102 protein-coding genes, 1 pseudogene and 1 other annotated feature (1 of these 104 running past the window's edge) are annotated in these 115,343 nt (G+C 55.5%); of the genes and pseudogenes, 45 read left to right on the forward strand and 58 right to left on the reverse strand.

Features of this window, described 5'->3' with window-relative positions; all coding sequences use genetic code 11:
• Positions 1-188 precede the first annotated feature (188 nt).
• The 5 genes and pseudogenes from trpA to H5P17_RS11405 form a co-directional block, all read right to left on the reverse strand.
• Positions 189-995 carry a tryptophan synthase subunit alpha gene (trpA, locus tag H5P17_RS11385; RefSeq protein WP_182822983.1) on the reverse strand — a complete coding sequence of 269 codons (807 nt, stop codon included), beginning with the start codon at positions 993-995 and terminating at the stop codon, positions 189-191.
• The gene (gene trpB / locus H5P17_RS11390) at positions 995-2,185 is read right to left on the reverse strand and encodes a tryptophan synthase subunit beta (RefSeq protein ID WP_044551667.1); all 1,191 of its coding nucleotides are present in this window, start codon (positions 2,183-2,185) and stop codon (positions 995-997) included. The genes trpA and trpB overlap by 1 nt, the downstream gene beginning before the upstream one ends.
• Before the next feature lie 31 nt (positions 2,186-2,216).
• Positions 2,217-3,578, reverse strand: coding sequence for a bifunctional indole-3-glycerol-phosphate synthase TrpC/phosphoribosylanthranilate isomerase TrpF (gene trpCF / locus H5P17_RS11395; RefSeq protein WP_182823123.1), 1,362 nt, complete (start codon positions 3,576-3,578; stop codon positions 2,217-2,219).
• A 3-nt stretch (positions 3,579-3,581) separates the two neighbouring features.
• Positions 3,582-5,177: pseudogene (gene trpD, locus H5P17_RS11400) on the reverse strand (bifunctional anthranilate synthase glutamate amidotransferase component TrpG/anthranilate phosphoribosyltransferase TrpD).
• The gene (locus H5P17_RS11405) at positions 5,177-6,739 is read right to left on the reverse strand and encodes an anthranilate synthase component 1 (protein WP_182822985.1); all 1,563 of its coding nucleotides are present in this window, start codon (positions 6,737-6,739) and stop codon (positions 5,177-5,179) included. The pseudogene trpD and the gene H5P17_RS11405 overlap by 1 nt, the downstream one beginning before the upstream one ends.
• Before the next feature lie 24 nt (positions 6,740-6,763).
• Positions 6,764-6,867: a sequence feature (Trp leader region), on the reverse strand.
• A gap of 242 nt (positions 6,868-7,109) precedes the next feature.
• Between H5P17_RS11405 and H5P17_RS11410 the strand changes: the two genes are divergently transcribed.
• The 5 genes from H5P17_RS11410 (at position 7,110) to rluB (ending at position 11,215) form a co-directional block, all read left to right on the forward strand.
• Positions 7,110-7,997, forward strand: coding sequence for a PHP domain-containing protein (locus tag H5P17_RS11410; RefSeq protein ID WP_182822987.1), 888 nt, complete (start codon positions 7,110-7,112; stop codon positions 7,995-7,997).
• A gap of 48 nt (positions 7,998-8,045) precedes the next feature.
• A complete protein-coding gene (locus H5P17_RS11415; protein ID WP_020827149.1) occupies positions 8,046-8,666 on the forward strand; it encodes an L-threonylcarbamoyladenylate synthase in 621 nt (206 codons plus the stop codon).
• 118 nt (positions 8,667-8,784) lie between these two features.
• Entirely contained in the window at positions 8,785-9,144 is a 360-nt protein-coding gene (locus tag H5P17_RS11420; RefSeq protein ID WP_044551659.1) for a Rap1a/Tai family immunity protein, read from the forward strand.
• A 147-nt stretch (positions 9,145-9,291) separates the two neighbouring features.
• Positions 9,292-10,089, forward strand: a complete 798-nt coding sequence (locus tag H5P17_RS11425; protein WP_182822989.1) for an alpha/beta fold hydrolase — start codon at positions 9,292-9,294, stop codon at positions 10,087-10,089.
• A 229-nt stretch (positions 10,090-10,318) separates the two neighbouring features.
• On the forward strand, positions 10,319-11,215 hold the full coding sequence (gene rluB / locus H5P17_RS11430; RefSeq protein WP_044551646.1) for a 23S rRNA pseudouridine(2605) synthase RluB: 897 nt from the start codon (positions 10,319-10,321) through the stop codon (positions 11,213-11,215).
• Positions 11,216-11,259: 44 nt separating this feature from the next.
• Here rluB and cobO read toward each other — a convergent pair whose 3' ends face one another.
• Both cobO and H5P17_RS11440 read right to left on the reverse strand, forming a co-directional pair.
• Entirely contained in the window at positions 11,260-11,850 is a 591-nt protein-coding gene (gene cobO, locus H5P17_RS11435) for a cob(I)yrinic acid a,c-diamide adenosyltransferase (protein ID WP_182822991.1), read from the reverse strand.
• A 14-nt stretch (positions 11,851-11,864) separates the two neighbouring features.
• Positions 11,865-12,626: a YciK family oxidoreductase gene (locus tag H5P17_RS11440; RefSeq protein WP_182822993.1), complete on the reverse strand. Its 762-nt coding sequence runs from the start codon at positions 12,624-12,626 to the stop codon at positions 11,865-11,867.
• Positions 12,627-12,984: 358 nt separating this feature from the next.
• Between H5P17_RS11440 and sohB the strand changes: the two genes are divergently transcribed.
• The gene (sohB, locus tag H5P17_RS11445; RefSeq protein WP_044551638.1) at positions 12,985-14,031 is read left to right on the forward strand and encodes a protease SohB; all 1,047 of its coding nucleotides are present in this window, start codon (positions 12,985-12,987) and stop codon (positions 14,029-14,031) included.
• 48 nt (positions 14,032-14,079) lie between these two features.
• Here the strand turns inward: sohB and H5P17_RS11450 are convergent, their stop codons facing one another.
• Positions 14,080-14,331, reverse strand: coding sequence for a YciN family protein (locus tag H5P17_RS11450; RefSeq protein WP_044551636.1), 252 nt, complete (start codon positions 14,329-14,331; stop codon positions 14,080-14,082).
• Positions 14,332-14,757: 426 nt separating this feature from the next.
• Here H5P17_RS11450 and topA point away from each other — a divergent pair, with 426 nt between their 5' ends.
• Together topA and cysB are read left to right on the forward strand one after the other, a co-directional pair.
• A complete protein-coding gene (topA, locus tag H5P17_RS11455) occupies positions 14,758-17,355 on the forward strand; it encodes a type I DNA topoisomerase (protein ID WP_182822995.1) in 2,598 nt (865 codons plus the stop codon).
• A gap of 360 nt (positions 17,356-17,715) precedes the next feature.
• Positions 17,716-18,690: an HTH-type transcriptional regulator CysB gene (cysB, locus tag H5P17_RS11460; protein ID WP_020827132.1), complete on the forward strand. Its 975-nt coding sequence runs from the start codon at positions 17,716-17,718 to the stop codon at positions 18,688-18,690.
• Positions 18,691-18,793: 103 nt separating this feature from the next.
• Here cysB and H5P17_RS11465 read toward each other — a convergent pair whose 3' ends face one another.
• Positions 18,794-19,399, reverse strand: a complete 606-nt coding sequence (locus H5P17_RS11465; protein WP_048823896.1) for a hypothetical protein — start codon at positions 19,397-19,399, stop codon at positions 18,794-18,796.
• A 275-nt stretch (positions 19,400-19,674) separates the two neighbouring features.
• On the opposite strand from H5P17_RS11465, the gene H5P17_RS11470 reads away from it, so the two are divergent.
• Together H5P17_RS11470 and acnA are read left to right on the forward strand one after the other, a co-directional pair.
• On the forward strand, positions 19,675-19,776 hold the full coding sequence (locus H5P17_RS11470) for a YmiA family putative membrane protein (RefSeq protein ID WP_269935160.1): 102 nt from the start codon (positions 19,675-19,677) through the stop codon (positions 19,774-19,776).
• Between the two features lie 306 nt (positions 19,777-20,082).
• A complete protein-coding gene (gene acnA, locus H5P17_RS11475; protein WP_182822999.1) occupies positions 20,083-22,755 on the forward strand; it encodes an aconitate hydratase AcnA in 2,673 nt (890 codons plus the stop codon).
• 46 nt (positions 22,756-22,801) lie between these two features.
• On the opposite strand, the gene ribA is transcribed toward acnA, so the two are convergent.
• Positions 22,802-23,395 (reverse strand): GTP cyclohydrolase II, encoded by a 594-nt coding sequence (gene ribA / locus H5P17_RS11480; protein WP_041415420.1) that lies wholly within the window; start codon positions 23,393-23,395, stop codon positions 22,802-22,804.
• A gap of 278 nt (positions 23,396-23,673) precedes the next feature.
• Between ribA and pgpB the strand changes: the two genes are divergently transcribed.
• The 3 genes from pgpB (at position 23,674) to lapB (ending at position 26,212) form a co-directional block, all read left to right on the forward strand.
• Positions 23,674-24,444 (forward strand): phosphatidylglycerophosphatase B, encoded by a 771-nt coding sequence (gene pgpB, locus H5P17_RS11485; RefSeq protein ID WP_044552959.1) that lies wholly within the window; start codon positions 23,674-23,676, stop codon positions 24,442-24,444.
• 289 nt (positions 24,445-24,733) lie between these two features.
• On the forward strand, positions 24,734-25,036 hold the full coding sequence (locus H5P17_RS11490) for a LapA family protein (protein WP_182823001.1): 303 nt from the start codon (positions 24,734-24,736) through the stop codon (positions 25,034-25,036).
• Positions 25,037-25,042: 6 nt separating this feature from the next.
• Positions 25,043-26,212 carry a lipopolysaccharide assembly protein LapB gene (lapB, locus tag H5P17_RS11495; protein WP_044551626.1) on the forward strand — a complete coding sequence of 390 codons (1,170 nt, stop codon included), beginning with the start codon at positions 25,043-25,045 and terminating at the stop codon, positions 26,210-26,212.
• Between the two features lie 56 nt (positions 26,213-26,268).
• Here the strand turns inward: lapB and H5P17_RS11500 are convergent, their stop codons facing one another.
• Together H5P17_RS11500 and H5P17_RS11505 are read right to left on the reverse strand one after the other, a co-directional pair.
• Positions 26,269-26,565 carry an Arc family DNA-binding protein gene (locus H5P17_RS11500; RefSeq protein WP_182823003.1) on the reverse strand — a complete coding sequence of 99 codons (297 nt, stop codon included), beginning with the start codon at positions 26,563-26,565 and terminating at the stop codon, positions 26,269-26,271.
• Between the two features lie 169 nt (positions 26,566-26,734).
• Positions 26,735-26,995 (reverse strand): YdgH/BhsA/McbA-like domain containing protein, encoded by a 261-nt coding sequence (locus H5P17_RS11505; RefSeq protein WP_044551621.1) that lies wholly within the window; start codon positions 26,993-26,995, stop codon positions 26,735-26,737.
• A gap of 328 nt (positions 26,996-27,323) precedes the next feature.
• Here H5P17_RS11505 and pyrF point away from each other — a divergent pair, with 328 nt between their 5' ends.
• Positions 27,324-28,052 carry an orotidine-5'-phosphate decarboxylase gene (pyrF, locus tag H5P17_RS11510; RefSeq protein ID WP_044551618.1) on the forward strand — a complete coding sequence of 243 codons (729 nt, stop codon included), beginning with the start codon at positions 27,324-27,326 and terminating at the stop codon, positions 28,050-28,052.
• A gap of 10 nt (positions 28,053-28,062) precedes the next feature.
• Positions 28,063-28,389 (forward strand): stress response translation initiation inhibitor YciH, encoded by a 327-nt coding sequence (yciH, locus tag H5P17_RS11515; RefSeq protein WP_044551616.1) that lies wholly within the window; start codon positions 28,063-28,065, stop codon positions 28,387-28,389.
• Positions 28,390-28,591: 202 nt separating this feature from the next.
• On the opposite strand, the gene osmB is transcribed toward yciH, so the two are convergent.
• Complete coding sequence (gene osmB / locus H5P17_RS11520; protein ID WP_004945176.1) at positions 28,592-28,810, reverse strand: osmotically-inducible lipoprotein OsmB; 219 nt, start codon at positions 28,808-28,810, stop codon at positions 28,592-28,594.
• A gap of 351 nt (positions 28,811-29,161) precedes the next feature.
• Between osmB and araD the strand changes: the two genes are divergently transcribed.
• Positions 29,162-29,857 (forward strand): L-ribulose-5-phosphate 4-epimerase, encoded by a 696-nt coding sequence (gene araD, locus H5P17_RS11525; RefSeq protein WP_044551597.1) that lies wholly within the window; start codon positions 29,162-29,164, stop codon positions 29,855-29,857.
• Positions 29,858-29,906: 49 nt separating this feature from the next.
• On the opposite strand, the gene H5P17_RS11530 is transcribed toward araD, so the two are convergent.
• From H5P17_RS11530 to H5P17_RS11540, 3 genes are read right to left on the reverse strand one after another with little or no spacing between them, the layout of a single operon-like run.
• Positions 29,907-30,653, reverse strand: a complete 747-nt coding sequence (locus tag H5P17_RS11530; protein ID WP_044551595.1) for a DNA-binding transcriptional regulator YciT — start codon at positions 30,651-30,653, stop codon at positions 29,907-29,909.
• A 48-nt stretch (positions 30,654-30,701) separates the two neighbouring features.
• A complete protein-coding gene (locus H5P17_RS11535) occupies positions 30,702-33,134 on the reverse strand; it encodes a formate C-acetyltransferase/glycerol dehydratase family glycyl radical enzyme (protein WP_182823004.1) in 2,433 nt (810 codons plus the stop codon).
• Between the two features lie 4 nt (positions 33,135-33,138).
• Entirely contained in the window at positions 33,139-34,038 is a 900-nt protein-coding gene (locus H5P17_RS11540) for a glycyl-radical enzyme activating protein (protein ID WP_182823006.1), read from the reverse strand.
• 147 nt (positions 34,039-34,185) lie between these two features.
• Here H5P17_RS11540 and fsa point away from each other — a divergent pair, with 147 nt between their 5' ends.
• A complete protein-coding gene (gene fsa / locus H5P17_RS11545; protein WP_020827117.1) occupies positions 34,186-34,851 on the forward strand; it encodes a fructose-6-phosphate aldolase in 666 nt (221 codons plus the stop codon).
• Positions 34,852-35,051: 200 nt separating this feature from the next.
• Here fsa and H5P17_RS11550 read toward each other — a convergent pair whose 3' ends face one another.
• The 4 genes from H5P17_RS11550 to gloA all read right to left on the reverse strand — a co-directional run bounded on the left by H5P17_RS11550 (position 35,052) and on the right by gloA (position 40,821).
• The gene (locus tag H5P17_RS11550) at positions 35,052-37,109 is read right to left on the reverse strand and encodes a carbon starvation CstA family protein (RefSeq protein WP_182823008.1); all 2,058 of its coding nucleotides are present in this window, start codon (positions 37,107-37,109) and stop codon (positions 35,052-35,054) included.
• Between the two features lie 239 nt (positions 37,110-37,348).
• A complete protein-coding gene (locus tag H5P17_RS11555) occupies positions 37,349-38,014 on the reverse strand; it encodes a CPBP family intramembrane glutamic endopeptidase (RefSeq protein WP_044551586.1) in 666 nt (221 codons plus the stop codon).
• Positions 38,015-38,173: 159 nt separating this feature from the next.
• Complete coding sequence (locus tag H5P17_RS11560) at positions 38,174-40,108, reverse strand: exoribonuclease II (RefSeq protein ID WP_044551584.1); 1,935 nt, start codon at positions 40,106-40,108, stop codon at positions 38,174-38,176.
• Between the two features lie 185 nt (positions 40,109-40,293).
• Positions 40,294-40,821, reverse strand: coding sequence for a lactoylglutathione lyase (gene gloA / locus H5P17_RS11565; protein WP_182823010.1), 528 nt, complete (start codon positions 40,819-40,821; stop codon positions 40,294-40,296).
• A gap of 99 nt (positions 40,822-40,920) precedes the next feature.
• On the opposite strand from gloA, the gene H5P17_RS11570 reads away from it, so the two are divergent.
• Complete coding sequence (locus tag H5P17_RS11570; RefSeq protein WP_182823012.1) at positions 40,921-41,775, forward strand: LysR family transcriptional regulator; 855 nt, start codon at positions 40,921-40,923, stop codon at positions 41,773-41,775.
• A gap of 15 nt (positions 41,776-41,790) precedes the next feature.
• On the opposite strand, the gene H5P17_RS11575 is transcribed toward H5P17_RS11570, so the two are convergent.
• Positions 41,791-44,097: an FdhF/YdeP family oxidoreductase gene (locus H5P17_RS11575; RefSeq protein WP_182823014.1), complete on the reverse strand. Its 2,307-nt coding sequence runs from the start codon at positions 44,095-44,097 to the stop codon at positions 41,791-41,793.
• A 281-nt stretch (positions 44,098-44,378) separates the two neighbouring features.
• On the opposite strand from H5P17_RS11575, the gene dacD reads away from it, so the two are divergent.
• Both dacD and H5P17_RS11585 read left to right on the forward strand, forming a co-directional pair.
• The gene (gene dacD / locus H5P17_RS11580; RefSeq protein ID WP_182823016.1) at positions 44,379-45,548 is read left to right on the forward strand and encodes a serine-type D-Ala-D-Ala carboxypeptidase DacD; all 1,170 of its coding nucleotides are present in this window, start codon (positions 44,379-44,381) and stop codon (positions 45,546-45,548) included.
• An 81-nt stretch (positions 45,549-45,629) separates the two neighbouring features.
• On the forward strand, positions 45,630-46,526 hold the full coding sequence (locus H5P17_RS11585) for a LysR family transcriptional regulator (protein ID WP_182823018.1): 897 nt from the start codon (positions 45,630-45,632) through the stop codon (positions 46,524-46,526).
• A gap of 3 nt (positions 46,527-46,529) precedes the next feature.
• On the opposite strand, the gene H5P17_RS11590 is transcribed toward H5P17_RS11585, so the two are convergent.
• The 6 genes from H5P17_RS11590 to sapA form a co-directional block, all read right to left on the reverse strand.
• On the reverse strand, positions 46,530-47,717 hold the full coding sequence (locus H5P17_RS11590) for a peroxidase-related enzyme (protein WP_182823019.1): 1,188 nt from the start codon (positions 47,715-47,717) through the stop codon (positions 46,530-46,532).
• Between the two features lie 427 nt (positions 47,718-48,144).
• The gene (gene sapF, locus H5P17_RS11595; RefSeq protein WP_020827108.1) at positions 48,145-48,957 is read right to left on the reverse strand and encodes a putrescine export ABC transporter ATP-binding protein SapF; all 813 of its coding nucleotides are present in this window, start codon (positions 48,955-48,957) and stop codon (positions 48,145-48,147) included.
• Position 48,958: 1 nt separating this feature from the next.
• Positions 48,959-49,951 (reverse strand): putrescine export ABC transporter ATP-binding protein SapD, encoded by a 993-nt coding sequence (sapD, locus tag H5P17_RS11600; RefSeq protein WP_020827107.1) that lies wholly within the window; start codon positions 49,949-49,951, stop codon positions 48,959-48,961.
• Complete coding sequence (sapC, locus tag H5P17_RS11605) at positions 49,951-50,841, reverse strand: putrescine export ABC transporter permease SapC (RefSeq protein ID WP_044551569.1); 891 nt, start codon at positions 50,839-50,841, stop codon at positions 49,951-49,953. Before sapC ends, sapD begins: the two co-directional genes overlap by 1 nt.
• Positions 50,828-51,793 (reverse strand): putrescine export ABC transporter permease SapB, encoded by a 966-nt coding sequence (gene sapB / locus H5P17_RS11610; protein WP_044551567.1) that lies wholly within the window; start codon positions 51,791-51,793, stop codon positions 50,828-50,830. The genes sapC and sapB overlap by 14 nt, the downstream gene beginning before the upstream one ends.
• On the reverse strand, positions 51,790-53,442 hold the full coding sequence (gene sapA, locus H5P17_RS11615) for an ABC transporter substrate-binding protein SapA (protein ID WP_044551565.1): 1,653 nt from the start codon (positions 53,440-53,442) through the stop codon (positions 51,790-51,792). Before sapA ends, sapB begins: the two co-directional genes overlap by 4 nt.
• 205 nt (positions 53,443-53,647) lie before the next feature.
• Between sapA and folE2 the strand changes: the two genes are divergently transcribed.
• Genes folE2 through zigA form a run of 3 tightly spaced genes read left to right on the forward strand, consistent with a single transcriptional unit; the run spans position 53,648 to position 56,327 of the window.
• Positions 53,648-54,577 (forward strand): GTP cyclohydrolase FolE2, encoded by a 930-nt coding sequence (gene folE2, locus H5P17_RS11620; RefSeq protein ID WP_182823021.1) that lies wholly within the window; start codon positions 53,648-53,650, stop codon positions 54,575-54,577.
• A complete protein-coding gene (locus H5P17_RS11625; RefSeq protein WP_044551561.1) occupies positions 54,567-55,127 on the forward strand; it encodes a carbonate dehydratase in 561 nt (186 codons plus the stop codon). The genes folE2 and H5P17_RS11625 overlap by 11 nt, the downstream gene beginning before the upstream one ends.
• A gap of 12 nt (positions 55,128-55,139) precedes the next feature.
• Positions 55,140-56,327 (forward strand): zinc metallochaperone GTPase ZigA, encoded by a 1,188-nt coding sequence (gene zigA / locus H5P17_RS11630; protein WP_182823024.1) that lies wholly within the window; start codon positions 55,140-55,142, stop codon positions 56,325-56,327.
• Positions 56,328-56,519: 192 nt separating this feature from the next.
• Here the strand turns inward: zigA and pspF are convergent, their stop codons facing one another.
• Entirely contained in the window at positions 56,520-57,527 is a 1,008-nt protein-coding gene (pspF, locus tag H5P17_RS11635; RefSeq protein ID WP_182823025.1) for a phage shock protein operon transcriptional activator, read from the reverse strand.
• Between the two features lie 184 nt (positions 57,528-57,711).
• Here pspF and pspA point away from each other — a divergent pair, with 184 nt between their 5' ends.
• From pspA to tyrR, 7 genes are all read left to right on the forward strand, one after another.
• The gene (gene pspA / locus H5P17_RS11640; RefSeq protein ID WP_182823027.1) at positions 57,712-58,377 is read left to right on the forward strand and encodes a phage shock protein PspA; all 666 of its coding nucleotides are present in this window, start codon (positions 57,712-57,714) and stop codon (positions 58,375-58,377) included.
• A gap of 159 nt (positions 58,378-58,536) precedes the next feature.
• Positions 58,537-58,764, forward strand: coding sequence for an envelope stress response membrane protein PspB (pspB, locus tag H5P17_RS11645; protein ID WP_044551554.1), 228 nt, complete (start codon positions 58,537-58,539; stop codon positions 58,762-58,764).
• Positions 58,764-59,123: an envelope stress response membrane protein PspC gene (gene pspC / locus H5P17_RS11650; RefSeq protein ID WP_020827098.1), complete on the forward strand. Its 360-nt coding sequence runs from the start codon at positions 58,764-58,766 to the stop codon at positions 59,121-59,123. The genes pspB and pspC overlap by 1 nt, the downstream gene beginning before the upstream one ends.
• 96 nt (positions 59,124-59,219) lie before the next feature.
• Positions 59,220-59,486, forward strand: a complete 267-nt coding sequence (gene pspD, locus H5P17_RS11655) for a phage shock protein PspD (protein WP_182823029.1) — start codon at positions 59,220-59,222, stop codon at positions 59,484-59,486.
• Entirely contained in the window at positions 59,467-60,864 is a 1,398-nt protein-coding gene (locus H5P17_RS11660) for a YcjX family protein (protein WP_182823031.1), read from the forward strand. The genes pspD and H5P17_RS11660 overlap by 20 nt, the downstream gene beginning before the upstream one ends.
• Complete coding sequence (locus H5P17_RS11665; RefSeq protein ID WP_182823033.1) at positions 60,861-61,922, forward strand: YcjF family protein; 1,062 nt, start codon at positions 60,861-60,863, stop codon at positions 61,920-61,922. Before H5P17_RS11660 ends, H5P17_RS11665 begins: the two co-directional genes overlap by 4 nt.
• 329 nt (positions 61,923-62,251) lie before the next feature.
• A complete protein-coding gene (tyrR, locus tag H5P17_RS11670) occupies positions 62,252-63,823 on the forward strand; it encodes a transcriptional regulator TyrR (protein WP_044551546.1) in 1,572 nt (523 codons plus the stop codon).
• 74 nt (positions 63,824-63,897) lie between these two features.
• Here the strand turns inward: tyrR and tpx are convergent, their stop codons facing one another.
• Positions 63,898-64,401, reverse strand: coding sequence for a thiol peroxidase (gene tpx / locus H5P17_RS11675; protein WP_020827093.1), 504 nt, complete (start codon positions 64,399-64,401; stop codon positions 63,898-63,900).
• 223 nt (positions 64,402-64,624) lie between these two features.
• On the opposite strand from tpx, the gene ycjG reads away from it, so the two are divergent.
• Positions 64,625-65,596 (forward strand): L-Ala-D/L-Glu epimerase, encoded by a 972-nt coding sequence (gene ycjG, locus H5P17_RS11680; protein WP_182823035.1) that lies wholly within the window; start codon positions 64,625-64,627, stop codon positions 65,594-65,596.
• Between the two features lie 5 nt (positions 65,597-65,601).
• Here ycjG and mpaA read toward each other — a convergent pair whose 3' ends face one another.
• Positions 65,602-66,309, reverse strand: a complete 708-nt coding sequence (mpaA, locus tag H5P17_RS11685) for a murein tripeptide amidase MpaA (protein WP_044551542.1) — start codon at positions 66,307-66,309, stop codon at positions 65,602-65,604.
• A 207-nt stretch (positions 66,310-66,516) separates the two neighbouring features.
• On the opposite strand from mpaA, the gene H5P17_RS11690 reads away from it, so the two are divergent.
• Complete coding sequence (locus H5P17_RS11690) at positions 66,517-66,867, forward strand: hypothetical protein (protein ID WP_182823037.1); 351 nt, start codon at positions 66,517-66,519, stop codon at positions 66,865-66,867.
• Positions 66,868-67,025: 158 nt separating this feature from the next.
• Positions 67,026-68,660, forward strand: coding sequence for an ABC transporter substrate-binding protein (locus H5P17_RS11695; RefSeq protein WP_182823038.1), 1,635 nt, complete (start codon positions 67,026-67,028; stop codon positions 68,658-68,660).
• A gap of 173 nt (positions 68,661-68,833) precedes the next feature.
• Here H5P17_RS11695 and H5P17_RS11700 read toward each other — a convergent pair whose 3' ends face one another.
• Together H5P17_RS11700 and H5P17_RS11705 are read right to left on the reverse strand one after the other, a co-directional pair.
• Positions 68,834-69,082 (reverse strand): hypothetical protein, encoded by a 249-nt coding sequence (locus tag H5P17_RS11700; RefSeq protein ID WP_044551537.1) that lies wholly within the window; start codon positions 69,080-69,082, stop codon positions 68,834-68,836.
• 193 nt (positions 69,083-69,275) lie between these two features.
• Entirely contained in the window at positions 69,276-70,358 is a 1,083-nt protein-coding gene (locus H5P17_RS11705; protein ID WP_044551535.1) for a hypothetical protein, read from the reverse strand.
• Between the two features lie 137 nt (positions 70,359-70,495).
• Between H5P17_RS11705 and zntB the strand changes: the two genes are divergently transcribed.
• A complete protein-coding gene (zntB, locus tag H5P17_RS11710; protein WP_044551533.1) occupies positions 70,496-71,479 on the forward strand; it encodes a zinc transporter ZntB in 984 nt (327 codons plus the stop codon).
• 216 nt (positions 71,480-71,695) lie between these two features.
• Here the strand turns inward: zntB and H5P17_RS11715 are convergent, their stop codons facing one another.
• From H5P17_RS11715 to H5P17_RS11745, 7 genes are all read right to left on the reverse strand, one after another.
• Positions 71,696-72,094, reverse strand: coding sequence for a VOC family protein (locus H5P17_RS11715; RefSeq protein WP_044551530.1), 399 nt, complete (start codon positions 72,092-72,094; stop codon positions 71,696-71,698).
• 140 nt (positions 72,095-72,234) lie between these two features.
• On the reverse strand, positions 72,235-73,167 hold the full coding sequence (ttcA, locus tag H5P17_RS11720; RefSeq protein ID WP_182823040.1) for a tRNA 2-thiocytidine(32) synthetase TtcA: 933 nt from the start codon (positions 73,165-73,167) through the stop codon (positions 72,235-72,237).
• Positions 73,168-73,299: 132 nt separating this feature from the next.
• On the reverse strand, positions 73,300-73,536 hold the full coding sequence (locus tag H5P17_RS11725) for a tyrosine-type recombinase/integrase (protein ID WP_370570037.1): 237 nt from the start codon (positions 73,534-73,536) through the stop codon (positions 73,300-73,302).
• Positions 73,537-73,835: 299 nt separating this feature from the next.
• Positions 73,836-75,278 carry a glucosyltransferase domain-containing protein gene (locus tag H5P17_RS11730; RefSeq protein ID WP_182823041.1) on the reverse strand — a complete coding sequence of 481 codons (1,443 nt, stop codon included), beginning with the start codon at positions 75,276-75,278 and terminating at the stop codon, positions 73,836-73,838.
• Between the two features lie 13 nt (positions 75,279-75,291).
• Entirely contained in the window at positions 75,292-76,203 is a 912-nt protein-coding gene (locus tag H5P17_RS11735) for a glycosyltransferase family 2 protein (protein WP_182823043.1), read from the reverse strand.
• Positions 76,203-76,556, reverse strand: a complete 354-nt coding sequence (locus tag H5P17_RS11740) for a GtrA family protein (RefSeq protein WP_071827033.1) — start codon at positions 76,554-76,556, stop codon at positions 76,203-76,205. Before H5P17_RS11740 ends, H5P17_RS11735 begins: the two co-directional genes overlap by 1 nt.
• Positions 76,557-76,744: 188 nt before the next feature.
• The gene (locus H5P17_RS11745; protein WP_182823045.1) at positions 76,745-77,689 is read right to left on the reverse strand and encodes an aromatic alcohol reductase; all 945 of its coding nucleotides are present in this window, start codon (positions 77,687-77,689) and stop codon (positions 76,745-76,747) included.
• Between the two features lie 83 nt (positions 77,690-77,772).
• Here H5P17_RS11745 and H5P17_RS11750 point away from each other — a divergent pair, with 83 nt between their 5' ends.
• The gene (locus H5P17_RS11750; RefSeq protein ID WP_182823047.1) at positions 77,773-78,189 is read left to right on the forward strand and encodes a helix-turn-helix domain-containing protein; all 417 of its coding nucleotides are present in this window, start codon (positions 77,773-77,775) and stop codon (positions 78,187-78,189) included.
• 118 nt (positions 78,190-78,307) lie between these two features.
• Here H5P17_RS11750 and H5P17_RS11755 read toward each other — a convergent pair whose 3' ends face one another.
• Positions 78,308-80,866, reverse strand: a complete 2,559-nt coding sequence (locus H5P17_RS11755; RefSeq protein ID WP_182823049.1) for a heavy metal translocating P-type ATPase — start codon at positions 80,864-80,866, stop codon at positions 78,308-78,310.
• A gap of 188 nt (positions 80,867-81,054) precedes the next feature.
• The gene (nifJ, locus tag H5P17_RS11760) at positions 81,055-84,588 is read right to left on the reverse strand and encodes a pyruvate:ferredoxin (flavodoxin) oxidoreductase (protein ID WP_182823051.1); all 3,534 of its coding nucleotides are present in this window, start codon (positions 84,586-84,588) and stop codon (positions 81,055-81,057) included.
• A gap of 248 nt (positions 84,589-84,836) precedes the next feature.
• On the opposite strand from nifJ, the gene H5P17_RS11765 reads away from it, so the two are divergent.
• Positions 84,837-85,169, forward strand: a complete 333-nt coding sequence (locus tag H5P17_RS11765; RefSeq protein ID WP_044551516.1) for an SMR family transporter — start codon at positions 84,837-84,839, stop codon at positions 85,167-85,169.
• A 472-nt stretch (positions 85,170-85,641) separates the two neighbouring features.
• Positions 85,642-85,902, forward strand: a complete 261-nt coding sequence (locus H5P17_RS11770) for a DUF333 domain-containing protein (protein ID WP_182823052.1) — start codon at positions 85,642-85,644, stop codon at positions 85,900-85,902.
• Between the two features lie 43 nt (positions 85,903-85,945).
• On the opposite strand, the gene hslJ is transcribed toward H5P17_RS11770, so the two are convergent.
• Positions 85,946-86,374, reverse strand: a complete 429-nt coding sequence (gene hslJ / locus H5P17_RS11775) for a heat shock protein HslJ (protein WP_182823054.1) — start codon at positions 86,372-86,374, stop codon at positions 85,946-85,948.
• A gap of 19 nt (positions 86,375-86,393) precedes the next feature.
• Positions 86,394-87,386: a 2-hydroxyacid dehydrogenase gene (locus H5P17_RS11780; RefSeq protein ID WP_044551502.1), complete on the reverse strand. Its 993-nt coding sequence runs from the start codon at positions 87,384-87,386 to the stop codon at positions 86,394-86,396.
• 541 nt (positions 87,387-87,927) lie between these two features.
• Here H5P17_RS11780 and H5P17_RS11785 point away from each other — a divergent pair.
• Genes H5P17_RS11785 through H5P17_RS11795 form a run of 3 tightly spaced genes read left to right on the forward strand, consistent with a single transcriptional unit; the run spans position 87,928 to position 91,066 of the window.
• The gene (locus H5P17_RS11785) at positions 87,928-90,540 is read left to right on the forward strand and encodes a YdbH family protein (RefSeq protein WP_182823056.1); all 2,613 of its coding nucleotides are present in this window, start codon (positions 87,928-87,930) and stop codon (positions 90,538-90,540) included.
• Complete coding sequence (locus H5P17_RS11790) at positions 90,537-90,734, forward strand: YnbE family lipoprotein (RefSeq protein ID WP_020827070.1); 198 nt, start codon at positions 90,537-90,539, stop codon at positions 90,732-90,734. Before H5P17_RS11785 ends, H5P17_RS11790 begins: the two co-directional genes overlap by 4 nt.
• A gap of 8 nt (positions 90,735-90,742) precedes the next feature.
• The gene (locus H5P17_RS11795; protein ID WP_044551500.1) at positions 90,743-91,066 is read left to right on the forward strand and encodes a YdbL family protein; all 324 of its coding nucleotides are present in this window, start codon (positions 90,743-90,745) and stop codon (positions 91,064-91,066) included.
• 126 nt (positions 91,067-91,192) lie between these two features.
• Here the strand turns inward: H5P17_RS11795 and azoR are convergent, their stop codons facing one another.
• The gene (azoR, locus tag H5P17_RS11800) at positions 91,193-91,798 is read right to left on the reverse strand and encodes an FMN-dependent NADH-azoreductase (RefSeq protein ID WP_020827068.1); all 606 of its coding nucleotides are present in this window, start codon (positions 91,796-91,798) and stop codon (positions 91,193-91,195) included.
• A gap of 269 nt (positions 91,799-92,067) precedes the next feature.
• Here azoR and hrpA point away from each other — a divergent pair, with 269 nt between their 5' ends.
• Positions 92,068-95,955 carry an ATP-dependent RNA helicase HrpA gene (hrpA, locus tag H5P17_RS11805; RefSeq protein ID WP_182823058.1) on the forward strand — a complete coding sequence of 1,296 codons (3,888 nt, stop codon included), beginning with the start codon at positions 92,068-92,070 and terminating at the stop codon, positions 95,953-95,955.
• Here hrpA and H5P17_RS11810 read toward each other — a convergent pair.
• Entirely contained in the window at positions 95,933-97,081 is a 1,149-nt protein-coding gene (locus H5P17_RS11810; RefSeq protein ID WP_182823060.1) for an MFS transporter, read from the reverse strand. The two genes, hrpA and H5P17_RS11810, sit on opposite strands and share 23 nt — an antisense overlap.
• 101 nt (positions 97,082-97,182) lie before the next feature.
• On the opposite strand from H5P17_RS11810, the gene H5P17_RS11815 reads away from it, so the two are divergent.
• Positions 97,183-97,998: a helix-turn-helix transcriptional regulator gene (locus H5P17_RS11815; RefSeq protein WP_182823062.1), complete on the forward strand. Its 816-nt coding sequence runs from the start codon at positions 97,183-97,185 to the stop codon at positions 97,996-97,998.
• Positions 97,999-98,002: 4 nt separating this feature from the next.
• Here H5P17_RS11815 and H5P17_RS11820 read toward each other — a convergent pair whose 3' ends face one another.
• From H5P17_RS11820 to folM, 6 genes are all read right to left on the reverse strand, one after another.
• Complete coding sequence (locus tag H5P17_RS11820; RefSeq protein ID WP_044551494.1) at positions 98,003-98,824, reverse strand: serine protease; 822 nt, start codon at positions 98,822-98,824, stop codon at positions 98,003-98,005.
• Positions 98,825-99,126: 302 nt separating this feature from the next.
• Positions 99,127-99,432, reverse strand: a complete 306-nt coding sequence (asr, locus tag H5P17_RS11825; RefSeq protein WP_044551492.1) for an acid resistance repetitive basic protein Asr — start codon at positions 99,430-99,432, stop codon at positions 99,127-99,129.
• A gap of 347 nt (positions 99,433-99,779) precedes the next feature.
• Complete coding sequence (locus tag H5P17_RS11830) at positions 99,780-101,276, reverse strand: carboxypeptidase M32 (protein ID WP_182823064.1); 1,497 nt, start codon at positions 101,274-101,276, stop codon at positions 99,780-99,782.
• A gap of 66 nt (positions 101,277-101,342) precedes the next feature.
• Positions 101,343-102,647, reverse strand: a complete 1,305-nt coding sequence (gene rstB, locus H5P17_RS11835; RefSeq protein ID WP_182823066.1) for a two-component system sensor histidine kinase RstB — start codon at positions 102,645-102,647, stop codon at positions 101,343-101,345.
• On the reverse strand, positions 102,644-103,369 hold the full coding sequence (rstA, locus tag H5P17_RS11840; RefSeq protein WP_044552954.1) for a two-component system response regulator RstA: 726 nt from the start codon (positions 103,367-103,369) through the stop codon (positions 102,644-102,646). The genes rstB and rstA overlap by 4 nt, the downstream gene beginning before the upstream one ends.
• A gap of 73 nt (positions 103,370-103,442) precedes the next feature.
• On the reverse strand, positions 103,443-104,165 hold the full coding sequence (gene folM, locus H5P17_RS11845) for a dihydromonapterin reductase (RefSeq protein ID WP_044551485.1): 723 nt from the start codon (positions 104,163-104,165) through the stop codon (positions 103,443-103,445).
• Positions 104,166-104,291: 126 nt separating this feature from the next.
• Here folM and H5P17_RS11850 point away from each other — a divergent pair, with 126 nt between their 5' ends.
• Positions 104,292-104,708 (forward strand): hypothetical protein, encoded by a 417-nt coding sequence (locus tag H5P17_RS11850; RefSeq protein ID WP_044551483.1) that lies wholly within the window; start codon positions 104,292-104,294, stop codon positions 104,706-104,708.
• Positions 104,709-104,736: 28 nt separating this feature from the next.
• On the opposite strand, the gene H5P17_RS11855 is transcribed toward H5P17_RS11850, so the two are convergent.
• Together H5P17_RS11855 and ydgH are read right to left on the reverse strand one after the other, a co-directional pair.
• On the reverse strand, positions 104,737-106,128 hold the full coding sequence (locus H5P17_RS11855) for an amino acid permease (RefSeq protein ID WP_182823068.1): 1,392 nt from the start codon (positions 106,126-106,128) through the stop codon (positions 104,737-104,739).
• A 244-nt stretch (positions 106,129-106,372) separates the two neighbouring features.
• Complete coding sequence (gene ydgH / locus H5P17_RS11860) at positions 106,373-107,323, reverse strand: DUF1471 family protein YdgH (RefSeq protein ID WP_182823070.1); 951 nt, start codon at positions 107,321-107,323, stop codon at positions 106,373-106,375.
• A gap of 539 nt (positions 107,324-107,862) precedes the next feature.
• Between ydgH and pntA the strand changes: the two genes are divergently transcribed.
• Positions 107,863-109,392, forward strand: coding sequence for a Re/Si-specific NAD(P)(+) transhydrogenase subunit alpha (gene pntA, locus H5P17_RS11865; protein WP_182823072.1), 1,530 nt, complete (start codon positions 107,863-107,865; stop codon positions 109,390-109,392).
• 10 nt (positions 109,393-109,402) lie between these two features.
• Positions 109,403-110,797 carry a Re/Si-specific NAD(P)(+) transhydrogenase subunit beta gene (pntB, locus tag H5P17_RS11870; protein ID WP_182823074.1) on the forward strand — a complete coding sequence of 465 codons (1,395 nt, stop codon included), beginning with the start codon at positions 109,403-109,405 and terminating at the stop codon, positions 110,795-110,797.
• 53 nt (positions 110,798-110,850) lie between these two features.
• Here the strand turns inward: pntB and uspE are convergent, their stop codons facing one another.
• From uspE to H5P17_RS11895, 5 genes are all read right to left on the reverse strand, one after another.
• Positions 110,851-111,813, reverse strand: coding sequence for a universal stress protein UspE (uspE, locus tag H5P17_RS11875; RefSeq protein WP_020827051.1), 963 nt, complete (start codon positions 111,811-111,813; stop codon positions 110,851-110,853).
• A gap of 126 nt (positions 111,814-111,939) precedes the next feature.
• Entirely contained in the window at positions 111,940-112,704 is a 765-nt protein-coding gene (locus H5P17_RS11880; RefSeq protein WP_012145310.1) for an FNR family transcription factor, read from the reverse strand.
• 420 nt (positions 112,705-113,124) lie between these two features.
• Entirely contained in the window at positions 113,125-113,649 is a 525-nt protein-coding gene (gene ogt / locus H5P17_RS11885; protein ID WP_182823076.1) for a methylated-DNA--[protein]-cysteine S-methyltransferase, read from the reverse strand.
• Between the two features lie 215 nt (positions 113,650-113,864).
• Positions 113,865-114,176 (reverse strand): hypothetical protein, encoded by a 312-nt coding sequence (locus tag H5P17_RS11890; protein ID WP_182823078.1) that lies wholly within the window; start codon positions 114,174-114,176, stop codon positions 113,865-113,867.
• 325 nt (positions 114,177-114,501) lie between these two features.
• Positions 114,502-115,343, reverse strand: partial view of a tagatose bisphosphate family class II aldolase gene (locus H5P17_RS11895; protein ID WP_182823080.1) — the 3' portion only. It continues 13 nt past the right edge of the window; only the last 842 of its 855 coding nucleotides appear in the window; its start codon lies off the right edge, out of view; the stop codon is at positions 114,502-114,504.

The following is a 115,343-nucleotide window of genomic DNA, read 5'->3' on the forward strand; positions in this document are numbered from 1 at the left end:
AAAAGACGGGTTTTTCACCTGAAGAGGTAGCACCCCCAAAAAAAAAAAAAAAATCCCCGACGCGCACCGATAAGTGTGAGAAAAAAATGGGTTTTTTTAAATTTTTAGATGAAAAAAAAATTGCACAACTTGGGGGGAAAACAAGATTTTACCGGCGGGCGAATTCTTCTGCACCCGCCGTTGAAGCCTTATGCCCGGGTAGCCGCTTTCATTTCACGCGTAAAATTCGCCAGTTTCGCCAGCATTTCTGTCGGATTGGCTTGATTCTGCTCGATAATTTTGACGATAGCCGAACCGGATATCGCACCGGCCGCGCCGGCTTGCAGCGCATCGCGTACCTGCGCCGGTTCGGAAATGCCAAATCCTTGCAGCGGCGGTGCCGCATGGTATTCACGCAATTTGCTGACCAGGTGGTGGAGCGGTAACTGGGCGCGGCTCTCGGTACCTGTTACGCCTGCACGTGACAACAGGTAGGTGTAACCCCGGCCGTGTGAGGCAATCTCACGCAGTAAATCGTCGTCTGCATTTGGCGGGCAGATAAAGATAGGGGCGATACCATGGCGCGTTGCCGCGGCGCGGAAGGGGGCTGACTCTTCATAGGGTACGTCGGCAATCAGCACCGAATCAACGCCGACTTCGGCACAGCGTTGGTAAAAGGCATCGATGCCTTTATGGAACACCAGATTGGCGTACATCAGCAGGCCGATAGGAACAGTCGGGTGTTTCTGACGAATTGCCGCCAGCATTTCGAAGCACTGGGTTGGCGTCACGCCTGAGGCGAAGGCGCGTAGCGCAGCACTTTGAATGGTCGGGCCGTCAGCCAGCGGATCGGAAAACGGAATGCCCAGTTCCAGCGCGTCGGCACCGGCTTCCACCAGGGTATCGACGATCTGCAGTGAAAGCGCCGGGTTCGGATCGCCGAGGGTAACGAACGGGACGAACGCGCCTTCTTTCTTATCTGCCAGGCGGTTGAACAGTTGTTGGTAACGTTCCATCAGATTTCTCCCCGTGCTTTCAGAATGTCGTGAACGGTAAATATGTCTTTGTCGCCGCGACCGGACAGGTTAACCACCAGAATCTGTTCTTTTTGCGGCGTTTCACGGATCATTTTCAGCGCGTGCGCCAGAGCATGGGAAGACTCCAGCGCCGGGATGATCCCTTCGCTACGCGATAGCGCTTTGAAAGCGTCCAGCGCTTCGTCATCGGTAATGGACACGTATTCAGCCCGGCCGATGCTGCTCAGATAGGCGTGCTGTGGCCCTACAGAGGGGAAATCCAACCCGGCAGAAATCGAGTAGGATTCTTCGATCTGGCCTTCTGACGTCTGCATCATCGGCGCTTTCATGCCGAAATAGATGCCCACGTGGCCGTGCTTGAGCGGTGCGCCGTGCTGACCGGTTTCAATACCCAGACCGGCAGGCTCGACGCCGATCAGGCCGACGCTGGTGTCATCGATAAAGTCGGCAAACATGCCGATGGCGTTGGAGCCACCGCCAACGCAGGCCAGAACCGCGTCCGGCAGACGGCCTTCGCGTTCCAGCATCTGCGCTTTGGTTTCTTCACCAATCATGCGCTGGAATTCACGCACGATAGTGGGGTAAGGGTGCGGACCCGCAGCGGTGCCCAGCATATAGTGGGCGGTTTCGTAGCTGCCAGACCAGTCGCGTAGTGCTTCGTTGCAGGCATCTTTCAGCGTGGAGGAGCCGCTGTGAACCGGGATCACTTCCGCTCCCATCAGGCGCATGCGGAAGACGTTGGGTGACTGACGCTCGATATCTTTGGCACCCATATAAATGCGGCACTTCAGGCCGAGCAGGGCACAGGCCAGCGCGGAAGCAACGCCGTGCTGACCGGCACCGGTCTCGGCGATGATTTCGGTTTTGCCCATGCGCTTGGCCAACAGCGCCTGACCCAGAACCTGGTTAGTTTTGTGCGCGCCACCGTGCAGCAGATCTTCACGTTTCAGATACAGCTTGGTTTTGGTACCGGCAGTGAGGTTTTTGCACAGCGTCAGAGCGGTTGGACGACCGGCGTAGTTTTTCAACAGGTCGATAAATTCAGCCTGGAATTGGGGGTCGCGCTGGGCGCTGACAAAGGCTTCTTCCAGTTGTTTTAAGGCCGGCATCAGAATCTGCGGCACATATTGGCCACCAAATTCGCCGAAGTAGGGGTTAAGCAGCGTCATTATAGTTCCCGTTATTATCCGTTAATCATATTTAGTAAGCGCGCAGGGTCTGGAACACCGCCGCCAGGCGGGCAGGATCCTTAATGCCGGGCTGGCTCTCAACGCCGGAGTTAAAGTCCAGACCGGCGCAGCCGAGTTTGGCTGCGTCAACACAGTTGTCTGCGCCAAGGCCACCGGCCAGCATCACGTTTTCCAGGTTTTCGCCGTGCAATACCGACCAATCGAAACGCTGGCCGGTGCCGCCCGCGCCGTTATCCAGTAGATAACGGTCAACGTGCTGCAAATCGCGCTGCGGTAAATGGTCTTTTACGCTCAATGCTTTCCAAATCTGGCACTCGGCAGGCAGTTCGGCGCGCAGGGCGCTGATATAGGCCTGATCTTCCGACCCGTGCAGTTGCACCGCTTTCAGCCCCAGACGTTCGACGGTCTTAACCAGGGTCTCTACCTGCGCGTCGCAGAATACGCCGACATATTTCAGCGGGGCACCCGAGATGACCTCGCGGGCGCGGTTGATATCGACATAGCGCGGTGAACGCCCGACGAAAATCAGCCCGCCATACACCGCACCGGCCTGATAGGCCGCGCTGGCATCCTGCGGACGGGTCAGCCCGCAGACTTTGTTGTCGCCCAGGATCACCCGGCGTACGGCGGCGCGGAGATCGGTTTCCGACATTAATGCGCTACCAATCAGGAACCCGTTGGCAAAATGGCTCAGTTCGCGGATCTGAGCGTAATTGTTGATGCCGGACTCGCTGATCACAGTCACCCCGTGTGGGACGCGAGGCGCCAACTGGCGGGTGCGATCCAGATCGATACTCAGGTCGCGCAGATCGCGGTTATTGATACCGACCACGCGCGCTTCCAAAGCAATGGCCCGTTGCAGCTCTTCTTCGCTGATCACTTCGGTCAGCACGCCCATGTTCAGGCTGTGCGCTACCGCAGCCAGTTGACGGTACTGATCGTCGTTGAGCACCGACAGCATCAGCAGAATGGCGTCGGCCTGATAGAAGCGCGCCAGGTAGATCTGGTACGGGTCGATAATGAAGTCTTTGCACAGCACCGGCTGCGTCACCGTTTTGCTGACCAGCGGCAGGAAGTCAAAGCTGCCCTGGAAATATTTTTCATCGGTCAGTACCGAGATCGCCGAGGCGAAATCTTTGTAGACCGAAGCAATCTCCACGGGATCGAAATTCTCGCGGATCAACCCTTTGGAAGGGGATGCCTTTTTACATTCAAGAATAAACGCCGTTCTGGCACCCTGCAGCGCGTGATAAAAGCCACGTTCGCTGGGGACGATTTCATTTTGAAAACTGGCCAGTGGCTGTTGTTGCTGTCGTGCTGCGACCCATTGCGCTTTATCACGAACAATCTTGTTGAGCACGGTTTCCTGCATCATTTATCCTCTTGCTGCCAGTGCGGTTACGCGCTCGTAAGCTTTCCCGCTGTGAATCATGTCCAGTGCCTGCTGCGCGTTTTGGCGCAGGTCTTCATGCCCGAATAACTTCAGCAGCAGCGCCACGTTAGCGGCCACCGCGGCGGCGTGCGCCGGGTCACCTTTACCTTGTAACAACCTTGCCAGAATGTCACGGTTTTCTTCCGGCGAACCGCCCAGCAGGGCCTCCAGCGGGTAGCGTTGCAGCCCGAAGGATTCTGGCGTCAGCTGATAGCTTTCAATTTCACCGTTGTTCAGCTCTGCCACGTGGGTCGCGGTATGGATCGCCACTTCATCCATGCCACCGCCGTGCACCACAGCGGCCCGTTGGTAACCCAGCACGCGCAGGGTTTCGGCAATCGGCAGCACCAATTCCGGGCTGTAAACGCCGATCAGCGCCAGTGGCGGACGCGCCGGGTTAATCAGCGGGCCCAATACGTTGAATACCGTACGGGTTTTCAACTGTTGGCGTACCGGCATCGCATGGCGGAAACCGGTGTGATACTGCGGCGCGAACAGAAAGCATACGCCCAGGTCATCCAGCGCTTGGCGCGCCTGTTCCGCCGGTAAATCCAGACGAATGCCGAACGCCGCCAGCAGATCGGATGACCCTGACCGGCTGGAAACGCTGCGGTTGCCGTGTTTTGCCACTTTGGCGCCGCACGCCGCCGCCACAAAGGCGCTGGCGGTGGAAATGTTAATGCTGTTGGTGCCGTCACCGCCGGTGCCGACGATATCGGCAAACGGGTAGTCCGGGCGTGGGAACGGCAGGGCATCGGCCAGCAGCGCTTTAGCAGCGCCGGCGATCTCTTCCGGACGTTCGCCGCGAATTTTCATGCTGATCAGCGCCGCGGCCAGTTGGCTTGGCTCCAGCTCACCGCGAACAATGGCGCTGAACAACTGCTGGCTTTCCTGCTGGTTCATCGACTCTGAGCGGTACAGTTTTTCAAGAATAGTTTGCATCGTCGTTTCCTCTCGTTATTTCGCCAGCGCCCAGGCCAGAGTTTGCTCAAGCAAACGCGCGCCGTGAGTGGTCAGGATAGATTCCGGATGGAACTGGAAACCGCATACGCGATGCTTGTCATGACGGACTGCCATCACCATATCGCCGAAGTGGGCGTTAACGGTGAGTTCGGCCGGGATATTGCTGCCGACCAGTGAATGATAACGGGCCACCGGCAGGGGGTTCACCATACCGGCAAACATCCCTTCGCCATCGTGGCTGATGGCCGACGCCTTGCCGTGCAGGATTTCTCCGGCCTGGCCGACGTGCCCGCCATAGGCTTCGACGATTGCCTGATGGCCCAGACAGATGCCGATAATCGGTAACTGACCGCGCAGGCGCTGCAACAGCTCAGGCATACAACCGGCTTCTGCCGGTGTGCCCGGGCCTGGAGACAGCATCAGCACCGGCTGGGTCAGCTGCTGCAGGCGCTCGATAATCACCTCGGCAGAAATTTGGTTGCGATAAATCACCACCTGGTGGCCGCTGGCGCGCAGCTGATCGACCAGGTTGTAGGTAAAGGAATCAACGTTATCGAGCAGTAAGATATCGGCCATCAGAACACCTCCTTGGCCTGGTGCGCACTGGCAATGGCGCGCAGCACGGCACGTGCCTTATTACGGGTTTCATCGGCTTCCGCCTGGGGTACAGAATCCAGCACTACGCCGGCGCCGGCTTGCACGGTGGCAATGCCGTCTTCAACATACGCGGAACGGATGACAATACAGGTATCCAAATCCCCGGTGGCGGTGAAGTAACCCACGGCGCCGCCGTAGCTGCCGCGACGGGTGCCTTCGGACGCGGCAATCAACTGCATGGCGCGCACTTTAGGTGCCCCGCTCAGGGTGCCCATGTTCATGCAGGCCTGATAGGCGTGCAGTACGTCAAGGTCAGCGCGCAAGGTGCCGATCACTCGGGAAACCAGGTGCATCACGAAAGAGTAGCGGTCCACTTTGGTCAGATCGGCCACGTAGCGGCTGCCGGCCTGGCAAATACGCGCCAGATCGTTGCGCGCCAGATCGACCAGCATCAGGTGCTCGGCCAGCTCTTTATGGTCAGTACGCATTTCCAGCTCGATACGGCTGTCCAGATCCAGGTCCAGCGAACCGTCGGCACGGCGACCGCGTGGGCGGGTACCGGCAATCGGGTAGATTTCAATCTGGCGGTTGTTGGCGTCGTATTTCAACGCACTTTCCGGCGATGCGCCGAACAGGGTGAACTCGTCATCCTGCATAAAGAACATATAGGGGCTTGGGTTGTTGTCCTTCAGCGTCTGATACGCGGCCAGCGGTGCCGGGCAGGGCAGAGAGAAACGACGTGAGGGTACCACCTGGAATATTTCACCCTGACGAATGGCCTGCTGCAGCTCGCTGACCACGGCACCGTATTCTTCATCCGTCTGGTTGCAGCTCAGCTGCATGTTTTCCAGCTTCTGGTGCGGAATGGGCTGCGGGGTCTGTTTCAATTGAACCTGCAGCTGTTCCAGGCGCAGCTGCAAGCGCTGCTCCTCGGCCGGGTCGGCTGTGAACACGCTGGCCTGCAGACGGGCAACGCCGCGTTGGTGATCCAGCACTAGCAGGGTTTCCGCCAGATAGAAGCAGAAGTCCGGGCAGCGCTGATCCTGACGCAACGCCGGCAGATCTTCGAAGCCGGCGACCAAATCGTAGGCAAACAGGCCGCCGAGCATAACGGCTTCACGTTCGTCGGCGGGCGAGTCCACCAACGTCAGCAGGGTGCGCAGTGCGTCAAATACCGACAGCGAACGCAGGCGAGCATCTTCATCCTGGATAGCGTCAATCGGCGGGAAAGTCAGTTCCCGGCCGTTAGGGCGCACCTGAATCTGTACTTCGGGCGGCAGCGCCTCATCCAGCAGCGGCAGCATTGCCGCACCGTTGGCGGTCAGTGCCTGCAGGGTAACGATGCGACCCAGCGCGGTGATGCGCAGCGCACTGTCGATCACCAGCAGGCTTTGCAGGTTTTGCTTGCTGTTGATTTCAGCGGACTCCAACAGCAAGGTCGCCGGGCGAGCGCCGCACAGCTGGTGGAAAATGGTGGTCGGATCGCCCCGGTAACTGGCCTCCGCCTTCAGTAACTTAAGTTGTGGTTTGATGTTCATCATGGGTATTCCAGTTAAAATTTGTCCATAAAAAAGCCCGCGTTACCAGCGGGCTTAGGGAATCTGCAGTGTCAGATGACAGGTATGCGTGATTACACCGCCCGCGAAAGGGAGGTACGCCACCAACGAAGAAGAGAAGTTTGCTTATTCATTTCTGTGCTCTCTTGTTTATCATCCAACCAGGGTATCGCCCTGAACTTGTGTACTAGTTAACTGGTTCGCGAGAATAAAGTCAACCCTCTTTTCACACAATGTTTTAGCCGCAAGCGTGAATAATTTTCATCAACAGAAAAGGCCGTTGACCAGAATAGATTTCCGTCCGGCGGGCGAACGCGCGTATGATAGAAGGCCAAACCCTTGACGGATATTTCTTTTGACAGACAGCAGCCCACAGCCCTCCGCCTTTACCCTGTACGACCTCCACAGCCATACCACCGCCTCTGACGGCTATTTGACGCCGGCACAGTTGGTGCAACGGGCCGTCGAGATGCGGGTAGGCGTCCTGGCGATTACCGACCACGACACCACCGAAGGATTAGCCGCAGCCGCCGCAACCATTGCCGAGCTGTCGTTACCGCTGCAGTTGGTGAGCGGGGTGGAGATCTCCACGCTGTGGGAAAATCACGAGATCCATATCGTGGGTCTGGGGATTGAAACTGCGCATCCGGCGATGGTGCAGCTGTTGGCTGAACAAACCGAACGCCGCAATCTGCGCGCGCAGGAAATTGGCGTACGGTTGGCTAAAGCACGTATTGAAGGGGCGTTTGAAGGGGCGCAAAAATTGGCGGACGGCGGGGCAGTGACACGCGGCCATTTTGCCCGTTACCTGGTGCAGATTGGTATCGCCGACAATATGGCTCAGGTGTTCAAGAAATACCTGGCCAAAGGCAAAACCGGCTACGTTCCGCCACAGTGGTGTACAATAAAACAAGCCATTGATGTGATTCATCAATCCGGCGGCCAGGCGGTGATAGCTCACCCAGGCCGTTACGATCTGACGGCCAAATGGCTGAAACGGTTGTTGGCGCACTTTGCCGAACAGGGGGGAGATGCCATGGAGGTTGCCCAGTGTCAGCAGGCACCGCATGAGCGCTCGCAACTGGCAAAGTATGCGCAAGAGTATCAATTATTGGCGTCGCAGGGCTCGGATTTTCATCAGCCCTGCTCGTGGATCGAACTGGGCCGCAAACTGTGGTTACCCGGCGGCGTTGAACCCGTGTGGCGTGACTGGCCGCAACCGCAGCAGGGTAAGGTCGGTTGATTTAACGTGGGCGATGCCGCCCGCGTGCATCATTTTTAGGAGCAAGTCATGAGTCAGCTTTTTTATATCCATCCAGATAACCCGCAACCGCGCCTGATCAACCAAGCGGTGGATGTGCTGCGTAAAGGTGGCGTGATCGTCTATCCTACCGATTCCGGCTACGCGTTGGGCTGCAAGCTGGAAGACAAGACGGCCATGGAACGCATCTGCCGTATCCGTCAATTGGACAGCAATCATAATTTTACCTTGATGTGCCGCGATTTGTCCGAGCTGTCTACTTACGCCTATGTCGACAATACCGCGTTTCGACTGATCAAAAACAACACCCCCGGCAACTACACGTTCATTTTGAAAGCGACCAAAGAAGTCCCGCGTCGCCTGATGAACGACAAGCGTAAAACCATCGGTCTGCGCGTGCCGTCTAATCCGATTGCGTTGGCGCTGCTGGAAGTGCTGAATGAGCCGATGATGTCGACCACGTTGATGCTGCCAGGCAATGATTTTGCCGAATCCGATCCGGAAGAGATCAACGATCATCTGGGCAAACAGGTGGATCTGGTGATCCACGGCGGTTTCCTGGGCCAGCAACCGACCACGGTGATTGACCTGACCGAATCCGCGCCGGAAGTGGTGCGTGAAGGGGCGGGCGACGCAACGCCTTTCCGTTGATGCATCATTGCGCTGCCGCTTTTGCTCATTTTCTGAAAAGTGGCGGCAACGGCGTCATTTGCCGGTAAAGCCGCTATTCTACAATATCAAAAACTGATAACAGGCAGGATGCGTAGCAATGATTAAGCGGATTTCTCTTTTGGCGGCCATATTGTTTTCCTCTGCGGCCAGCGCGGGGTTTTATTCCGGCAGCGCCTTGCTGTCGGAAACCAGCGGCTATGTGAAAAATAAAAACGGCGCGGCTACCGTCGCCGAAGCGCTCGATGGCGGGATGTTTATGGGCTATGTGGCCGGCGTATTCGATACCTTCTCAATGCAGGGCAACCGCAGCATTTGTCCGGATGCCGGGATGAGCGTAGGGATGGCCGCGGATGCGGTGATGCAGTATTTAAATGAACACCCGGAACAGCTGCACTATTCCGCGCCTTCGGTCATTATGCTGGCATTAACCGCCGCTTATCCCTGTGAACGGCATTAATAGTGTTTATTTAGTGCGTATTTTTTCATTCGGTGCGAAGCCTCTTATTTAGCACTCTTTCCAATAGATGAAGCTGACGAAGGCTGTCATTTTACTGCTAATGCACAAATCCCCTTACCGTGGGGGATATGACGTTTAGGAGATAAAATGACAGCGTTTTGCCATGGCTCGCTTTCCCTCGATTATCATGATTCCGGTTCAGGCCCGCTGACGTTGGTCCTGCTGCCCGGTTGGTGTGAACCAAAAACCCTATTTGCCCCCTTTACCGCACTGGCGGCGGAAAAGTATCGGGTGATCAGTCTCGACTGGCGGGGGCATGCCCTGTCCGATCGCGATGCCGGACTCTCCCTTGACGCTCAGGATCTGCTGGCAGATCTCCAGCAATTGCTGCTTGAGCTGCAAGTAGATCGGTTTGTGACGCTGTCGGTAGCGCATGCCAGCTGGATAGCGGTGGAGTTGGCCGAGCGCATGCCGCAGCAAATACAGGGAATGGTGTTTCTCGATTGGATCATGACGCAGCCTGAAGCAGCATTTTTCGACTCGGTAAAACAAATGCAGCGGCCGGAACACTGGCTGGCGGCACGTGATGGTTTGTTCACTTTCTGGCAGGGCGGTATTGAACACCCTCAGGTCAAACAGCATTTGACCGTTGAAATGGCGCAGGAGGACTATCGCGTTTGGCAGGCTGCCGGCGTGGCGATTGAGCAAGCTTATCGGCAATACGGTTCGCCGCTAAACCGGCTGGGGGAATTAACCTCTCCACCTGCTTGCCGACATATTTACTCATTGGATCGCGACGCAGACTATTTGCGACAACAGCAGAGCTTTGCCGACAGCCACCCGTTTTTCTCGGTCGTCCGTCTGGAACATGCACGCACTCACCTTGGGATCCTCGAGCAGCCAGCGGTCGTATTCCAGGCGGTAACCGATTTCCTCGGTGATTAATCCGTTTTCCGAGTGCGTGATAAAGCGGGTTCTTGCCCGCTTTTCATCGATTCCTGACGCCATCGATAGCTTTCGATAATCGACCAGACCACAAAGTGGGTTTCAACCCTATTGAAAGCCTGTATAATGCGCGGTTCGATCTAAGTAAACGTATTGTTACCGTTGCGGTGCCTGGCGCCGCGGCGGTCATCCCCCCGACGCCTGTGAAGGCGACACTAGAGGTTGCTCAATGAGCGAAAAGTTACAGAAAGTTTTAGCGCGTGCCGGTCATGGCTCGCGCCGTGAAATCGAAACCATTATTGAAGCCGGGCGCGTCAGCGTCGACGGTAAAGTTGCCAAACTGGGTGACCGCGTTGAAGTGACTCCTTCAATGAAAATCCGTCTGGATGGTCACGTCGTTTCGGTTAAAGAATCTGAAGAAGCGGTTTGCCGCGTGCTGGCGTATTACAAGCCGGAAGGCGAGCTTTGCACCCGCAGCGATCCTGAAGGCCGTCCGACGGTCTTCGATCGCTTGCCTAAGCTGCGTGGTTCCCGCTGGGTAGCGGTAGGGCGCCTGGACGTCAACACCTCAGGCCTGCTGCTGTTCACCACCGACGGTGAACTGGCTAACCGCCTGATGCACCCAAGTCGTGAAGTCGAGCGTGAATATGCCGTGCGCGTATTTGGCCAGATTGACGACGAAAAAGTGAAGCAACTGAGCAAAGGCGTTCAACTGGAAGATGGCCCGGCCGCTTTCCGCACCATCACTTTCCAGGGTGGCGAAGGCATAAACCAGTGGTACAACGTGACCCTGACCGAAGGGCGTAACCGCGAGGTGCGTCGTCTTTGGGAAGCCGTTGGCGTTCAGGTTAGCCGCCTGATCCGTGTGCGTTACGGCGATATCGATCTGCCTAAAGGCATTCCTCGTGGCGGTTGGACCGAGCTTGAACTGCCGGCGATTAACTACCTGCGCGAACTGGTTGAGTTGAAGCCGGAAACCGTCAGCAAGATGCCGATTGAACGTGAACGCCGCCGTGTGAAGGCCAACCAGATCCGTCGCGCCGTTAAGCGTCACACCCAGGTAGCCGGCAGCGGTCGCCGCAGTGCCGCGGGCAGCAAGCCGGGCAAACCAAGCAAACGCAGCTGATTATCACGCCGCAGCCCATTCAGGCTGCGGCGTTTTTCTTTCCGTTACCAGTCAATTCCCTGCTGTGCCTTGATACCCGCATCAAACGCGTGCTTCACCGGCCGCATTTCCGTCACCGTATCCGCCAGCTCCAACAAATCGCGATGGCAGCCGCGTCCGGTGATGATTACCGTCTGGTGCGCAGGGCGTTGTCGTAGCGCTTCCAGTAGCTCCTCCAGTTCAAGGTAGCCGTAGCTGACCATGTAAGTCAGTTCGTCCAGCAGCACCAGATCCAGGTTGTTGTCTGACAGCATACGCTTGCCGTGTTGCCATACGGCCTGACAGGCGGCAGTATCGCTGGCCTTATCCTGCGTTTCCCAGGTAAAGCCGGTCGCCATCACCTGAAATTCGACACCGTGCTGCTGCAGCAGGTTTTTCTCACCGTTCGGCCATTCACCCTTGATGAACTGAATGACGCCGGCCTTCATCCCGTGACCAACGGCGCGGGTCACGGTGCCAAACGCCGCTGTGGTTTTTCCCTTGCCGTTGCCGGTGAATACCAGCAGCAATCCCCGTGCTTCCTGAGCAGCAGCGATACGCGCGTCAACCTGTTCTTTCAAGCGTTGTTGACGTTGTTGGTGGCGATCTTCAGCCATGATAAAACCCCCCTTTATTCGGCCGCGCCGGGTTTACGGTTCGGCTGAGCGTCGAAACTCATGCCGGTTTTGCGACGGCTGTCATCCCCCATCAAATAGAGGTAAAGCGGCATAATGTCCGCCGGAGTTTTCAACTTGCTTTTGTCTTCGTCTGGAAACGCAGATGCGCGCATTTGGGTGCGAGTTCCGCCCGGATTGATGCAGTTTACCCGCAGATTGCGATTTTTATATTCATCGGCCAGCACCTGCATCATGCCTTCAGTGGCGAATTTTGACACGGCATAAGCCCCCCAGTTGGCGCGTCCCTTACGGCCGACGCTGGAGCTGGTAAAGACCAACGATCCGGCAGGGGATTTCAACAGCAGAGGCAGCAACGCCTGGGTGAGCATAAAGGTTGCATTGACGTTCACCTGCATCACTTCGTTCCACATTGTCATCGACAGTTCTGCCATCGGAGCGATGTCACCCAGCAGGCCGGCGTTGTGAAGCACGCCATCGAGACGCGGAACATGCGTAGCAAGCTCGTCTGCCGCTCGTTGGCACTGTTCCTGCGTGCAGTGCAGCAAATCCAGCGTGATGGTGTAAGTGGGGGCGTTGCTGAGTTTGGCGATCTCGGCCTGAACCGCCTTAAGTTTGCTTTCGGTGCGGCCCAACAGCACTAATTGCGCGCCAAACTTGGCATAGGTGAGTGCCGCTTCGCGGCCGATACCGTCACCGGCACCGGTAACCAGAATAATACGTTGTTGCAACAGGTCCTGCTTGGGTTGGTAATGCACAATAATTCCTCGCGCCTTGGTGGCTGGTCTCCCGCTTGCATCGGGGAGGGGGTGGATTGAGGGGCCATGACAGGAGCAAAGGCTCGACCGCATACAGGCCCCACAGCGAATTTGGATCATCATCTTGATGAATAATCCGTGTTATATGCCTTAAATGGATCGTATTTTCAATGATTAGGCGGCATAAACGGCATTCTTTTGTAACAAAAATGGCAGGAGGCCGGCTTGGTTAAGCCAAAACCCGCCCACATAGTAAAGAGGCTGCACAAGGAATTTTTATTTAGTCGCGACAGCCACCGCTTCGGTTGGCTAGAATGAATGAGATAGTACTAACAACCTGTTAATAAAGGCGGAATCTGTGGAGTTTATATCTGTTTACGGCCTGTTTCTGGCCAAAGTCGCGACGGTTGTGATTGCCATCGCCGCGCTGGCGTTGCTGGCGGTCAGCCTTGGGCAACGCAAAGCCCGACACAAAGGGGAACTGCAGCTTACCGACCTCGGAGAACAATACCGGGACATGCAGCGCGATATGCGTTTGGCGCGGATGGGCGAAGCGGAACAAAAGGCCTGGAGCAAGCAGTTTAAAAAGCAGACCAAAGCCGACGATAAACTGAAGAAACAGCGTGCCAAAGCCGGCGCGGTGGAAGCCACCAAACCTTGTCTGTACGTGCTGGATTTCAAAGGCAGCATGGATGCCCATGAAGTGACTTCACTGCGTGAGGAAGTCTCCGCGGTGCTGGCGGTGGCGACGCCACAGGACGAAGTTCTGCTGCGCTTGGAAAGCCCGGGCGGGGTCGTTCATGGCTACGGGCTGGCCTCATCGCAGTTGGCCCGTTTGCGCGCCGGCGGCATTCGCCTGACGGTAGCGGTAGACAAGGTAGCCGCCAGCGGCGGTTATATGATGGCCTGCGTGGCAGATCGCATCGTTGCCGCTCCCTTTGCCATCATTGGTTCCATCGGCGTTGTGGCGCAAATCCCGAACTTCCACCGCTTGCTGAAAAAGAACGATATTGACGTGGAATTGCACACCGCCGGCGAGTTCAAACGCACGCTGACGCTGTTTGGCGAAAACACCGAGCAGGGGCGCGAGAAGTTCCGTGAAGATCTGAACGAAACCCACCAACTGTTTAAAGAATTTGTGCATCAGCAGCGTCCATCGCTGGATATCGACAGCGTGGCAACCGGTGAACACTGGTTCGGCACCCAGGCGAAAGAAAAAGGGCTGGTTGATGCGATTGGCACCAGTGACGATCTGCTGATTGCTGAAATGGAAAATCACGAGGTGGTGGGGGTGCGTTATGCGCGTCGTAAACGCCTGATGGACCGTTTTACCGGCAGCGCAGCAGAAAGTGTCGATCGTCTGCTGTTACGCTGGTGGCAGCGCGGCGAAAAGCCACTGCTTTAATCGCAACGAGTAAACCGCTGGGGGGCCGAAGCCCCCCTTTTTTTATGCTTAATCGACCAAATGGTATTTTTCAGAAAACACGTGAGCCAAATGTTTAAACATATTAAATACTGCGGTAGTTTTTGCCGTTGGCAATCCATCGGGATCCAAAAAGAATTCTCCGCGGAAAACTAAAACGCTGCCTTTTTGTTCAACTTCGGTGGCAACCATGCCATGCAGATAATCATCGTGCTGGCGAATAAGATTATTTGCTTCGAGCAGCAAGCTTTCACGATCAATGGGTGAGGTATTAGTGCGCATTTATTACACTCCAATCATAAATTCTGCACTTATTCTAACGCCAGTTCGCATTTATCCGCAAACAGACTAAGGTTTATTTGCCGTCTGGACGGCTAGCGGTATCTGCCGATTGGCGAAATCTGCCTTTCCGTGCTAATTAGGTTGCGTGACGCTTTTTATCAGGTACAGTGTGGGATTTTGCGGCGTCAGGTGGAAGGTTTTGTTTACGCCATTAATGAGTCTCACACAGCCATACTTCTGGGGCATGGGTGAATAGCAGGCAGGATCAACAACTTGCGTTCAGGTTGAGCAGTTAGGCAGCCAATAGATAAAAACATGTTGATCTCTTGCCAGACTGCCGCAATATAAAAAAGAGATATGAATCGCTGCGGCACGGCGAGATAAAAGACTTCTTTTTAGAAGAAATAAAATTAGGTAAAGGTAAATATGGGTAAAGCTCTCGTAATAGTTGAGTCCCCGGCAAAAGCCAAAACTATTAATAAATACTTAGGTAATGACTACGTGGTGAAGTCCAGCGTCGGTCATATCCGTGATTTGCCGACCAGTGGCTCAGCCAGCAAAAAGAGCGCTGACTCAACCGAAAACAAAGCCAAGAAGAAAGTTAAAAAAGATGAGAAGACGGCGCTGGTAAATCGGATGGGCGTCGATCCTTACCATGGCTGGGAAGCGCAATACGAAATCCTGCCGGGTAAAGAAAAAGTTGTCGCCGAGTTAAAGTCGTTAGCGGAAAACGCTGACCACATCTATCTCGCAACCGACCTTGACCGCGAAGGGGAAGCCATTGCCTGGCACCTGCGGGAAGTGATCGGGGGTGACGACAAACGCTTTAGCCGCGTGGTGTTTAACGAAATTACCAAGAACGCGATCCAAAATGCGTTCAAACAGCCGGGCGAGCTGAATATCGACCGCGTTAACGCACAGCAGGCGCGTCGCTTTATGGACCGTGTGGTGGGTTACATGGTTTCGCCGCTGCTGTGGAAGAAAATTGCCCGTGGCCTGTCGGCAGGACGCGTGCAGTCCGTTGCGGTACGGCTGGTGGTAGAGCGTGAACGCGATATCAAAGCCTTCGTGCCGGAAGAGTATTGGGAGTTGCACGCCGATTTGTTAGCCAAGGGTGATACCTCGCTGCAAATGGAAGTGACGCATGCTCACGACAAACCTTTCAAGCCGGTTAATCGCGAGCAGACTCACGCCGCGCTGAAACTGCTGGAAAAAGCCCGCTATACGGTGCTGGATCGCGAAGACAAACCGACCAGCAGCAAGCCGGGTGCGCCATACATTACCTCCACGTTGCAGCAGGCGGCCAGTACCCGTCTGAGCTTTGGCGTGAAGAAAACCATGATGATGGCCCAGCGCCTGTATGAAGCCGGTCATATCACCTATATGCGTACCGACTCAACCAATCTGAGCCAGGACGCGCTCAACATGGTGCGGGGTTACATCGGCGACAACTTCGGCGACAAGTACCTGCCGAAAGCGCCGAACCAGTACAGCAGCAAAGAAAACTCGCAGGAAGCGCATGAGGCTATCCGTCCGTCGGATGTGAACGTGCTGGCCGAGCAGTTGAAAGACATGGAAGCGGATGCGCAAAAGCTGTATCAGCTGATTTGGCGTCAGTTTGTCGCCTGTCAGATGACGCCGGCGCAGTACGACTCCACCACGCTGTCGGTCAAGGCCGGTGATTACCAGTTGCGCGCCAAGGGCCGCACGCTGCGCTTCGATGGCTGGACTAAAGTGATGCCGGCGCTGCGTAAGGGCGATGAAGACCGCACCTTGCCGTATGTTGAAGTGGGCAGCGAGCTGGAATTGCAAAAGCTGATCCCAAGCCAGCACTTTACCAAGCCGCCTGCACGTTACAGTGAAGCTTCGTTGGTTAAAGAGTTGGAAAAACGCGGTATTGGCCGTCCATCCACCTACGCTTCGATTATTTCAACCATTCAGGATCGTGGTTATGTGCGGGTTGAAAGCCGCCGTTTCTACGCCGAAAAAATGGGCGAGATCGTTACCGACCGTCTGGAAGAAAACTTCCGCGAGCTGATGAATTATGATTTCACCGCCCGCATGGAAGATGGCCTGGACCAGGTAGCGAACAATCACGCCGAGTGGAAAGCGGTGCTGGATGAATTCTTTGCCGAATTCAGCGAGCAGTTGGAAACGGCGGAAAAAGATCCTGAAGAAGGCGGTATGCGCCCGAATCAGATGGTGATGACCAGCATCGACTGCCCGACCTGCGGTCGCAAGATGGGCATTCGCACTGCCAGTACTGGCGTATTCCTGGGCTGTTCCGGTTATGCATTGACGCCGAAGGAACGCTGCAAAACCACCATTAACCTGGTGCCGGAAACGGAAGTGCTTAACGTTCTCGAAGGCGATGATGCGGAAACCAACGCATTGCGCGCCCGCCGTCGTTGCCAGAAATGCGGCACGGCGATGGACAGCTACCTGATCGACAACCAGCGCAAGCTGCACGTGTGCGGTAATAACCCTGCGTGTGACGGCTATGAGATCGAAGAGGGCGAGTTCCGCCTGAAAGGTTATGACGGCCCGGTGGTTGAGTGCGATAAATGTGGTTCCGAAATGCACCTGAAAATGGGGCGCTTCGGCAAGTACATGGGATGCACCAACGAGAACTGCAAAAACACCCGCAAGATCCTGCGTAACGGTGATGTTGCACCGCCGAAGGAAGATCCGGTTCCATTGCCGGAACTGCCGTGCGAAAAGTCGGACGCTTACTTTGTTCTGCGTGACGGCGCAGCCGGTGTGTTCCTGGCGGCCAATACTTTCCCTAAATCGCGCGAAACCCGTGCGCCATTGGTGGAAGAACTGGCCCGGTTCAAGGATCGCCTGCCTGAAAAACTGCGTTACCTGGCAGATGCGCCGGTAGCGGACGCGGAAGGCAACAAAACCATGGTGCGTTTCAGCCGTAAAACCAAACAGCAGTATGTCTCTTCGGAAAAAGACGGCAAAGCCACCGGCTGGTCCGCTTTCTACATCGATGGCAAGTGGGTTGAAGGCAAAAAGTAAATTTGCAGCCTGAATGCAACATGAAAAAACCAGCCCCTGTGGCTGGTTTTTTATTGGCTAAAGCCGGTGAACAGATCTATTCTTTGCTGTTTTTTCCATCCTGGCGCTGGGGTTTCACGTTGATCGCAATGCAAAATAATCGTTACCATAGTGTGACGCGGATCTATACTTGAAGCTGTAGCGTGATATAGTGGTTATATAAAAAGTTTTTTTATGATTAAAGCTTATTAGCAACGGCGGTTTCTTCAGCCTCTGAGTGAAACACTGTGTTCATGGCTTATTCGTTTTCAGCATACCGGGGCGACACCGATATACCTGGCTGCGGCTCAACGCAGTGTTTAACCTAGGATGGTATAAGATATGAAATTGCAGCAGCTTCGTTACATCGTGGAAGTGGTTAACCACAACCTGAATGTCTCCTCGACGGCAGAAGGGCTTTACACCTCGCAGCCCGGCATCAGCAAGCAGGTGCGGATGCTGGAAGATGAGCTGGGTATCCAGATTTTCGCCCGCAGTGGCAAACACCTGACTCAGGTCACGCCGGCAGGATTGGAAATCATCCGTATTGCGCGTGAAGTTTTGTCCAAAGTGGATGCGATCAAAGCCGTCGCCGGCGAGCATACCTACCCGGACAAAGGCTCGTTGTACGTGGCGACCACCCACACCCAGGCGCGTTATGCGCTGCCTAACGTCATCAAAGGCTTTATTGAGCGCTATCCACGAGTCTCTTTGCACATGCATCAGGGGTCGCCGACGCAAATCGCGGAAGCCGTCTCCAAAGGCACGGCAGATTTCGCCATTGCCACTGAAGCGCTGCACCTCTACGACGATTTAATCATGCTGCCGTGTTACCACTGGAATCGCGCGGTAGTGGTGAAGCCCGATCATCCTTTAGCCGGTAAAAGCCACATTACCATCGAAGAACTGGCGGCTTACCCGATCGTGACCTACACCTTCGGCTTCACCGGCCGCTCTGAGTTGGATACGGCGTTCAACCGTGCCGGTCTGACGCCGCGCATCGTATTTACGGCTACCGATGCCGACGTGATTAAAACTTACGTGCGTCTGGGCCTTGGGGTGGGTGTGATCGCCAGCATGGCGGTAGACCCGATACAAGATCCGGATCTGGTGACGGTGGATGCCCGCGATATCTTCACCTACAGCACCACCAAAATCGGCTTCCGTCGCAGTACCTTCCTGCGTAGCTATATGTACGATTTTATCCAGCGCTTTGCGCCACACCTGACGCGTGACGTGGTCGACAACGCGGTTGCACTGCGTTCCAACGAAGAAATCGAAGCGATGTTCAAGGACATCAAGCTGCCGGAAAAGTAAGCCGTTAATCTAACGACCAACAAACGATTTATGCAGCAGGAGAGGCGTTTTTTCTCTCCTGCTGCCCCCTCTACTGACTTCCACCATTCACGCTTTAGTTCCTCTATTTACCGCCTTTTGCCAGTTTACGCTGTACTGACAGCAGGGTACGCCGTCGGATCCACCCGCTGGCGGGGCGGATCATGGCCCAATAGCCGGCAAGCCGAGCTTTAACCTGCGATGTCGGGCACCAGATAAAGGTTTCGGTGCGCAGCATAGCGAGCCCGGAAGCCTCCGGAATAACTTTAAAACGCAGCACCAGCTTAGCGGCTTTCTGGTCGTTAAATTGGTGAAAATCCTCTGCAGTTGCCAATTTATTGACGCCCAACATAGGCCGCCAAAAACGCCCGGCCAGCCCCAGTGAGACTTCATGACTGTCCTGATGGAGCAGGGTAAAGGTATCGAAGCCAAAGGCAGCGGGGGACGTGGCGAGTTCGGTGCCTGACAACCATTGGCGCAGATGGCCCGGCAACTGGCGAAGCATCAGCAGCCTGCGAATGATCGGGTCTTCCGCCATATCCAGGGAAAGCACCGCCTGAATAAGGGCTTCGGGTGCAGCATCGATAGCGGCTGACTGATGCCTTTCGTAAAAACTGAACGCTGGAAGATAAAGTGAAGCATCTTGCCAGCTTCGACACTCTCGTTCACTGACAAACCCCAAAAATGCCACGGCGCTCTCCTTAAACTTAGATTTTGCCCCCATTACCCTCGAAAAGTGTAGACCGGGACACGGGAGTATCGCGATTGCATCTCGGCCGGCAAACAGTTTGCATTTTGTGCCATGCCCCGGCGAGCCTTAAACCTGCTGAATATTAAGCGTTTTTAAGTGCTGGTACGAGCGCCATATTGAGTTGGAAATGCCGGGCATGAGATTTCCCTGATGTGGCTGTCGTTCAATGTGGTCCATAATTCCCACTCTGTTTGTTTGGATACAGGGATGTTGGTGTGAACGATAAGGACATTAGACGTAAAGCTTGGCAAGCCGTGTTCATGATTAGTGGTTTGTTCTGGCTGTTGGTGGGTTCATTGGTTTGCTGGCTGGTCTAAGCCCCTGGCCTCAATCAATCCCCTTGTAGAGATCTTCATTTTTTGACCTTTTCCGGACTCGCCGTGTTTGCCAGGACGGGAGGGTAATTCCTTCCTTTGGCCTGGCTTTCACCACATATCCGACCAGTTCAGCGTCGTTTTCTTGCTAATCCACTGCCCGAACAAGCACTTACCTCCGTTGATTGTTCTTGCCTATCGTTATGATCAAAACGTGTTGTTATCAAAACGTTACGTCATCTTTGTGTTATCTTTAAATAAGACCTCAGTGATTACCCTGTTTTAGACATAATAAGAAATGGAGGAGCTATGTCGTCCGATCTTCGTGAAACGAGTATGGATAAGCTGGTGGCGCTCAATACTGAGTACGGCTATTACAGCCTGCCATTGGCGGCAAAACAGTTGGGCAATATCGACCGACTGCCCAAATCAATGAAAGTGCTGTTGGAAAACCTGCTGCGCCATGTGGATGGCGACACCGTGCAGGTTGACGATCTGAAAGCCATTGTTGGCTGGTTGCAGACCGGGCATGCAGACCGCGAGATTGCCTACCGGCCCGCCCGCGTACTGATGCAGGATTTTACCGGTGTGCCTGCGGTGGTGGACTTGGCCGCAATGCGTGAAGCGGTCCAGCGGTTGGGCGGGAATGTTGATCAGGTCAACCCGCTGTCACCGGTCGATTTGGTGATTGACCACTCGGTCACCGTTGATGAATTTGGCGATGACGAAGCCTTTGAAGAAAACGTGCGCATCGAGATGGAGCGCAACCACGAGCGCTACACCTTCCTGCGCTGGGGGCAAAAAGCCTTTAACCGCTTCCGCGTGGTGCCGCCGGGCACCGGTATCTGTCACCAGGTCAATCTGGAATATCTCGGCCAAACCGTGTGGCATACGGACGAGAGCGGGCAGCGTATCGCTTACCCGGATACCCTGGTCGGTACCGATTCTCACACCACCATGATCAACGGCCTGGGCATTCTAGGCTGGGGCGTAGGCGGTATTGAAGCCGAAGCGGCGATGCTGGGCCAACCGGTGTCGATGCTGATCCCTGACGTGGTGGGCTTTAAACTGACCGGCAAGCTGAGCGAAGGCATCACCGCCACCGACCTGGTGCTGACCGTGACCCAGATGCTGCGTAAACACGGCGTAGTGGGCAAATTCGTCGAGTTTTACGGTGATGGCCTGGCCGATCTGCCGTTGGCCGATCGGGCAACCATTGCCAATATGTCGCCGGAATTTGGCGCGACTTGCGGTTTCTTCCCGGTAGACGAAGTGACGCTGGGTTACATGAAGCTCAGTGGCCGCAGCGATGAGCAAATCGCATTGGTTGAGGCCTATGCCAAGGCGCAGGGCATGTGGCGTAACCCGGGCGATGAACCGGTCTTTACCAGCACGCTGGCGTTGGATATGTCGACGGTGGTCGCCAGCCTGGCGGGGCCGAAGCGCCCTCAGGATCGCGTGGCGCTGCCGGACGTGCCTAAGGCGTTCAACGCCGCGACTGAGCTCGAGATCGGCAATCAGCAGCGCAAAGCTGAATTCAAAACTTTTACCCTGAACCAACAGCAGCATGAGCTGCATAATGGCGCGGTAGTCATCGCGGCCATAACCTCTTGCACCAATACCTCGAACCCCAGCGTGATGATGGCGGCCGGCCTGCTGGCGAAGAATGCGGTAAACAAAGGCTTGCGAACCAAGCCTTGGGTGAAAACCTCGTTGGCACCGGGCTCCAAAGTGGTGACTGACTATTTCGACAGCGCCAAACTGACCTCTTATCTTGAGGAACTCGGTTTTAACCTGGTCGGCTACGGTTGTACCACCTGTATCGGTAACTCCGGGCCATTGCCTGAGCCGATCGAACAGGCGATTAAAGAGGGCGATCTGACCGTGGGCGCGGTGCTCTCCGGCAACCGCAACTTCGAAGGCCGTATCCATCCGCTGGTAAAAACCAACTGGCTGGCTTCGCCGCCGCTGGTGGTGGCTTACGCGCTGGCCGGCAGCATGAAAATTGACCTGACCAAAGACCCGCTGGGCGAAGGCCGGGACGGGCAGCCTGTCTATCTGAAGGATATCTGGCCGAGCAGCAAAGATATTGCCCAAGCGGTGGAGGAAGTTCGCACCGAGATGTTCCACAAGGAATATGGCGCGGTCTTCGACGGTGACGCAAACTGGCAATCGATTCAGGTTGCCGGCTCGGCCACCTATCAATGGCAGGGAGATTCTACCTATATCCGTCATCCGCCATTCTTCAGCACCATGAAAGTGAAGCCGGATCCGGTACAGGATATCAAGGATGCGCGCATTCTGGCGATCCTGGCCGACTCGGTGACCACCGACCATATCTCACCGGCGGGGAATATCAAACGTGACAGCCCGGCGGGGCGCTATCTGAGCGATCATGGCGTTGCGGCGCAGGACTTCAACTCCTACGGCTCTCGTCGTGGTAACCATGAAGTGATGATGCGTGGCACCTTTGCCAATATCCGTATCCGCAATGAAATGGTTCCCGGAGTCGAGGGGGGCTATACCCGCCATATTCCGTCGCAGAATCAGCTGTCGATCTATGACGCTGCCATGCAGTATCAGCAGGAACGCGTACCTTTGGCAGTGATTGCCGGTAAGGAATACGGTTCAGGCTCCAGCCGTGACTGGGCGGCAAAAGGGCCGCGGCTGCTGGGTGTTCGGGTGGTGATTGCCGAGTCCTTTGAGCGTATTCACCGTTCTAACCTGATTGGTATGGGCATTCTGCCGCTGGAATTCCCGGCAGGCGTGACGCGTAAGACTCTGGGGCTGAGCGGTGACGAGCAGATCAGCGTCAGCGGGCTGCAAACGCTGCAGCCGGGGCAGACGGTGCCGGTACATATCACCTATGCCGACGGGCGCAAGGAAGTTGTGAATACCCGTTGTCGTATCGATACCGGCAACGAACTGACTTACTATGAAAACGACGGCATCCTGCACTACGTGATCAGGAAAATGCTGTAATAAAAAGGGCGCCTTAACGGGCGCCCTGATTTTTCCCACGAGAAAATTACTTCTGGTCCAGCAAATGGCCCATTTTAGCCGCCTTGGTGGCCAGGTAACGTTCGTTCTTCGGATTACGACCGACAATCAACGGCACACGTTCGGTGATGTTGATGCCGGCTTCCGTCAGGATCTCAACCTTTTTCGGGTTGTTGGTCAGCAAGCGCACCGCATCCACGCCCAACAGCTTGAACATGTCGGCGCACAGGGTGAAGTCGCGCTCATCGGCAGCAAACCCCAACTGATGATTGGCCTCTACGGTATCCGCGCCCTTGTCCTGCAGGGCATAAGCACGGATTTTATTCAGCAAACCGATATTGCGACCTTCCTGGCGGTGGTAGAGCAGAATACCGCGGCCTTCTTCTGCGATATGCTCCAGCGCCGCTTCCAATTGAAAACCGCAGTCGCAGCGCAGGCTGAATAATGCATCACCGGTCAGACACTCAGAATGTACGCGTGAGAGTACCGGCGTCGCGCCAGAGATATCACCGAACACCAGCGCCAAATGGTCGTGTCCGGTAGCCAGTTCTTCGAATCCTACCATCAGGAAATCGCCCCAAGGTGTTGGCAATTTGGCCTCTGCCACCCGTTTAAGCTGCATGTTGCTCTCCACAAATACATCCGATTCAATCATGGTTGCGCATCCTACTTCCGGTACGGTGAACTGACCAGTATTAAAATGCGTAACCACGATCGGCATTTCGTTAATTATCGGCTATTTTGCCATAACTTCTTGCCCTGCGGTGCTCAGCAAACCAGCATCCGGTGTTTTCAGCCAACTATTATTGCGATAGGTTTTTTATCTGTTTAATTTTTAGAGTGTTATCGATATTACAAGATTGTTACACTGCAAATTGGCTTAAGCAAAGGGCGATGGGAATGTTTGAGATAGCAAAACGTACGGCCGCAGGGGCAATAGTTCTGTTACTGATGCCTTTGGTGGTGTGGCTTTCCGGCTGGCAATGGCAACCGGGGGGCGACGGACGACTTCTGAAAGGCCTGTACTGGCTGACCGAAACGGTCACTTCCCCTTGGGGCATTATCACCAATATCATTCTTTGCGCCTGGTTCCTGTGGTGTCTGCGTTTTCGCATCAAGCCGGCGATTGGCCTGCTGGTGCTGCTCAGCGCGTCGATATTGATTGGCCAGGGCGTGAAGTCCTTTATCAAGGACCGGGTACAAGAGCCACGGCCTTTCGTGCTGTGGCTGGAGTCAACCCATCAGATTGATGAAAAATACTTCTACTCGCTCAAGCGCAAAGAGCGGGGGGCGTTGGTCAAAGAGCAATTGCAGGACCAGGCGCTGGTACCCGTATGGTTGCGCGAACATTGGCAGTTCGAGACCGGCTTTGCGTTTCCTTCAGGCCATACCATGTTTGCTGCCAGTTGGGCGCTGTTGGCGGTAGGGTTGCTGTGGCCACGGCGGCACTACAAGACCGTGGCGGTCTTAATGGTTTGGGCGGCGGGCGTGATGGGGAGTCGTTTGCTGCTGGGGATGCATTGGCCGCGTGATCTGGTGGTGGCGACCTTGATCAGCTGGCTGCTGGTGACCCTGGCCTGTTGGCTGGTGCAACGTTGGTTTGGGCCTTTGACACCGCCTCCGCAGGAGCAACAGGAAATTGCGGAAAGAACCCTGACGCATAAGCATTAGGTGACCGCGTCACTTTAAACGGCGTCTGGATGGCGCCGTATTAATCGCTTACATAAGACCTTCATTGCAATTCGCATTAATGCCCCCATATCTTGATTAATCTATTATTTTGAGACGCTCTCTCATAAATTTGTCTGGGAGTGCCGTTTACTGTCGAATATGCCAGCATATATATGGTTTTATCGTGCCTCAGGGTTTCCCTGCTACGACGGGAAATGCTAACTTATTAGTTAGGGACGCCACGTATTGGCATAGTTCATCCGATTAACTCGGCATCGCGGGAAAGAATGTGAAATATTTGCTGATTTTTTTGTTGGTTCTGGTGATCTTCGTGATTTCCGTCACGTTGGGCGCGCATAACGATCAGGTGGTGAGTTTTAATTATCTGGTTGCGCAGGGCGACTATCGCGTATCGACCCTGTTGGCGGCGTTGTTTGGCGCCGGTTTTGTTCTCGGTTGGGTCATTTGCGGCCTGTTTTATCTGCGTACCCGCATTGCGCTGGGGCGTGCCGAACGCAAAATCAAAAGGCTGGAACTGCAGCTTGAACAACCTGCTGACCCGGCAGCTCAGTCCGTTGTCAGCAAGGAATAATCTTCTATGTTAGAGCTGCTGTTTCTGTTGCTGCCCGTGGCTGCCGCGTACGGATGGTACATGGGGCGCAGAAGTGCTCAACAGGATAAACAACAGGAAGCCAACCGTCTGTCGCGCGAGTACGTGGCCGGGGTTAACTTCCTGCTCTCCAACCAGCAGGATAAAGCGGTCGATCTGTTCCTTGATATGTTGAAAGAGGACAGCAACACCGTTGAAGCCCACCTGACGCTGGGTAACCTGTTCCGTTCGCGTGGCGAAGTCGACCGCGCTATCCGCATCCATCAGGCGCTGATGGAAAGCGCTTCCCTGACCTTCGAACAACGTTTGCTGGCCGTGCAACAGCTGGGCCGCGACTACATGGCCGCCGGCATGTACGATCGTGCCGAAGACATGTTTGGCCAACTGGTTGGCGAAGAGGATTTCCGCCTTTCTGCGTTACAGCAGCTGTTGGCGATCCATCAGGCCACCAGCGACTGGCTTAAGGCCATCGACGTGGCGGAAAAACTGGTAAAATTAGGCAAAGACAAACAGCGCGTCGAGATCGCGCATTTTTATTGCGAACTGGCCTTGCAGGCAATGGGCAGCGACGATCTCGATAAGGCGATGGGGTTGCTGAAGCGCGCGGCTTCGGCCGACAGTCAGTGTGCCCGTGTGTCGATCATGGTGGGGCGTATTTATATGGCCCAGGGGGAGTACGCCAAGGCAGTTGAGTCGCTCCAACGCGTGCTGAACCAGGATAAAGAACTGGTCAGCGAAACTCTGCCGATGCTGCAAGAGTGTTACCAGCACCTGGAGCAGCAGCAGGGTTGGGCAGACTTCCTCAAGCGTTGCGTGGAAGAAAATACCGGCGCTACTGCGGAACTGATGCTGGCGGAAATTATCGAACAGCATGAAGGACGCGACGTGGTGCAGGTTTATATCAACCGCCAGCTACAGCGCCACCCGACCATGCGAGTATTTTACCGCTTGATGGATTACCACCTGGCGGATGCAGAGGACGGCCGTGCGAAAGAGAGTCTGTTACTGCTGCGCGATATGGTCGGTGAGCAAATTCGGACCAAACCGCGTTATCGCTGTCATAAATGCGGCTTTACCGCTCATTCTCTGTATTGGCATTGCCCGTCATGCCGGGCCTGGTCATCGGTCAAACCGATTCGCGGGCTGGATGGGCAATAAAGTGCAATAAAAAACGGGGCCTGATTAGCCCCGTTTTTTGTGGTGACGGCACCGACTTATTTTTTCTTGCCGGCCTTCACGTTACCTTTCAACAGCTGACGCAGCTTCTTCAACTCTTTCTGGTTCAGCGGCTGCTCAACTTCTTCTTCAATCCCCTGATTATCGATTTCGCCATGATGCAACTCCGCCGATTTTTTAGCGGATTTTTCCGCTTTGGTCGGTAGCTCAAAGCTGGTTTCAAGGCGTTGGCAAACCTCAGCACTCAGAGAAAGTTGGTTATCGGCAGCAATGGCACGAATTTTTTCTTTGAGTTCCAGAGGGATTTTAATGGTTAGTGTAGATATCTCGCTCATTTTGAAGCCTTTCTGCGGGAAGATTGACTTCAAGCTAAGCCACTCTCGCAGGAGAGTCCAGTGTGTAATAAAAATTTAATATTTATGTAACATTGTGGCGGGGGAATTGTGAACGATTTGGCGGGGAAATAAAGTAAAGCCCGGCGTGCCGGGCCCTATACCTGATAGCTTATTTGTAGATAACTGCGGTACCACTGAGCATGTTGTTACCGCCGGCAGAAATGATGCGGTAGCTGCTGGCGCCTTGTGCATCGGCTTTTGCGGCCAGTTTGGCTTCCAGGCCACTCAGGGTAGTTGCGTGACCGGCGGAAACGACGCCTGAAGCGGTCAGGCCGCTGGCCTGTTGCTGATCCACCGGTTCAGCGGCGAAGGTAGCGAAAGAGGTCATGGCGATAACGGCTGCTGCTGCAAAATATTTGATGTTTTTCATGATGAACTCCAGTCTATTTGTTTAGGTTGGAAGGCGTTTGCTTCCGATGTGTTGAATAATAAAGTATCCACGGGGATTTAAAATCTGATAATGCTGAGCATGTTGTTCAAATTATTTGATGTATAATTTACGCATCTTTACGGCGGTTTACGCAGGCTGGGTTAAGGGCGGTCAGGGGTTATTGACGCTTGATGACGTACGAGGGGATAACATTACTTAAGCGCAGCGCGCGCTGCGGCTGGGATTTCTGTCGGCTGGCATGTAGAATGCGGCGGTCAGTTTGGCGGGTTATTACCTATTTATGTCCATTTTACAGAAGGTAGAAGAAATGAAGTCTGAAAATAACATCAATAACAATGACTTAAAATCATCTCCGATCATCGTTGCGCTCGATTATGCAGATATTGACGCGGCGCTGGCATTTGCCGATCGTGTTGATCCGCAGGACTGCCGGTTAAAAGTGGGCAAGGAAATGTTCACCCTGTTCGGACCTCAGCTGGTGCACGATTTGCACGCGCGCGGTTTCGACGTGTTCCTGGATTTGAAATTCCACGATATTCCAAATACTACCGCCCGTGCCGTTGCCGCGGCGGCCGAGCTGGGCGTATGGATGGTTAACGTGCATGCCAGCGGTGGTGCGCGCATGATGACCGCAGCGAAAGAGGCATTGCTGCCTTATGGCGCCCAGGCCCCGCTGCTGATCGCCGTCACCGTGCTGACCAGCATGGAAGCAGAAGATCTGCGTGGTATCGGTATCGACCTTTCTCCGGCCGAGCAGGCGGAGCGGCTGGCGCGTCTGACCCGCGATTGTGGGCTGGACGGCGTTGTCTGTTCAGCGCACGAAGCTGAGCGTCTCAAAGCGGCCTGTGGCCAACAATTCCAACTGGTGACGCCGGGAATCCGCCCTGAAGGCAGCGCCGCCGGCGATCAGCGCCGTATTATGACGCCAGTACAGGCGCAAGCGGCAGGCGTTGACTATATGGTGATTGGGCGCCCGATCACCCAATCCGCCGATCCTGCTGCTACGCTAAGTGCGATCCGCGCTTCTCTGGCTTAAGGAGACGACAATGAGCAACGATAACAGCCGGCTGGTATATTCCACCGATAGTGGGCGTATCAAGCAGGAAGAGGTCAAACCGCCACGTGAAAAGGGTGACGGTATCGTGCGTATTCAGCGCCAGACCAGCGGGCGCAAAGGAAAGGGTGTTTGCCTGATCACCGGCATTGATCTGGATGATGCCGCATTGGACAAGCTGGCGGCAGAGCTCAAGAAAAAATGCGGCTGCGGCGGCTCGGTCAAAGAGGGTGTGATCGAGATCCAGGGCGATAAGCGGGATTTGCTTAAGCAGCTGTTGGAAGGCAAAGGGATGAAGGTCAAGCTGGCAGGCGGCTAATCGCCTGAGCGAATGGCCATGCCGCGGTGCAATACTGCGGCATGGCTGGGATACTGCTGCCGGGCGTTAACCCGTTGATGGCAACCCGCCATCGATGAAAGGTAAAACAGACCTGAAATAATCTTTATTATGCTTAATACGTCAAAGCGATATCGCTTTTGCCAGCCTGTCGGCAGAGGTATCTGAAAGCTGGCCGATCAGGTTATTTACCTACCTGATGACCAATGATGCCCCCCACTGCGGCCCCACCGAGCGTACCCAGTGCGCTACCATCGGTCAGCACCGCGCCGCCTACGGCCCCCGCACCGGCACCAATGGCGGTGTTACGGTCACGCTTGGACATGTTCGAACATGCGCTGAGTGAAAACGCCAGAGTAAGCGCCAGAGCGGCGGTAGCAAAACGTTTATTGATAATCATCATAATGACTTCTCCTTAGCATTGGCTATCTGGGAGTGCCCATTAAGTATAGGCATGAACCCGAATTTCGGCCTGCTAGTGGCTCCCAGTAAGTATCGCTATAAAAAATGGCATTTTTTGTTAAAGGCAGAATAATTGAAACGCCTAAAGCGCTCTCTCCGCCAATATTCACTATAAGCTTCTGCTGAACGATAAACAGGTAAATAGTCTTAAAGTCCATTGCGCGCTATTTAATGCCCAGCGCGCAAATTGCCGTTTCCAGCAGAAGACCACGCGGTCTTTAGCGATTTACGCCATACCGCCCCCGAGCACGCCTGCCGACAATATTCCCAACAGGGTAACCGGGAAAGAAACATGCTTAACGATCTCAAGCAGCAGGTATTGGAGGCTAATCTGGCGCTGCCACGCCATCATCTGGTGACCTTCACCTGGGGGAATGTCAGCGCCGTCGATCGTCGCGAGGGATTGATGGTGATCAAACCCTCGGGGGTGGAATACGCAGCGATGACCCGTGACGATATGGTGGTGCTGGAATTGGAAAGCGGCAAGGTGGTGGAGGGCGCCAAAAAGCCTTCTTCAGACAGCGATACCCACCGCGTGCTGTACCTGGAATTTGGCAATGCCGGCGGCATCGTACACACCCATTCGCGGCATGCCACCATTTGGGCGCAGGCCGGGCTGGATATTCCGGCCTGGGGCACGACCCACGCCGACTATTTCTACGGCGACATTCCCTGTACCCGACGGATGCAGGATGAGGAAATTAATGGCCGCTATGAATGGGAGACCGGCAGAGTGATTGTCGAAACCTTTGGCCAGCGCCGGTTGGATCCGGCTGCGTTGCCGGGCGTGCTGGTGCATTCTCATGGCCCCTTTACCTGGGGTGAAAACGCAGAAACCGCGGTACACAATGCGGTGGTGTTGGAAGAAATTGCCTATATGGGGATTTTCTCGCGCCAGCTGTCGCCGGGCCTGGCGAATATGCAGCAAACCCTGCTGGACAAACATTACCTGCGCAAGCACGGTAAAAATGCCTACTACGGCCAGTGAGCGTCAGGAGGTCCGCCTGTCGGCGGCTCTCCGTTGCTCCGTCTGGCGCCTAGTCGTTGACCATATCCAACTGTATTCCCTGGCGCTTCAACAGGTGTTGATACTCCAGCGACAGCCGCGAATCGGTAATTACCCGCTGGACCTTACCTTGCTGGGTCAGCGGATTGGGTTGAATTTGACCAAACTTTGACGAGTCTGTCAGGACAATATTTTCTACGCCCTTCGCCAGCACGGCATTTACCACGTCGGCACGCATCATATCGCGACCGGTGAAGCCGGTATCCGCATGATAGCCATCGACGCCAATAAACGCCTTACTGAAATGCACTTGCTGAATGCATTGGCGGGTTAACGGCCCGACCACGGTCTCGCTCTTTTTCTGGTACATGCCGCCCAGCACGATCACTTCGCAATCCGTCTCTTTCAGCAGATTGGCGATATAGTGGCTGACGGTGATCAGCGTAATGCGTTTGCGCTCGGCGATATAACGCGCCAGCAGCGCGTTGGCACTGCCGCTTTCGATAAAAATGGTCTCATCGTCGTTAACCAGCGAGGCGGCATACTGCGCCAGCTTTTGCTTAAGGGTGAAGTTGGACATCATGCGCGCATCGACGTCGTCGCTTTCTAATGCCAGCGCGGAACCGTGTACCCGTTTCAGGTAGCTGCGTTTCTCCAGCAGGTTCAAATCCTGGCGGATCGTCACCTCTGAAACGCCGGTGGCCGCAGCCAAATCGCTGACGCTGATACGTCGGCGATCGTTGACCAATTGAAGTATTGTCTGTTGTCTTGAATTCATATCAACCTGATGTGCGGCCACCAAGGTGCGGCCGCTAATATTTATTGTTTAAATAGTATGTTCTGTTCGCGCAATAATATCATCCTGCGCGTCAGGGGATAATGCGGTAAAGAAAGCGGAATATCCAGCAACGCGGACCACTAAATCACGATATTGGTCAGGATGTTGCTTCGCTTTCAGCAGCGTTTCCCGCGACACGATGTTGTATTGCACATGCCAGCCTTGATAGGTCTCAAAGAAGGTGCGCAACATCAGCATCAGTTTTTCACGGTCACGCGGATCCTCCAGCGTCGCCGGATTCAGCTTCTGATTAAGCAACACGCCGCCGAGAATCGATGCGGTGGGCAGCTTGGACAGCGAATTGAACACGGCGGTCGGTCCCAGATGGTCGGTACCGGAGGCCGGGCTGGCACCTTCCGCCAACGGCGTATGCGCCTTACGGCCGTCTGGCGTGGCCAGGGTAGCCGCGCCAAAGGGCACATTAGCCGAAATTGACGACGTCCCGGCGTAGTAGGTGCCGCCGATCGGACCGCGACCAAAGCGGGTGTTGTGGTACTGCTTCAGTTCGTCAATATAGGTCTGATAGGCGCGTACCAGCAGTTGATCGACCTCATCTACGTCGTTACCGTATTTGGGGGCAGCGTTGAGCAGACGCTGGCGTAACTGTTCGCCGCTTAATCCATCGAAGTCATTTTCCAGCGCTGCCGCCAATTGCTGTTGGCCAATGATCCCTTGCTCGAAGACCAGCTTGCGTATCGCCGCCAGGCTGTTACCCAGGTTGGCAATGCCGACCTGCAGGCCTGATACCCAATCGTATTTTGCACCACCTTGCTTGATGCTTTTGCCGCGCTCAATACAATCGTCGACCAGCGCCGAGCAGAGAATATCCGGGGCATTTTCCTCCAGTACGGTATCGACCACGCACTCAATTTCAATCGACTTGCGAGTGTAATAGCGGATCTGGTTGTCCCAGGCACCCAGCACCTGCTCAAAGCCGGCGAAGTTTCCCTTCGAGAGCGCCTCTGTTTGTGGCAGGAAAACTTTGCCGGAGGTAGCGTCACGCCCTTGTTCCAGTGCCGCCAGCATGACGCGAGCGAAGTTGATAAAGCTCATGCCGGTGCAGCGGTAACCCCATTTTCCGCCCACGGCAGTTTCGATACAGCCGATCGCTGCGTAGTCATAGGCATCCTGCGGCTCCACGCCCAGTTTGATAAACTCGGGGATAACGATTTCATCGTTGTTGAAGGCCGGCATGCCGAACCCACAGCGGATCACCTGTACGCAGGCGTCGAGGAAGTCGCTGCTCATCCCGGCGTGGTAACGCACGCTGAGATTGGGCTGAGTGGAGCGTAAGCGCCCGCAGGACTCCAGAATGGCATAGGACAGGGGATTCACCGCGTCGCAGGGTTTGCCGTTGATCAGTTGCTGTCCGCCAATAGTGACGTTCTGATACAGCGGACTGCCTGCCGAGGCTTTAGAGTGCGAACCGGAACGGATCTTGTTGATTTCCAACAGCTTCAGCCAGCAACTGTGCAGCATTTCAATGGCACGCTCACGCGGCAGCCTTTGTTCCAGCTCCACATCTCGGCGGTACCAAGGGTAAAGATATTGATCGAGACGGCCGAAGGAAACCGAATGGCCGTTGGATTCAATCTGCAGCGTCAGCTGAATGAAGTAGCACAGCTGTAGCGCCTGCCAAAAGGTCTGCGGCGGCCGATGGGCAATCAGCTCACAGTTTTCCGCGATGGCCAGCAGCTCTTCACGCCGCCACAAACGGCTTTCCGTCTGCGCCATGTCGCGCGCCAACAACGCAAAGCGCAAGATATGCGCGCTCAGCGCTTCCAGAGTCAGATCTATTGCCTTCAGGAATTGCTCCTGATGCAATTCTTCCCAGTCGGTAAGCCGGATACGGCTGCGACGTTCATCGACCTTCTCGCGCAGCCCGTCGAGGCCTTGTGCCAAAAGTAACGGGAAATTCACCGCAAGGTGGGCATCTCCAGAGGTCATATTGCCTTCGGCTTTGATAATACCGGTAGCCAGCAGGGTCTGTTGTTCGTCGGTAAACATGCCATAGCAACGATCCTGCACCGTCTGGCCGCGCCACCAGGGGCATAGCCGATGCAAAATGGCCTTGTTCTCTTCGCTGACGGAGAAACCGGCGCCCGGCCGGTCGGCCAACTGGTCAATCTCGTCTTCAATCCAACTGACGGTATATTCGGGGAAAATCGGCGCAGCGCGTAATTCGCTGGCCTGGTTGCCGATAATCAACTCGTCGTTGTCGATTCGCAAAGTGCGCTTAGCCAAATGGTTAGCCAATGCCAGTGCCCGACGAACCGGCAAGGGTTTGTCCTGATGCTGCTGATAGGCTTCGGTGTAGTGCTGGGCGCGTTCGGTGCAAACCGGCGGTTTAACGATATGGATCAGCGCGTTCTTGTGGGCCTGGGTACGTTCGGTCAGGGTGGTCAGATCCAGAGTAGTCATGGTGTTATCCTCGCAAAATGGCAGTCAGCCCTTTGGCCTCGGCGTACTGTTCGGCATAGGCCAACAGGTCGGGGGCATCTAGTGGGGTGCGGGCCGCGTGATAAGGCTCGCCGAGCAGGTTATATTTGTTGATACCTAACGTGTGGTACGGCAAGAAATGAATCTCTGTAACGCCGGCCTCATCGGCGGCGAAATCGACAATCGCGCGGATTGAGCTGCGATCGGCGTTAAAGTCGGGGATCAGCGGAACGCGCACGGTCGTTTGGGTACCGTGGGCGGCCAAGCGGAGGAAGTTTTCCATCACCCGTTTGGCGGAGCCGCCGGTCCACTGCTTGAAACGCTTTTCGTCAACGTGTTTCAGGTCCGCCAGCATCAGATCGAGCCAGGGCAGCGAAGGCGCTATGTGCGACCAGGGCGTATGCAGGCAAGATTCCACCGCGGTATGAATGCCAGCCTCACGGCCGCGCTTCAGCAATTCCGCCGCCACGGCAGGCTGCATGAAAGGTTCACCGCCGGAGAGTGTCAGGCCGCCCCCGGTGCGCAGATAAAAAGGCCGGTCGCGCAGCACCTCGGTCATGATCGCGTCGATATTTACCGCGCTGCCGCACAGGCTGAGTGCGCCGGTTGGGCAACGGGCGGCTAATGCGGCATACTCTTGGTGGCTTAGTAACTCGCGCTGGATCATCAGGTTGTCGTCTATTCGAAGAATCGCCTGTGGATGGCCTTCGGCGCACAGCGTACAGCCGCTCAGGCATAAACGCGGATCGAACAGCAAGTCCGCTTTTCGCGAGCGGCTTTCCGGGTTCTGGCACCAGAGACAGCCCAGCGAGCAGCCCTTCAGGAACACTACGCTGCGGATGCCCGGCCCGTCGTGGGTGGAATAGCGCTGCAGATTGAAGATCACGAGTCACCTGTCATTCGGTTGCTTTTCTTTTGCCATTAAAGTTGTTTCGAATGAAAGTTGATTTGATTTCGATCAAATATAAATGCGTTGCATGTTCCTACTATGATGAGAGTTTGAATTCGCCCACAAAAGATTCAGGAGTCCGTAATGGAGCTTTATCTCGATACCGCCGATGTGAACGCAGTAAAACGCCTGGCGCGCATCCTGCCACTGCACGGTGTAACCACTAATCCGAGCATTGTTGCCAAAGAGGGGAAACCGATTTGGGAAGTGTTACCGGCGCTGCGCGACGCGCTGGGGGGCACGGGGAAACTCTTTGCTCAGGTGATGGCCAACGACGCCGAGCGCATGGTGGCGGAAGCGGCGTTGCTTCATCAGCGAGTGCCTGGGCTGGTGGTTAAGGTACCGGCGACCGCAGAAGGCCTGGCAGCGATTAAAAAACTGAAATCGATGTCTATCCCCACGCTGGGGACGGCGGTTTATGGTGCGGGCCAGGGACTGCTGGCGGCGCTGGCGGGGGCTGAGTATGTGGCCCCTTACGTGAACCGCCTGGACGCGCAGGGCGGTGACGGCATTGAGATGGTTCACGAGCTGCAGCAATTGCTGACGCTGCACGCGCCAGGGGCCCGGGTGCTGGCGGCCAGTTTCAAAACGCCGCGTCAGGCGCTGGAATGCTTGCTGGCGGGTTGTCAGGCCATCACTCTGCCGGTCGACGTGGCTGAGCAGTTCCTGGCGGCACCGGCGGTTCAGGCCGCGGTAGAGAAATTCGAACAAGATTGGCAAGGGGCATTTGGCACTAATCTGCTGAACTGAGAGCTGCATAAGCAAAGAAAAGGGAAGCCGTTGACAAAGTGCTCTGTTGTTTAATGGTAGGGGCGCTGCATGCTGCGCCCAATAGCATAATCAATGGGTTAAATCGGGTCGAACATGTTCGACCCCTACCGGTTTAGCCTTTACGCAGGTTTGTCAGCAGTCTGAAGGCGCCGCAGCGCCCTGATCATAACATCCTGAATTTAGGCATTTTCACGCAGGACGATCGGCGACTCCTGCGCCGTAGGCTGGCTGGCATTCAGCGCGCGACGGATCACAAAGAAGGCGGACACCAACATGGTTACTGCCACCAGCATAAAGAATGCGCACAGTGCGGCGTTAATCTGGTTACTGAAAACGATGGTCTCCATATCTTTCAGCGTCTTGGCCGGCGCGATCAGCGTCCCTTGTTCAATACCGGCAGAGAATTTCTTCGCCTGCGCCAGGAAGCCGATGCTCGGTTTCTCGTGGAATATTTTCTGCCAGCCGGCGGTCATCGAGGTAATAAACAACCAGACGGTCGGCAAGATGGTCACCCAGGCATAGCGCTGTTTTTTCATTTTGAACAGCACCACGGTGCCGAGGATCAATGCCATTGAGGCCAGCATCTGGTTGCCGATACCGAACAGCGGCCACAGCGTATTGATGCCGCCGAGCGGATCGACCACCCCCTGATAGACAAAGAAGCCCCAGCCGGCGACGGCCACGGTGGTTCCCGCCAGATTACCGAACCACGAACGGTTGTTAGCTAACCTTGGGATCGCCACACCGACCAGATCCTGCACCATAAAGCGACAGGCGCGGGTCCCGGCATCGACGGCGGTCAGAATAAACAGTGCCTCGAAAAGAATGGCGAAGTGGTACCAGAAGGCCATCATTGCGCGGCTGTTAAACACCTCGGTAATGATGTGTGCCATGCCCACGGCAAAGGTCGGGGCACCGCCGGCGCGCGACAGGATGGAATGCTCCCCGACGTCTTTGGCAATCATCGTCAGGGTTTCCGGGGTGATCATAAAGCCCCAGCTGTTAATTACCTGAGAGGCATTTTCCACCGTGGTGCCGATCAGCGCCGCCGGCGAGTTCATGGCGAAGTAAACGCCTGGGTCGATCACCGACGCGCAGATCAACGCCATGATAGCCACGAAGGACTCCATCAACATGGCACCGTAACCGATAAAGCGAATATGGCTCTCGCGCTCCACCAGTTTCGGCGTGGTACCGCTGGAGACCAGCGCATGGAAACCGGAAATCGAACCACAGGCGATGGTGATGAACAGGAACGGGAACAGCGAGCCGGCGAACACCGGGCCGCTGCCGTCGATAAAGCGCGATACCGCCGGCATTTTCATTTCCGGCATCGCAAAGACGATACCTACAGCCAAACCGATAATGACGCCAATCTTCATAAAGGTGGACAGATAGTCACGCGGCGCCAACAGCAACCATACCGGCAACACTGAGGCGACGAAGCCGTAAATCACCAACACCCAGGTCAGCGTGGTGCCGTGCAGCGTGAAGAAGGGGCCCCAGTAGGGGTCTTGCGCCACGTTACCGCCGTAGATGATCGCCAGCAGCATCAGCGCAAAACCGACCACCGAGATTTCAGCGATTTTACCCGGCCGGATAAAGCGCATGTAGATACCCATAAACAGCGCTATCGGGATGGTGGCGGCGATAGTAAACAGGCCCCAGGGGCTGTCGGCCAGGGCTTTGACCACCACCAGCGCCAGCGCTGACAGAATGATGATCATCACGCCAAGCGCGCCCAGCATGGTGATCACTCCGGCGAAGGCCCCCAGTTCCTGTTTGGCCATTTCCCCCAGCGAACGACCGTCGCGGCGGGTAGAAATGAACAGGATCAGGAAGTCCTGTACGGCACCGGCCAGCATCACCCCGACCAGGATCCAGATAGTACCGGGCAGAAAGCCCATCTGTGCCGCCAGAATCGGGCCAACCAGCGGTCCGGCCCCGGCGATGGCGGCAAAGTGGTGGCCAAACAGCACCCATTTGTTGGTGGGAACGTAGTCCAACCCATCGTTGCGACGTTCCGCCGGGGTCATGCGGCGGTCGTCGAGTTCAAAGACTTTTTTGGCGATAAACAGGCTGTAGAAGCGATAAGCGATGCTGTAACAGGCGACCGCTGCCACCACCAGCCAGACCGCATTGACGTGTTCACCGCGGCTTAGCGCCAGCATGGCGAAGGCGAATGCACCGACCAACGCCACTACCAGCCAGATGATCCCGGACTTGACGTTTTTCATGTTCAACAACTCCTTGGTGTGCAGAAAAAAAGAAAGAAGTGTTCTTAGAGAGAATGGCTACAAATTAAAAGTAGGAGTTTTGCTGACGAAGAGAAGCAGGTCGGATGAGAAATGTGAAGCCGGTTGAGTAATAGCGAAAAAACAAGGTGATGAGGATGTTGCTGTTTGGCGTGGCGGCGAAAGTGGAAATGAAAAAGGCGATGCTGTTCTATCGCCCGGTGTCGGTTAACGCATGGGTATTAAAGCCCCCAATAGCTGAGGGCAAGCACTATCCCGTTCATGGTGCTGTGCAGCGCAATGGGCATTAACAGCCCGTTCGACTTGATCCTGGCGGCAACCAGCGTCAATGAAACGAAAAACAGAATGATCATGACGCGCACATCGGCATATTGCGTGTGCAACAGGGCAAACAGAACAGACGTTGCTACCGCGGCCCAGATTTTTCGATTGGCGAACCAGGCTTGAAAAGCGCCAAAGAGGCAGCCCCTAAAAACGATTTCTTCGTAGACCGGAGCGAGAAAGATTAGCGCAAACTGTGTCAGGTAAAAGGCTTTCCCCTGTAGCGAAACCTGTTCGACGATCCAATTCTCGGTTTGAGTGATGCCGAGCCAATAGGGGACGACAAGTTGCAACGCCAGAATCACCAGCAACAAACCGCAAAAGGTGGGCAGGCGAAAACTTCCCATGCCGCAGGAGGGACGGTTTTTGAAAAACTTCAGGTACAGCGGAACAATCACCGCAAATTCAATCAGCAGCAGTAGCGGCACCAACCAGCCTTCGGCCTCCAGTTGTTCTTTGTTGGGGAACAGCAAAGGCAAAGTCGTGAGTGCTACCATCAATAAAAAGGTGGAAAAGAAACCTCGGCTTCCCCGGTGGCGGGCGACTTCTTCTTCCCAGTCGGTCATTTTATAATCCCTTATATTTAAAGTATAAATCGCCATCACCCAGTCGATTTCGTGGGTGGCGTGATCCTATGGTGAGCCACGTTCATTTTCAAGCGACGAAAAAAAACACCGGAGGGAGACCCGTCCGGTGTTTGTCTGGCATAACGTTTATGCGGCGGGTTAAGCCGCCGGTCTGGCGATCACGCTGCGGGTTTCCATACGCACTTCGGCGATGGTGACCTGCAGGGTGTCCCCCTGGCGATAAACGACTTCGCCTTTGATCTGCACGGTGCCGGTATCCTGGCTGCAAACCATTTCATCACGCACCGCGTGAATGAAGGGCGCCGGGATAAAGGCCACTGCGCCGTTGTCCAGCAGACGAACGCGCAGGCCGCCGCGGGTCACGTCGATGATTTCCGCGTTGAAGCGTTCATCGGTGCCGGCTTTGTCCTTGAGGTAGCGTGCATATAACCAATCGCCAACGTCACGTTCCGCCATCCGGTTCAGACGACGACGCTCGGCCAGTTGGATCGTCACCTCGTCCAGCGGTTTCTCGGCGGACTGCTCGGTGATAATGGCTTTCAGCAAGCGGTGGTTGACCATATCGCCGTATTTACGGATCGGCGAGGTCCAGGTGGCGTAAGCCTCCAGGCCCAGACCGAAGTGCGGCCCCGGCGTGGTGCTGATCTCGGCGTAAGTCTGAGAACGGCGAATACGGCTGTCGAGGAACTGGGTCGGTTGCGAATCCAGATGACGACGCAGTTCGCAGAAACCTTCCAGCGTCAGCAGCTTCTCGGCTTCGGCTTCAACGCCGTTGGCTTGCAGCACGGTTACGGCTTGTTCAACCAGCAGCGGATCGAAACCGGTGTGCACGTTGTAAATGCCAAAGCCCAGACGATCGCGCAGCACAATCGCGGCACAGACGTTGGAAGCAATCATGCACTCTTCGACGATGCGGTTGGCGGTGCGGCGCTGTTCGGTGATGATCTCCAGGACTTCGCCTTTTTCACCCAGCACAAAGCGATAGTCAGGGCGATCTTTGAACACTAGAGCATGCTGGTGGCGCCAGGCGTTACGTGCATCGCACACGCGCTTGAGCAGGGTGATTTGCTGTGCGATTTCATCGCTCGGCGGCTGCCAACCGGCAATCCCTTCCAGCCAGTCGGAGACTTCGTCATAAACCAGCTTGGCTTTTGATTCGATCTCGGCGCCGAAGAAGCGAATATCGTCACCCAATGCGCCGTCTGCACCAATGGTCACGCGGCAAGCCAGCACCGGACGGCGTTGGTTCGGGCGCAGTGAGCACAGGTTGTCCGACAGGTCGCGTGGCAACATAGGAATGTTGAAGCCTGGCAGGTAGTTGGTAAAGGCGCGCTTGCGGGCTATTTCATCCAGCGGGCTGCCTTGCGCGACGTAGGCGGTCGGATCGGCAATGGCGATGGTCAATTGCAGCGAGCCGTCGCCGTTGTCCTGCACAAACAGCGCATCGTCCATGTCTTCGGTGCTGGCGCTGTCGATGGTGACAAAATTCAGAGCGGTCAGATCTTCACGCGGCACGGAAGCATCCGGCTCTTCAATCGCGATCATCTCCGGCGCTTCTTTTTCCAGGCTGTGACGGGCCAGCGTGACCCACCACGGCGCCAGGTGATCTTCGCCGTCGGTAATAAATTGGGTCAGGTCGGCGTTGAAGCCGCGATCGCCTTTCAGCGGGTGGCGGCACATTTCCGCCACCGCCCAGTCACCGGCCTGGAAGTTATGTTTCAGTTCACGTACCGGACGGCAGGGGATTGCGTCTTTCAGCAACGGATGATCGGGCACGATGGACAGGCGGTCATCACGCTTCTGCACACGGCCGACAAAGCGCGACAGGAAGGGCTCGATCAGGGTTTCCGGCTCGGCGATTTCGCGTTCTTTTTCGGTATGCAGGGTTGCAGTCACTCGGTCACCGTGCATGACTTTCTTCATGTACGGAGGCGGAATGAAATAGCTTTTTTGACCGTCGACCTCAAGAAAGCCAAAGCCTTTCTCAGTTCCTTTTACTACGCCTTCAACGCGCGGGGTCTGAGAGTGAAGTTGCTGTTTAAGCTGCGCCAGCAGCGGGTTATCTTGAAACATATCGTCCAGTGAATGGGTTGTGAGTGGCAAGATTTGCGGCTGACAGTTTTACGCGAATCACCCGCTGCGGGCAAGCCTAACGTCACGGTTTTCCCGCGTTGGGGCGCGATTTTATGGAATATTGGGCGTGCAAAAGGCGGGAAGAAAACCCCGGCTCGAAACGCCGGGGAGAAGCGGAGGGGCAATCAGTCCCGCAGCGGCGTGGGCTGCAGAATTTCAATCCAGTAGTCGTCGGGATCTTTGATAAAGGCCACGTAATTCATACGACCTTCATGCAAACGTTTCTGGAAGTTAACGCCAAGGCGCTCAAAACGCTCACAGGCCGCGTGTACGTCAGGCACTGTCACACAGAGGTGTCCAAAGCCACGCGTCTCGCTGTTGCCGTTGTGGTAATGGAAATCGGCCTGCTGTTCGCTACCGTGGTTATGCGTCAGCTCCAGGATCCCAGGCTGGCTGAGTACCCAGCGTTTACGGGCCTCGTCATCCTGTGGGATCTGGTCGCGCGGGCTGCGGGTCAGGTAGCAGATGGTAAATGCGGCTTCATTGAAGGTTTCCAGATACACCGGGGTGAAGCCCAGCACGCGGGTATAAAAGTCCAGCGCTTGGGTTAAGTCCTTCACGCGGATCATGGTGTGGTTGAACACATAGCCGTCGGTGACGGTTTCCGGTTGCGCGGTCACGCCCTGCAGGGTCAGTAAATCATTCAGTGGCATAGGGATCCCTCTTAGGTTGTCGATACGACTCTAGGGTAAATTAATGCTAATCTAAAGTGATTGTTTTTAACCAAAACACTAACTAAAAGTGAATCCGTCATGAAGCTGGGTCAGCTTAGATTTTTCTGCGCCGTGGTGGAGTATAAAACCATTGCCGCCGCCGCGCGGGAGTTGCACTGCGTCCCCTCCAACGTCACCTTGCGCATCAAAGAGTTGGAAGACTCTCTCGGCGGCGAGTTATTTTTTCGCGATAAAAACCGGCTGTACGTTACGCCGAAAGGTCGACTGTTTTATCGGCAGGCAGTGGACATCCTGGCGCTGGCAGATCGCAGCCAACAACTGTTCGCCGATCGGCAACCTCAGGGCCTGCTGAATCTGGGGGCGCTGGATTTTTCTCTGATCAGTCACCTGCCGTCACGCATCGCTCACTTGCGCCGCAGCCAGCCCCAGATGCAGGTCAACGTGCTGAGCCGAGACTCGCTGGTGCTGGAACGGATGCTGATTGACAGCGAGCTCGATCTGGCTTTGACCGACGGGCCGATAGAGCACCCGCTGCTGGCGAGCTGCGCGGCGTTTGATGAGCGCCTGGTGCTGTTGATGCCGTCCTCGGTGCCGCAGTTGGACGCCGCAACCCTGGCACAGTTGGAGTTTTATACTTTCAGCCGTGAGTGCTCTTTCCGCCTGAAAATCGATCGCTGGTTAGCCTCACGCCAGTTGAAGCCGCGGATGACGCTGGAGATGGAGTCGTACACGGCGATGGCAGCCTGCGTAAAAGCGGGCTGTGGCGTCGCCTGTGTTCCGGAGTCTTTGCTGCCGATGATCCTGCCTGAGCAGACGTTAAAAGTGGTGGAAATGGGGGAGGAAGGGGTCAGCAATTTATACTTCGTGTGGCGCCGCCATCAGCTCTCTGACGAGTTGCAGACGGCGCTCGATCTGTTAATGCACCCGGCGTGAACCGGGCGCAACCATTCAGGCAATACGCAGCGTCGGTTGCGCGACGCAACGGCGGATCTCCACCGGTATCGACTTCGACGTTGGCGTGCCGGTGCCGTCACCAAAGCTGGCCAGCGGCACCAACGGGTTAGTCTCTGGGTAGTAAGCCGCCAGATTTCCGCGTGGAATATCGTAGCTCACCAGTTTGAAGCCACTGACCTTGCGTGTAATGCCGTCATTCCACAGCGTTTCGATCTCTACCAGCTCACCGTCTTGCATGTCCAGCGCCGCCAGATCCTCAGGGTGTATAAACAGCACTTCACGTTGGCCGTAGACGCCGCGATAACGATCATCCAGTCCGTAGATAGTGGTGTTGTACTGATCATGAGAACGCAGTGTCTGCAGCGTGAAGGGCGCTTGTCGGCCATCCAACTGCGGGAACAGGCTGGTTGGCAGGGGCGCTGCGCTAAACTCTGCCTTGCCGCTTGGGGTGGCAAAACGCAGTTCTGCGGCGGCGTTACCCAGGTAGAAACCACCGGGCTGGTCGCAGCGGCGGTTGAAATCTTCGAAACCGGGAATGGTGGCGGCGATATGGTCGCGGATCAACGAATAGTCGTCCGCCAGCTCCAGCCAGTCGAGCTGCTGGTTGCCCAATACCGCATCGGCGATGCCGCATACAATGGCGGTTTCAGAACGCTGGGTCTCCGCCAGTGGTTTACCGACGCCTTCCGACGCATGCACCATGCTGAAAGAGTCTTCCACCGTAATGTACTGTGGGCCGCTGGCCTGCATATCCTGTTCGGTACGGCCCAGGGTCGGCAGGATCAGCGCGTCTTTGCCGGTGACCAGATGACTGCGGTTGAGCTTGGTGCTGATATGCACCGTCAGATCGCAACAGCGCAAGGCGCGGGCCGTGCGTTCGGTGTCCGGCGCCGCCGCGGCCAGATTGCCGCCCAAAGCCAGCAAGACCTTAACCTCACCGCGCAGCATCGCTTCAATGGCCTCTACGGTGTTATGGCCCGGCTCGCGTCGCGGCGAGAAGTTAAAGTGCTGCTCCAGGCTGTCGAGCAGTGCCTTGGGGGACTTCTCGTCAATGCCCATAGTGCGGTTGCCTTGCACGTTACTGTGGCCGCGTACCGGACACAGGCCGGCACCCGGTTTACCCAACTGACCGAACAGCAGCTGCAGGTTGGTGATCTCACGTACCGTTGGCACCGAATGCTTATGCTGAGTAACGCCCATCGCCCAGGTGCAGATCACGCGTTCGGCACCCTGATAAATCGCCGCCGCCTGACGCAATTGTTCCTCGCTGAGGCCGGACTGCTGGGTGATTTGTTGCCAGGTCGTAGCATCGACCTGCGCCAGATAAGCCTCGATGCCGACGCTGTGCTGACTGATGAATGCCTGATCGAACAGGCCGGATTCACCGGCCGCCAGGCGCTCACGATGACTTTCCAGCAGGGCTTTCACCATGCCGCGCACTGCCGCCATATCCCCGCCGAGGTTGGGCTGGTAATAGGATGAACTGATCGGCGACGACTTGGGCGTCAGCATTTGAATCGGGCTTTGTGGATCGGCAAAACGCTCAAGGCCACGTTCGCGCAGGGTGTTAAAACTGACGATGCGTGCACCGCGGCTAGCGGCGTTTTTCAGGCTATGCAGCATGCGCGGGTGGTTGGTGCCGGGATTCTGGCCAAACACGAAGATGGCGTCGGCTTTTTCAAAGTCGTCCATGCGAATGGTGCCTTTACCTACGCCGATACTTTGTTTCAGGCCCACGCCGCTGGCTTCGTGGCACATGTTGGAGCAGTCAGGGAAATTGCTGGTGCCGAGCATACGACCAAACAATTGATACAGATAAGAAGCTTCATTGCTGGCGCGGCCCGAAGTATACAACTCGATCTGGTTCGGGTTATCCATCTGGTTGATGTGCTGGGCGATTAACGCCAGTGCGTCCGGCCAACTGATTGGCTGGTAGTGGTCGGTTTCGGCGTTATAGCGCATGGGGTGGGTGAGGCGGCCCTGGTATTCCAGGAAATAATCACTTTGCTGCAGCAGGGTGCTCACGCTGTGGGCCGCGAAAAACTCCGGCTCAACCGCATTGCGCGTGGCTTCCCAACTGACCGCCTTGGCGCCGTTTTCGCAGAAACTGAAGGTGCTGTGGTTGTCGTCACCCCAGGCACAGCCTGGGCAGTCAAAGCCGCGTGCTTTGTTCACGCGCATCAGGTTACGCAGGTTTTTCAGCGTTTGTTTGCTGTCGAGCACATAGCGAGTGGTGGCTTCGAGTGAGCCCCAGCCGCCCGCCGCGCCGGTATACGGCTTTATTGACGGTTTAAATTTCATATTGATCTTCGCAGGTGGTTGTAGCTAAAAAGTGAACGCTTTTTTAAGCGCTTTCAGTGTTTATGTCACAAGTTTAGGTTGGGGCGGTGTGAGCGTCTAATCGAATGGGGCAATGGCGGCATAGAGCAGGTTTATCGCGTAGCGGCACCAAGCAAACAAATCGTTGCATTATGACACCTGCTGAAAAAGAGTAACGATTCCGCTTTCCCGACAATTAATGCAGTCTACCTCACGGATTATATTGGCATTTTATTTAGCCCGCAGGGCCTGAGGAACAGTGATTGAAGCGTTCAGTATGGGTGATGGTCGCCGGCATGTTAGTGCCGCTGGCGGCGCAGGCAGCAGATGTCCCGTTCAGTATTCCGCAAAACACACCACCGGCGATAGACGCCGCCTCTTACGTATTGATGGATTACACCACCGGTCAGGTGCTGGCTCAGGCGAACGCAGATCAGCGACGCAATCCGGCCAGCCTGACCAAACTGATGACCGGATTGGTGATTGATCACGCGCTCGATCAACACAAGATTGGCCTGGATGACGTAGTGACGGTCGGTAAGGATGCCTGGGCGCAGGGCAACCCGGTGTTTAAGGGATCATCATTGATGTTCTTGAAGCCAGGTGACAGGGTCACTGTTCGCGATCTCAGCCGCGGTATCATCATTGATTCCGGCAACGATGCCTGTGTGGCAATGGCGGACTACGTGGCGGGCAGCCAGGCTGCATTCGTCAAACTGATGAATGAAAAGAGCGCCCAGCTTGGCCTGCAGAATACCCATTTTGAAACCGTGCATGGGTTGGATGCGCCGGGGCAATTCACTACGGCGGGCGATTTGGCGGTGATTTCACGCGCTATCATCATGAGCGAACCGGCGGAGTATCACATGTACAGCGAAAAATCGCTGACCTGGAACGGTATCACCCAGCAAAACCGCAACGGGCTGCTGTGGGATAAGAACCTGCACGTCGACGGGTTGAAAACCGGCCATACCGCCTCGGCCGGTTTTAACATTATTGCTTCTGCCACCGAAGGGGACCGACGGCTGATTGCGGTGGTGATGGGCGGTAAAAGTTCGAAAGGGCGAGAAGAGCAGGCGCGCAAATTGCTGACCTGGGGCCTGCGTGATTTCACCACCGTGCATCTGTTCAGCGCCGGGCAAAATCTGGGGCAGGAAAAAGTGTGGTATGGCGACCGTCATGAGGTCGCGGTGGGCAGTGCAAAAGAGGAATATCTCAGCCTGCCGAAAAGCGAAGCCGACAAACTGAAGGCGCAATATGTGGTCAGCGCTTCGCGCCTTGATGCCCCGTTGACCCAAGGGCAGACGATTGGCGAAATCCGTATCAGCGATAACGGTAAACTGCTCAAAACCTTGCCGCTGGTGGCATTGCAACCGGTTCAGCAAGGCGGCGCGTTTTCGCGGTTAATGGACTTTATAAAACTGAAGATTTGACCCCTCAGGGCGTGGGCTGCTGCGCCCGAAACCCCACAGCGATGGTATACTCAGGTCAGTCATGACTTATTGAGCCGTTTTATGGATATTAAGCAACTGATCTACCTGTGTAATCTCGAGCGCGAGCGCCACTTCGGCCGTGCGGCAGAGGCCAGCTTTGTCAGTCAGCCGACATTGTCTATGCGGCTGAAAAATTTGGAAAAAGAGCTGGGCGTTTCCTTAATCAACCGCGGCAACAACTTCGAAGGTTTTACTGCCGAAGGTGAGCGGGTGCTGTCGTGGGCGCGTGAGATCGTGTCGGTTTATCAGGGGCTGAAGCTGGAGGTCGAGTCGCTTAAACACGGGCTTAACGGCACGTTACGCATCGGCGCGGTACCGCAATGCAGCATTTCGCTGGCGCAAATGCTAAAGGACGTCAGTGAACGTTACCCACAGTTGGATTACCGGGTGGCGGTACTGAGCGCCGATCAGTTGTTGGAAGCGTTGACGGCGCATACCGTAGATATCGGCATCGGCTTCTTTGAGCTTTCCACGCTGCAAGAGCTGCACTTTCAGTCTCAGCCCTTGGCGGACGCCGGGGTCGAGCTGGTTTTCCACCCGCAGCATTTTCCTGAGTTGGTGGGAGATACCCCTCTGACGCTGGAGGATGTGGCCGCGCTGCCGTTGTGCCTGGCTGAGCCGACGCGTTACTTCCGCCGTTATCTCGACCAAAACTTCCGTGAAGCCGGACTGGCGCTGCACGTTCGAATGGAAACCACGTCAATATTCCAATTGTTGCAGGGCATTTTCGTCGGCCTGGGCTGTGGGCTTTTCCCGCATGGCAACCTGTTACCGGCAATGATGCCGGAGCTGCAACACCGACCGATAGCGATAGCGGCGATGTCACGTCATGCTGCGGCCGTGGTCGCCGAGCCGGGACGCGCATCGCCGTTGGCGCAGCATTTCTTTGATGCCGCGCGAGGTTGGTTGCTGCGCTAGCGGTTACGCCAGGTTTTCACTGAGAAGTTGCGTGTCGCCGAGCGTTTGACGCAGGCGGTTCTCCCAGGCATACAGCGCGCCGGTAAGGATCACATCCAGCGCCTGCGCCTGATTCAAGCCACTGTTAAACAGCGGCTGCACGCTGCGCGGCGTGAACTTTTCAGGCGTGCGGGTCAGGTCGGTTGCCACGCGGATCACGGCCTGGCAAACCGGGTCAGTTGTCTTCTCCAGCCCCTGTTCAATGTTATTGAACAGGGCGCCCACCAGTTCTTCCTGTTGAATATCCTGTGCGACGGTCGCGGCGCAGTAGCGGCTGCCGTTAATGCGGGAAACTGCCAGCGTCGCCAGCGCTTTCAGCCGTGCCGACAGGCCATAACCGTCGGCATTGATGCTGTTGAACACGCCGTTGCGTTCACGCAGCGCCGGTGCATCGTGGGCCAGCAACAGATAATAGGATTCGCTGCGAGCGTCGGGATGGCTTTGATCCAGCACGTCGAGCTGTTCGGCGTGGGCCTCTTCCAGCTCCACCAAGGGAAGCCGCGCTTGCCACGCCAGTTCCTGCTCGGTGAACGCAATGCCTTCGGCGTCGGCTATGTTCGGGAAACCGGGCACCACTCCCGTTGGCCGCCCGGCCAGGGCCGCCACACCGGCGACCACGCGTGCCTGGTAGCTAACAAAACCGATAATCTGCGAGAAGGTCACGATATCCGCCGGACTTAACCCGACGTCGCTGAGCTGCTGCAACGCTTTACTGCAAATCAACGTCGGTTGACTGGCGAGCTGGCGGGCATACTGGGTGATTTGAGCGAGGCGGATATTACTTTCACGTGAGGCGTCGGGGCTGTACAGGGGGGCGAGGCGAGCGGCGTAGTGGCTACAAAGCGACTGAACACCGGTCACCTGTGCCACGGTTAACGCAGTGCTGAGGCGGTCATAAGGTGACAATGTCACTAATCGTGACAGTTCGACCCGATCCGGAAACAGCACGTGATAGCTGGCCAGGGAGGCGTTAAACACCCCGGCGCGGGCAGTCAGCGCGGTGTTCAGCGCTTCGTCGGCAAAAGCGCCCAGCCCCAGCAAAAATCGATCGCGGATGCCGGCCGCCTGCGGCTCCAACGGCTGATCGCCGCGCACGCTGCTTTGGGTTTCGTGATACCACTGGGCATTATGTTGTCGACGTAGTAGTTCCATAGGGGATGATCCTTAATCATGAGCAACAGCCACCGGTGCAACAGGCAGCGGCGGCAAGACAAAATGGCAACATGCCCGCGGAGGGGCACGGAATGACAGGATCAACCTTGGCCATCACAACACAGCGCGTGACCATAAACAGAGAAACCTGCGGCTAAAGCGAGTAGAAACTGCGAGAGTCGGCGATGGCGAGGGCTGTTCATCAGTGCGATATCCTGTCGTTTAATAAGCTCAACGTAGGGGATATCCTCACCGATTCGATTGGCGAGATAAAATAATGTTAAGGACTAATCAATAACTGAATGGAATAAAATATAATGATATATAGCAAGATTGTAATTTGTATTTGCGGTTTTTGGCTAAGCGCTCACTAAACCAGGGCGATAAAAAACCCGCTTTAAAGCGGGTTAGTTTGATGATTTGACGATCAGAACCTGCCGCCGTCGCGTCGCCAGGCGTCTGCGGTAAGTGCTTCGCCAAAGTGGCTGGCAATCAGGCGTTTGGTCAGCTCATGCAGCGGTGAAGCCAAGACTTCAGCCGTACTGCCACGTTCGACGATTTCCCCTTCGTGCATCACCATCACCTGATCGCTGATGTGTTTCATCATACCCAGGTGCTGAGTCACATAAATATAGGAAATGCCGTGTTTCTCCTGCAGTTCCAGCATCAGGTTGATGATTTGCGAACGCATCGACATGTCCAGCGAGGCCAACGCCTCATCGGCTACGATCACTTTGGGCTGCAAGATTAATGCCCGAGCTAAAGCCACCCGCTGTTTCTGGCCGGACGCCAGCATGTGCGGGTAATAATTGGCGTGATCCGGCAGCATCCCCACCTGACGCAGGGTTCGGTTGATTTGTTGTTCACGTTCAGGGGCGGCCATTTCGGTATTGAGCCGCAGCGGGGCGTCCAACAGCTGGCCGATACGTTGACGAGGATTGAGCGAGGTGCTCGGATCCTGAAATATCATGCGGATGCGCTGGCTGCGGTAGCGATAATCGCCATAGTTAAGCCGATGGTCGTCAATCAGCAGTTCTCCGGCCGAGGGCTCGACCATGCCGGACAGCATCTTGGCCAGGGTGGACTTGCCAGAGCCGTTTTCACCGATGATGGCCAGCGTTTGCCGTTCACGCAGGGTAAAGCTGACCGACTTGACGGCTTCCACATGCTGGCGGCGAAACAGCCCGGTGCGGTAACGGTAGGTTTTGCTCAGGTTGCGCACTTCCAACAGCGTTTCCATGTTATTGCTCCTCCATGTTCAGCGGGAAGTGGCAGGCGAACAGGTGGTTTTTCACCGGACGCAGGCGAGGTGTCTCAATGCATTTCTTCTGCGCATAGGGGCAGCGCGGCCCCAGGCGGCAGCCTATCGGCAAATGCTCCAGCGACGGAATGGCTCCCGGCAGGGTATTGAGACGGCTTTTATGCGGCAATGCGCGACCAAAGTCCGGCATCGCGCGGATCAGCGCCTGAGTATAAGGATGGTGCGGGGCGGCCAGCAGGTCTTCGCACTGGGCGCTTTCTACCGTTTGCCCGCAGTACAACACGTTGACCCGATCGGCCCATTTGCTCATCATTTGCAGATCGTGGCTGATGAGCAAAATGGTGGTGTTGTTATTTTGGTTCAAACGCGCCAGCAGACGGAAAATCTGCGCCTGAGTGGTCGGTTCCATGGCGTTGGTCGGCTCATCGGCGATCAGCAGGCGCGGCTGATTGGCCAGGGCGATGGCGATCATCACTTTCTGACACTCACCGTCGGTCAGCTCATAAGGAAAGCTGCCCATGATGTCTTTGTGATCCTTGATACCTACGCGGTGCAGCAGCTCTATGGCACGGCGTTTGCGCCAGTTAAAGCGCTGCCACCAGCGGCCTTTGTAGGTCCAGCCCGGGATGGCCTGCACCAGCTGACGGCCGATGCTTTCGGAAGGATCCAGACAGGATTGTGGCTCCTGGAAAATCATCGACACGTTATGCCCGACCAGCTTGCGCCGTTCACGCGGTGTTAGTTGCAGCAGGTCGATATCATCGAAACGGAAACGGTCGGCGGTGACGCGCCAGTTGTCTTTGGTGACGCCACAGATCGCTTTGGCGATCAGGCTCTTACCGGAGCCGGATTCGCCCACCAGGCCGCGGACTTCTCCCTCGCTCAGCGTCATGCTGACGCGATCGACCGCCTTTACCGGACCTTCGGCGGTCATAAATTCAATCGTCAGGTTGCGGATATCAAGTAATGGCATTATTCCACCCCCGTATTGATTGCGCGGCGCATACCGTCGCCCAACAGGTTAACCAGCAACACGCTGACCAGGATTGCCGCGCCGGGCAGCATCACCGTCCAGGGGGCGACGTACACCAGCTCCAGTGAATCGCCGAGCATGGCGCCCCATTCAGGGGACGGCAACTGTGCGCCAAGATCGAGGAAGCCTAGGGCGGCAATGTCCAGGATCGCCATCGACAGCGCACGGGTAAATTCGGTCACCAGCACCGCCACAATGTTGGGCATCACGGCGTACCAGAGTATTTGCAAGGTTGAAGCGCCATCGAGGCGCACTGCCACCACATATTCTTTTTCCAACTCGTCATGCACTGCGCTGTAGATAGTACGCACCATGCGAGGCAACAGCGCCAGCCAGACGGCCAGCATGGCGTGCTCGAGTTTTGGCCCAAGGAATGCCACCACCACGATCGCCAGCAGCAGCGAAGGGATGGAGAGCAGGGTGTCGAGAATGTGATTGAGCACCGCCGAGCGCAGGCCGCGGGTTACCCCGGCAAACACCCCGAGGATCACCCCGACCAGGGCGGCGGCAACGGTCACCAGCAGTGCGGAGCCGAAGGTGGCGGCGGTGCCGGTCAGCAGGCGGCTGAGAATGTCGCGGCCGAGATCGTCGGTGCCTAGGAAGAAGGAAACGTTGCCGTAACGTGACCAGGAAGGCGGCAACAGTTGATAACCCAGGAACTGTTGATCGAGCGCATAAGGGGCCAACAGGCTGCCGAACACGGAAAGCAGCAGCAGCGCTATCACGCCGTAGAAGCCGATCATCGCCAGCGCATCGCCGTAAAAAATCCGCCAGGTATAAAGCAGCGGGCTCGGCATTTTCTTTTCGCGGTATACGTTATCTAAGGGCATACCATTCCTTATGTTTCAGTGGGTTGGTAGCAGCACCTAAAATATCGGCCAGGACGTTAATGGTGATCACCAGCGTGCCGACCACCATAACGCCGGCGGAGATCGCCGCATAATCCTGCTGGCGAATGGCATTGATCATCCAACGCCCCAGGCCCGGCCAACTGAACACCACTTCGGTGATCATCGCCAGCGTCAGCATGGTGGAAAACTGCAACCCCAGTTTGGGCACGATAGGCGGCAGCGCATTGTGCAGCACGTGGCGGCGGATAATGGTGAAACGGGACAAGCCACGGGTTGCGGCGGCTTTGATGTAGTTCTGATTAAGCACGTCGTCGGTGCTGATACGCATCAAACGTACCACCTCGGTGGTGGGCGCTACCGCCAGTGCGGCAATCGGCAAAATCATATGGCGCAGCGCGCTGCCGATCATTTCCGTGCGGTAGGGCGAATCGGACAGCCAGGCGTCAATCAGGGCGAAGCCGGTAATGGGCTTGACCTGATACAACAAATCGAAACGTCCGGAGACCGGCAGCCAGCCAAGGTGCAGCGAGAAAAACAGCATCAGCAGCAGCGCCAGCCAGAAAACCGGCATCGAAAAACCCAACAGCGCAAAGGTGCTGATGGCGGTGTCCTGCCATTTGCCACGCATCACGCCGGCGATAATGCCCAGAGGAATGCCGATAAACAGCGCCAGGGTGAAGGCGAGCAGGCACAGCTCCATGGTTGCAGGAAACACTTCGCGCAGCTGTTCGCTGATCGCCTGACCGTTAATGCTGGAGACGCCAAAGTCCCAGTGCAGCAGGCTGACAAAGTAAAATTGATAGGCATCCAGCAGGGCGGCGCCGTTCAGCGGTGCCCGCGGGGTAAAATAGCTGAGGCTAAAGCTGACCAGCGTCAGGAAGAACAAGGTGATCAGCAGCAGCAAAAAACGACGTAAGGTAAAGATAATCACTTCTTCGGCCCCTCCGCGGATTCACGGTACACCCCGGCAAAGGACGCATTGCCGAACGGGCTCAGTACCAGTCCTTTGATGTCGTAACGGTAGGCCTGCAGGCGCAATGAAGACGCCAGCGGCAACACCGGCAGCTGCTGCTCGAGAATTTTCTGCGCCTTCTGATAGTTTTCGATGCGCTGCGCCAGTTGCTGTGACAGCAGGGCATTTTGCAGCACTTCGTCAAACGCCGGGTCACACCAGTGAGCATAGTTGGTTTGCGAGCGGATTGCCGCGCAGCTCAGCAGCGGCCGGAAGAAGCTGTCCGGGTCGTTACTGTCGGTGGCCCAGCCGGTGAGGGTCAGATCGTGGTTCATCTCCATCAGCCGTGCCTCCTGGAAACGGCCTTCAACCGGCACTATGGTGACGGTAATGCCCACCTGGGCCAGGTCGGCCTGGATCAGCTCGGCAGTTTTCAACGGGCTGGGGTTGTAGGATTGCGAGGCGGTCGGTACCCACAGGCGCAGGTTCAGCGACTCTATACCCGCCTGCTTGAGCATTTCGCGCGATTTGGCCGGGTTGAATTCGGTAACGTGCGCTTCGTTATCGTAGGCCCACGAGGCGCGTGGCAAGATAGAGGCGGCGGTTTCCGCGGTGCCATAGTAAATCGACTGCATCAGACGCTGGTTGTTGATCGCCAGCGAAATCGCCTGACGAACGTTTAAATCGTTAAGCGGCGGTTTACGGGTGTTAAAGGCCAGATAGGCAATATTCATCCCCGGTCGCAGCGTCAGGCGCAGACGCGGGTCATCGCGCAGAATCGAAAGCTGGCTGGCGGCAGGATAGGCCAGCACGTCGCACTCGCCGGTCAGCAGTTTCGATAGCCGTCCGGTACCGCCGGCGCCCAGGTCGATCACCACTTGCGGCATGCGCGGTTTACCTTTCCAGTAAACATCGTTGCGAGCCAGGCGGATATATTGTCCTGAGCGGTATTCATTGAGCATGAAAGGCCCGGTGCCGACCGGTTCGCGGTCTATCATCTCCTGACGGCCTTCTCGCGTCAGGTCATCCGCGTATTCCGCCGAAAGCACTGGCGCATAGTGGGTCGCGATATGCCACAAGAAGGAGGCATCCGGCGCCTGCAGGCGGATCTCCACCGTGTACTCATCCAGCTTCTTCACGCTTTGTACCGAGTCGCCAAATTGCAAACTGTCGAAATAAGGGTACTCGCCGCCGTTGACGTCATGGTAAGGGTGCTTCTGGTTAAACACGCGCTCGAAGCTGAAGACCACGTCGTCGGCATTCAATTTGCGGGTCGGTTTGAACCAGTCGGTGGTCTGGAACGGCACGTCTTTGCGCAGGTGAAAACGGTAAGTCGCGCCGTTATCCAGTACTTCCCAGCTCTGCGCCAATTCGGGGATCAGCCGGTAGGTGTAGGGGTCGACGTCCAGCAAACGGTCATAAAGCTGTGCTGCCAGGGTATCGACCGTCAGGCCGCTGCTGGCCATCTGCGGGTTGAAGGTGTTCAGTATGCCGCTGACGCAATAGACAAAGCCGCTTTGGCGGATGTCCGGCAACGGCGATGCCGCAGTGGGCGCAGGGGGTGTGGAGGCCAGAGCGCTGCCGGCCAGGCAGCTCAATGACAATATCCAAAGGGGTAAACCACGCATAGAGGCTTCATGGGTTAATAAGCAATAGCCTTAGTGTATCGCACTCTGGCGAACAGCCCAATCCATTGAGCAAAATGGCTGAGTTTTCTGCTACTTGATTGAACAATTCGGCGACGCAGGCAAAAAAGTTACAATTGTTATGTTATAACATAACAAAATCATGTTACCGTTCCCTGGCAATGTACTGATAATAGCAAGGGGATGTATGAACAAGGTTGCACTTCCACCACGCCAGCCGCTGCCGGACGCGCAGGCCTGGCAGGGCGCAATGAGTGATGTCGGGCTCGATTGGGTCGGGATGCAAGGGATAGCGTTGCCGCTGGAGTTGGCTGGAAAGCCGTTGATGGCAAAGGTCAATGTCGGGATCAATTTACGCGCCAGCAGTCAAGGTGCGCGGGGTATACACATGTCGCGGCTGTATCTGGCGCTGGATGAGTTAACCCAGGGCGAACTGACGCCGCAACGCATTGCCGACCAACTGCACGCTTTTTTGGCATCGCAACCTGAGAACAGCGACCGCGCCAGCCTGCACATCAGCGGTGAGCTGCTGTTGTCGCGTCCGGCGCTGCTTTCGCCACACCGGGGATGGAAAGCCTACCCGCTGGAAATTAATGCCTCGCTGAGCAGCGCACTTACCCTGACGCTGACGGTCGGCGTGCCCTATTCGTCCACTTGTCCGAGTTCGGCGGCGCTCAGTCGCCAACTGGCGCAGCAGCAGTTTCAGTTTGATTTCGAACATTCGGCGCAAAAGGTCGAGCAACAGCAGGTCATCGACTGGCTGGGCGATCACGGTATGCCGGCGACGCCGCACAGTCAGCGTAGCTGGGCCTGGGTGACGGTGACGCTGAATGAGCGTGAAACGGCATTGCCGGTGGTCAACCTGATAGATCGTATCGAACACGCGCTGGGCACGCCGTTGCAGACGCTGGTGAAACGCAGTGACGAGCAGGCGTTTGCCCTGGCTAACGGCCAGAACCTGATGTTTTGCGAAGATGCCGCTCGCCGCCTGTACCGAATGCTACGCAGCCAGTGCAGCCACCGCGCCTTTTCACTGCGGGTCGAACATCAGGAAAGCCTGCATGCCCACAATGCCGTGGCGGAGTTGAGCTGGCGGGAGGATCAGGATGCTGCGTAAAAACCCCAGTGGACACCTGCCGCAGGTCTCACCGAAGGCCTATATCGATCCTACCGCGATAATCTGCGGCCGGGTGATTATCGAGGATTTTGTCTACGTTGGGCCGTACGCGGTGATCCGTGCGGACGAACTCAATGCGGCCGGGGACATGGAACCGATCGTGATCGGCTCTCATTCCAATATTCAGGACGGCGTGGTGATCCACTCGAAAAGCGGCGCGGCGGTCACCATCGGCCGCTTCAGCTCCATCGCCCATCGCGCCATTGTCCATGGCCCGTGCCGCATCGAAGACCGGGTGTTTATCGGTTTCAACAGCGTGTTATTCAACTGTCACATCGGTTCCGGCTGCGTGGTGCGCTACAACGCGGTGGTGGACGGCGTGACGTTGCCGCAGAACCTGTATATCCCGTCAACCGAGCGCGTCGGCGCCGACAGCGATCTGTCGCTTTACCGGCAGGTAGATCGCGGCGCATTACAATTTTCTGAAGAAGTGGCTGCCACCAACGTTGAGCTGGTGCGCGGTTACCAGGCATTACGCAATGAGTTTTGAGTGAGGAATCCCATGAATCCATTACCCGTAACCGTGCTTTCCGGCTTTCTCGGCGCCGGTAAAACGACGGTGTTAAACCATATTCTGAACAACCGCCAGGGCATGCGCGTGGCGGTTATTGTCAACGACATGAGCGAAGTCAACATTGACGCAGCCTTGGTCGAGAACGAAGTCCAGCTCGATCGCCAACAGGAAAAGCTGGTGGAAATGAGCAATGGCTGCATCTGCTGCACGCTGCGCGAAGACCTGCTGATTTCGGTACGCGAATTGGCTCAGGCAGGGCGCTTCGATTACCTGCTGATCGAATCCAGCGGCATTTCCGAACCTTTACCGGTGGCGGAAACCTTTACCTTTGAGGATGAACAGGGAGAAAGCCTGTCGCAGTTTGCGCGCCTGGATACCTTGGTCACCGTGGTAGACGGGGTTAATTTTATCCAGCAGTACCAGCAGGCACAGACGCTGCAGGAGGCCGGTCAGAGCCTGGGCGAGGACGATCTGCGCAGCGTAGCGGACCTGTTGATCGAACAGATTGAGTTCTGCGACGTGATGCTGGTGAGCAAAACCGACCTGCTGACGCCAGAGCAGCAGGGAGAAGTGATGGCGCTGCTGGCCAGTTTAAATCCGGATGCCCGTATTCTGCCCATATCGCCAGGTAAATTGCCGCTGGAAGCGGTATTGAACACCCAAAGCTTCAGCTTCGACAAGGCGCAACAGGCACCGGGCTGGTTGAAGGAGCTGCGGGGCGAGCACTTGCCAGAAACGGAAAACTACGGGATCGGCAGCTTTGTTTATCAGGCCCGCCGCCCTTTTGCGCCGGACAAATTTTACCGGGTGATCAACGGTGACTGGGGCGGTGGCAAACTCCTGCGTTCCAAAGGGTTTTTCTGGCTGGCGACGCGTCCCCGTCAGGCCGGGCAGTGGAGCCAGGCGGGAGGGATTGCCCATTATGGACTGGCAGGTACCTTCTGGCGTGCCATAGCGCAAGACAGGTGGCCGGAAGACGAAGAGACGAGGGCGCACATTATGGAAAAATGGGTGGAGCCTTTCGGTGACATGCGTCAGGAGTTGGTGTTCATCGGCCAGCATCTGCAGCAGGCCGAAATAACGCGTTTGCTGGACGCCTGCCTGCTAAACGATGAGGAAATGGCCGCCGGAGTGGATTACTGGCACGAGATGGCCGATCCCTTCCCTGAGTGGTAATTGCACAATGACAGTGTGGTAATGAGAAAAATTCTCAACAAAGTGCTTTACAGATGATACTGATAACTATTATCATCGCTTGGCAGTTCACGGAAGGCCACTCCCTGTGGTTCTGCTGTGAAAGGCACGACATTGCTCACATTGCTTCCAGTGTTTTTTAAGCCAGCTCGGGTGCTGGCTTTTTTTTGCCCGCTATTCGTCGTCCGCCTCGCCATTTTGCAGTAACGCATGTTTTTTCAGCATGCCGCGAAGCTGGTGATAGGTCAGGCCGAGCAACTCCGCCGCTTTACGTTGGTTAAATCTTCCCTGTTGCAGTGCCGCCTCGATCAGAGACTTTTCCTGCGCCAATTGCCAGGCTTTTAAATCCAGCGGCAGCAGCGGCAGGCCATCATGCGCTTCAGCCTCAGCAGGCAATGGCGCACTTTCCCGCTGGGCGAACGGGTTGATGACGATATTATCCAGCGCCTCGGCGCTGGTACCGTGGCGGTAAACCGAACGCTCCACCACGTTTTTCAATTCGCGCACGTTGCCTGGCCAGTGATAGCCGAGCAGGGTATCTCTGGCACGCTCGGTAAAGCCGGGGAACAGTGGCAACGACAGTTCACGACACATTTGGATCGCAAAGTGTTCTGCCAGCAACATGATGTCTTGCTGGCGCCGGCGCAGCGGCGGCAACTGCACGACGTCGAACGCCAGGCGGTCCAGCAGGTCGGCGCGGAATTTTCCTGCCGCCGCCAGCGCGGGCAAGTCGTCGTTGGTGGCACACACCAATCGCACATCGACCTGCAGCGGTTGGCTGCCGCCGACGCGCTCCAGATGACCGTATTCAATCACCCGCAGCAGTTTTTCCTGTACCAGCATCGGCGCGGTCGCCAGTTCATCGAGAAACAAGGTGCCACCGTCGGCGCGTTCAAAGCGGCCCAGGTGGCGCTTCTGCGCACCGGTAAAAGCCCCGGCTTCATGGCCGAACAGTTCCGAATCCAACAGGTTCTCATTCAGGGCCGCGCAGTTAAGCGAGATAAAAGGCCCTTGCCAACGGTTGGAGAGGTAATGTAAACGGTGGGCGATCAACTCCTTACCGGTTCCGCGCTCACCGATCACCAACACCGGCTTGTTCAATTTTGCCAGTTGCGAGACTTGCTCCAAGACTTCGACAAAGGCGTTTGCTTCGCCCAGCAGGTTTTCTAACTGTTCGCTCATGATGAAATTCGCCAATGTTTGGTGAAAATAATCACTCTACAGGATGCGCTCAGAGAGTCAAAAATAAATATTCTTTATTATTCAAAGAAATAAAAGTTGGCACGGGTTTTGATTAAGTCTTTGGGCAATCTGTATGATTTACCGCGGCGCTTCAGACGCCATCAGAACCAAGAGGAAGTGAATTATGGGTATTTTTTCTCGTTTTGCCGACATCGTGAACGCCAACATCAATACTCTGCTGGATAAGGCAGAAGATCCGCAAAAACTGGTGCGGTTGATGATCCAAGAGATGGAAGACACGCTGGTCGAAGTCCGCTCTACCTCGGCGCGTGCGCTGGCGGAGAAAAAGCAGCTGTTGCGCCGTATCGAGCAGGGTGAAAACCAACTGAGCGACTGGCAGGACAAAGCCGAACTGGCGCTGCGTAAAGATAAAGAAGATCTGGCCCGTGCGGCGCTGATCGAAAAACAGAAAGTGGCCGACGTGATCTCTACGCTGACTCATGAAGTCTCGACCGTAGAAGAAACCCTGGCCCGCATGAAAAGCGAAATCGGCGAGCTGGAAAACAAACTGACCGAAACCCGTGCACGTCAGCAGGCGCTGACGCTGCGTCATCAGGCGGCGTCGTCTTCCCGCGAAGTGCGTCGTCAGCTCGACAGCGGCAAACTGGATGAGGCAATGGCGCGTTTCGAGCAGTTCGAACGTCGCATCGACCACATGGAAGCCGAAGCGGAAAGCGTCAGCATCGGTAAAAAGAAGTCTCTGGATCAAGAGTTTGCCGAGTTGAAAGCCGACGACGCCATCAGCGAGCAGTTGGCGGCGCTGAAAGCGAAAATGAATCGTTCCGAGTAAGGCAATAAAGGTTTTGAAAATAAATCAGGAAAATCAATTTATTGATTTTCGGCTGATAACACAAAGGAGGAAAACCACGCTTTTATCCCTCTTTGTCAATAACCTGGGCGGCCACGGTAGGGTGGCTGCCCACCAAAGACGCATTAAGAAGGAAAAGAAATGAGTGCTCTATTACTTGCCATTCCGTTGACAATCTTTGTGTTGTTTGTCGCACCGATTTGGCTTTGGCTGCATTACAGCAATCGGCAACAAAGCGGCATTCAACTGAGCCATCAGGAAATGCAGCGTCTGGCACAGCTGGCCGAAGATGCCAAGCGTATGCGTGAACGCATTCAGGCGCTGGAAGAGATCCTCGATGCAGAACACCCGAACTGGAGACAGTCTTGATGAACAACACTCTGGGCAGTAAAAAGCTTTATCGCGTACCTGAAGAAGGAATGGTGAAGGGCGTCTGCGCCGGTCTGGCCCATTATTTCGACGTGCCGGTGCGCCTGATCCGGGTGATCGTGGTGTTATCGATGTTCTTTGGGCTGTTTTTCTTCACCCTGATTGCTTATTTCGCGCTGGTGTTCGTGCTGGATGAAGCGCCGGCCAGCCGTTTCGACGGCGAACAGCAAAAAACGCCGCGTCAGTTGCTCGACCAACTTGAATATCAACTGGGCAGCGGCGAACAACAGCTGCGACAGGTTGAGCGTTACGTCACGTCGGACACTTTCGGCGTACAGAGCCGTTTCCGCAAGCTGTAACCCGCCCCGCATGCTATGGCCTGCGCCGTGCGCAGGTCAGGCATTGCACCCGTCATCATCCTTTATTGACCCGAACCGTGCCGGAGGGCATTGATAATGAACAAAACCTATGCCGCAAGCGCCGCTAAATCCGGTGGATTTAAACGAGGAGCAGGTGCAATGTTGAAGACATTGTCTAAAGTCATCATCATAGCGTTACTGAATTACGGCCCGGCAGGGGCGGCCGGCTGGCTGCTGCGGACCGTGGGTCGCAAACCGATTCGCTTTGTCCTGGCGCTGGTGCTGGAACCTTTGTTCCGCAAAGGCCTGAACAAGGTATTTGGGCGTTATGCCAAGGAGAACAATGAAACGACTGCAAAATGAGTTAACGTCGCTGGTCAACCGCGGTATGGATCGCCATCTGCGCCTGGCGGTGACCGGCCTGAGCCGTAGCGGCAAAACTGCCTTTATCACCGCTTTCGTCAACCAATTGCTGCATGTTCACAGCGGTGCGCGCATGCCGCTGTTCTCACCGGTGCGTGAAGAGCGGCTGCTGGGCGTGAAGCGCATTCCGCAGCGCGATCTCGGCATTCAACGTTTTACCTATGATGAAGGGTTGGCACAGCTGTACGGCACCCCGCCGAGCTGGCCGACCCCGACGCGTGGCGTCAGCGAAATTCGCCTGGCGCTGCGTTACCGTTCCAATGATTCGCTGCTGCGCCATTTCAAAGACACCTCGACCCTGTACCTGGAAATCGTCGATTACCCTGGCGAGTGGTTGCTGGACCTGCCGATGCTGGAACAGGACTATCTGGCCTGGTCGCGGCAAATGGCCGGCCTGCTGCAAGGCGATCGCGCCGAGTGGGCCAAGCCCTGGCTCGAGCTTTGCAAAAGCTGCGATCCGCTGGCTCCGGCTGATGAAAACAAACTGGCGGCTATCGCTCAGGCCTACACCGACTATCTCCTGCGTTGCAAAAGCGAAGGGCTGCACTTTATTCAGCCTGGCCGCTTTGTCCTGCCGGGAGACATGGCCGGTGCGCCGGCGTTGCAGTTTTTCCCGTGGCCAAATGTGGACGCTCTGGGTGAATCGAAGCTGGCGCAGGCGGATAAGCACAGCAACATCGGTATGCTGCGCGCGCGTTTCAATTATTACTGTCAGTCGATCGTCAAAAACTTTTATAAAGAGCATTTTGTCCGTTTCGATCGTCAGATTGTACTGGTGGATTGCTTGCAGCCGCTCAATAGCGGCCCGCAGGCGTTTAACGATATGCGCCTGGCGCTGACCCAGTTGATGCAGAGTTTCCACTATGGCAAGCGTACGCTGTTTCGCCGCTTGTTTTCGCCGACCATCGACAAGCTGATGTTCGCCGCCACCAAAGCCGACCACATTACTGCCGATCAGCACGCCAATCTGGTGTCGCTGCTGCAGCAGTTGGTGCAGGAAGCGTGGCAGAACGCCGCGTTTGAAGGCATCAGCATGGACTGCGTTGGGCTGGCCTCGGTACAGGCTACCGAGAGCGGTATCGTTGACCATCAGGGGCAGCGCATCCCGGCGTTAAAAGGCAATCGTCTGAACGACGGCGCGCCGCTGACGGTTTTCCCCGGCGAAGTGCCGGCACGCCTGCCCGGACCGGCGTTTTGGCAAAACCAGGGTTTTCATTTCGATGAATTTCGCCCACGCGCCATGAGCGTGGACAGCCCATTGCCACATATTCGCCTGGACGCGGTGATGGAGTTTTTACTGGGAGATAAATTGCGATGAGCGAGCCGATAAAACCGCGTATCGATTTTGAACAACCGCTGCAACCGCCACAGGAGCCTGTGCTGCGTGCCAACGTGGCTTTTGATGAACAGCAGGCGGAAAGCTTTTTCCCGGCGGCGCCGGAGCTGCAGCAGGAAGACGAAGAGGGGCGAGCCGAAGGCATCGTCAATGCGGCCTTGAAACCCAAGCGCAGCCTGTGGCGTAAAATGGTCACTGCCGGCCTGGCGCTGTTTGGCGTTAGCGTGGTGGCGCAGGGCGTACAGTGGGTACATACCGCCTGGGTGCAGCAGGATTGGATTGCTCTGGGCGGTGGCGTAGCGGGTGGCTTGATCGTCTTTGCCGGGGTGGGCTCGGTGGTTACCGAATGGCGGCGATTGTATCGCCTGCGCCAGCGTGCCGAAGAGCGAGATGTGGCTCGAGAGCTACTGCACAGCCACGGTTTGGGCAAAGGGCGGGAGTTCTGCGAGAAGTTGGCGCGTCAGGCCGGTCTGGATCAAGGGCATCCGGCGTTGCAGCGCTGGCAGGCCTCGCTGCATGAAACCCAAAACGACCGTGAAGTGGTGGCGCTGTACGCCAAGCTGGTGCAGCCGGTGCTGGACAACCAGGCTCGGCGTGAAATCAGCCGTTCTGCCGCGGAATCTACGTTAATGATCGCCGTCAGTCCGCTGGCGCTGGTGGATATGGCTTTTATCGCCTGGCGCAATATTCGCCTTATCAACCGCATCGCGGCGCTGTATGGCATCGAGCTGGGCTACTTTAGTCGTCTGCGGTTATTCCGCCTGGTCCTGTTGAACATTGCTTTTGCCGGTGCGTCCGAACTGGTGCGTGAAGTGGGGATGGACTGGATGTCGCAAGATCTGGCGGCTCGCTTGTCTGCCCGTGCAGCTCAGGGGATCGGTGCCGGTTTGCTGACCGCACGGCTTGGCATCAAGGCAATGGAACTGTGCCGCCCGCTGCCTTGGCTGGAAGGTGAGAAACCCAAGCTGGGTGATTTCCGCAGCCAATTGGTCGGCCAACTGAAAGAAACCATGAAGAAAGGCGACAGCAAAGCCAAATAATCTCCTCACGGCGTCCATTTGGGCGCCGTGCTTCCTTTCTGCCTCTGTCGCGCCACGCAAAAGCCAAGACGTAACCTTCACTTGACGAAAGACGATCCCCCTGCAAATACATTATATTTATCTGCAAATTTATTGGCGGTTGTGATAACTCTCTGCCGATCAGCTAAAATGACGCCGATGGTGTTATTCACTTGCGTTTAAAAACATCAACAACAGCGATAAATCAGAGTTCTGTCAACTTTTGCTGACAGATTGCTTCTACCGTTCGGGGTGAGAGAGTATCATCATTGCCAGTCATCCCCGCACCTGCAGAGATAAGGCCAATACTGATGCGTTTGGAAGTTTTTTGCGAAGACCGAATCGGTCTGACTCGAGAGTTACTCGATCTTTTGGTATTGCGCAGCATAGATTTACGTGGCATCGAAATCGATCCCATCGGCCGCATTTACCTCAATTTTTCCCAGCTGGATTTTGACACCTTCCGTGCCTTGATGGCAGAGATCCGCCGCATCGCCGGCGTGACCGACGTACGCACCGTGAATTTCATGCCGTCCGAGCGCGAGCATCGCGCCCTGCGTGCGCTGCTGGAGTCGATGCCGGAACCGGTCTTCTCGATTGATATGAAGGGCAAGGTCGAGCTGGCTAACCCGGCGGCTCAGGCGTTGTTCGGTTTCAGCGAAGACAAAATCCGCAACCAGACCGCCACTGCGCTGATCGGCGGTTATAACTTCAGCCGCTGGCTGGAAAGCGAGCAGGCGACACCGCAATCTGAGCGGGTGGTGATCCGCAGCCAGGATTTCCTGATGGATATCACCCCGATCTATCTGGAGGACGAAAACCAGCAGAAAGACACCGTCGGCGCGGTCGTGATGCTGAAGTCCACGGCGCGCATGGGCCGTCAGCTGCAGAATCTGTCGGTGAACGACGATACCGAATTTGATCATATCGTCGCCGCCAGCCCGAAAATGCGCCAGGTGCTGGAGCAAGCGCGCAAGCTGGCGATGCTGGATGCGCCACTGTTGATTGTCGGGGATACCGGTACCGGTAAAGACATCCTGGCCCGGGCCTGCCACCTGCGAAGCCCGCGCGGGAAACAGCCGTTCCTGGCGCTAAACTGTGCCGCCTTGCCGGATGACGTCGCGGAAAGCGAGCTGTTCGGCCATGCGCCGGGCGCTTACCCCAATGCACTGGAAGGCAAGAAGGGCTTCTTCGAGCAGGCTCACGGCGGTTCGGTATTGCTCGATGAAATCGGTGAAATGTCGCCGCGCATGCAGACCAAACTGTTGCGCTTTATTAACGACGGCACTTTCCGCCGGGTTGGTGAAGAACACGAAGTGCATGTCGATGTGCGCGTGATCTGTGCGACTCAGAAGAACCTGACCGAACTGGTGCAACGCGGTGAGTTCCGTGAGGACTTGTATTATCGCCTTAACGTACTGACCATTACCCTTCCGCCGCTGCGCGAACGCCCGCAGGACATCATGCCGCTGACCGAACTGTTCGTGGCGCGCTTTGCCGATGAGCAGGGCGTGGCGCGGCCGAAATTGTCCAACGATCTGGGCAGCTTCCTCAGCAAATACGGCTGGCCGGGCAACGTGCGGCAGTTGAAGAACGCCATTTATCGCGCGCTGACGCAAACGGAAGGTTTCGAACTTCGTCCGCAAGATATCGTCCTGCCGGAATTTGAAGTTGAAATGTCACTGGGCGATGAAGTGTTGGACGGCTCGCTTGACGACATCAGCAAGCGTTTTGAGCGCTCGGTGCTGACGCGGCTGTACCGCACTTACCCAAGCACGCGAAAGTTGGCGAAACGCCTGGGGGTTTCACATACCGCGATCGCCAACAAGCTGCGCGAGTATGGGCTCAGCAGCCGCAAGCCGGCTGGGGAAAGCGAAGAGTAAAAAGAACGGGCGCCTTTTAGGCGCCCGTTTTTAACCATAACTATCAAAGCCCGTCATTCGCGAGCCTTATGACATTATTTCAATGCAGCCAGCGCCGCGTCATAGTCTGGTTCGTTGGTGATTTCATTGACCAGCTCGCTGTACAACACGTTATCCTGGCCATCCAGCACCACCACCGCACGTGCAGTCAGACCGGCCAGTGGGCCCTCGGCGATTTCAACGCCGTAGGCTTGTTTGAATTCTGCCCCGCGCAGAGTGGACAGGGTCACCACGTTGCTCAGGCCTTCCGCGCCACAGAAACGTGACTGGGCGAACGGCAGGTCAGATGAAATGCACAACACTACGGTGTTATCCAGGCCGCTGGCCAACTGGTTGAATTTACGCACTGAAGTCGCACAAACGCCAGTATCGATGCTTGGGAAAATGTTCAGAACTTTGCGTTGACCCGCGAAGCTGCTCAGCGCCACATCTGACAGGTCTTTGGCAACCAGAGAGAAGGCTTTGGCTTGTTCGCCGGACTGTGGCAGATGGCCTGCAACGCTAACCGGGTTGCCTTGAAAATGTACTGTCTGAGTCATTAGCTTGATTCCTTTTACAGGTGTTTATACAAAGGGCATGAGCCTAATGAAAGCGGCTTTGCGTCGCGCTTAACATTAGGTTCACACCCTGGCATCAGTTTATGTCAACAATTGCGGGTTGGATATATAAAGTTTGCTAAATAGTTGTATATATTAGGTTGTGTCCAGAATTTATCCTTCTGGCCGCCTTCGTTTATGCGCAATTTTCGCCTCAGGAGCCGTTATGAGAAGCATGCGTTTTTACCCAGAAGCCTGGCCGCTGCATACTGCCTTTGTGATAGCTCGCGGTAGCCGGACCGAAGCCAAAGTCGTGGTGGTCGAAATTGAACAGCAAGGCGTGCGTGCCAGCGGCGAATGTACGCCCTATGCGCGTTACGGCGAAAGTGAAGCCTCGGTAATGGCGCAGCTGGCAGAGGTGGCAACGGCTGTGGAACAGGGCGTGACGCGGGAGCAACTGCAGCAGTTAATGCCGGCAGGCGCTGCCCGAAATGCAGTGGATTCAGCACTGTGGGATCTGGAATGTCGCCTGAATGGCCAGAGCCTGTGGCAACGCAGCGCAGTCGTAGAGCCGGAACGCATTGTGATGGCGCAAACCGTCAGCATCGGCTCGCCGGAGGCGATGGCGTTCGCCGCGCGTGAGCTTGAGCAGCAGGGGGCCCGCCTGTTGAAAATCAAGCTTGATAACCACCTGATCAGTGAACGACTGGTGGCGATCCGTGCGGCAGTGCCGACGGCAACCTTGATCGTCGACGCCAATGAGTCCTGGCAGGCGGAGGGGCTGGCGGCACGTTGTCAGCTGTTGGCGGATCTGGACGTGGCGATGCTGGAGCAACCGCTGCCGGCGAATGACGACAGCGTGCTGGAAAACTTTATCCACCCGTTACCGATTTGCGCCGATGAGAGCTGCCACACGCGTAGCGATCTGCCGCGGTTGGCAGGCCGCTATCAGATGGTCAATATCAAGCTGGACAAGACCGGCGGTCTGACGGAAGGGTTGGCGTTGGCGGCATTAGCGCGGGAACAAGGGTTCGCCATCATGCTCGGCTGCATGCTCTGCACCTCTCGGGCGATCGGCGCGGCGTTACCCTTGGCTCCGGGGGCGCGATTCGTCGATTTGGACGGTCCAACCTGGCTGGCGAAGGACGTTGAACCGGGTTTGAGTTTCGAGTGTGGGGCGATCAATCTCGCCCCGTAACCGACTCAGTCAGAATAGGTCAATAATTCCACCATGGCGTCGAGATAGCTTTCGCTGGCGGCATCGGCAGAGATGGGCGGGAATTCCGCGGTAATGCAGGGCAACGACAAATCGGCACACCAACTGCCGAACGAGCCTGGGGTCTCGTAACCGACGCTGGTGACCAGCGGCAGGGCAAATTTGTGCGAAAGCCAGACGCCGAGCCGGGAGCTGGCAGGATCTTCGATGCAGGCCAAAGGCTCGTGGAAGGAGACTACCCAGCGCGGTTTCAGCCGATGGATCAGGTGGCACAGCGCCTGGGTTTCCGGCTCGGAACCCGGACGACCACCGGTCGAAAGCTTAACGTCCCGAGCTTCCGCCGCGCTGTTCCAGCGATAAACCGTATCGCCGGAGCGCCAGTTGGCCGCCGGGAAATTGCGGTTCAGATCGACACCGTTGGCATTGGCGCGCAGCCCGAGTTGGCAACCATCCGGGTTGACGGCCAGCACCACGTGGTGACGCAACTGATTGGGGGCGATGCTGCGCAGCGCACAGGACAGCGTGACAATAGCGGCGCCTTCGTCACCGTGCGTACCGGCGATGATCAGCCCGGTATCCGGGCTACTGATGGCCGCCGGGAAATAGAGCAGCGGTGCGCCCAGCAGCGAACTGCCGTAATTCTCTCCTGCAACGGCCAATTGGCCACGTTCACTGCGCGGTCGATGCTGGATCATGATGCGTTCCCTGATTTAAAGGTCGAGAGTGATTATCATTTTATTCAGTGTATTACGCTTTGACCGCACTTTCCCAGAGCTATTGTTCGGCCATTGCCTGATATGTGAACTGTGCGTTAGCGCAGGTAACAATAAAACCCCGCCGGTCAATTCGCTGTTGTTATACTATCGGCAAAGCTAACCCAATAACCAAACAGGGGATTTAACATGCCAGTAGCCAGAATTATTGCCAGCTATAGCGAAAATGAAAAAGACACCATCACGCTGCTGTGCGGCGTGGACGAGGAAAACCAAATCCGCCAGGGTGAGTGGTTCGGCGTGGTGAAGAACGACGATGGGCGCGGCGATGAGTCCAACTATCCGTTTACCCTGCACGTCGACTATCAAAAAAACAGCTTCTATCTGGACTATGGCTATGACGATGCCGAGTCGCGCCAGATGCAAAAGACCGATATCCATGCCAAACCGCTGGCGGAGAAAGGTTTCTTCACCATCTTTGATGAAGAAGAGGGCGAGGAGTTCAGCTACCGTATCAACAGCATTCATCTGTACGAATAACCCTCTTCGAGTAAAAAATGCCCGTGCCGACCTCGTTGCACGGGCATTTTTTATTGCCTGGCCCCCAGTTTTTACATCTTGTCCGCCTGGAACTCTAGGTGAGACTATTCTTGTGCTATAAGATAAAAAATTCAGATGGTTAACGGGGATGAATCAGAATGACGAGAAAAAAAATTCAACAGGGTTTTCGTTTGGCGCTGTGTGCAGTGGCGATCGGTGCAGGGTTGAGCAGCGCGATGGCGGCGCAGGTTCCCCCGGGTACCACTCTGGCGGAAAAGCAGGAAATTGTTCGCCATATCAAAGATGAGCCTGCCTCGCTCGATCCCATCAAGGCGGTCGGGTTGCCGGAAGCGCAATTGGCGCGCGATCTGTTTGAAGGCCTGGTTAATCAGGATGCGAACGGCAAAGTGATCCCCGGTGTTGCTACCCGTTGGCAAACCACGGATAACCAAACCTATATTTTCACACTGCGTAAAGACGCACGCTGGTCGAACGGTGACCCTGTCACGGCAAAAGACTTTGTCTATAGCTGGCAACGCCTGGTTGAGCCGAAAAATTTGTCTCCCTTTGCCTGGTTTGCCCAGCTGGCGGGGATCGAGAACGCCGATGAGATCATCACTGGCAAATTGCCTGCGGACAAGCTGGGCGTAACGGCGCTGGACGATTACACCTTTAAAGTGCAATTGAACAAACCGGTCCCTTATTTTGTCAGCCTGACGGCCAACTTCAGCCTGTTCCCGGTGAACAAGGCGGTGGTGGAGAAATATGGCAATGACTGGACCAAGGTGGGTAACCTGGTGGGCAATGGCGCGTTTAAACTGCAGGAGCGGGTGGTCAACGAGAAGCTGGTATTGACGCCAAACGAGCACTATTGGGATCACGCGCATACCGTTTTAACCAAAGTGACCTTTGTACCGATCAACCAGGAGTCTAACGCCACCAAGCGCTATTTGGCCGGCGACATCGACATCACCGAATCCTTCCCTAAAAACATGTACCAAAAACTGCTGAAGGATATTCCGGATCAGGTTTATACCCCCGATCAGCTGGGGACTTATTATTACGCTTTCAACACCCAGCGGGCGCCGACCAGTGATGTACGGGTGCGCAAGGCGCTGTCTTATGCGATCGATCGCAAAATTATCGCCGAAAAAGTGTTGGGTACCGGCGAGAAACCGGCTTACCACTTTACGCCGGACGTCACCGCAGGCTTCAAGCCGGAAGTGAGCCTGTTGCAACAGCAGCCGCAGGCCGAACTGGATGCTCAGGCCAAGGCGCTGATCCAGGCCGCCGGCTATGGCCCGAACAACCCGTTGAAGCTGACGCTGTTGTATAACACTTCGGAAAGCCACCAGAAAATTGCCATTGCCGTGGCCTCAATGTGGAAGAAAACGCTCGGGATCGACGTCAAGTTGCAGAACCAAGAGTGGAAAACCTACATCGACAGCCGCAACACCGGCAACTTCGACGTGGTGCGCGCTTCCTGGGTGGGCGATTACAACGAAGCCTCGACCTTCCTGTCGCTATTGAGCTCCACCCACAGCGGTAATATCGCCAAATTCAAGAGCGAAAATTACGATAAGCTGTTGGCGCAGGCCAGCCGTGAAACCAGTGCCGCGGCCCTGACGGCGGATTACAACAAACTGGAGCAGATCATCGCGGAACAGGCGCCAATCGCGCCGATTTACCAGTATACCAATGGCCGCCTGATCAAGCCTTGGGTAAAAGGTTACCCGATCACCAATCCGGAAGACGTGGCCTACAGCCAGACGATGTATATTATCAAGCATTAATAACTGCAATTAACCAGGCTCCGTTAATTCGGGGCCTGGCTGCGAATATTTGTCGAATAATAGAATTAATCTCAATGGCTTTTTTCAGCCAGAGCGATGCCGTACGTTAAAATAACCGCAACGGTGTTTATATTCGGCAATGAATTGTGGGTAAAACCGGTCGTTATTTATTTTTATAAGCTGTCCCGCATGGCATCAACCAGAATGCGACCGCTCATGTCCGTTTGGGTAATGCGATAGCTGGTTGGGTAAGAGCGCCGGGTGCTGAGGTGATCGTGTACCGACACCGTACCAACCTGCGTGCCGCTGGCATTCTTCACGATAAACTCGCTGATTTCTTCCTGGCCCTGATTTTGAAAATTAACGCTGCGGATTTTCTCCAGCGTATCGCTGTCGTTTAATTTTAAATGGTCGCGTAACATAACTACCTCCTCGTAGTGAGGGAAGTATATGCCTCTCAAATTTGCGCTGGAACAGCTTTTTGTTAATTTTTTATTGTCATTATGAATTAAAATTGATGTGAATATGTTAAGTCATAATAATGGCGCGATAGCCAGCGCTTTATTTCGCGATATTCGCCTTGTTCAGCCCTGTTTTATTTCATCCCCGTGATTATTAGTCTGCATTTTTGTTAAATAATGCCTGACGCCCAACGTGGGAAGGAAATACGCAGGACACATCGTGTGCACAGTCGGGAACGATCGCTAAATCACGTTTGGCATGCGGGGCAATAAAACGTCGATCGTAAGCCGCATAGGCGATAGCGCGTTGTAGCCGATAGGGGCCCTGAGCCTGCGCTGCGCAAGATTTGTCGAGTATTTTATAAAAACTGCCGGCCGCGTCGCCGGTATCTTTTTCGCCGGCCATGTAGGTGATGTCTGCGCTGGCATAGCGTTCGCGCATCGACTCAGTCTTTTGGGCGAGGAAAGGCGGGATCTGCTCAATGCCGTATTTCCAGCGATTGACATTTGGGCAAGCATCGCTGTTAACCTCAACCCAATCAAAGGTGCAGCCCCTGGTAGAACCACAGTCGCGCCAGTCAACAGGGCGACCTTTAATTACCGGCTGTGGCCGACGGCGATCAAAATAGAGCCAGCTACCGGGATCGGATATCACATAGCGCAGCTTTATGCCGGGCGGCGGATTGGCGAAACCGACATAGTGCTGCACAAACTGTGCGCCGGCGGAAAACCCCGCAACGGTGACCCAACGTATCCGTGGCCATTTAACTTTCAGTTCGGCAACCAGGCGATCAAGCGCGGCAAACGAGCTGGTTTTCCCCCGGTTGTCCAAACCGCCTTCGATCCAGGAGCTGCAACTCCACAGCGCGTCCCCGGCCTGGGCCTGCGGAACGCCGGGGGAGTGACAGTGCCCAGACTGGGCATCGCTGACCGGGAACAGTGGAACGACCAGCAGCGTCTGGCCGGTTTGGCCTGCAAGTTGAGCCGCTTTTACCGCGGCGGCCAAGGTTTTCCCCGCATCTCTGGGATACCCGTGCAGGACGATTAAGGCGCTATCCGGCGCGACATCCTGGGGTTGCGCGACAAAGTAGAGCAAATCACCAGCCGCCGGCCCCAGCTTGACCCGGTAGGCATCGGCGAAACCGTTGAGTGAATGCTTTGCGGCAAGCAGCGGATAAAAAGGGGTCAGCCCCAGCGCCAAAATAGAGGCTAATACGAAGGTTCGAGTCGGCATCATCGGGCACCAGGTTGTTCATTCTTCCTCCATGTTAGCCTATAAGCGCAGTACAGAGCAGCATTCGCACGCCTTCATCTTTGATCCGCCTACCATTAACGCTAGACTCTGGAATAACTGAAAAGCAAAGAGGATGAGGAATGGAAGTCATTGAGGGGCGCGAGTTACAGGTTCCTGACGCAGTCTATGCCTACCAGCTTGATGGCAAGGGCGGTGTAACGTCGATTGATTACGATGATAAAGTCACCTGCGACGAGCCTTGCTGGCTGCATCTCGATTACGCGCACCCGGCCAGTGCCGAGTGGTTGGCCACGACGTCGCTGTTGCCGGATGCGGTAAGAGAAGCCTTATCCGGGGAGAGTTCCCGGCCGCGCGTCAGCAAGGTGGGCGACGGCACCATGATCACGCTGCGCAGCATCAACTTTAACGCCAACTCGCGGCCGGATCAGTTGGTCACCATCCGCGTTTACATGACCGATAAACTCATCGTCTCTACCCGCCATCGCAAGGTGTATTCCATTGATCAGGTGGTGAACGATCTGCAAAGCGGTAGCGGGCCGACCAACAGCGGCAACTGGCTGGTGGAGATATCGGACGCGTTGACCGACCACGCCAGCGAGTTTATCGAAGATCTGCACGATAAAATCATCGATCTGGAAGATTCGTTACTGGAGCAGCAGGTCCCCGAACGGGGGCAGTTGGCGCTGATCCGCAAACAGTTGATTGTGCTACGTCGTTATATGGCGCCGCAACGCGACGTGTTCTCGCGTTTAGCCAGCGATCGTTTGCCCTGGATGAATGATGACGATCGTCGCCGCATGCAGGATATTGCCGATCGGCTGGGGCGCGGGCTGGACGACCTGGACGGCAGCATTGCGCGTACCGCAATCCTTTCTGACGAAATCACCACCGTGATGGCCGATGCCATGAACCGCCGCACCTACACCATGTCGTTATTGGCGATGGTATTTTTACCCACGACCTTTTTGACCGGGTTGTTCGGCGTCAACCTGGGCGGGATCCCAGGGGGCGGCAATCCATTCGGCTTTGCGGCTTTTTGCCTGATGCTGGCCGGCCTGGTGTTTGGCGTGGGCTGGTGGCTGAAGAGACGCCGTTGGTTGTAGCCAAAAAGAGGTAAAACCCCGGTTAACATTGAGCGATATCAACTTTTGCCGGGGGGAAATGAGGCATGATCTATCTCGCAGGTGAATGCAACGTCAAGCGATGGGCGTTGCGCTCCATAATTGTCTTACTTTCTTATATTTAGAATTACTGCATAGCACATTGATTCATACAATGCCGGTTTAATCACCGGCATTTTTTTGTCCGCAATTTGCCCCTCAGGCCGCGCTTTCATCCCAGAAACTGGCCTCGATCTTGTGTCCGTCCAGGTCTCGTACAAAGCAGCCGTAATAGGCTTCGCCATAGTGCGGTCTTGAACCGGGAGCGCCCTCATCCTTCGCCCCGGCCAGCAGCGCCTGCCGGTAAAAATCATCAACCTGCTGCTTGCTGGTGGCGAAAAAACCCACATGAATGCCGTTGCCGGTGGTGGCCGGTTTGCCGTCGATCGGCAGCTGCAACCAAAACTCCGGATAATCGCGGCCATAGCCAATGGCCCCTGGGTGTTCCAAAACCCGGCGGCAACCTAATGCGGCGAGGGTGCGATCGTAAAAATTAGCTGCGGCGTCAAAATTATTGCTGCCGAGAGAAACGTGAGACAGGCAGGGCGTGATGTTCATCGGTAATCTCCTGGTGACTGTATAAAAACACAGTATAGGATAAAAACCGCACTGTCTGGTGAATTCTGCTGAAAATGCGAGCGGGATCGCCAACTGAGGGGGATAAAGAGCCGCCCGCAGTGTGCGGGCGGAACAGCGGCCTACTTGATCTCGAGCACGTCTAAACGTGCCGGGGCAGGTTCATCCGCCTCTTCCGGCTGCCAACCGACCGGCTGCATCGGAATGTCTTCACGATCGAAAGCCAGATCGCCGCCGTCAACGACTTCGCTGCCGTGGTGAATGCCTTTGAAATCAAACAGGTTAAAGTCGCTCAGGTGCGAAGGCACCACGTTTTGCATTGCGCTGAACATGGTTTCCAGGCGGCCCGGATAACGCTTATCCCAGTCGCGCAGCATGTCGCCAATCACCTGACGCTGCAGGTTAGGCTGCGAACCGCACAGGTTGCACGGAATAATCGGGAATGCTTTCGCCACCGAAAAACGCTCAATGTCTTTTTCACGGCAGTACGCCAGCGGACGGATCACCACGTGCTTTCCGTCGTCGCTCATCAGTTTAGGTGGCATGCCTTTCAGTTTGCCGCCGTAGAACATATTGAGGAACAGCGTCTGCAGAATGTCATCACGGTGGTGGCCCAGGGCAATTTTGGTGGCACCCAGCTCGGTGGCGGTGCGGTAAAGAATGCCGCGACGCAGGCGTGAACACAGGGAGCAGGTGGTTTTGCCCTCGGGGATCTTGTCCTTGACGATGCTGTAGGTGTTCTCCTCAACGATCTTGTATTCCACCCCTAAACTTTCCAGATAGGCTGGCAGGATATGCTCCGGGAAGCCAGGCTGTTTCTGATCGAGGTTAACGGCAATCAGTGAGAAATTGACCGGTGCGCTCTGCTGCAGGTTGCGCAGAATTTCCAGCATGGTGTAGCTGTCTTTACCGCCGGACAGGCAGACCATGATGCGATCGCCTTCTTCAATCATGTTGAAGTCGGCAATCGCTTCGCCCACGTTGCGGCGCAGACGCTTGTGCAATTTGTTGAGGTTGTATTGCTCTTTAGGATTAATTTGTTGATTTTCTTGCATTATATTTTCCGTGAAACATAAAAAGGGGCAAAACGCAGGCAAAGTACATTAAAGAGACAGCCTGTCATTTAGCATGTTCACCTGCTCCCCGTTCATTTCTTCGATCCACTTGCCGTATATCTTATAGACCATTTACGCGTTGGCGTGTCCCATCTGAGCGACGATGAAAGACGGGTTAGCGCCCGCCGTTAAAAACCAACAAGCGAAAGTATGTCGCGTATGGTACGGATTACGCCGCCGAATGCCAGCGAGTTTTGCAGCAGGGTCCCAACGAGCCCTATTAATGATAAGAACAGTGGGCCTTTTGCAGCCCTTTAGCCACCGGGCAAAAAACACCCAATGGCGTTGCTGCTTTTCTGCTTCCCGTATTCGCGATGATAGAACGCGGTTTCGGGTTTAGATGGCAGCGACGATAATCGCCGTTGGCCGCGCCGCGTTCTCAACGCGGGAGCAAGTAGGGCGACCGTATGTTCCACCGATAAGGTTTTTTGACATTCCCAATGTTCCCAACCGGGAGCGAGGGCGGCATTTTCGCGCCTACTGCCATCGGTTTCGCGGCTGGCTGGAGATCTCTTGCATCAACGGGTTGGGATATCAGGATCTCACGACTGTCCACCACTTTGCACTACGTATTAAAATAAAGCCCTCGTGGTAGAGGGCAGATAGGATTAATTATTATTTTCTCCTAATTTAACTATGGCCGTATTATCGGAAATGAACAGGGAGTAGTCCTTGTTAGAAGATACGGGCTTAACGCCATTGTTAATCATGGCGGAAAGCTTATTCATGTTATTCTGCTCATCACCATAACCATGCAGCGTTTGTGGGAACCCTTTGTTAATGAGCTGGAAAGAAGCCAGGAACTCTGAGGCTGGGCTGAGGAAATAGCCTATCAATGGCTTGTTTTCCGTCAATAGTTTTGCTCTCTCATCAATGTTGACTTGACCGAGCGTTCCGACGGTTTCGATATTTTTATAGCTCGCCAGATCGCGCCCGATCATGTTGAAAACAAAATCCTCATATTCGCGCTGTGACTTGATGGCACTGCTTAACTGAGCGCTAAAAGCAAGCACCGTTATTACTGGGATGAGAGAGAGGTATTTTAATTTAGGTGAAAAATACACGATAGGAATGGCAACCAAAACCAGGAGTACAGAAAATGAAACCAATGTTCTGGGAAAAATCGGGGCATCCTGAAGTAATAAGGTTGGTCCCATTAGTGATACCAAGAATACAAATATTGAAAGTAATCCGTAAAAAATAAATGGCAATATTGTATATTTATAATGGCGGTTTGAAACTAACATGAAGATCAAGCCGATCACGGATGGAACCAAAAAATAAATATATACAGGCCCATAAAAATATGAAAGGAACAAAGCTTTTAACGCGTGCGCTGTCGTTGCCAGATGTTCTAGCCCCTCGGCACTTGGTGAAATTATCTCTGAGCGTGAATTATTTCCTGAAGCAAAAAACAACATGTAGATTACGTAGATCGTAATAAATAAAACTGCTTTATTTAATATTAGCTTTATTGTGTCGATGGTTTTGAAATGGTTCTTGACTGCAAGAATCATAATGTCTACAGCAAGTAATCCAATAAAAATATTTGCACATGGCTGATATAGGGTCAAAGATAATACGCCAGTGAGCAGTTTTACTGAAATTTCTCTGACGAGGTTGCTACCCTTATGCGTGTAAGCCATAACCGCAAGGAAAAAAGCTATAGACATACCTAAGGAGTCGTACCTGTAGGCGATATTTTGTAACATGAAAGGATTAAAAATCAAAAGGGCCGCAACTAACGTGCAAGAAGGAACGTTTAATTTTGACAAATATTTGCTAAGTAATAGAGATGCCCCACCTAGAAATAAACCTGCTGCAATCATGGTATAGGGGAATAAATCAAGATTATAGTGGCCGCTGGCAGATAAAATTTTCATCAGAATATCGGCGACAGGGCGACCCAGACCTCGCCAACCATACTGACCGGTGATGGCTCTATCAAGATCATCCCGGTAGAAAACACCGGCTTGGATCAAAGGGTAAATGAATAGCAGAGCCAAGCCTGAGTACAGGGCCAATGTTTTTTTGTCATTCTTGCAGATCATGTAAAATTCCGTCTCACTTTTTCACTATATAACGTGGTCTACATTTTGTTTCAATGTAGATCCTGCCGATATATTCACCCAGGACACCAATGCCAATAAGTTGTACGCCACCAAGAAAGAGAATGGATACGATGATAGAGGGATAGCCTGCTACAGGGTTTCCCCAAATGATTTTATCTAAAATCATCCATGTACCATATAAGAAGGAGAGGGACGCAACGAAAAAACCAAGGTAAGCCCATATTCTGAGCGGAAATGTTGAAAAACTGGTGATTCCCTCAATGGCCAGATTCCAAAGCTTCCAGCCATTGAATTTGCTTGTGCCGGCGACACGTTCGGCTCTGCTATATTCTACAACATCCATTTTACCTCCGACCCAACTTAAAATCCCTTTCATAAATAAATTGCGTTCTGGAAGTTGTTTTATGTTGTCTACCACCTCGCGAGACATCAGCCTAAAATCACCGACATTTTCCTCTATCGCAGGCTTGCTGATTTTATTATGGATTCTATAAAACCACTCCGCGCTTTTACGCTTCATTCTGCCATCGCAGGTCCTGTCAATGCGCTTGGCTAAAACTACCTCAGCCCCATTTTTCCACCGTTGAATCAACCGTGGAATGACCTCTATGGGATCTTGCAAGTCAACGTCTATCGGAATGATGACATCTCCGGTGGATGACTCCAGTCCGGCGAACAGGGCAGGCTCTTTACCAAAGTTTCTGGTGAAGTTTATAGGCTTAACATGGCTATCTGCCAAAGACAATGCAGAGATAATGCTTTCTGTTTTATCTGAACTGCCGTCATTGACGAAAATTATCTCAATATCATAATCCGCAAATGGCTTATATTCGCGCACGGACTTATAGAAAACAGGGATTGCTTCCTCTTCATTAAATACGGGAACTACCAAGGAAACTCTCATTAATCATCCTTGAATACAAAAAATTTAGAGTAAATGAAACCGCAAATCAGACTTACCGCCGAGAAAGTCACTAGTGTAACAATGGGTTTTACATCCATTTTGTCTGCCAGCCAGCCGACCAAGAATGCCATGCCACCCATAAACAACACATACACCACGTAGCGGATTGCGGTCGCTTCTGATTTGAACGTCCACCTGGCGTTTACAAAGAACGAAAGGGTTACTGCGATGCAGAAGGCAACAAGGTTAGAGAGTGATTGCGAGGCACCGCCAAGTAGCATGAGCGCAAAAACGGCCCAGTGAGCACCGGTGTTCATCACACCGACTGATGCATAACGTAAAAAGGTATTCAATGCGCAAAATTCTTAAAATTTGATTTGCTGTATTTTGCCATCGCGTCATGGCGATGGCAAAGCTTTCTAGATCATGGACATGACAGCATTGGGTATTGATGCCTAATGCGCGGCTTTTTTCAGATGCCATTTTCGCGCGTTTACGGGGCAGTACGGCCACAGAATACCCTACCGCCCGTTTTTGTGCGTCAATCGGTGGGCTTGTTTTCTGACAGCCAGGTTTTTACGTCCTTTACCTCAATCTGATGACGGGCATTGTAAGTTTCGGTTTTTGGCCATGCCACGCCCTCCGCTCTGGCAAACGCCAGTCGGTAAGCGGCGCAAAGATCGTCCGGTGACTTTATTGCCGCTGCCTCAAGAGAGTCCTTGTCGCTTATTTCAAGTGAAAAGGGGGTTTTATCATGTTGGCCAAGCAATTCGGTCAGTTGCCGATAGGTGACGGTGTCACCTGCGAGATAAAGCACCTCATTTTCAATCACGGGGGAATGGAAAAAAATCATCGCCGTCAGCCTGCCGATATCCTCCGCGGTGGTGAGGGTGAGTGCATAGTTTGCGTCGCCCAAGGCATTCACTTTATGTCCTGGAAAATCGACCACGCCAAAACTTTGTTCAAACAGAAAGCTGGTGAACATGCCGGTCGAGACAATCACCCACTTAGTCATCTGTTGACCGCGTAACAGCTGTCGTACGGCCAATTGTTCATCCCAGACGAGCTGGCCACTGCCCATGCCAATACGGTCATAGTCGACGCCAAACTGCCAGGGGAAATAGCGTGCGGTACCTGCCAGCAAGACTGCACGCGTTATTTTGAGTTGTGTTCCCAGCCCGCCGACAAAGCCGCTACAGTTGACGACGGCATCGTAAGGGGCAAAAATCTGCGCCAGAGCCTCCGTCGTCAGGCTATTGAAATCTCCGGCAAGCGTGCCGACTCCCCAGTCCGTCAGTTTTTTCAGCCGGTTCGTTGGCGCCGGTTTGGCATTGCCGACCAGAGATGAGGCGCGTAATAAAACGGTCAGACGGATATCCGGGTTCGCTTTGCGCTGTTTAATGAAACCCTCGATCACCGCCATTCCCAACTCACCGGCGCCCAGGATCAGAATGTTGCGGCATTGACTCATCACGTTATTGTGCATACTTTTCCCCTTTTGTTGTCCTTAATCCTGAACGCTCAGAACAGGGATAACAATCAGGCACACTGTTGATACCGGGATGCGCAATGACCTTAGATGAAGAACAAGTAAAGACATTCTCGGCCATTTGCGAGGCGCTCAGTGACGAATCGGACACGCTAAAAAGAGAGATTCTGACGCATACCGGTAATCGCTGGTCGCTGGGGGTGATCTATATCCTGGGAACGCAGGGCACGCTCAGGCATGCCGAACTGGCTAAAGCTCTGCCCGGCGTCACGCAGCGAATGCTGACCAGAACCTTGCGTCAACTCGAGCGAGATGGCCTTATCGAGCGCTATGATCATCAGCTGAAAAAGCCCCATCCTCGTGTGGATTACAGCTTGACCGAGTTGGGAAAAGGAATGCTGCTTAACATGCTGCCGCTATGGCACTGGATTATTGAAAACCAAGCCGGTTTTCAGCACTCGCGCCAGGCTTATGCTAACGGAGAAAATCCCCGCTAACGGGGATGTTCGCTAGCGGGTTGGAGCATAGATTAATTTTACGCCTCTCGTACTGAGGTGTGGACGCTTAGCGGATAGCCAGCTTCGCGCAGTGCCGTGAGGGCATCCGGACGACTCTTTAGTTTTGCTGTGTAGCCTGGCTCCTGTTGTTTTCCAGCTTGGCCGGATGGGATTCGCCCCCCATAGGTGCCTGAAAACGCTTGAGACGGAGTGCGTTGCCGAGCACGAAGACGCTGGAGAGTGCCATCGCCGCAGCGGCGAAGATCGGTGAAAGCAAGGTGCCGTTTATCGGGTAAAGCATGCCCGCTGCAACCGGGATCAGCACCGCGTTGTAGGCAAAGGCCCAGAACAGGTTTTGCTTGATGTTGCGGATCGTTGCCTGGCTGAGCGCGATGGCATTTGCCACGCCACGCAGGTCCCCGGACATCAGCACCACGTCAGCCGCCTCGATCGCCACATCGGTGCCCGTCCCTATTGCCAGTCCAACATCGGCTTCGGCCAGTGCCGGGGCGTCGTTGATACCGTCCCCCACGAACGCGACCCGCGCACCCTGGCTACAGAACTGCTTCAGCGCCGCTACTTTACCGTCGGGCAATACCTCAGCCGCGACTTCATCGATGCCGAGCTGCCGGGCGATTGCCGACGCCGTTGCTGCATTATCACCGGTGATCATCGCGACCTTGAGCCCCAATGCGTGTAGCGCCTTGATCGCCTCTGGCGTGGTGTCCTTAATCGGGTCGGCAACGGCGATCACCGCGGCCAAACGACCGTCTATCGCGGCGTAAAGCGGGCTCTTGCCTTGCTCACCGAGACGCTGCGCGGTTGGCAGGAAGCTGGTCACATCAAGGCCGAGCTGCGTCATGAAGCGGTCGGCCCCAACGGAGACGGTTCGGCCGCTGACCTTGGCCGAGACGCCGAAGCCGGGCGTGGCATCGAAGGCTTCACTAGCAGCGATCTCGATGTCGCGCTGTTTTGCGGCGGCGACGATGGCTTCGGCGATGGGGTGCTCGGAGCGAGTTTCCACGGCGGCAACCAACGCCAGAACCTCGTCATAGTCGAAGCCCTCGGCGGGCACCAGATCGGTCAGCTCTGGGCGTCCTTTGGTCAGCGTACCGGTTTTGTCCAGCGCGATAACGCTGACATCTCGCAGTGCCTGCAAGGCTTCCCCTTTACGGAACAGCACCCCAAGCTCGGCGGCGCGACCGGTGCCGACCATTATCGAGGTCGGTGTCGCCAGCCCCATGGCGCACGGGCAGGCGATAATAAGCACGGCGACCGCATTCACCAGCGCGAAGGTCAGCGCCGGCGTTGGCCCGAACAGCAGCCAGATCAGGAAGGTCAGCGCCGCCGCCGCCATCACCGCCGGGACGAACCACAAAGTCACTTTATCAACCAAGGCCTGGATCGGCAGTTTCGACCCCTGGGCTTCCTCGACCAAACGGATAATCTGCGCGAGTACCGTATTTGCACCGACTTTGGTGACGCGGAAGCTGAATGCCCCGGTTTTGTTGATGGTACCGCCGACCACTTCGGCACCTATACCTTTCGACACTGGCACCGGTTCGCCGGTGATCATGCTTTCATCCACATAAGAGGCCCCCTCGACGACCTGGCCGTCCACCGGGATCTTCTCGCCAGGACGAACGAACACGACGTCACCGGTGGTCACCTGATCGAGCGGGATTTCCAGGGTTTCGCCGTTACGCTCGACGCGCGCCGTTTTGGCCTGCAGCCCAACCAACCGTTTTATCGCCTGAGAGGTTCGCCCCTTGGCGCGAGCCTCCAGCGTGCGTCCCAGCAGGATCAAGGTAACGATCACCGCGGCCGCTTCGAAATAGATGTTGGCGGTACCTTGCGGCAGCACTTCGGGAATGAAAGTGGCTACCACCGAATAACCATAAGCCGCCGCGGTACCGACGGAAACCAGCGAGTTCATGTCAGGGGTGCCACGCAGCAAAGCCGGAACGCCCTTGCGGAAGAAGCGCAGACCTGGCCCAAACAGCACCAGCGTGGTGAGCGCGAACTGCAGATAACCATTTCGCTGTTCACCCAGAACCCCCAATACCCAATGGTGCATTGCAGGGATCAGATGTGAACCCATCTCAAGGACGAAGACTGGCAAGGTGAGCAGGGCGGCAATCAGTAAAGAGCGACGCAGCCCACGCGCTTCGCTTTCGCGTCGTTCATTGTCCCGATCGCCCGCACTGGTCGTTGCTGCGGACAAACGGCGGGCCTTATAACCGGCTTGTTCTACGGCGGTTTCAAGCATGGCCGTGGTGACGATCCCGGTGCTATGACGCACCCGGGCACGTTCGGTCGCCAGGTTGACATTCGCTTCGATCACGCCCGGAATTTGCCTGAGCGCTTTCTCAACCCGACCGACACAGGATGCGCAAGTCATCTCTTCGATGCCGAGTTCGGTGGTCTCTTCACGAACGGCATAACCGGCGCTTTCGATGGCGCGAACGGCCGCCTGTGGATCGGCCTGGCTGCTGAAGGTGATATCGGCGCGTTCGGTGGCCAGATTGACCGCGGCCGTCTGGACGCCGGGAACCGCTTTAAGCGCACGTTCGACGCGCCCAACGCAGGAAGCACAGGTCATGCCTTCGACCGGCAGGCTAAGATGTGTGGCAGACGAAGTTGAATTGGAACCTTGTTGCACAGAGACGGAAGTCATTGAACTACCCCTTTGCTGTTTCGGATATCGAAAAGCTTAAAGCTTCCCTCTGTGGGAAGGTCAAGGTCTGTGAGGGATTTGTTTTACGAGGCTCGGGTTCGGCATTCTTTCTGGTATGGCGCGAAGAAAACAATGCAGCGACAAAAAGAAGGGAAAGCGGGGCGCGAACCGGTCGCGCCCCGTGGGGTTTACTCGGCGGAGGAGGTTTCCCCCTTGCCGGCCAGCAGGCTGAGGAAGTCGTACTTCTCCTTCAGCTCTTTCTCTGCGGCCTGATACAGCGCGCTGGCGACTTCCGGCTGCTGTGAGTTCAGGCGGCGGAAGCGCTGTTCTTTCAGCAACGTATCGGTCAGATTGCTGTTTGGTGGCCGGGAATCCAGCGCCAGCGCCGGTTTACCCTCATCGGCACGGCGTGGATCGAAGCGGTACAGCGGCCAGAATCCGGTCGCGGTCAACTGCTTCATCTGGTCGTGACTGAGTGCCAGATCGTAACCGTGTTCTTCACAGGGGCTATAGGCAATGATCAGTGACGGGCCCGGATAGGCTTCGGCTTCCTGAATGGCTTTCACCGTCTGATTAAGCTGCGCGCCCAGCGAGATTTGCGCCACGTAAACGTGGCCGTACATCATCATGCTGACGCCCAGATCCTTACGTGCCTTGCGCTTGCCGTGTTCGCCGAACTTGGTCACCGCGCCCAGCGGAGTGGCCTTGGACTGCTGGCCGCCGGTGTTGGAGTAACACTGAGTGTCCAACACCAGCACGTTGACGTTTTCGGTCAGACTGAGAACATGATCCAACCCGCCGAACCCGATATCGTAAGCCCAACCGTCGCCACCAATCAGCCAGATGGATTTATCCACCAGGTAATCGGCATCGGTCGCTAACTGACGTGCGTCGTGGCCTTCAATCTGCGCCAGCAGGCCGCGCAGTTCCTTAATCTGCTGGCGACGCGGCTCCGGTGCGATGTCGGTCATCTGCAGAGCTTTGACCAACTGGGCCGGTAGCTGCGGCGCCAGGGTGTTCAGCAAACGCAGTACGCGGCTGCGGTGCTGATCGACCGTCAAGCGGAAGCCCAGACCGAACTCCGCATTGTCCTCGAACAGCGAGTTGGCCCAGGCTGGACCGCGGCCTTCGGCATTGGTGGTATAAGGCGTAGTCGGCAGATTGCCGCCGTAAATGGACGAACAGCCGGTGGCGTTGGCAATTAGCAACCGATCGCCATAAAGCTGGGTCAGCAGCTTGATGTACGGCGTTTCGCCACAGCCGGAACAGGCGCCGGAGTATTCGAACAGCGGCGAAATCAACTGCGAGGTACGGATGTCGATCCGTTCGATCTGCGAGGGATCAATTTCCGGCAACTGCAGGAAGAAGTCGTAATGTGCTTTTTCTTCGGTCAGGTGCTCAAGGCGCGATGCCATGTTAATCGCCTTGATGTCTGGGTTCTGGCGATCTTTTGCCGGGCAGACTTCAACGCATAAATTACAGCCGGTACAGTCTTCCGGCGCGACTTGCAGCACGTATTTCTGGCCGCGCATGTCGCGCGCTTTCACATCCAGTGATTGCAGCGAGGCAGGGGCGTGTTCCATGGCCTGCGGCTGAACCACTTTGGCACGGATGGCGGAGTGCGGGCAGGCGGCAACGCAGTGGTTGCATTGGGTGCACAGATCCGGCTGCCAAATGGGGATGTCCTCGGCGATATTGCGTTTTTCCCACTGGGTGGTGCCTACCGGCCAGGTACCGTCCGGCGGGAAGGCTGACACCGGCAACGCATCTCCCAGTCCTGCCAGCATCGCGGCGGTGACGGTTTTGACAAAGTCAGGCGCCGCATCCGAGACAATCGGCGGTCGCATTGGGCTACTTTCGTTAACCGGCTGCAGGGGGATTTCAATCAGCGCGTCAAGCGTGGCGGCCAGCGCCTGCCAGTTGCGCTCAACAATATCCTGGCCTTTGTTGCTGTAGCTGCGTTCTATAGCATCCCGCAATTGCTGGAGTGCCACGTCGCCCGGCAGAATTTGGGTCAGATGGAAAAACGCCATCTGCATCACGGTGTTGATACGCGCACCGAGTCGGCATTCACGCGCCAGTTTCGCCGCGTTGATGATATAAAAACGCGCCTGACGTTGCTGCAATACGGCTTGCACTTCCTGCGGCAGCCGCGACCAGGCCTCTTCGGCACCATAGGGGGTATTGAGCAGGAAAATGCCGCCGGGTTTAAGGCGCTCCGCCATCTGGTAAGTATCGATAAACTGCAGTTGGTGGCAGCCGACAAAGTCGGCGCGACTGACCAGATAGGCCGAGTTGATGGGCTGTTTGCTGACGCGCAGGTGGGATACCGTCAGGCCTCCGGCCTTTTTCGAGTCATAAACGAAATAGCCCTGGGCATACATTGCCGTACTGTTGCCGATGATTTTGATGTTGTTCTTGGTGGCGGAAACGGAGCCGTCACTGCCAAGACCGTAGAACAACGCCTCCAGCGACGCGCGCTGCGGCAGGGTTTCTTCACTGAGCGGCAGGGAAAGACCGGTCACATCGTCGAAAATACCGACGGTAAAGCGCGGACGCGGGCGATCCAGAGCCAGTTCGTTAAACACGGCCAACGCGCAGTCAGGGCCAAACTCTTTCGAGGAGAGCCCATAACGGCCACCGATCACCATCGGCATATGGGCGCGTTCACCCCGGCTGAACGCTTCAGCCAATGCGGTCATCACGTCCAGATACAGGGGCTCCGCCAGCGCTCCGGGCTCTTTGGTGCGATCCAGTACGGCGATTTTCTTCGCGCTTTCCGGCAACACGCTGAGCAGGTGTTGCGCAGAAAACGGCCGAAACAGCCGCACTTTCAGCACGCCGACTTTTTCACCACGGGTCAGCAGGGCGTCGATTGCTTCTTCGCAGGTGCCGATGGCGGATCCCATCAGGATCACTACGCGTTCGGCCTGCGGATGGCCGTAATATTCGAAAGGCTGATACCCGCGGCCGGTGATCTCGGCAAACTTGTTCATCGCGTCGATCACATGCTGGCAGGTCGCGTTGTACCAGGGGTTGGTGGCTTCGCGCGATTGGAAATAGGTGTCCGGGTTGGCGGAGGTGCCCCGCACCACGGGATGATCCGGCGACAATGCGCGGCTGCGGTGCGCATCAATCGCGTCCTGAGGCAGCATCTGGCGCAGGGTATCGTCGCTCAGCGGCACGATTTTGTTGATTTCATGCGACGTGCGGAAACCATCAAAAAAGTGAATAAACGGCAGGCGACTGTTGAGACTGGCCGTTTGGGAAATCAGCGCAAAATCCTGCGCCTCCTGCACGTTACTGGCGCACAGCATGGCGCATCCTGTTTGGCGTACGGCCATCACGTCGGAATGGTCGCCAAAAATCGACAGCGCATGGGTAGCGATGGTGCGCGCAGCGACATGCAGCACAAACGGCGTCAGCTCACCGGCCAGTTTGTACAACGTCGGGATCATCAGCAGCAGGCCCTGCGATGAGGTAAACGAGGTCGACAGCGCACCGGTTTGCAATGCGCCGTGTACCGTGGCGATCGCACCGCCTTCCGACTGCATTTCCACCACTCGCGGCACGTCGCCCCAGATATTCTGACGGCCGTCGCCGGACCAGGCATCCGCCTGTTCCGCCATGGTCGAACTGGGGGTGATTGGGTAGATGGCAATCACTTCGCTGGCGCGATAGGCGACGGAAGCGACTGCATTATTACCATCTGTAGTAATCATCAACTTTACCTTTCATTGCTCAAAAAGCTGCGAAAGTCACCTCTCGCAGTAATTAACAAAGTCTAGCAGAGGGATATATTGGCCCTTTATCGCGTTTGTGTGGCGGATGATAAATCGACAAAAAACGCGACGAGGGGATATTTCACGACTTTTAATGGCCTTGAAGAAAAATTGTCATCGTTGTTTAACGACAATTTATTTCCGGCGCGTCATACTGGTGAACAGGTGAACTTACAGAAGAAAAAACGATGAGCGGATTTATGTATTTGACCATGGCGATAGTCGCGGAAGTGATCGCCACCACCATGCTGAAAGCCTCTGAGGGTTTCACTCGCTTGTGGCCGTCGCTGGTGGTGGTGGTCGGCTATGGCGTGGCTTTCTGGGGGCTGTCGATGGTGGTGAAAACCATGCCGCTGGGCATTGTTTACGCCATCTGGTCGGGCATGGGCATTGTTCTGGTGTCAATTGCCGCGGTATTTGTTTATCAACAAAAGCTGGATTGGCCAGCCGTACTGGGGATGGGATTAATTATTGCCGGCGTATTGGTGATTAATTTACTGTCGAAAACCGCAGCGCACTGATCCTTATTTAAACCGAATCAATCGCCAGCGCGACATTCAGTGGTGCTGGCGAAAAATCTTATTAATAAATAACAGAAAATAATAGATTACCCTCAGATTAAGATCTTCCCTTCAATGGCCAGAAATGCGCCATTTTGACACCGTCTTTTTGTGCCGCTCGGCATGCCTCAAATCGTCAGTCTCTCCTAAAATGCCGCTTTGCCCCTGCTGTGGCTGCCTCTTGCTCAGGTCGGGCGAGGGATACTCGATGTTTGCTCAGCGGACAGAGCGGAAAAATCCGGTAACCATAATAATTTCGTCGCTGTTCAAATAAACGGCAAATAATTGCAGGAACATATTTCCATTATTAATATATCAGGCTAGATTAAACAGGTTTGCATCAAAGATAACCTAACGTGTCCGCAATAAAGTGATGCGAGTTATCGGCAATGGCGATTTTACACAGCGTAGTTTCGGGTTCAGGAGTGGATTAATGACAATATTAAAAGGGTTGCTGGCCGGCACCGTACTGCTTTTGGCCGCCTGCAGCAGCAACAACGAAGAACCAGTCCAGCAGGCTAACAGCGCAAGAATCAATAGCTTACAGACCAGTGCGAACTGTGCCATCGTTGGCGGCGTCACTACCGTGACCCACAATTTAAACGGCGAGGCGATCAGAATGTGCCAGATGCCCAATGGCAAACAGTGCGAAGAATCGACGCTGGGCCGGGGAGCCTGCGCGAGCGCCGGCTAACGGAGAACAACACCAGGCCGCTGGGCAGCCTGGTGCACAGGGATCACTGCACCCAATCGCGCAGTGTATAAACCAGGGTATGGTCGCCGCCGCTCAGCGTTAATTGCTGAGCGCTGAGGGTGACTTTTGCCCCTTTGCCCAGCACGTCGCCGATCACCCGATCCCACTGATTGAGTTGCGGGTCGGCGCACAGCATGCGTGTTGAGGCCAGACCTTTTACCGTCAGCACGCCGTCCTGCAATTGGCCACTGCCGAAGAAACGGTTACACATGGCACCGGAAACGTGCAGGGTCTCACCGAACTCTATATTGGATCCGTTGCCGCGGCCCGGCTTTACCGCTACACCGTCGACGCTTTGCAAAATAAAGTTATGATGCAACAGGTCGCTTTCCGTCACCTTCTTCCCGTTTTGACTCATTTCACACCCGGCTAACAGCAGCGGTATTAACGCCGCCAACATGAACTTTTTCATCGGCCCTCCTTGGGACAAATCAGGCATTGAGCTGATTAGGGCAGGGCTCACCGCGATCCAGTTGGTTGACGTTCTGCAACGTGGTTTCCGAGATGCTGGTCAGCGCCTCTTCGGTCAGGAAGGCCTGATGACCGGTGAACAGCACGTTGTGGCAGGCGGACAGGCGACGGAAGATATCGTCCTGGATCACGTCATTGGATTTATCTTCGAAGAACAGGTCGCGTTCATTCTCATACACGTCCATCCCCAGGGCGCCGATTTTCTGTTGTTTCAGGGCATCAATCGCTGCCGATGAATCAATCAAACCGCCGCGGCTGGTGTTGATGATCATTACGCCGTCTTTCATCGCCGCAAAAGCGTCGGTGTTCAACAGGTGGTGGTTTTCCGGCGTCAGCGGGCAGTGCAGGGTAATAACGTCAGACTGCGCGTACAGCGTTTTCAGATCGACATATTCCGCGCCCAGCTCCAATGCTTGTTCGCTTGGGTACGGGTCATAGGCCAGAATCTTCATGCCGAAGCCTTTCAGGATGCGCATGGTGGCTACGCCGATCTTACCGGTGCCAATCACCCCGGCGGTGCGGTTATGCATATTGAAACCGATCAAACCCTCAAGCGAGAAATTGGCGTCGCGGGTGCGTTGATAGGCTCGGTGAATACGACGATTGAGGCACATCATCATGCCCACGGCGTGTTCAGCGACCGCTTCCGGCGAGTAGGCCGGTACGCGTACTACCTTGATGCCCAGTTCTTTAGCGGCGTCCAGATCGACATTATTGAAGCCGGCGCAGCGCAGCGCCAAAATTTCGACCCCCAACGCCGCCAGTTCTTCCAGCACTTCACGGCTGCCGTCGTCGTTGACGAAGATGCAGATGGCTTTGCAGCCGGCGGCGTTTTTGGCAGTTTTTTTACTGAGCAGGAAGTCGAAGAACTCCAGCTCGTAACCAAACTGCTGATTCACCAGTTCGAGATATTTACGGTCATACTGTTTGGTGCTGTATATCGCCAATTTCATCGTGGTTTCTCCCGCGTGATTTTGTGATCAATTTAACAGATTTTAGTAAATTCTACAATTGGTTAGCCCGTTTGGCTCGCGTTGAACGGCGGCAATTGGCGTTTATTGATTAAGGGTAGCTGGCAACGTTGAAACAGGCTGAATATTCGGCACGGAGTTGCTGAAAAGCGAAGCGCGAGAGATGAGAGATAGGTTGGGTTCCAGGCAAAAAAATCCCCACGGGGGTGTGGGGAATGGCTTCTCTAGTATAGTTAGCTAGCAGCTGACTTTTGTTAGAATGCTTGCAAGACTATTAATTATCAAAGGTAACGACAATAACAAAAGTCCGAAACAGTTCGCATTCATGTGATGAATATGTAACTAAAATTTACAGTATCCCTATCAACGGCTGCAAAAGCGCCGAAACGGGGCATCTTCGTCGGCGTTGGCTTCACCCTATGTCAAATTCATGCCATCATTATTGCCAATTCAGGCATAGACTTACTTAAAACGGCCTCTGGCCAGGGTAAGCAGCCTAACTCAGGAATGAAGCAATCATTTAATGACTAAGCGATTGAAAGTATTCATAGGGATTGTGGTCAGTACGGTGATCTTGCTGCTGGTGCTGTGGCAAACTCTGCCGCGCTGGTTGCCGCGTGTGCTCTCTCATTGGCTGCCACAGGGGAGTCAGTTGGTTTTGCAAGGCAAGCCACAATGGCGAGAAGGGGCGTTGCGCTTGGACGGCGCGCGTTTTCTGGCGCAGGATTGTTTGCTTGCCGACGTCGGGCCGACCCGATTGGCCTATCGGCAAGGGCGCTGGCAGTTGCTCAGCGACAAGCTGAATATCGATACCGCCTGCTTATCAAAATTGCCCGCCGGTGACGCCAACAGTGCGCCACTGGCGCTGGATCAATTACAAAAACAATTGCCGCTGCTGGACGTTAACATCCAAAATTTCTCGCTGGTGCCGTGGCAGTACTACGCCGGACAATTACAAATACATGCTTCCGCGGAAGGTCAGCGTTTGCAATATCAGGGGCCGAATATTCACCTCGAAGCCCAGTTGGATCCACAGCAGCAATTAACGCTGAACAGCCTGACGCTCACTGCGCCCAACAGCCCGCAGCCACTGCATCTGAGCGGCAAGATAGCCATTCCGCTCGATCTGGACAGCATCCCGGCACAAGGGGCGTTGCAGGGTGAAATACAGACCGGTTACCTGGAAAAACCCTTATTGTTGGATATGCGCTGGCAACAACAGCAAGGGGTGCTGACGCTGACGGAAAAAGGTGAAGACAAGCCGCTGGCGACGCTGCCCTGGGAAATCAACCCGCAGCAGGTCAGCATCAGCCAGGGCGAATGGCGTTGGCCCTATAGCCAGCAACCGCTCAACGGCGGGGTAAGCATTGCGCTCCACGACTGGAGCAAGGGCTTTGATGAGACGCAGATCAGCGCCCGGTTGAATGTCATCACCGACGGCCACAATGGTAAAGGTAATGCGGTACTGACGCTGGGGCCGGGTAAGGTCGGGCTGACCGACAGCGATCTGCGTTTCCAACTGACCGGCCAGGCCAATCTGGCTGATTTTTCTATGACCGCCTCCCTTCCCGGTATCGTCAGCGGCACCATTCTTAACCCGACGCTGGTTCTGCAGTCAGGTTCACTGCTGCGCCTGTGGGGCAATGTCTCACCGGAAATGAAGCTCGAAGAAGCGCGTTTGCCGTTGGCCGGGGTGAAGGTCACCGCCGCAGGCATTACCGGTCGGTTGCAGGCCATAATCAACGCCAGCGACAGCTACTGGGGCCGTTTTAAGCTGCATCTGGATGGCAAAGCGCAAGATTTTTGGCCGGATCACGGCAACTGGCAATGGCGCTACTGGGGCAAGGGGCAATTGCCGCCACTGCAGGCCGCCTGGGACGTAGCGGGCAGCGGCAGCTGGCAGGACAGCACGCTGATCCTCGATCGCCTCTCCACCGGGTTTGATCAATTAAAATACAGCATGGTGACGGTGGATGCGCCGCGTCTCAGCCTCAGCCAGCCGTTGCGTTGGCAACGGGACGAGAAAACCCCAGCGTTCAATGGCGAACTGCAACTGGTTTCGGGCAAGGTCAGCTTTACCAACGGTGGTTACCTGCCGGCACCGGTGTTGGCGCTTCAGATGAAGGGCACAACGCCGGATAATTTCCAGCTGCAGGGCAAGTTGCAGGCGGAACAGATAGGGCCGATAGCGTTACGTGGTCGTTGGGACGGCGAGCGCTTGCGCGGAGAGGGCTGGTGGCCGAAACAGTCGTTGAAAGTGTTCCAACCGCTGATCTCGCCGGATCTCAATATCAAACTGCGCGACGGTGAATTCTATGCGCAATCGGCGTTCTCTGCCGCCAGGGTGCAGGGCTTCGAGGCCGGTGGCCACTGGGTGGTGAAAAATGGCGGCATGTGGCTGAAAGACGGTGAGATGAGCGGCCTGGATTTTGTCATGTCTTACCGTCTGAAAAATCATGTGTGGCAGTTGGGCGCCAGGCAGCCAGTGACGCTGCGCATCAAGTCTTTCCGCAACCTGTTTGAAATGCAGAATATCACCGCCGATCTTCAGGGCGCCTATCCCTACAGCGAACCGGCGCCGTTGACGCTGAGCAACGTGGGTATGGACGCTTTGAACGGGCACATCAGCCTGTCCGCGCTGCGCATGCCGCAGCATGACGCCGCCGTATTGAAGCTGGATAAGGTGGATCTCAGCGCCTTGTTTACCGCGTTGAAACCAAAACAGTTTGCCATGTCAGGGCGGGTCGACGGCGAATTGCCGTTGTTCCTGAATCATCCTAAATGGCTGGTCCGCAACGGTTGGATTGCCAACGCCGGTATGTTGACACTGCGCCTGGACAAGGACATGGCCGATGCCATCGGCAGTAATAATATGGCGACCGGCGCCGCGATAGATTGGCTGCGCTATATGGAAATTAACCGCTCCAAGGCCAGAGTCGATCTCGACAACCTCGGTGAACTGACGCTGAAGGCGCGAATTGACGGGGTTAATCCGCAAAAAAGCGCTAAACGAGAGGTTATCCTGAACTATAGCCATCAGGAAAACGTGTTTCAGCTTTGGCGCAGCCTGCGCTTTGGCGACAATTTACAGGAGTGGCTGGAACAGGCCCTCACCAAACCTGGGGAACAACCATGAAAATCATCAGCGGGCCATTGCTGGCCGCCGTGCTCGGCACCTCAATGCTGAGCGGCTGCGTGCCACGCATCGAGGTCGCCACGCCTAAAGATCCGATCACCATCAATATGAACGTCAAGATCGAACATGAAATTCACATCAAAGTGGATAAAGACGTCGAGAATCTGCTGAAAGACAAAAGCGGTTTGTTCTAGGAGCCAACATGAAAAAACGTTATTTAGGCATGATTGGCGCCGCCTGGCTGTTCAGCAGCATGGCAATGGCGTTGACGCTGGATGAGGCCAAGCAACAGGGGCGCGTCGGTGAAACGCTCAACGGCTATATTGCGCCGGTGAAGCAGGACGCCGAAACGCTGTCGCTGGTGAGAAATATCAATGCCGGGCGCACCGAGAAATACCAACAGGTGGCGGATAGCAATCATATCGCCATCGACGATGTGGCTCGCATGGCCGGGCAAAAACTGGTCGCGCGTGCCCCTGCGGGGGAATACGTACGCGGCATCAATGGCCAATGGTTGAAGAAATAAAAAAAGCGCGCCCTGGGGCGCGCAATAGCGATATAACATTGGATTTTTATGAGGGTAGAGCGGGTTTGACAGGATTTGGCTTGTTCTGTTGAAGCATTGCAGGGGCATCACACCCCTGCACCGGCATCAGGCAGCAACAACCTGTGCCAGCGTGGCTTTGGCATCGGCCTGCGCTTTGGTGGCAACGTCAGGGCCGTAGGCGATACCTTCAGCGAACACAAATTCGACGTCAGTGATACCGATAAAGCCCAGGAACAGACGCAGGTAAGGTTCAACCAGGTCAGTCGGGGTGCCTTTATGGATGCCGCCGCGGCTGGTCAGAATGATGGCACGTTTACCTTTCACCAGGCCTTCCGGACCGTTTTCGGTGTAGCGGAAAGTGACGCCGGCACGGGCAATCAGGTCGAAATAGTTCTTCAACTGGGTCGGAATGTTGAAGTTGTACATCGGGGCCGCCATAACGATGGTGTCATTGGCTTGCAGTTCGGCGATCAGCTCGTCGGACAACGCCAGAGCTTCGGTTTGACGCGGGGTCAGCGGCGTGTCGGAAGGGCGCAGGGCGCCAACCAGTTCACCGTCCAACACCGGGATCGGCTGTGCAGCCAGGTCACGCACGGTGATGGTGTCGTTGCCATGAGCCTTTGCCCACTGCTCAACGAAGAAATCTGCCAGTTGGTTAGACTGCGAGTAGCCCGCCAGGATGCTTGATTTAAGAACCAATACTTTGCTCATCGGTAATTCCTTACGTTATGACAGTGACATCAGGACAACGCGTCCTTTGCATGCAGTACACTCTATTCACATTTTTTCAGCAGTGATAGCGCAATATTTCGAGACCTTTGTTCGATTTTATTGAATAAGCTGCCGCGACATAAGCGGCGGGATTATGGGGAAAAAGGGGCTTATGTTATTCTGCGCACTTAAAGCTGAAAACTCGCTAACCCATTACCAAACCGTTGCTAAAGCTTGATACAGCAGCGATGAAACAAGGAATACCGAACGTGAAATCTCCGCTCGCGGCATTGTCTGCCCAACTGGGCGAGCTGATGCTCCGTGACCAACAACGTCTGCAACGTCGGCTGCAGGGCGCACGAAAAATCAAAAATCCCGATGCTCAGCTGGCGGTCGCCGCCGAGCTGGAAAGTGACATAACTGCAGCGTTGCAAAAAGTGCAGTCGCGCGCCGCGTCCTGTCCGAAAGTCACCTATCCGGAAAACCTGCCGGTCAGTCAGAAAAAACAGGATATTTTGCAGGCCATTCGCGACCATCAGGTGGTGATTGTCGCCGGTGAAACCGGCTCGGGGAAAACCACCCAGTTGCCGAAGATCTGCCTGGAGCTGGGGCGTGGGGTAAAAGGGCTGATCGGCCATACCCAACCTCGACGCCTGGCGGCGCGTACCGTAGCCAACCGCATTGCCGACGAGCTGGAAACGCCGCTGGGCGGCAGCGTGGGTTATAAGGTGCGTTTTAACGATCAGGTCGGGGAAAATACCCTGGTCAAGCTGATGACTGACGGGATCCTGCTGGCGGAAATCCAGCAGGACCGGCTGCTGATGCAGTATGACACGCTGATTATCGATGAGGCGCACGAACGCAGCCTGAACATTGACTTTATCCTGGGTTACCTGCGAGAACTGCTGCCAAAGCGTCCGGATCTCAAAGTCATCATCACCTCGGCGACTATCGATCCGCAGCGTTTTTCGCGCCATTTCAATAACGCGCCGATTATCGAAGTCTCCGGCCGTACTTATCCGGTCGAGGTGCGTTATCGCCCGGTAGTGGACGACGCCGACGACACCGACCGCGATCAGCTGCAGGCGATTTTCGATGCGGTGGATGAGCTGGGACGCGAAGGCCCGGGGGATATTCTGATCTTTATGAGCGGTGAGCGCGAAATTCGCGACACCGCCGACGCGCTGAACCGCCTTAATTTGCCGCATACCGAGGTCCTGCCGCTGTATGCCCGGTTGTCGAACAGCGAACAGAACCGGGTGTTCCAGTCGCATCACGGGCGGCGCATCGTGCTGGCGACCAACGTGGCGGAAACCTCACTGACCGTACCCGGCATCAAGTACGTGATTGATCCCGGTACCGCGCGTATCAGCCGTTACAGTTTCCGTACCAAGGTGCAACGCCTGCCGATCGAGCCGGTGTCACAGGCCTCCGCCAACCAGCGTAAGGGCCGCTGCGGGCGCGTCTCCGACGGTATTTGCATTCGTCTGTATTCGGAACAGGACTTCCTGTCGCGTCCGGAGTTTACCGATCCGGAGATCCTGCGCACCAACCTGGCGTCGGTTATTTTGCAGATGACTTCGCTCGGGTTAGGGGATATCGCCGCTTTCCCGTTCGTAGAGGCGCCGGACAAGCGCAATATTCTTGATGGCGTGCGCCTGCTCGAAGAGCTGGGCGCGATTAAAACGGCGGAAAATGGCCACTACCAGCTCACGCCTCAGGGGCGTCAATTGGCGCAGTTGCCGATCGACCCACGGTTAGCGCGCATGGTGTTGGAAGCGCAGAAAAGCGGCAGCGTGCGTGAAGTGATGATCATCACCGCTGCGCTGTCGATACAGGATCCGCGCGAACGGCCAATGGACAAGCAGCAGGCATCGGACGAGAAACACCGTCGCTTTGCCGACAAAGATTCGGATTTCCTGGCTTACGTCAACCTGTGGGACTGGCTGAAAGAGCAGCAGAAAGAGCACTCCTCCAGTCAGTTCCGTCGGCTGTGCCGCAATGATTTCCTTAACTATTTGCGGGTGCGTGAATGGCAGGATATTTACACCCAGCTGCGTCAGGTGGTGAAAGAGCTGGGGCTGCCGGTCAACAGCGAGCCTTCCGATTACCGCAGCGTACACACCGCGCTATTGACCGGTTTGCTGTCGCACATCGGCCAGAAAGATGCAGATAAGCAAGAGTACACGGGCGCCCGCAACGCAAGATTCTCTATTTTCCCAGGTTCAGGTCTGTTCAAGAAGCCGCCGAAATGGACCATGGTGGCCGAACTGGTGGAAACCAGCCGCCTGTGGGGACGTATTGCCGCACGTATCGAACCGGAGTGGATTGAGCCGTTAGCCCAGCACCTGGTGAAGCACAGCTACGGCGAACCCCATTGGTCCAAATCCCAGGGGGCGGTGATGGCCACCGAAAAAGTGACGCTGTTCGGGTTGCCCATCGTCGCTGCGCGACAGGTTAATTACAGCACTATCGACCCGCTGCTGTGCCGGGAACTGTTTATCCGCCATGCGCTGGTGGAAGGCGACTGGCAGACGCGACATGCGTTCTTCAGTGCCAATCTGAAGCTGCGTGCGGAAGTGGAAGAACTCGAGCATAAGTCGCGCCGCCGTGACATTTTGGTCGATGACGAAACCCTGTTCAGTTTCTACGATCAGCGCATCCCGAGCGAGGTCATCTCCGGGCGTCATTTTGACAACTGGTGGAAAAACGCCGCTAAACAGAACGCGGACCTGCTCAGCTTTGAAAAAGAGATGCTGATCAAGGACGGTGCCAACAAGGTCAGCGCGCTGGACTATCCGAATACCTGGCATCAGGGCAACCTCAAGCTGCGCCTGACCTACCAGTTTGAGCCAGGTACCGACGCCGACGGCGTGACGGTGCATATTCCTCTGCCGATCCTTAATCAGGTTGAGGATCGGGGTTTTGAGTGGCAGATCCCGGGTATTCGCCGTGAGTTGGTGATCGCCCTGATCAAGTCGCTGCCCAAACCGGTTCGTCGCAACTTTGTTCCGGCACCGAACTATGCCGAGGCTTTTCTGGGGCGGGTCACCGCGCTGGAATTGCCGCTGCTGGATGCGCTGGAGCGCGAGCTGCGTCGTATGACTGGCGTGACGGTGTCACGAGATGACTGGCAGTGGGAACAGGTGCCCGATCACCTTAAAATGACTTTCCGGGTGGTGGGGGAAAAACACAAAACCCTACTCGAGGGAAAAAACCTGACCGCGCTGAAGCTGCAACTGAAAGACAAGGTGCAGGAAACCCTGTCCGCGGTGGCGGACGACGGGCTGGAGCAAAGCAATTTGCATATCTGGAGCTTCGGCAAACTGCCGGAGTTTTATGAGCAGAGACGCGGTGGCTATTCGATGAAGGCATATCCGGCGCTGGTGGATGAAAAAGACAGCGTGGCGATCCGTTTGTTCGACAGCGAGCAGGAACAGCAACAGGCGATGTGGCAGGGAACGCGCCGCTTGCTGTTGCTGAACATTCCATCACCCATCAAGTATCTGCATGAAAAACTGCCTAACAAAGCCAAGCTGGGGTTGTACTTTAACCCTTATGGCAGAGTGCTGGACTTGATCGATGACTGCATCTCGTGCGGTATCGATAAGCTGATTGCCGAGTACGGCGGACCGGTGTGGCAGGAAGAGGATTTTGCCCGCCTGCAGGAAAGGGTGCGCGCCGAGCTAAACGAAACGGTGGTAGGCGTAGCCAAACAGGTCGAACAGATCCTGACGGCGGTGTTCAACATCAATAAACGGCTGAAAGGCCGGGTGGACATCTCCCTGGCGCTGGCGCTGTCGGATATCAAAACCCAGCTCGGCGGCCTGGTTTATCGCGGTTTTGTCACCAACAACGGCTGGAAGCGCCTGTCGGATACGTTGCGCTATCTGCAGGCGATTGAGCGCCGTCTGGAGAAGCTGGCGACCGACCCGCATCGTGACCGTGCGCAGATGCTGCGGGTGGAGCAGGTGCAACAGGCCTGGCAACAGTGGCTGAACAAACTGCCGCCGAAGCGACAGCAGGATGAAGAGGTGAAAGAGGTGCGTTGGATGATCGAAGAACTGCGCGTCAGCCTGTTCGCTCAACAACTTGGCACGCCTTACCCGATCTCGGACAAGCGCATCTTGCAGACTATCGAGCAGCTTTCGGGCTAGGCAACGCGAACAGGCCGCCTGCGCAGACCAGACACAACAGGCTGCACGCCAGCAGCGTTGCGGGCAGATTTTGCCCGACGGCGGCCACAGAAAGCCCGGCGCCAATCAGCAGGTAGTAGAGCAGGCCAAAAATCGCGCCGGCGGTGCCCAGTCGCTGCCGGTAGCGGTTCAGGGCCTGACTCAATACGTTGGGGATCGCCAGGCCGAAGGCCAGGGTGATCAGCATACAGGGCAGCAACATCATTATGCTGTGCTGCCAGTAACCTAATGCCAGCGCCGAACCGCACGCCAGTAGGCTACCCAGCAGGATTTGACGCTCTGCGCCGATATTCCTGGCCAACAGGTGGCGATTCACTAACGCGCCAAGCAGGCTGCCCAGCGCCAGGGCAACGCCAGAGTAGCCAAACTGTCGGCTGCTCAGTCCCAGCCGTTCGAACATGAACGGCGCCAGGCTGAAGTAGCTGAACACCATGATATTAAAACCTGCCACCAATAAGGCGCTACACCAGATATGCCGGTCGCGCAGGATAATCCAGCCACTGCTTGCCATAGAAGCTGGTATTGCGCAGCCCGGCGGCTGCGTTTCCGGCAGAGCGTACCAGCACCAAACCAGCAGGGCCAATGCCAGCATCCCCTGGCCAATGAATATCGCCATACTGCCGCCCCAACTGACTAATATTCCCCCCGCCAACATCCCCAGCACCGGACTGATCGACAGGGCAATGCCGAGGGTGGCGAACACTTTCCCCAGAGCATGCCCTTGATACACGTCACGCAGCATGGTTTGCGTGACGATAGAGCCGACCGCCGCACCGAAGGCGATGGTGGCGCGAGCGGCCAACAGCAGCGTGAAATGCGAGCTCAGTAACGCCACAGCCGCGCCGCCCAGATAGAGTACCAGCCCTGCCAACATAGTCACTCTGCGACCAAGCCGATCGCACATTCCCCCCCAGAAAGCGACGCCGAAGGCAAAAGCGAAGAAATAGATCGACAGCGTCTGGCTGGCCTGGGCGGCATTGACGTTGAAATCGGCGCGGATCGCGGTGAGCGCTGGGCTATAGAGGGTTTCTAGCACCTGCGGCGCCATTATGCTGGCGACCATCAATGGCAGAGGAAGGCGCGACATGGGAATTGACCTTTAACAATGAATAATCGCGCCAGTATAGGGAAAGCCAAAATGTTCAATTACAATCATCAGGACAAAAAATAACGAGAAAAGGACAACTCATGGCCTTGATAGCCCAACGGGATGTGTTCGAACCGGATAGCTGGCCTGCACCGGTGCTGGGGATTGCCGCCGAGCTGGCCAATCATGACTCTAAAGAGCACTGTCATCGGCGTGCTCAGTTGCTCTATTCGTCCCGTGGATGCATGACGGTGACGCTCAGCGATCGTTGGCTGATTTTACCGCCCACGCGCTGTTTGTGGATCCCTGGCGGGATCAGGCATCGGGTGCAGTTGCACGGCCAGGTGGCCTATCGCTCAATCTATCTGGAGCCTGAATTGGCCCCTGCCAGGCTGCAAGAGTGCGCGGTATTGGCAGTCAATCCCTTGCTGGCAGCGGTAATTGAACGTGTCGCTTATTGGCCGTTTAATCAGGCTATCGAGTGTCGGGCGGCGCGCGATTTGGTTCCGGTGCTGCTCAACGAACTGTATGCGGCACGGCTAGAGAGTACCGGACTGCTACTGCCCAGGGATGTTCGTTTGGCTCGCTGGCTGGAGAACCTTGACAGGAGGGACGAACTGCCGGGGTTGAGCGTACTGGCACAGGAATTGAATTTGCACGCCAAAACGCTGACGCGCATTTTTCAGCGCGAGAGCGGGTTGAGCTATCAGCAGTGGAGCCAACAATGGCGGCTGATGCGGGCGATTGAACTGCTGGCGGAAATGCCCAGGGTCAGCACCGTGGCACAGCGTTTGGGTTTTTCCAGCGACAGCGCTTTTATCGCGTTCTTCCGACAGTTCACCGGCACCACGCCCAAGGGTTTTATGGCAGGAAACGTCGTAAGCGAAACCGGCGCAGCAGCCCACGCCGGCTCATAACCGTTTATTTCCCGGCGGCCAGTGCGTCCAGCGCATCGCGGATACCGGTCACCGCCAATGCGCGGTTATCGGCGCGGTAACGATCTTTGGCTGCCGGTGCGGAGCTTTGAATGGCGATGAGCTTCCAGCCGGCGGCGGTTTTCAGCAATAACGGCGAGCCGCTGTCACCGGGCAGGGTATCGCATTGATGCGACAGCACGCCTTGTTGCGCCCAACCCGTCACTTTACAGTTTTGGTGGCTGTAGAGATCGTCGAGGTGATCTCCCGGATACCCGGCCTGGGTAATCAGCCGTTTGGCCTGTTTCAGCGCCTGAGTCAGAGCCTTGCTGTCGCCTTGCCACAGCGGCAGCGGCTTAATCGGCAGAGGCTTTTTATCTTTCAGGCGGATCAGGGCAAAGTCATACGCCGCGGCTGCGGGCGGTACGATCCAGCCGTCGCCGTCGGCCTTGAGCTTTTTGCCCAGCTTGCGGTCAACCAGCGTCTCGATATTATCGGTCTGGTATTGCCAACTTTTGTTGCCGGCCACAAAACGCAGTGCGATCGCCTTGTCCAATTGGCCCGGTGGTGCCAACACGCAGTGACCGGCGGTGAGAGCCAGATGAGGAGAGATCAGCGTGGCGGTGCACAAATTACCGCTGGCGGTTTCTACCTGGCCAATCGCCTGCCACGGCCAGCCGTCGGTTTCGGTGACCTTGATACGTTCATCTTTGCCAAAAAACAGGCGTGTTTGCTCAGCGAGCGAGGCATCGGAAGGGCTGTCGGCCCTTGCAGAGAGGGAGAGTGCGAGCGGGAATGAGCACAGCAACAGCAAAAGGGTTATGCGCATAGGTTTCTTGCCTGGAAATGACGGGTCATCCATAAACACACTGAATGGTAACTATAGACTGATTTAGTCGCAGTGTGGATGGGCAGTGATTGATTTTTCAATAATTTCTTATCCCGAGGGGCTGAGCGGCTACAGATAAAAAAAGGCGGCAATGAGCCCGCAAAGGATCAGGCTGGCCAAAATGATTTCAAATAGGTAGCGACGCAGCATGATGAGAACCCCCGATGAAAAAACACCCGGCGAACCGGGTGTTGGACAACTCAAGCCTGGACTGGTGAGGGGAGCCTCACTTCAGATTGCGGTTATGCCGCTGGCGTGCTGGTGGCTTTTTTATGGCTGGCTTTTTTGTGGTGTTTCTTGGCGGCCTGGGCCTTCTGGGCCGGGGCTTTTTTGCCGGTGGCTTTGTGGTGCTTTTTCGCCGCCTGCGCTTTTTGTACTGGCGCTTTCTTCGCGTGGTGTTTTTTCACGTGAGTGGTTTTAGCCGGTGCTGCGGTGGTAGTGGTGGCCGTCGCCGCAGGAGCTGCCGTTGTGGTGGCAGCGTCAGCAGCGAAGGCAACAGAAGACAGACCCATTGCAGCGGCAACAACCAGAGCTAATACTTTTTTCATTGTAGATTCCTCAAATGACTCATCATGTATCGAGCCCACTGCGGGGCCGGTGTAAAGATAGTAGGCAAACGCCAGAATGCTTTCCGTGAGTGATTGGTTTCGGCGTGTAACCTAATGTACGAACCCACAGAAAAGGGAGATGAAAGCGCCGGCGAGCGATAATCGTGGTTAGAGCGGATGCCCAATAGGCACTGAATTTTGCCATTTTAGTTACAACATACATATGGAGAGTTACCGACCCACTCTCTGCGGCCAAGGCGTCGTAGGAAGGGGAAGTGCGCTATGGAATCATGCTGGCAAAGCAGGGGAAAATGCCCAGGCACGGGACATCGTGCCTGGGGAAAGGATTACAGGTAGCGGTTTTCCAAATGCTTGCGGAAATACGCCGGGTTAAGCGTTTCGCCGGTCGCGTTAGCGATCAGCGTATCGGTAGGGAAGCGGCTGCCGTGACGCCAGATATTCTGCTTCAGCCAGTGGAACAGCGGATTCAGGTTACCTTCGGCAATGTCGCTGCTCAACGATGGCATTGCTTCACGTGCGCTGTGGAACAGCTGCGCGGCATACATGGCGCCCAAAGTGTAAGTCGGGAAGTAACCGAAGGCACCGTCAGTCCAGTGAATATCCTGCATGCAGCCATTACGGTAGTTGCCGACGGTATCCAGGCCGAGGTAACCCTTCATTTTCTCATTCCACAGGGCCGGAATGTCTTCCACCTCGATCTCGCCTTCGACCAGGGCTTTCTCGATCTCATAACGCAGGATCACGTGCGCCGGGTAGCTCACTTCGTCAGCATCTACGCGGATCAGACCGGGTTTTACACGCTGATTCAGACGGATAAAGTTAGCTTCTTCCAGCGCTGGCTGCTCGCCGAATTGGTGAGTCACCAACGGGCGCAGGATCTTCAGGAAGTCGCTGCCGCGCGCCAACTGCATTTCAAACAGCAGGCTTTGAGATTCGTGGATGGCCGTTGAGCGCGCCTGAGCTACAGGTTGGCCCAGCCAGTCACGCGGCAGGTTTTGCTCGTAGCGGGCATGACCGGTCTCATGCACGATACCGAGCAGAGCGGTCAGGAATTCCTTGTCGTTATAACGCGTGGTGATACGGACATCTTCAGGCACGCCACCGCAGAACGGGTGCGCGCTGACATCCACGCGTCCGCCATCGAAATTAAAACCGAGCAGTTTCATTACGCTCAAACTCAGTTGACGCTGGGTCTCCACATTGAACGGCCCCTGTGGGATCAGGCAAGGTTCCTGAGCCTGTTTGGTCACCACTTTCTGTAGCAGGTCAGGCAACCAGGTTTTCAGATCGCCAAAAATACGGTCGATATCGCTGCTGCGCATGCCTGGCTCATACAGATTCAGCAGAGCATCGTAGCGGCTGGTGCCTGCCGCTTCGGCACGGATCTGCGCTTCCTGTCGGCTGAGTTTGACCACTTCACGCAGGTTCTCCGCGAAACCTTCCCAGTCGTTGGCAGGACGCTGAGCGCGCCAGGCATGTTCACAACGCGCACCGGCCAGCGACTTGGCTTCGACCAGCGACTCCGGCACCAGCACTGCATTGTCATATTGGCGGCGCATTTCCAGCAGGTTGGCGCGATCCATGTCATCCAGGGTTTCCTGCTGTGCACGTTCAAACAGACGGCCGGTTTTTTCTGCCGTCAAAATTTGGTGTTGCAGTACGCTCAGTTCAGCCAGCGCTTCCGAACGTGCCTTGCTGCCGCCCGGCGGCATCATGGTTTGCATGTCCCAGCCGGCAATGGCGGAAAGGTGACCGAAGCGCGACAGGCGGGTGAACAGGGCGCGCAACTCGTCGTATGAGGATGGGGTATGTGCAGATGTCATCGTTTAGCTCCATATTATTGTCATCCGGCTTACTCTTACGCGTGTTTATGCCGCGCGTAAACTGGGTTACACCGGGTCTGCTTTTAAATCGAAAGTGGGCTTTACTGGCCAGCAAAAACGGAAGCTGGCACCGCCGAGCGAACTGGCGTCTACGTAAACCTGGCCCTGGTAGGCTACGGCAATGGAATGCACAATGGCCAGGCCCAGGCCGCAACCGCCGGTGGCGCGATCGCGGCTCGGATCGAGGCGGACAAAGGGTTCGAATACCCGTTCACGCTCTTCCGGAGGAATGCCCGGGCCATCGTCTTCTACCTGTAAGCAGGCCTGGTCGCCGTCAAACCACAGGCCGATACGCAGGCGCTGTTCTGAGTAACGCAATGCGTTGTTTACCAGGTTATCCAGCACCCGTTCCATCAGCCGCAAGTCGACGCCGCCAAAATCGCCGACGTGGGGGATATCCAGTTGAATTTCTCTTTCCGGGTGGATCAGGCGCAGGTCATCCGCCTTGTCTTCCAGCCATTTGGGCAAGTCGAGCGGCTCTATATTGAGCGCCACCTGGGGACGATCCAACCGTGCGTAGGTAAGCAGTTCATCGATAAGCGACTCCAGCTGGCCGATGTCACGATTCAATGCCTGCTGCTCGCTGTCGGACAGATTATCGCTCATCGCCAGCCGATAACGCAGCCGTACCAGCGGCGTGCGCAGCTCGTGGGCGATGCCGTCGATGAGCTGCTTCTTGCTGGCGATCAGCGTATTGACGTTATCCGCCATCTGGTTAAAGGCTACCCCTAGCCGGTTCAGGCTGGAGGTGGGATCGAAATGAGTACGTTCATCCAGGTGCCCGGCACCCAGGCGCTGTGCCGCATTCTCCAGCTTCAGTAAATCCTGCCAGTGCGGACGCATCCACAAAAACACCGGCAGCGCCAGCGACATGCCGATAAACACCAGCAGCGCCAAATCCAGCAGCCGCATTTGATGCAGATAGAATAGGTAAGGGATCGGCCCCACCACCAAAACATAGTGGCTGCGGGGAATGCGCTGCATAAAGGTGTATTGATCGTCGAGCGCGATAATTTCGCCAAGGCGCAGGCGCTTTTTCAGGTCTTCACTCAGATCCTGTTTGCCGAGCGGTTCAATGTGCAGCTTAAACGACAGGTTCAAATCCAGCGTGGCGATGGTCTTGTTCCAGTCTTTCAGCGGAATTTCCCGCAGTTCGCTGCGCATCAGGTACAGCGAGCTTTTCATCAGGTCGTCCATCGACTGACGACCGGCACGCTCAGCGGTGACTTTGTACACCAGGCCAACCAGCATCGCCATCACCAGGAAGCAAACGAAAAGCAGCAGGAAGAACTGCACAAAGAGCTTTCTCATTGCTGCACGAACTCCCAGGCGTTCGGGGCGAACAGGTAACCTTTATTGCGCACGGTTTTGACGCGAAAAGGTTCCAGTGCGTTGTCGTACAGCTTGCGGCGCAGGCGTGAAATCGCGACGTCGATACTGCGATCAAGGCCGTCATAACTCACGCCGCGCAGGTTTTGCAGCAGGGCTTCGCGATCCATGATTTGACCGGCATGGGTGGCCAGTTCCCACAGCAGATCGAAATCCGAGGTGGAAAGGGTGATGATCTCTTCGCCCAGCGTGACCTGGCGGTTAACCGGGTCGATGCACAACAGGCCAAAATGCAAGGCGTTGTGCTGGGTGATCGGCTGGGTTGATTCTTCCTTTGGCTGATGGCCGTGCTGACGCAGATGCAGGCGCAGTCGCGCCAACAATACCGCCGGCGGCGTGGTCTTCAGGATGTAATCGTTGGCGCCCATTTCCAGCGAAAGGATATGGTTCATGTCGCTGTCCAGCGAGGTCAGCAGCACGATCGGGCCAGGGAAGGTCGGACGCAGATCGCGGCATAACGTCATACCGTCCTTGCCGGGCAACATAATGTCGAGCAGCACCAAATCAGGTTGCTCCAGCTCGATGCGAGCCTGTGCGCTGTCGCCACGCGGCTCGATCAGCACTTCAATATCGTGCTTGCCCAGATAGGCGGCAATCAGTTTGCCGACTTCCGGATCGTCTTCAACAAAAACAATTTTATGCATATTCAGCGGTTTTATCAGAATAACGAAATTCAGCATAGCGCGGGGCTCCGCGATACGCCATGCAGATCATGCGTTAGCGCAGCGGCCTTCCGCCATCTACGCCATGGGTGCGGCCGGTGACGTAGCGGCTCTCCAGCAAGTAGTTCACCAGATTGACCACTTCACTCTCGCCGGGGGCGATTTTCATCAGCGATTTTGCCAGTGCCTGCTGACGATAATGCTCGTCGTCGCCCGGGTTGAAAATGATCAGCGCCGGCGCGATGGCGTTGACCTTGACCTCCGGGGCCAACTTGCGGGCAAAGGAGCGGGTCATATTGTCCAGGGCAGCTTTACTGGCGGCATAGGCAATGTGTTTGTCGCTGCCTTTCTCCACCACATAATCAGTCAGGTGAATGATATCGGCACCGGCCTGGCCCTGGCCCAGCAGGCAGGGCTCCAGCAGTTGGTTCAGCAGGTAGGGTGTATAAACGTGAATTTGCAGCATCGCCGCCATCACCTGCTCCGGCGGCACCTCTGGGGACTCCGCCTGCCAGGCGCTGGCGTTGTGGATCACCGCGCGCAGTTTCGGGGCTGTTTGCCTTACCTGTTCGGCGAAACGGTAAATGCCGTCATTGGTTGCAAAATCCCCCTGTATGCAGGTGGCCCCCAGTTTTTTCAGTTCGCTCAGCGCCGGATAGCTGCTGCGATAGGCAATGATCACCGGGATATCGCGTTGCAAGAATGACCTGGCCAGGGCCAGACCAATCCGACGTGCGCCACCGGTGATCAGGACCGGTGCAGAGTTGTGAGGTTCCATTGATTAAAGCTCCTGGACAGACTGGCAAACAATAGGGGAATTATGCCATTATACGGCGGAAATTCGTTAAAGCTTCGCATCGATTATCCATTTCAGGATGTCATACACCGGCAATGAGAGGAAGGGATGAACAGTAGTCACCTTGCACCCGTCGCCCGCAGTGAGAAAATCTGTTTCGATTACATGGATTTTCTGTCCGCATCGTGCAAGAAGCACTGGCGCTTTGTTGATGCAATCTATGGCGTGATGCCATTTTTTGGCATGGTATTGAAATCGCAGGCTTCCGCTTCACAAACGCGGAAAGAGCAGTTGAAGGCGCTGGCGCTGCAGGTGGTTTCCACCCAGGTCAGCGACGAAACCAACATCGTGCGCCTGATCGATCTGGCGCAGCAGCAGGGGCTGGCGGTGTTCGACATCAAGCTGCCGTACGCGCTGGATGCGCAACAGTTGGCGGCCATCCAGCAAGAGTGCGTCGAGGGAGTGATTATCTCTCAGGTGGGGGAACGCATGAGCATCAGCCTGGGCCTGTCCCAAACTAACTGACCGGGTGTTGCCACCCGGCCGTTTTTCACTACTGCAGCATAAACCAGCCGGCCGGCACTGTGGCCACCAGCAACAGAAAAATACTGCCTTTCTCCAGCTGATTCAGCAATTTGACATCACCATGTCCGCGCCTTGCATAGATAAACACCAACAGCCCAGGCGCATACAGCAGCACCGACATCAGCAGATGCATCAAGCCTGACGCATAGAGCAGCCAAATGCCATACAGGCAGGCGCCCGTTGCGGCAAACATCAGCCGCTTGTCCTGACGACGGATCGCTACCTTAAACAGGAAGGCGCCGACCAGGAAATAGGGCACCAGGATCATTTCCGAAGCGATAGTCAGCAACGAGTTGTAGTTGCTACCGGTTAGCCAGATCAGCACCAGCGCGAACTGTACCGCGAGGTTGGTCAGCCACAGCGAAGCCGATGGCGCGTGGTTCTTGTTCTGTTTGCAGAATATTTTAGGAAAAGCGCCGTGTTGCGCCGCCAGCAGCGGCACCTCGGCAGCCATGATCGTCCAGCTCAGGTAAGCGCCGCATACCGAGACGATCAGGCCGGCGGCGATAATCACATTACCCCATGGGCCAATGAGATCGACCATCAGCACCGCCATTGATGGATTGCGCATCTCGGCCAATTCGCTGCGCGGTACTACCCCCAATGAGAGCAGCGTTACCAGCAGATAGACTGCCAATGCAGATACCACGGCCAGCATGGTGGCGCGCCCAACGTCTTTTTTATGGCGTGCCCGCGCCGAAACCACCACTGCGCCTTCTACCCCGATGAACACCCACAGGGTGATCAGCATGGTATTTTTAACCTGCTCCCACACCGGTTGGCCAAGCGCGACGCCGTGGAAGTCCAGCGTGAAGACGTCCATCTTGAATGCAACCGCCGCCAATACGGCAAACATCCCCAGCGGCAACAGCTTGGCCAGAGTGGCGACCAAATTGATGCTGGCCGCGGTTTGCACGCCGCGTAGCACCAGCGCATGCACAATCCACAGCAGCAGCGACTCAGCCAGCAGCGCCTGCCAGGTATTGCCGTCACCTAAAATCACCTCGCCGCCGCGGTCGGTGAACAGGCTCAGTGCGGCAAATACGATCACCAGGTAAGAAACATTGGCGATAACGGCGCACAGCCAATACCCCCAGGCGGAGCAGAAACCCACCAGTTCGCCGAAGCCTTCTTTCGCATAGGTGAAAATACCGCCGTCCAGATCGGGCCGCAGGCGGGTGAGCAGCAGCATGGCAAAAGCCAGAAACAGGATGCCGACACCGGTAATCGCCCACCCCAGCAGCAGGGCGGCCGGGCTGGCGACCTGCGCCATGTTTTGCGGCAGGCTGAAAACCCCAGCGCCCAGCATTGAGCTGAGCACCAATGCGGTTAACGCGGTAAGACCTAGTTTCTTTTCCAATGACGGATCCTGAACGCAGAATAAACAACTGGGAGGGAACTGCCAGACAGTAACAACGTAATGATAATTACTGAACAAATAGACAATAGCCCTAAAAATTCGCGCAAATTCTACGGATGGATCTCTGCGGATGCAATGATTGAATATGCGATTTTTGCAAAAAATTATTCAACTGGCAGGCGGCAGCGAGGCAAAAAAAACGGGCAGCTCAATGGCTGCCCGATGGTAAACCGCAAAGTGAAACTTATTTGAACAGGTCAGCGCTGACGGTCAGGTTGCCGCCGCTCTTGTTCTGCCACTGGCGGGTCACGTGGTAGTATTTGGCGCCTTTCTCAGCCGCGCGTTTCGCCACTTCGGTAGAAACGTCGGTCATGCTGTTGAAGTGGCCGGTAAAGGTCACTGAGTCAAACGGCACCATCTGCGCGGCGGTCACGTTGTTCACTTCCTGAATCTTGGTGCCGTTAGGCAACGTGACAGTATAACGTTTACCGGTAGAAGACTGGGTTTCGAAGAAACGGCCCACTTCACGGCTTGGCGAACCAGAAGAGGCTACACCCGGAATTTCCACGTTGGCGGCGGCAGCGCCACCGGCAGCCAAGGCGGCCTTGCCGGCTTCAGAGTCGGCCGGGATGGCATCCGGGCTCTGAACGGCACGCTTAGGCGCATCGGCTTTGTAGATATAGGCGGTAATGAACTGGTTGCCGCCCTGGTTGGCATCAACCTGACGCACAATAAAGAAGGAGGCTGCGCCTTTCTTTTTCGCTTCTTTGGCGATGGCGTCGTTGATGTCAGGTTGGCTGCGGTAGAAGCCGCTGACGCTTACCGTATCGTAAGGCTCCAGCAGGAAGGCTTGTTCTTTCGGCAGCTCGGTAACGCCGTTAATCACGCGGTATTTCGGTTCTTTGCTCACTTCCGGCGCATCTTTGTGGTAAAGATCGGCGGTGACGCGCCAGTTGCCGCCGTTGTTGCTGTTGTTGCTGTCCTGGATGTAGAAGGCGTCTGCACCCAGTTTGTCTGCACGGCGGGAAATGGCATCAGCAGCTTCATTGATGGCATTAAAGCGGCCGGTAATCGTGATGCGATCAAACGGCTTCAACGCCGCTGCTTTTTCAGGAGTTAACTCTTGCGCCGCATGAGCGGACAGCGCAGTGAGTGATAACAAGGCTGACGCGATGATCGTGTTCTTCAGCTTCATAAAAAATCCTTTCGCCTAGCGCATTAACGTTTATAACGTGCTGAACTGTTTAGGTGTAATTCAGCCGCCGATTATTACATGTAATCTCGAGCAGTGTCTCAGCATTTTATGTCATCTCATGAGACAAATTCCCTGAAGAATGATGTCCGTCATTCTGCGCAGTATCGCCATAAGTTTCAATAATAAAGCCTTTGATGTCATAAGTGTTAATTATTCACAATTTTATAACTTTTATGCGCAACAGCCGCGTCGTGCCAGATATCCGCGCACCGGATGCTATTGCAATCTGGCCGCTAAAGCGGCATTCCAACAGGCTTTTTAACTTTAAATTGCGATTTGTCATGTCGTTAGCCGGGTTTTTATGTAAAAACAGACCTGAATGCGTAAGCAATTATGGATCATCGATCATATTTTCAGTAGGTTATAGAGGGTGCCTTAATTCGATGCCGACAAGCGTAAGCAAAGGCCTGTCAGCCGGCGCCATCGCTATGGGCAGGACGATAATAAACATCATCAAAGACAGGTGAGAAGGGAACATTATGCGTATTGGTGTACCAAGAGAACGGTTGGCCAATGAAGCCCGGGTCGCAGCAACGCCGAAAACGGTGGAACAATTGCTGAAGCTGGGCTTTACCGTCGCGATTGAAAGCGGGGCGGGCAAACTGGCAAGTTTTGACGATGGCGCGTATCAAGCCGCTGGGGCTGAGATCGCCGACACTGCCGATGTCTGGCAGTCGGATCTGATTTTGAAGGTTAACGCGCCGCTTGAGGACGAGATCGCGTTAATGCGTGAGGGCAGCACCCTGGTCAGCTTTATCTGGCCGGCGCAAAACCCCGAACTGATTGCGAAGCTGGCCGAACGCAACGTCACCGCAATGGCAATGGACTCGGTGCCGCGCATCTCACGCGCACAGTCTATGGACGCACTGAGTTCTATGGCGAATATCGCCGGCTACCGGGCAATTGTTGAAGCCGCGCATGAGTTTGGCCGCTTCTTTACCGGCCAGATCACCGCCGCCGGCAAGGTTCCACCGGCCAAGGTGATGATCATCGGTGCCGGCGTCGCGGGTTTGGCGGCCATCGGTGCCGCCGGCAGCCTGGGGGCCATTGTTCGCGCCTTCGACACTCGCCCTGAAGTCAAAGAGCAGGTGCAGAGCATGGGGGCGGAATTCCTCGAGTTGGATTTCGAGGAAGAAGCGGGCAGCGGCGATGGCTATGCCAAAGTGATGTCCGAAGCCTTTATCAAAGCAGAGATGGCGCTGTTCGCCGCACAGGCGGCAGAGGTTGACATTATCGTCACCACGGCGCTGATCCCGGGCAAGCCGGCACCGAAGCTTATCACCAAAGAAATGGTGGCTTCGATGAAACCGGGCAGCGTGATCGTCGATCTGGCCGCACAAAACGGGGGTAACTGCGAACTGACCGTGGCCGACCGCGTGACCGTTACCGATAACGGCGTGAAAATCATTGGCTATACCGATTTGCCAAGCCGTTTGCCGACCCAATCCTCGCAGCTTTACGGTACCAACCTGGTTAACCTGCTGAAGCTGCTGTCGAAAGAGAAAAATGGCGAAATTGACGTCGACTTCGAAGATACCGTGATCCGCGGCGTGACCGTGGTGCGCAGTGGCGAAGTCACCTGGCCGGCACCGCCAATCCAGGTTTCTGCCCAGCCAAAACAGGCGCAGGCGGCGGCCCCGGTCGCCAAGCCGGAGGCAAAACCGGTATCACCTTGGCTGAAATATGGCCTGATGGCATTGGCGATTATTCTGTTTGGCTGGTTGGCCAACGCCGCGCCGAAAGAGTTCCTGTCTCACTTTACCGTGTTTGCGCTGGCCTGCGTGGTGGGTTACTACGTGGTGTGGAACGTCAGCCATGCATTGCATACCCCGTTGATGTCGGTCACCAATGCGATCTCAGGGATTATCGTGGTCGGTGCGTTATTGCAGATTGGCCACGGCGGTTGGGTGAGTTTCCTCTCCTTTATCGCCGTGCTGATCGCCAGCATCAACATTTTTGGTGGATTCACCGTCACTCAGCGCATGCTGAAGATGTTCCGCAAGAACTAAGGGGTAGCACATGTCTGGAGGATTAGTTACAGCTGCATACATTGTTGCCGCTATTTTATTTATCTGCAGCCTGGCGGGGTTATCGCGCCATGAAACGTCCAAGCGGGGCAACCTGTTTGGTATCGCAGGGATGGCGATTGCGCTGATCGCCACCATTCTGGGGCCGGATTCCGGCAACGTAGGCTGGATCATCATCGCGATGATTATCGGTGGTTCCATTGGTGTCTATCTGGCGAAAAAGGTCGAAATGACCGAAATGCCAGAGCTGGTGGCGGTACTGCACAGCTTTGTCGGCCTGGCGGCGGTACTGGTGGGCTTGAACAGCTATCTGGATCACGGCGCGCCGATGGAACCGGTGATGGAAAACATCCATCTGACCGAAGTGTTCCTCGGTATCTTTATCGGTGCGGTGACCTTCACAGGTTCGATTGTCGCCTTCGGTAAACTGCGTGGCATCATTTCATCCAAACCTTTGGCCTTACCTAACCGCCACAAAATGAACCTGGCGGCGCTGGTCATCTCCTTCCTGTTGCTGGTGGTGTTTGTGCGTGCCGACAGCGTGGGTTGGCAGGCCGTGGCGTTGGTGCTGATGACCGCTATCGCCCTGGCGTTTGGCTGGCATCTGGTGGCTTCCATCGGAGGCGCAGATATGCCGGTGGTGGTGTCGATGCTCAACTCCTATTCGGGCTGGGCAGCGGCAGCGGCGGGCTTCATGCTGAGCAACGATCTGCTGATCGTGACCGGGGCACTGGTGGGTTCTTCGGGGGCCATCCTGTCTTACATCATGTGTAAGGCGATGAACCGTTCGTTTATCAGCGTGATTGCCGGCGGTTTCGGTACCGACGGTTCTTCGACCGGTAATGCGGAAGAAATGGGTGAGTATCGTGAAACGACCGCGGAAGAGGTTGCCGAACAGTTGAAAAACTCCACTTCGGTCATCATCACCCCAGGCTATGGCATGGCGGTCGCCCAGGCGCAGTATCCGGTGGCGGAAATCACCGAGAAACTGCGTGCGCGCGGCATCAAAGTACGTTTCGGTATTCACCCGGTTGCCGGGCGGCTGCCGGGCCACATGAACGTACTGCTGGCGGAAGCCAAGGTGCCTTACGACGTGGTGTTGGAAATGGATGAAATCAACGAAGATTTCCCGGATACCGATACCGTGCTGGTGATTGGCGCTAACGATACGGTGAACCCGGCCGCGCTGGAAGATCCGCGCAGCCCGATCGCCGGCATGCCGGTACTGGAAGTGTGGAAGGCGCAGAATGTCATTGCCTTCAAACGTTCTATGAACACCGGTTACGCCGGCGTGCAGAATCCGCTGTTCTTTAAAGAGAACACCCAGATGCTGTTTGGCGATGCCAAAGAGAGTGTGGAAGCGATCCTGCGAGCGCTGCAGGCGTAACGTACCAGCAATGAAAAACGGGCCTTCCGGCCCGTTTTTTTATGCGTCAAACATCAATCTTCATCGTCGTGCTCATCATCTTCGTCAACTTCGATCGGGCAGTTGAAGTTTTCAGGCTTAATCACCAGCAGGTCACATTTCAGATGGTCGATCACATGTTCGGCGGTATTGCCGATAAACGCCGCCGAGATGCCGGTGCGGCCCAGCGTGCCTAACACCACGACGCCGGCCTGCAAATGTTCCGCCAGATCGGGGATCACCTCTTCCGGCAGGCCTTTTTCGACGTGGGTAAACTCTTCGTTAATGCCGAATTTCTGTCTTAGCGCCTTCATGGCAATCAGATGCTGTCCGCGGATGGCGTCGTTGTAGACGCTGGGATCAAAATCAGGCAGTTCAATGGCGATATTGATAGGGGTGACGGGGTAAGCGCCGACCAGATGCACTTCCGTTTGGTTGACATTGTGCGCCAACTCGACGGTCTCCTGAACCAGTTTGATATTTAAGGGGTCGTGGTAGGGTTCTTCACTGGCCAGGTTAACCGCAACCACCGCTTTACTGCCTTCAGGCCAGGGCTGATCTTTGACCATCCACACCGGGCACGGGCATTTGCGTAACAGATGCCAGTCGGTTGGGGTGAAAATGACGGATTCAAGACGGTCGTGTTGGTGCGCCATTTTTAGCAGCAGATCGTGCTTGCCGGCGATCACTTCCTGAATAATCGCCTCATAAGGACGGTTATGCCAGACCACTTTGATTTCGATGGGCACGCCTTCGTCGAGGTAAAAACGACATTGCTCGGTGATCCAGGCGGCGCGCTGGCTGATAACACCTTGCCGCATTGCCGTTCTTTCGTCCGGGGAGAGCAGGGTCGTCATCTCGTAAGAGAAGTCATAAATAGGCAGGAAGGCCTTAATGCGCCCGCCATTGCGTTTTATCAGGTATACCGCCCGGCGCAGCGCCGGCTGGTCGTCCTGATTGGGGTCAATAGCCACCAGAAGATTCTGATACTTCGCCATAGGGCCTCCTTACAGCTGAAAATCAACAGTCTGTCAATTTACAGAGTAACCCAACATTGAAAAACAGAACAGCGGCAGAGGTGTGCTGGGTCAATAATTCTGTTGAATTACTAACCCAGCATAGGATCAGGCGTTTACGGTGACGTTAATGCGTGGTGTCCCGGCCAGTACGGACAAGGCGTCGACATTTTCGATGGTGATGTACTTGCCTTTAACGCTGAGAATTTCGCTTTTCTGGAAGCGGCCCAGCAGGCGACTGATGGTTTCTACCGTCAGGCCGAGGTAGTTGCCGATATCGCCGCGGGTCATGGTCAGACGGAACTCGCGCGGTGAGAAACCCCGCTCCGCAAAGCGGCGCGACAGGTTATAGACGAATGCCGCCAGACGCTCTTCGGCATTTTTCTTCGACAACAGCAGGATCATGTCCTGGTCGCCTTTAATCTCGCCGCTCATCAGACGCATGATCTGTTGACGCAGATTAGGCATTTTACCGGAGAGGTCATCCAGCGTTTCGAATGGGATTTCGCATACCATGGAGGTTTCCAGCGCCTGAGCGAAGCTCGGGTGCTTCAGACCGCCGATAGCATCAAAACCGACCAGATCGCCCGCCAGGTGGAAGCCGGTGATTTGCTCGTCGCCCTGTTCGGTGATGGTATAACTCTTGATGGTCCCGGAGCGGATAGCGTACAGCGATTTCAGTTCATCGCCGGCCTTGAACAGGGTCTGGCCCTTCTGGATAGGCTTTTTCCTTTCGATAATGTTGTCGAGCTGGTCCAACTCGTGCGCATTAAGAGTAAAAGGAATGCACAGCTGGCTGATACTGCAATCCTGACAATGGATCGCACAACCACCAGACTGGATACGACGAATCACGCGTTTTTCCGGGATCATAGATTACGCTCATTCAATAATTGATATGCGTCAATTTTAACATCTTTTCCGGCAGGTGATAAGGGTGGCATTAATAAGAACGGGGGAATTCTGTGCGAATATTAAGCGGTCTCACAGCCGTTTATTCTGTAGTTGACTGAAATATTTCGATTTATTTGCTAGTTACGCTCGGCAACGGTTGTCACGGTTGGCGCTCTGCATCGGCAAGAAATGAGGGATAGCGCAGCGTATTTTTCAGTAAGCAGCATTTAACCCTGTCTTTTGAACGCCTTTTGGCAGAGGGAGGCCAATATTTGTTCGCGCTTCCGGCGAAAACCGATCGTGCTCATGCCAATTTTTGCCGCACAGAACTTTTGACTGACATGACCTGTTAGCCACCGGAATAGCCCATAGTGATCTGCGCTACTCCGGTGGGTTGAATTAAAGCAGGTCGTTCTGCAAGTAGCCTTCGTGTTTCAACAGCCACTGTTTGCGCTGAACGCCACCGGCATAGCCGGTCAACGCGCCCTGTGAGCCAATCACCCGGTGGCAGGGCACTACGATGCTGATGGGGTTTGAGCCGTTGGCCATTCCCACCGCGCGTGAAGCCGTCGGGCGACCGATACGCTTTGCCAGTTCACCGTAGGTGATGATCTCGCCGCACGGGATCTGGCGCAGTTGCTGCCAGACGCTGCGCTGGAACTCAGTGCCGGCCGTCATGACCGGCAGATCGTTGATCACATCCAGTTCACCGGAAAAATAGCGCTGCATGGCATCGGTCAGGCCACCGGGATTAAGTTTGTCTACCAGTTGGAAACGATCGGCTCGGTAATGGGTATTCAGCAGCTTCATCAGGCGAGCCTCGTGCTCAGTCCAGTCGATAGCGCGCAAGCGGTCCTGCTCATCGGCAATCAGTACCAGTTCACCCACCGGCGTCGCCATACGATCAATAAAAAAAGTCTGCATTTTGATCACTCCTCTCGTTTGATGGGCAGATTATTGCACGAAACTTGGCGTGGCGATGGCGGATTCCGGACATGAAGATGGGCAACTCTGGGTTGCCCATCTGAAAGCGCGGTTTGAATAAGACTGACTTATGCTGCAATCTATAAAATAAATTTATAAAATATAAAGGTTGTTTTAGTCAGATCACCACAGGAACGTTAAAGAAATCCCCAGGGTTACTTATAGCTTATCGTGATGTTCTTGAAACGTTCGTTATTATTGACGATCTCAGTGGTTACGTTGGAAACCAATTCTGGCGGCATGTTGGTTAATGTGGTGGTAATTTGACCACTTTTGTTTGCTGAATTTATACCGAAGCAATTAGAAATGATCCCTTCATTTAATTGCTTGATACTGCATGCCGGTGCCGTAATTTCACCGATGAAGCGAATGGTACCAGACGCCACGTGTTGGCTGGGTTTTTGTGCTGCCTGCAAAGTGGCGGGAATAACGGCCAGGAGGACTAACGCCATAAGTGATTTTTTCATTATTAATTCCTTTTTAAAAATGAAGTTGAAAATAAGTACTTCCAGTTGAATCAGCATTAATCAGAGGCGTTGCATGGTGCCGAAATTGGAATGCGATGCATATCCAGTAAAAAAAGGTTTATATACTATTCCTAATTTTTCGTGCTAATGGATTTGATAATAGGGAGGGGGGTGAAGCAAAACCATGATTTAGATCATAGTGAAGTCGGCTTAATGATTTGGGGGAAGGTGGGGCGGTTTTACTGTGAACTGTATCACGATAGAAAGCGGGCGCTGACCGCAGTTGAGACTGAAACTGCGGTCAGGATTGGTGATTTATGCTGCGTTACAGCATGCCGCTGCTGCCGCAGATGCGGATTTTCTCAGCCACAACTTCTTTCATCGCCAGCTTGCCGGGCACGATGTATTTACGCGGATCGTTGGCATCGGGATGTTGGGAGAAGTAGCTTTTCACCGCGTCGGCAAAGGCGATTTTCAGTTCCGTAGCCACGTTGACTTTGCACACCCCCAGCGAAATGGCGCGTTTCACCATGGCTTCAGGAATACCGGATGCGCCGTGCAGCACCAGCGGAATGTCGACCTGCTCGCGTATCAGCGCCAGGCGGTCGAAGTCCAGCTTGGGTTCGCCGTGGTACAGCCCGTGAGCCGATCCGATGGCCACCGCCAGCGAATCGATGCCGGTAGCGGTGACAAACTCGCGTGCGGCGGCCGGATCGGTGAAGAAGCTGTCGGTGGAGTCGACAATCAGATCATCCTCCTGGCCCCCGAGGCGGCCCAGCTCTGCCTCAACGCTGGCGCCGTAGCGGTGACACAAGGCGACGGCCTCAGCCACTTTGGCGATGTTCTGTTCGAACGGCAGATGTGAGCCGTCGATCATTACCGAACGAATGCCGCTTTTGACCTTATATTCGATATCGTCCATCTCTTCGTGATGGTCCAGATGCAGCGCCAACGGCAGATCGTAACGGTGTGCGGCCGCCTGACAAATACCGATCAAATAGTCGGTGCCGGCATAGCTGAAGGTGCCTGGCGTGCCCGCCATGATCACCGGCGAGCGCAATTCGGCGGCGGTCTCCGCCACCACCTGCACGGTTTCCAGATTATGCACGTTGAACGCCGGCACGGCATAACCCTGGCGCTGCGCTTTTTGCAGCATTTCACGGTTGG

The organism is Serratia sp. OS31 (assembly GCF_014164835.1).
In the GTDB taxonomy this organism is placed as follows: domain Bacteria; phylum Pseudomonadota; class Gammaproteobacteria; order Enterobacterales; family Enterobacteriaceae; genus Serratia; species Serratia liquefaciens_A.

What these genes read in the sequence shown, in the direction of transcription:
- rstA (WP_044552954.1), bottom strand. Translation starts at nt 103,369, where the DNA reads ATGCATAAAATTGTTTTTGTTGAAGACGATCCGGAAGTCGGCAAACTG.
- H5P17_RS11695 (WP_182823038.1), top strand. Translation starts at nt 67,026, where the DNA reads ATGACGAGAAAAAAAATTCAACAGGGTTTTCGTTTGGCGCTGTGTGCA.
- H5P17_RS11745 (WP_182823045.1), bottom strand. Translation starts at nt 77,689, where the DNA reads ATGCACAATAACGTGATGAGTCAATGCCGCAACATTCTGATCCTGGGC.
- hslJ (WP_182823054.1), bottom strand. Translation starts at nt 86,374, where the DNA reads ATGAAAAAGTTCATGTTGGCGGCGTTAATACCGCTGCTGTTAGCCGGG.
- yciH (WP_044551616.1), top strand. Translation starts at nt 28,063, where the DNA reads ATGAGCAACGATAACAGCCGGCTGGTATATTCCACCGATAGTGGGCGT.
- H5P17_RS11425 (WP_182822989.1), top strand. Translation starts at nt 9,292, where the DNA reads ATGACAGCGTTTTGCCATGGCTCGCTTTCCCTCGATTATCATGATTCC.
- cysB (WP_020827132.1), top strand. Translation starts at nt 17,716, where the DNA reads ATGAAATTGCAGCAGCTTCGTTACATCGTGGAAGTGGTTAACCACAAC.
- H5P17_RS11735 (WP_182823043.1), bottom strand. Translation starts at nt 76,203, where the DNA reads ATGAGAGTTTCCTTGGTAGTTCCCGTATTTAATGAAGAGGAAGCAATC.
- H5P17_RS11415 (WP_020827149.1), top strand. Translation starts at nt 8,046, where the DNA reads ATGAGTCAGCTTTTTTATATCCATCCAGATAACCCGCAACCGCGCCTG.
- pspD (WP_182823029.1), top strand. Translation starts at nt 59,220, where the DNA reads ATGAACAAAACCTATGCCGCAAGCGCCGCTAAATCCGGTGGATTTAAA.
- pgpB (WP_044552959.1), top strand. Translation starts at nt 23,674, where the DNA reads ATGTTTGAGATAGCAAAACGTACGGCCGCAGGGGCAATAGTTCTGTTA.
- H5P17_RS11535 (WP_182823004.1), bottom strand. Translation starts at nt 33,134, where the DNA reads ATGACTACTCTGGATCTGACCACCCTGACCGAACGTACCCAGGCCCAC.
- H5P17_RS11625 (WP_044551561.1), top strand. Translation starts at nt 54,567, where the DNA reads ATGCTGCGTAAAAACCCCAGTGGACACCTGCCGCAGGTCTCACCGAAG.
- pspC (WP_020827098.1), top strand. Translation starts at nt 58,764, where the DNA reads ATGAACAACACTCTGGGCAGTAAAAAGCTTTATCGCGTACCTGAAGAA.
- fsa (WP_020827117.1), top strand. Translation starts at nt 34,186, where the DNA reads ATGGAGCTTTATCTCGATACCGCCGATGTGAACGCAGTAAAACGCCTG.
- pspF (WP_182823025.1), bottom strand. Translation starts at nt 57,527, where the DNA reads ATGAGCGAACAGTTAGAAAACCTGCTGGGCGAAGCAAACGCCTTTGTC.
- H5P17_RS11665 (WP_182823033.1), top strand. Translation starts at nt 60,861, where the DNA reads ATGAGCGAGCCGATAAAACCGCGTATCGATTTTGAACAACCGCTGCAA.
- osmB (WP_004945176.1), bottom strand. Translation starts at nt 28,810, where the DNA reads ATGATGATTATCAATAAACGTTTTGCTACCGCCGCTCTGGCGCTTACT.
- rstB (WP_182823066.1), bottom strand. Translation starts at nt 102,647, where the DNA reads ATGAGAAAGCTCTTTGTGCAGTTCTTCCTGCTGCTTTTCGTTTGCTTC.
- nifJ (WP_182823051.1), bottom strand. Translation starts at nt 84,588, where the DNA reads ATGATTACTACAGATGGTAATAATGCAGTCGCTTCCGTCGCCTATCGC.
- cobO (WP_182822991.1), bottom strand. Translation starts at nt 11,850, where the DNA reads ATGGCTGAAGATCGCCACCAACAACGTCAACAACGCTTGAAAGAACAG.
- H5P17_RS11850 (WP_044551483.1), top strand. Translation starts at nt 104,292, where the DNA reads ATGAACAGTAGTCACCTTGCACCCGTCGCCCGCAGTGAGAAAATCTGT.
- H5P17_RS11560 (WP_044551584.1), bottom strand. Translation starts at nt 40,108, where the DNA reads ATGTTTCAAGATAACCCGCTGCTGGCGCAGCTTAAACAGCAACTTCAC.
- H5P17_RS11770 (WP_182823052.1), top strand. Translation starts at nt 85,642, where the DNA reads ATGACAATATTAAAAGGGTTGCTGGCCGGCACCGTACTGCTTTTGGCC.
- H5P17_RS11790 (WP_020827070.1), top strand. Translation starts at nt 90,537, where the DNA reads ATGAAAATCATCAGCGGGCCATTGCTGGCCGCCGTGCTCGGCACCTCA.
- ydgH (WP_182823070.1), bottom strand. Translation starts at nt 107,323, where the DNA reads ATGAAGCTGAAGAACACGATCATCGCGTCAGCCTTGTTATCACTCACT.
- topA (WP_182822995.1), top strand. Translation starts at nt 14,758, where the DNA reads ATGGGTAAAGCTCTCGTAATAGTTGAGTCCCCGGCAAAAGCCAAAACT.
- H5P17_RS11405 (WP_182822985.1), bottom strand. Translation starts at nt 6,739, where the DNA reads ATGATGAACATCAAACCACAACTTAAGTTACTGAAGGCGGAGGCCAGT.
- mpaA (WP_044551542.1), bottom strand. Translation starts at nt 66,309, where the DNA reads ATGATCCAGCATCGACCGCGCAGTGAACGTGGCCAATTGGCCGTTGCA.
- sapA (WP_044551565.1), bottom strand. Translation starts at nt 53,442, where the DNA reads ATGCGTGGTTTACCCCTTTGGATATTGTCATTGAGCTGCCTGGCCGGC.
- H5P17_RS11780 (WP_044551502.1), bottom strand. Translation starts at nt 87,386, where the DNA reads ATGAAATTGGCGATATACAGCACCAAACAGTATGACCGTAAATATCTC.
- pntB (WP_182823074.1), top strand. Translation starts at nt 109,403, where the DNA reads ATGTCTGGAGGATTAGTTACAGCTGCATACATTGTTGCCGCTATTTTA.
- tyrR (WP_044551546.1), top strand. Translation starts at nt 62,252, where the DNA reads ATGCGTTTGGAAGTTTTTTGCGAAGACCGAATCGGTCTGACTCGAGAG.
- sapF (WP_020827108.1), bottom strand. Translation starts at nt 48,957, where the DNA reads ATGGAAACGCTGTTGGAAGTGCGCAACCTGAGCAAAACCTACCGTTAC.
- H5P17_RS11815 (WP_182823062.1), top strand. Translation starts at nt 97,183, where the DNA reads ATGGCCTTGATAGCCCAACGGGATGTGTTCGAACCGGATAGCTGGCCT.
- H5P17_RS11700 (WP_044551537.1), bottom strand. Translation starts at nt 69,082, where the DNA reads ATGTTACGCGACCATTTAAAATTAAACGACAGCGATACGCTGGAGAAA.
- ycjG (WP_182823035.1), top strand. Translation starts at nt 64,625, where the DNA reads ATGAGAAGCATGCGTTTTTACCCAGAAGCCTGGCCGCTGCATACTGCC.
- H5P17_RS11705 (WP_044551535.1), bottom strand. Translation starts at nt 70,358, where the DNA reads ATGATGCCGACTCGAACCTTCGTATTAGCCTCTATTTTGGCGCTGGGG.
- pspA (WP_182823027.1), top strand. Translation starts at nt 57,712, where the DNA reads ATGGGTATTTTTTCTCGTTTTGCCGACATCGTGAACGCCAACATCAAT.
- H5P17_RS11715 (WP_044551530.1), bottom strand. Translation starts at nt 72,094, where the DNA reads ATGAACATCACGCCCTGCCTGTCTCACGTTTCTCTCGGCAGCAATAAT.
- azoR (WP_020827068.1), bottom strand. Translation starts at nt 91,798, where the DNA reads ATGAGCAAAGTATTGGTTCTTAAATCAAGCATCCTGGCGGGCTACTCG.
- H5P17_RS11550 (WP_182823008.1), bottom strand. Translation starts at nt 37,109, where the DNA reads ATGAAAAACGTCAAGTCCGGGATCATCTGGCTGGTAGTGGCGTTGGTC.
- folE2 (WP_182823021.1), top strand. Translation starts at nt 53,648, where the DNA reads ATGAACAAGGTTGCACTTCCACCACGCCAGCCGCTGCCGGACGCGCAG.
- H5P17_RS11555 (WP_044551586.1), bottom strand. Translation starts at nt 38,014, where the DNA reads ATGACCGACTGGGAAGAAGAAGTCGCCCGCCACCGGGGAAGCCGAGGT.
- trpB (WP_044551667.1), bottom strand. Translation starts at nt 2,185, where the DNA reads ATGACGCTGCTTAACCCCTACTTCGGCGAATTTGGTGGCCAATATGTG.
- H5P17_RS11785 (WP_182823056.1), top strand. Translation starts at nt 87,928, where the DNA reads ATGACTAAGCGATTGAAAGTATTCATAGGGATTGTGGTCAGTACGGTG.
- sapD (WP_020827107.1), bottom strand. Translation starts at nt 49,951, where the DNA reads ATGCCATTACTTGATATCCGCAACCTGACGATTGAATTTATGACCGCC.
- H5P17_RS11575 (WP_182823014.1), bottom strand. Translation starts at nt 44,097, where the DNA reads ATGAAATTTAAACCGTCAATAAAGCCGTATACCGGCGCGGCGGGCGGC.
- araD (WP_044551597.1), top strand. Translation starts at nt 29,162, where the DNA reads ATGCTTAACGATCTCAAGCAGCAGGTATTGGAGGCTAATCTGGCGCTG.
- folM (WP_044551485.1), bottom strand. Translation starts at nt 104,165, where the DNA reads ATGGAACCTCACAACTCTGCACCGGTCCTGATCACCGGTGGCGCACGT.
- ogt (WP_182823076.1), bottom strand. Translation starts at nt 113,649, where the DNA reads ATGCAGACTTTTTTTATTGATCGTATGGCGACGCCGGTGGGTGAACTG.
- H5P17_RS11755 (WP_182823049.1), bottom strand. Translation starts at nt 80,866, where the DNA reads ATGACTTCCGTCTCTGTGCAACAAGGTTCCAATTCAACTTCGTCTGCC.
- trpA (WP_182822983.1), bottom strand. Translation starts at nt 995, where the DNA reads ATGGAACGTTACCAACAACTGTTCAACCGCCTGGCAGATAAGAAAGAA.
- H5P17_RS11590 (WP_182823019.1), bottom strand. Translation starts at nt 47,717, where the DNA reads ATGGAACTACTACGTCGACAACATAATGCCCAGTGGTATCACGAAACC.
- rluB (WP_044551646.1), top strand. Translation starts at nt 10,319, where the DNA reads ATGAGCGAAAAGTTACAGAAAGTTTTAGCGCGTGCCGGTCATGGCTCG.
- H5P17_RS11750 (WP_182823047.1), top strand. Translation starts at nt 77,773, where the DNA reads ATGACCTTAGATGAAGAACAAGTAAAGACATTCTCGGCCATTTGCGAG.
- H5P17_RS11880 (WP_012145310.1), bottom strand. Translation starts at nt 112,704, where the DNA reads ATGATCCCGGAAAAACGCGTGATTCGTCGTATCCAGTCTGGTGGTTGT.
- pntA (WP_182823072.1), top strand. Translation starts at nt 107,863, where the DNA reads ATGCGTATTGGTGTACCAAGAGAACGGTTGGCCAATGAAGCCCGGGTC.
- tpx (WP_020827093.1), bottom strand. Translation starts at nt 64,401, where the DNA reads ATGACTCAGACAGTACATTTTCAAGGCAACCCGGTTAGCGTTGCAGGC.
- H5P17_RS11420 (WP_044551659.1), top strand. Translation starts at nt 8,785, where the DNA reads ATGATTAAGCGGATTTCTCTTTTGGCGGCCATATTGTTTTCCTCTGCG.
- trpCF (WP_182823123.1), bottom strand. Translation starts at nt 3,578, where the DNA reads ATGCAGGAAACCGTGCTCAACAAGATTGTTCGTGATAAAGCGCAATGG.
- zigA (WP_182823024.1), top strand. Translation starts at nt 55,140, where the DNA reads ATGAATCCATTACCCGTAACCGTGCTTTCCGGCTTTCTCGGCGCCGGT.
- H5P17_RS11820 (WP_044551494.1), bottom strand. Translation starts at nt 98,824, where the DNA reads ATGCGCATAACCCTTTTGCTGTTGCTGTGCTCATTCCCGCTCGCACTC.
- H5P17_RS11450 (WP_044551636.1), bottom strand. Translation starts at nt 14,331, where the DNA reads ATGCGCACTAATACCTCACCCATTGATCGTGAAAGCTTGCTGCTCGAA.
- zntB (WP_044551533.1), top strand. Translation starts at nt 70,496, where the DNA reads ATGGAAGTCATTGAGGGGCGCGAGTTACAGGTTCCTGACGCAGTCTAT.
- H5P17_RS11500 (WP_182823003.1), bottom strand. Translation starts at nt 26,565, where the DNA reads ATGAGCGAGATATCTACACTAACCATTAAAATCCCTCTGGAACTCAAA.
- acnA (WP_182822999.1), top strand. Translation starts at nt 20,083, where the DNA reads ATGTCGTCCGATCTTCGTGAAACGAGTATGGATAAGCTGGTGGCGCTC.
- sapC (WP_044551569.1), bottom strand. Translation starts at nt 50,841, where the DNA reads ATGCCCTTAGATAACGTATACCGCGAAAAGAAAATGCCGAGCCCGCTG.
- H5P17_RS11530 (WP_044551595.1), bottom strand. Translation starts at nt 30,653, where the DNA reads ATGAATTCAAGACAACAGACAATACTTCAATTGGTCAACGATCGCCGA.
- uspE (WP_020827051.1), bottom strand. Translation starts at nt 111,813, where the DNA reads ATGGCGAAGTATCAGAATCTTCTGGTGGCTATTGACCCCAATCAGGAC.
- ribA (WP_041415420.1), bottom strand. Translation starts at nt 23,395, where the DNA reads ATGCAGCTTAAACGGGTGGCAGAGGCCAAATTGCCAACACCTTGGGGC.
- H5P17_RS11795 (WP_044551500.1), top strand. Translation starts at nt 90,743, where the DNA reads ATGAAAAAACGTTATTTAGGCATGATTGGCGCCGCCTGGCTGTTCAGC.
- H5P17_RS11585 (WP_182823018.1), top strand. Translation starts at nt 45,630, where the DNA reads ATGGATATTAAGCAACTGATCTACCTGTGTAATCTCGAGCGCGAGCGC.
- H5P17_RS11830 (WP_182823064.1), bottom strand. Translation starts at nt 101,276, where the DNA reads ATGACATCTGCACATACCCCATCCTCATACGACGAGTTGCGCGCCCTG.
- H5P17_RS11765 (WP_044551516.1), top strand. Translation starts at nt 84,837, where the DNA reads ATGAGCGGATTTATGTATTTGACCATGGCGATAGTCGCGGAAGTGATC.
- gloA (WP_182823010.1), bottom strand. Translation starts at nt 40,821, where the DNA reads ATGCCACTGAATGATTTACTGACCCTGCAGGGCGTGACCGCGCAACCG.
- H5P17_RS11505 (WP_044551621.1), bottom strand. Translation starts at nt 26,995, where the DNA reads ATGAAAAACATCAAATATTTTGCAGCAGCAGCCGTTATCGCCATGACC.
- asr (WP_044551492.1), bottom strand. Translation starts at nt 99,432, where the DNA reads ATGAAAAAAGTATTAGCTCTGGTTGTTGCCGCTGCAATGGGTCTGTCT.
- pspB (WP_044551554.1), top strand. Translation starts at nt 58,537, where the DNA reads ATGAGTGCTCTATTACTTGCCATTCCGTTGACAATCTTTGTGTTGTTT.
- H5P17_RS11890 (WP_182823078.1), bottom strand. Translation starts at nt 114,176, where the DNA reads ATGAAAAAATCACTTATGGCGTTAGTCCTCCTGGCCGTTATTCCCGCC.
- pyrF (WP_044551618.1), top strand. Translation starts at nt 27,324, where the DNA reads ATGAAGTCTGAAAATAACATCAATAACAATGACTTAAAATCATCTCCG.
- H5P17_RS11570 (WP_182823012.1), top strand. Translation starts at nt 40,921, where the DNA reads ATGAAGCTGGGTCAGCTTAGATTTTTCTGCGCCGTGGTGGAGTATAAA.
- H5P17_RS11730 (WP_182823041.1), bottom strand. Translation starts at nt 75,278, where the DNA reads ATGATCTGCAAGAATGACAAAAAAACATTGGCCCTGTACTCAGGCTTG.
- H5P17_RS11660 (WP_182823031.1), top strand. Translation starts at nt 59,467, where the DNA reads ATGAAACGACTGCAAAATGAGTTAACGTCGCTGGTCAACCGCGGTATG.
- H5P17_RS11810 (WP_182823060.1), bottom strand. Translation starts at nt 97,081, where the DNA reads ATGTCGCGCCTTCCTCTGCCATTGATGGTCGCCAGCATAATGGCGCCG.
- ttcA (WP_182823040.1), bottom strand. Translation starts at nt 73,167, where the DNA reads ATGCAAGAAAATCAACAAATTAATCCTAAAGAGCAATACAACCTCAAC.
- H5P17_RS11690 (WP_182823037.1), top strand. Translation starts at nt 66,517, where the DNA reads ATGCCAGTAGCCAGAATTATTGCCAGCTATAGCGAAAATGAAAAAGAC.
- lapB (WP_044551626.1), top strand. Translation starts at nt 25,043, where the DNA reads ATGTTAGAGCTGCTGTTTCTGTTGCTGCCCGTGGCTGCCGCGTACGGA.